At 70.7% G+C, this 113428-nt stretch carries 105 protein-coding genes, 1 tRNA gene and 1 riboswitch (2 of these 107 cut by a window edge); of the genes, 52 read left to right on the top strand and 54 right to left on the bottom strand.

What is annotated here, in order from left to right; genetic code table 11:
* The 5 genes from ACYVOM_RS03585 to ACYVOM_RS03605 form a co-directional block, all read left to right on the top strand.
* On the top strand, positions 1-1947 hold the 3' end of the coding sequence (locus ACYVOM_RS03585; RefSeq protein WP_460301744.1) for a DEAD/DEAH box helicase. 2766 nt of this gene lie to the left of the window's left edge; 1947 of the gene's 4713 nt are visible here — the last part of the coding sequence; its start codon lies off the left edge, out of view; the stop codon is at positions 1945-1947.
* Entirely contained in the window at positions 1944-3857 is a 1914-nt protein-coding gene (locus ACYVOM_RS03590) for a UvrD-helicase domain-containing protein (RefSeq protein WP_460301745.1), read from the top strand. The genes ACYVOM_RS03585 and ACYVOM_RS03590 overlap by 4 nt, the downstream gene beginning before the upstream one ends.
* Positions 3841-7059, top strand: coding sequence for a helicase-related protein (locus tag ACYVOM_RS03595; RefSeq protein WP_460301746.1), 3219 nt, complete (start codon positions 3841-3843; stop codon positions 7057-7059). Before ACYVOM_RS03590 ends, ACYVOM_RS03595 begins: the two co-directional genes overlap by 17 nt.
* 2 nt (positions 7060-7061) lie before the next feature.
* Complete coding sequence (gene drmB, locus ACYVOM_RS03600; protein ID WP_460301747.1) at positions 7062-8885, top strand: DrmB family protein; 1824 nt, start codon at positions 7062-7064, stop codon at positions 8883-8885.
* 64 nt (positions 8886-8949) lie between these two features.
* On the top strand, positions 8950-11064 hold the full coding sequence (locus tag ACYVOM_RS03605) for a UvrD-helicase domain-containing protein (protein ID WP_460301748.1): 2115 nt from the start codon (positions 8950-8952) through the stop codon (positions 11062-11064).
* Here ACYVOM_RS03605 and ACYVOM_RS03610 read toward each other — a convergent pair.
* From ACYVOM_RS03610 to ACYVOM_RS03625, 4 genes are all read right to left on the bottom strand, one after another.
* A complete protein-coding gene (locus ACYVOM_RS03610) occupies positions 11033-13093 on the bottom strand; it encodes a DNA translocase FtsK (RefSeq protein WP_460301749.1) in 2061 nt (686 codons plus the stop codon). The two genes, ACYVOM_RS03605 and ACYVOM_RS03610, sit on opposite strands and share 32 nt — an antisense overlap.
* A 459-nt stretch (positions 13094-13552) precedes the next feature.
* Positions 13553-16063 (bottom strand): ASCH domain-containing protein, encoded by a 2511-nt coding sequence (locus tag ACYVOM_RS03615; protein WP_460301750.1) that lies wholly within the window; start codon positions 16061-16063, stop codon positions 13553-13555.
* A gap of 482 nt (positions 16064-16545) precedes the next feature.
* Positions 16546-16722, bottom strand: coding sequence for a DUF397 domain-containing protein (locus ACYVOM_RS03620; protein WP_460301751.1), 177 nt, complete (start codon positions 16720-16722; stop codon positions 16546-16548).
* A complete protein-coding gene (locus tag ACYVOM_RS03625) occupies positions 16712-17533 on the bottom strand; it encodes a DUF5753 domain-containing protein (RefSeq protein ID WP_460301752.1) in 822 nt (273 codons plus the stop codon). Before ACYVOM_RS03625 ends, ACYVOM_RS03620 begins: the two co-directional genes overlap by 11 nt.
* A 113-nt stretch (positions 17534-17646) precedes the next feature.
* On the opposite strand from ACYVOM_RS03625, the gene ACYVOM_RS03630 reads away from it, so the two are divergent.
* From ACYVOM_RS03630 to ACYVOM_RS03640, 3 genes are all read left to right on the top strand, one after another.
* Positions 17647-18120, top strand: coding sequence for a hypothetical protein (locus tag ACYVOM_RS03630; protein WP_460301753.1), 474 nt, complete (start codon positions 17647-17649; stop codon positions 18118-18120).
* Positions 18117-18374, top strand: coding sequence for a hypothetical protein (locus tag ACYVOM_RS03635; protein ID WP_460301754.1), 258 nt, complete (start codon positions 18117-18119; stop codon positions 18372-18374). The genes ACYVOM_RS03630 and ACYVOM_RS03635 overlap by 4 nt, the downstream gene beginning before the upstream one ends.
* Positions 18375-18590: 216 nt before the next feature.
* The gene (locus ACYVOM_RS03640; protein WP_460301755.1) at positions 18591-19076 is read left to right on the top strand and encodes a hypothetical protein; all 486 of its coding nucleotides are present in this window, start codon (positions 18591-18593) and stop codon (positions 19074-19076) included.
* Between the two features lie 75 nt (positions 19077-19151).
* On the opposite strand, the gene ACYVOM_RS03645 is transcribed toward ACYVOM_RS03640, so the two are convergent.
* Positions 19152-20258, bottom strand: coding sequence for an SPFH domain-containing protein (locus ACYVOM_RS03645; RefSeq protein ID WP_460301756.1), 1107 nt, complete (start codon positions 20256-20258; stop codon positions 19152-19154).
* Positions 20259-20990: 732 nt separating this feature from the next.
* Between ACYVOM_RS03645 and ACYVOM_RS03650 the strand changes: the two genes are divergently transcribed.
* Positions 20991-21359, top strand: coding sequence for a DoxX family protein (locus ACYVOM_RS03650; protein ID WP_460301757.1), 369 nt, complete (start codon positions 20991-20993; stop codon positions 21357-21359).
* 5 nt (positions 21360-21364) lie between these two features.
* Here the strand turns inward: ACYVOM_RS03650 and ACYVOM_RS03655 are convergent, their stop codons facing one another.
* A complete protein-coding gene (locus ACYVOM_RS03655; protein ID WP_460301758.1) occupies positions 21365-21949 on the bottom strand; it encodes a TetR/AcrR family transcriptional regulator in 585 nt (194 codons plus the stop codon).
* A 75-nt stretch (positions 21950-22024) separates the two neighbouring features.
* On the opposite strand from ACYVOM_RS03655, the gene ACYVOM_RS03660 reads away from it, so the two are divergent.
* Entirely contained in the window at positions 22025-22480 is a 456-nt protein-coding gene (locus ACYVOM_RS03660) for a nitroreductase/quinone reductase family protein (RefSeq protein WP_460301759.1), read from the top strand.
* 172 nt (positions 22481-22652) lie between these two features.
* A complete protein-coding gene (locus ACYVOM_RS03665) occupies positions 22653-23159 on the top strand; it encodes a DM13 domain-containing protein (RefSeq protein ID WP_460301760.1) in 507 nt (168 codons plus the stop codon).
* Between the two features lie 22 nt (positions 23160-23181).
* Here ACYVOM_RS03665 and ACYVOM_RS03670 read toward each other — a convergent pair whose 3' ends face one another.
* Positions 23182-24288 carry a sulfite oxidase gene (locus ACYVOM_RS03670; RefSeq protein WP_460301761.1) on the bottom strand — a complete coding sequence of 369 codons (1107 nt, stop codon included), beginning with the start codon at positions 24286-24288 and terminating at the stop codon, positions 23182-23184.
* Between the two features lie 350 nt (positions 24289-24638).
* Here ACYVOM_RS03670 and ACYVOM_RS03675 point away from each other — a divergent pair, with 350 nt between their 5' ends.
* Positions 24639-24776, top strand: coding sequence for a hypothetical protein (locus tag ACYVOM_RS03675; RefSeq protein WP_460301762.1), 138 nt, complete (start codon positions 24639-24641; stop codon positions 24774-24776).
* 59 nt (positions 24777-24835) lie between these two features.
* Positions 24836-24909: transfer RNA gene (locus tag ACYVOM_RS03680), tRNA-Met, on the top strand.
* A 67-nt stretch (positions 24910-24976) separates the two neighbouring features.
* Here the strand turns inward: ACYVOM_RS03680 and ACYVOM_RS03685 are convergent.
* Positions 24977-26458: an aldehyde dehydrogenase family protein gene (locus tag ACYVOM_RS03685; RefSeq protein ID WP_460301763.1), complete on the bottom strand. Its 1482-nt coding sequence runs from the start codon at positions 26456-26458 to the stop codon at positions 24977-24979.
* Between the two features lie 192 nt (positions 26459-26650).
* Here ACYVOM_RS03685 and ACYVOM_RS03690 point away from each other — a divergent pair, with 192 nt between their 5' ends.
* A complete protein-coding gene (locus ACYVOM_RS03690; protein WP_460301764.1) occupies positions 26651-28759 on the top strand; it encodes an MMPL family transporter in 2109 nt (702 codons plus the stop codon).
* Here the strand turns inward: ACYVOM_RS03690 and ACYVOM_RS03695 are convergent.
* Positions 28742-31624 carry an AfsR/SARP family transcriptional regulator gene (locus ACYVOM_RS03695; protein WP_460301765.1) on the bottom strand — a complete coding sequence of 961 codons (2883 nt, stop codon included), beginning with the start codon at positions 31622-31624 and terminating at the stop codon, positions 28742-28744. The genes ACYVOM_RS03690 and ACYVOM_RS03695 overlap by 18 nt on opposite strands.
* A 185-nt stretch (positions 31625-31809) precedes the next feature.
* Here ACYVOM_RS03695 and ACYVOM_RS03700 point away from each other — a divergent pair, with 185 nt between their 5' ends.
* Genes ACYVOM_RS03700 through ACYVOM_RS03735 form a run of 8 tightly spaced genes read left to right on the top strand, consistent with a single transcriptional unit; the run spans position 31810 to position 38215 of the window.
* Complete coding sequence (locus ACYVOM_RS03700) at positions 31810-32697, top strand: diiron oxygenase (RefSeq protein ID WP_460301766.1); 888 nt, start codon at positions 31810-31812, stop codon at positions 32695-32697.
* Positions 32684-32950 carry a hypothetical protein gene (locus tag ACYVOM_RS03705; protein ID WP_460301767.1) on the top strand — a complete coding sequence of 89 codons (267 nt, stop codon included), beginning with the start codon at positions 32684-32686 and terminating at the stop codon, positions 32948-32950. Before ACYVOM_RS03700 ends, ACYVOM_RS03705 begins: the two co-directional genes overlap by 14 nt.
* Positions 32947-33816, top strand: coding sequence for an aminoacyl--tRNA ligase-related protein (locus ACYVOM_RS03710; RefSeq protein WP_460301768.1), 870 nt, complete (start codon positions 32947-32949; stop codon positions 33814-33816). The genes ACYVOM_RS03705 and ACYVOM_RS03710 overlap by 4 nt, the downstream gene beginning before the upstream one ends.
* Positions 33813-34802 (top strand): NAD(P)H-dependent flavin oxidoreductase, encoded by a 990-nt coding sequence (locus ACYVOM_RS03715; protein WP_460301769.1) that lies wholly within the window; start codon positions 33813-33815, stop codon positions 34800-34802. Before ACYVOM_RS03710 ends, ACYVOM_RS03715 begins: the two co-directional genes overlap by 4 nt.
* Positions 34799-35854 (top strand): SDR family oxidoreductase, encoded by a 1056-nt coding sequence (locus ACYVOM_RS03720; protein ID WP_460301770.1) that lies wholly within the window; start codon positions 34799-34801, stop codon positions 35852-35854. Before ACYVOM_RS03715 ends, ACYVOM_RS03720 begins: the two co-directional genes overlap by 4 nt.
* Entirely contained in the window at positions 35851-36336 is a 486-nt protein-coding gene (locus ACYVOM_RS03725) for an SRPBCC family protein (RefSeq protein WP_460301771.1), read from the top strand. Before ACYVOM_RS03720 ends, ACYVOM_RS03725 begins: the two co-directional genes overlap by 4 nt.
* Positions 36333-37247 carry a beta-ketoacyl-[acyl-carrier-protein] synthase family protein gene (locus ACYVOM_RS03730; RefSeq protein ID WP_460301772.1) on the top strand — a complete coding sequence of 305 codons (915 nt, stop codon included), beginning with the start codon at positions 36333-36335 and terminating at the stop codon, positions 37245-37247. The genes ACYVOM_RS03725 and ACYVOM_RS03730 overlap by 4 nt, the downstream gene beginning before the upstream one ends.
* 11 nt (positions 37248-37258) lie before the next feature.
* The gene (locus tag ACYVOM_RS03735; protein WP_460301773.1) at positions 37259-38215 is read left to right on the top strand and encodes an LLM class F420-dependent oxidoreductase; all 957 of its coding nucleotides are present in this window, start codon (positions 37259-37261) and stop codon (positions 38213-38215) included.
* Between the two features lie 406 nt (positions 38216-38621).
* Here the strand turns inward: ACYVOM_RS03735 and ACYVOM_RS03740 are convergent, their stop codons facing one another.
* The 11 genes from ACYVOM_RS03740 to fdxA form a co-directional block, all read right to left on the bottom strand.
* Positions 38622-39764 carry an acyl-CoA dehydrogenase family protein gene (locus ACYVOM_RS03740; protein ID WP_460301774.1) on the bottom strand — a complete coding sequence of 381 codons (1143 nt, stop codon included), beginning with the start codon at positions 39762-39764 and terminating at the stop codon, positions 38622-38624.
* Between the two features lie 56 nt (positions 39765-39820).
* Entirely contained in the window at positions 39821-40309 is a 489-nt protein-coding gene (locus ACYVOM_RS03745) for a DUF2617 family protein (RefSeq protein WP_460301775.1), read from the bottom strand.
* Between the two features lie 55 nt (positions 40310-40364).
* Positions 40365-41258, bottom strand: a complete 894-nt coding sequence (locus tag ACYVOM_RS03750; RefSeq protein WP_460301776.1) for a S1C family serine protease — start codon at positions 41256-41258, stop codon at positions 40365-40367.
* The gene (locus ACYVOM_RS03755; protein ID WP_460301777.1) at positions 41255-41710 is read right to left on the bottom strand and encodes a T3SS (YopN, CesT) and YbjN peptide-binding chaperone 1; all 456 of its coding nucleotides are present in this window, start codon (positions 41708-41710) and stop codon (positions 41255-41257) included. Before ACYVOM_RS03755 ends, ACYVOM_RS03750 begins: the two co-directional genes overlap by 4 nt.
* Positions 41711-41735: 25 nt before the next feature.
* The gene (locus ACYVOM_RS03760) at positions 41736-43265 is read right to left on the bottom strand and encodes a polyamine aminopropyltransferase (protein ID WP_460301778.1); all 1530 of its coding nucleotides are present in this window, start codon (positions 43263-43265) and stop codon (positions 41736-41738) included.
* A 25-nt stretch (positions 43266-43290) separates the two neighbouring features.
* A complete protein-coding gene (locus ACYVOM_RS03765) occupies positions 43291-43722 on the bottom strand; it encodes a DUF350 domain-containing protein (RefSeq protein ID WP_460302343.1) in 432 nt (143 codons plus the stop codon).
* Entirely contained in the window at positions 43722-44435 is a 714-nt protein-coding gene (locus tag ACYVOM_RS03770) for a hypothetical protein (RefSeq protein WP_460301779.1), read from the bottom strand. The genes ACYVOM_RS03765 and ACYVOM_RS03770 overlap by 1 nt, the downstream gene beginning before the upstream one ends.
* Complete coding sequence (locus ACYVOM_RS03775) at positions 44432-44833, bottom strand: DUF4247 domain-containing protein (protein ID WP_460301780.1); 402 nt, start codon at positions 44831-44833, stop codon at positions 44432-44434. The genes ACYVOM_RS03770 and ACYVOM_RS03775 overlap by 4 nt, the downstream gene beginning before the upstream one ends.
* Positions 44830-45333, bottom strand: a complete 504-nt coding sequence (locus ACYVOM_RS03780; RefSeq protein WP_460301781.1) for a DUF2617 family protein — start codon at positions 45331-45333, stop codon at positions 44830-44832. The genes ACYVOM_RS03775 and ACYVOM_RS03780 overlap by 4 nt, the downstream gene beginning before the upstream one ends.
* Positions 45334-45393: 60 nt before the next feature.
* Positions 45394-46473, bottom strand: a complete 1080-nt coding sequence (gene dapC, locus ACYVOM_RS03785) for a succinyldiaminopimelate transaminase (protein ID WP_460301782.1) — start codon at positions 46471-46473, stop codon at positions 45394-45396.
* Positions 46474-46548: 75 nt separating this feature from the next.
* Positions 46549-46869: a ferredoxin gene (fdxA, locus tag ACYVOM_RS03790; RefSeq protein ID WP_460301783.1), complete on the bottom strand. Its 321-nt coding sequence runs from the start codon at positions 46867-46869 to the stop codon at positions 46549-46551.
* Positions 46870-46981: 112 nt separating this feature from the next.
* Between fdxA and ACYVOM_RS03795 the strand changes: the two genes are divergently transcribed.
* On the top strand, positions 46982-47266 hold the full coding sequence (locus ACYVOM_RS03795) for a putative acetyltransferase (protein WP_460301784.1): 285 nt from the start codon (positions 46982-46984) through the stop codon (positions 47264-47266).
* On the opposite strand, the gene ACYVOM_RS03800 is transcribed toward ACYVOM_RS03795, so the two are convergent.
* On the bottom strand, positions 47263-48144 hold the full coding sequence (locus ACYVOM_RS03800; RefSeq protein ID WP_460301785.1) for a crotonase/enoyl-CoA hydratase family protein: 882 nt from the start codon (positions 48142-48144) through the stop codon (positions 47263-47265). The genes ACYVOM_RS03795 and ACYVOM_RS03800 overlap by 4 nt on opposite strands.
* 106 nt (positions 48145-48250) lie before the next feature.
* Between ACYVOM_RS03800 and ACYVOM_RS03805 the strand changes: the two genes are divergently transcribed.
* Positions 48251-49054 (top strand): class I SAM-dependent methyltransferase, encoded by an 804-nt coding sequence (locus ACYVOM_RS03805; protein ID WP_460301786.1) that lies wholly within the window; start codon positions 48251-48253, stop codon positions 49052-49054.
* Here the strand turns inward: ACYVOM_RS03805 and ACYVOM_RS03810 are convergent.
* A complete protein-coding gene (locus ACYVOM_RS03810) occupies positions 49051-49692 on the bottom strand; it encodes a hypothetical protein (protein ID WP_460301787.1) in 642 nt (213 codons plus the stop codon). The genes ACYVOM_RS03805 and ACYVOM_RS03810 overlap by 4 nt on opposite strands.
* 109 nt (positions 49693-49801) lie before the next feature.
* On the opposite strand from ACYVOM_RS03810, the gene ACYVOM_RS03815 reads away from it, so the two are divergent.
* From ACYVOM_RS03815 to ACYVOM_RS03830, 4 genes are all read left to right on the top strand, one after another.
* Positions 49802-50857, top strand: coding sequence for a M48 family metalloprotease (locus tag ACYVOM_RS03815; protein ID WP_460301788.1), 1056 nt, complete (start codon positions 49802-49804; stop codon positions 50855-50857).
* Between the two features lie 97 nt (positions 50858-50954).
* Positions 50955-51443, top strand: a complete 489-nt coding sequence (locus ACYVOM_RS03820) for a hypothetical protein (RefSeq protein ID WP_460301789.1) — start codon at positions 50955-50957, stop codon at positions 51441-51443.
* Entirely contained in the window at positions 51437-52081 is a 645-nt protein-coding gene (locus ACYVOM_RS03825; RefSeq protein ID WP_460301790.1) for a hypothetical protein, read from the top strand. The genes ACYVOM_RS03820 and ACYVOM_RS03825 overlap by 7 nt, the downstream gene beginning before the upstream one ends.
* Positions 52082-52182: 101 nt before the next feature.
* The gene (locus ACYVOM_RS03830) at positions 52183-52530 is read left to right on the top strand and encodes an STAS domain-containing protein (protein WP_460301791.1); all 348 of its coding nucleotides are present in this window, start codon (positions 52183-52185) and stop codon (positions 52528-52530) included.
* 33 nt (positions 52531-52563) lie between these two features.
* Here the strand turns inward: ACYVOM_RS03830 and ACYVOM_RS03835 are convergent, their stop codons facing one another.
* A complete protein-coding gene (locus tag ACYVOM_RS03835) occupies positions 52564-52809 on the bottom strand; it encodes a helix-turn-helix domain-containing protein (protein WP_460301792.1) in 246 nt (81 codons plus the stop codon).
* 119 nt (positions 52810-52928) lie between these two features.
* Between ACYVOM_RS03835 and ACYVOM_RS03840 the strand changes: the two genes are divergently transcribed.
* A complete protein-coding gene (locus tag ACYVOM_RS03840) occupies positions 52929-53885 on the top strand; it encodes a D-isomer specific 2-hydroxyacid dehydrogenase family protein (RefSeq protein WP_460301793.1) in 957 nt (318 codons plus the stop codon).
* A gap of 91 nt (positions 53886-53976) precedes the next feature.
* On the opposite strand, the gene ACYVOM_RS03845 is transcribed toward ACYVOM_RS03840, so the two are convergent.
* The 3 genes from ACYVOM_RS03845 to ACYVOM_RS03855 are packed head-to-tail and all read right to left on the bottom strand — an operon-like array spanning position 53977 to position 55404.
* Positions 53977-54306: a hypothetical protein gene (locus ACYVOM_RS03845; RefSeq protein ID WP_460301794.1), complete on the bottom strand. Its 330-nt coding sequence runs from the start codon at positions 54304-54306 to the stop codon at positions 53977-53979.
* 58 nt (positions 54307-54364) lie between these two features.
* A complete protein-coding gene (locus tag ACYVOM_RS03850; RefSeq protein ID WP_460301795.1) occupies positions 54365-54706 on the bottom strand; it encodes an STAS domain-containing protein in 342 nt (113 codons plus the stop codon).
* Positions 54703-55404 (bottom strand): hypothetical protein, encoded by a 702-nt coding sequence (locus ACYVOM_RS03855; RefSeq protein ID WP_460301796.1) that lies wholly within the window; start codon positions 55402-55404, stop codon positions 54703-54705. Before ACYVOM_RS03855 ends, ACYVOM_RS03850 begins: the two co-directional genes overlap by 4 nt.
* A 327-nt stretch (positions 55405-55731) precedes the next feature.
* Between ACYVOM_RS03855 and ACYVOM_RS03860 the strand changes: the two genes are divergently transcribed.
* From ACYVOM_RS03860 to ACYVOM_RS03870, 3 genes are read left to right on the top strand one after another with little or no spacing between them, the layout of a single operon-like run.
* Entirely contained in the window at positions 55732-56160 is a 429-nt protein-coding gene (locus ACYVOM_RS03860; RefSeq protein WP_460301797.1) for a hypothetical protein, read from the top strand.
* Complete coding sequence (locus ACYVOM_RS03865) at positions 56121-56987, top strand: hypothetical protein (RefSeq protein ID WP_460301798.1); 867 nt, start codon at positions 56121-56123, stop codon at positions 56985-56987. Before ACYVOM_RS03860 ends, ACYVOM_RS03865 begins: the two co-directional genes overlap by 40 nt.
* 58 nt (positions 56988-57045) lie before the next feature.
* A complete protein-coding gene (locus tag ACYVOM_RS03870) occupies positions 57046-57720 on the top strand; it encodes a hypothetical protein (protein WP_460301799.1) in 675 nt (224 codons plus the stop codon).
* A gap of 305 nt (positions 57721-58025) precedes the next feature.
* On the opposite strand, the gene ACYVOM_RS03875 is transcribed toward ACYVOM_RS03870, so the two are convergent.
* From ACYVOM_RS03875 to ACYVOM_RS03885, 3 genes are all read right to left on the bottom strand, one after another.
* The gene (locus ACYVOM_RS03875; RefSeq protein WP_460301800.1) at positions 58026-59066 is read right to left on the bottom strand and encodes an AI-2E family transporter; all 1041 of its coding nucleotides are present in this window, start codon (positions 59064-59066) and stop codon (positions 58026-58028) included.
* Positions 59067-59117: 51 nt separating this feature from the next.
* Positions 59118-59333: a helix-turn-helix domain-containing protein gene (locus ACYVOM_RS03880; RefSeq protein WP_123661841.1), complete on the bottom strand. Its 216-nt coding sequence runs from the start codon at positions 59331-59333 to the stop codon at positions 59118-59120.
* Between the two features lie 419 nt (positions 59334-59752).
* Entirely contained in the window at positions 59753-60451 is a 699-nt protein-coding gene (locus ACYVOM_RS03885; protein ID WP_460301801.1) for a Uma2 family endonuclease, read from the bottom strand.
* Between the two features lie 77 nt (positions 60452-60528).
* Between ACYVOM_RS03885 and ACYVOM_RS03890 the strand changes: the two genes are divergently transcribed.
* Entirely contained in the window at positions 60529-60756 is a 228-nt protein-coding gene (locus tag ACYVOM_RS03890) for an EF-hand domain-containing protein (RefSeq protein WP_460301802.1), read from the top strand.
* A gap of 56 nt (positions 60757-60812) precedes the next feature.
* Here the strand turns inward: ACYVOM_RS03890 and rraA are convergent, their stop codons facing one another.
* Together rraA and rocD are read right to left on the bottom strand one after the other, a co-directional pair.
* Positions 60813-61295, bottom strand: a complete 483-nt coding sequence (rraA, locus tag ACYVOM_RS03895) for a ribonuclease E activity regulator RraA (RefSeq protein ID WP_460301803.1) — start codon at positions 61293-61295, stop codon at positions 60813-60815.
* Positions 61296-61350: 55 nt separating this feature from the next.
* Entirely contained in the window at positions 61351-62541 is a 1191-nt protein-coding gene (gene rocD / locus ACYVOM_RS03900) for an ornithine--oxo-acid transaminase (RefSeq protein ID WP_460301804.1), read from the bottom strand.
* Positions 62542-62608: 67 nt separating this feature from the next.
* Here rocD and ACYVOM_RS03905 point away from each other — a divergent pair, with 67 nt between their 5' ends.
* Complete coding sequence (locus tag ACYVOM_RS03905) at positions 62609-63046, top strand: Lrp/AsnC family transcriptional regulator (protein ID WP_460301805.1); 438 nt, start codon at positions 62609-62611, stop codon at positions 63044-63046.
* Positions 63047-63062: 16 nt separating this feature from the next.
* On the opposite strand, the gene ACYVOM_RS03910 is transcribed toward ACYVOM_RS03905, so the two are convergent.
* The 3 genes from ACYVOM_RS03910 to mshB are packed head-to-tail and all read right to left on the bottom strand — an operon-like array spanning position 63063 to position 64819.
* Complete coding sequence (locus tag ACYVOM_RS03910) at positions 63063-63557, bottom strand: flavin reductase family protein (protein WP_460301806.1); 495 nt, start codon at positions 63555-63557, stop codon at positions 63063-63065.
* Positions 63554-63961: a DUF6113 family protein gene (locus ACYVOM_RS03915; RefSeq protein ID WP_460301807.1), complete on the bottom strand. Its 408-nt coding sequence runs from the start codon at positions 63959-63961 to the stop codon at positions 63554-63556. Before ACYVOM_RS03915 ends, ACYVOM_RS03910 begins: the two co-directional genes overlap by 4 nt.
* Positions 63962-63967: 6 nt before the next feature.
* The gene (mshB, locus tag ACYVOM_RS03920) at positions 63968-64819 is read right to left on the bottom strand and encodes an N-acetyl-1-D-myo-inositol-2-amino-2-deoxy-alpha-D-glucopyranoside deacetylase (RefSeq protein WP_460301808.1); all 852 of its coding nucleotides are present in this window, start codon (positions 64817-64819) and stop codon (positions 63968-63970) included.
* Positions 64820-64975: 156 nt separating this feature from the next.
* On the opposite strand from mshB, the gene ACYVOM_RS03925 reads away from it, so the two are divergent.
* Both ACYVOM_RS03925 and ACYVOM_RS03930 read left to right on the top strand, forming a co-directional pair.
* Positions 64976-66700 carry an ABC transporter transmembrane domain-containing protein gene (locus ACYVOM_RS03925; protein ID WP_460301809.1) on the top strand — a complete coding sequence of 575 codons (1725 nt, stop codon included), beginning with the start codon at positions 64976-64978 and terminating at the stop codon, positions 66698-66700.
* 66 nt (positions 66701-66766) lie between these two features.
* Entirely contained in the window at positions 66767-68458 is a 1692-nt protein-coding gene (locus tag ACYVOM_RS03930; RefSeq protein WP_460301810.1) for an ABC transporter ATP-binding protein, read from the top strand.
* Positions 68459-68496: 38 nt separating this feature from the next.
* On the opposite strand, the gene ACYVOM_RS03935 is transcribed toward ACYVOM_RS03930, so the two are convergent.
* Positions 68497-69444 (bottom strand): LysR family transcriptional regulator, encoded by a 948-nt coding sequence (locus ACYVOM_RS03935; RefSeq protein WP_460301811.1) that lies wholly within the window; start codon positions 69442-69444, stop codon positions 68497-68499.
* A 101-nt stretch (positions 69445-69545) separates the two neighbouring features.
* On the opposite strand from ACYVOM_RS03935, the gene ACYVOM_RS03940 reads away from it, so the two are divergent.
* Entirely contained in the window at positions 69546-71615 is a 2070-nt protein-coding gene (locus tag ACYVOM_RS03940) for a S9 family peptidase (protein ID WP_460301812.1), read from the top strand.
* Positions 71616-71639: 24 nt separating this feature from the next.
* On the opposite strand, the gene ACYVOM_RS03945 is transcribed toward ACYVOM_RS03940, so the two are convergent.
* A complete protein-coding gene (locus ACYVOM_RS03945; RefSeq protein ID WP_460301813.1) occupies positions 71640-72254 on the bottom strand; it encodes a TetR/AcrR family transcriptional regulator in 615 nt (204 codons plus the stop codon).
* A gap of 65 nt (positions 72255-72319) precedes the next feature.
* On the opposite strand from ACYVOM_RS03945, the gene ACYVOM_RS03950 reads away from it, so the two are divergent.
* From ACYVOM_RS03950 to ACYVOM_RS03970, 5 genes are all read left to right on the top strand, one after another.
* Positions 72320-72877, top strand: a complete 558-nt coding sequence (locus ACYVOM_RS03950) for a peroxiredoxin-like family protein (protein ID WP_460301814.1) — start codon at positions 72320-72322, stop codon at positions 72875-72877.
* A gap of 192 nt (positions 72878-73069) precedes the next feature.
* Entirely contained in the window at positions 73070-73759 is a 690-nt protein-coding gene (locus ACYVOM_RS03955) for a succinate dehydrogenase cytochrome b subunit (protein WP_460301815.1), read from the top strand.
* Positions 73759-75717: a fumarate reductase/succinate dehydrogenase flavoprotein subunit gene (locus ACYVOM_RS03960; RefSeq protein WP_460301816.1), complete on the top strand. Its 1959-nt coding sequence runs from the start codon at positions 73759-73761 to the stop codon at positions 75715-75717. The genes ACYVOM_RS03955 and ACYVOM_RS03960 overlap by 1 nt, the downstream gene beginning before the upstream one ends.
* Before the next feature lie 14 nt (positions 75718-75731).
* Positions 75732-76472, top strand: a complete 741-nt coding sequence (locus ACYVOM_RS03965; protein WP_460301817.1) for a succinate dehydrogenase/fumarate reductase iron-sulfur subunit — start codon at positions 75732-75734, stop codon at positions 76470-76472.
* Between the two features lie 165 nt (positions 76473-76637).
* Positions 76638-77210: a hypothetical protein gene (locus tag ACYVOM_RS03970; protein WP_460301818.1), complete on the top strand. Its 573-nt coding sequence runs from the start codon at positions 76638-76640 to the stop codon at positions 77208-77210.
* Positions 77211-77282: 72 nt separating this feature from the next.
* On the opposite strand, the gene ACYVOM_RS03975 is transcribed toward ACYVOM_RS03970, so the two are convergent.
* The 3 genes from ACYVOM_RS03975 to ACYVOM_RS03985 are packed head-to-tail and all read right to left on the bottom strand — an operon-like array spanning position 77283 to position 80775.
* The gene (locus ACYVOM_RS03975) at positions 77283-78053 is read right to left on the bottom strand and encodes a succinate dehydrogenase/fumarate reductase iron-sulfur subunit (RefSeq protein WP_460301819.1); all 771 of its coding nucleotides are present in this window, start codon (positions 78051-78053) and stop codon (positions 77283-77285) included.
* The gene (locus tag ACYVOM_RS03980) at positions 78053-79936 is read right to left on the bottom strand and encodes a fumarate reductase/succinate dehydrogenase flavoprotein subunit (RefSeq protein WP_460301820.1); all 1884 of its coding nucleotides are present in this window, start codon (positions 79934-79936) and stop codon (positions 78053-78055) included. Before ACYVOM_RS03980 ends, ACYVOM_RS03975 begins: the two co-directional genes overlap by 1 nt.
* Before the next feature lie 8 nt (positions 79937-79944).
* Complete coding sequence (locus ACYVOM_RS03985) at positions 79945-80775, bottom strand: hypothetical protein (protein WP_460301821.1); 831 nt, start codon at positions 80773-80775, stop codon at positions 79945-79947.
* A gap of 262 nt (positions 80776-81037) precedes the next feature.
* Between ACYVOM_RS03985 and ACYVOM_RS03990 the strand changes: the two genes are divergently transcribed.
* Positions 81038-81559 carry a DUF4282 domain-containing protein gene (locus ACYVOM_RS03990; RefSeq protein WP_460301822.1) on the top strand — a complete coding sequence of 174 codons (522 nt, stop codon included), beginning with the start codon at positions 81038-81040 and terminating at the stop codon, positions 81557-81559.
* 12 nt (positions 81560-81571) lie between these two features.
* Here ACYVOM_RS03990 and ACYVOM_RS03995 read toward each other — a convergent pair whose 3' ends face one another.
* Complete coding sequence (locus ACYVOM_RS03995; protein ID WP_460301823.1) at positions 81572-81865, bottom strand: hypothetical protein; 294 nt, start codon at positions 81863-81865, stop codon at positions 81572-81574.
* 56 nt (positions 81866-81921) lie between these two features.
* On the bottom strand, positions 81922-83022 hold the full coding sequence (locus tag ACYVOM_RS04000) for a glycosyltransferase (RefSeq protein WP_460301824.1): 1101 nt from the start codon (positions 83020-83022) through the stop codon (positions 81922-81924).
* A 321-nt stretch (positions 83023-83343) separates the two neighbouring features.
* Here ACYVOM_RS04000 and ACYVOM_RS04005 point away from each other — a divergent pair, with 321 nt between their 5' ends.
* The 6 genes from ACYVOM_RS04005 (at position 83344) to ACYVOM_RS04030 (ending at position 91281) form a co-directional block, all read left to right on the top strand.
* A complete protein-coding gene (locus ACYVOM_RS04005) occupies positions 83344-84906 on the top strand; it encodes a protein kinase domain-containing protein (RefSeq protein ID WP_460301825.1) in 1563 nt (520 codons plus the stop codon).
* A gap of 42 nt (positions 84907-84948) precedes the next feature.
* Complete coding sequence (locus tag ACYVOM_RS04010) at positions 84949-86046, top strand: coiled-coil domain-containing protein (protein ID WP_460301826.1); 1098 nt, start codon at positions 84949-84951, stop codon at positions 86044-86046.
* Positions 86036-87994: an AAA family ATPase gene (locus tag ACYVOM_RS04015; RefSeq protein WP_460301827.1), complete on the top strand. Its 1959-nt coding sequence runs from the start codon at positions 86036-86038 to the stop codon at positions 87992-87994. The genes ACYVOM_RS04010 and ACYVOM_RS04015 overlap by 11 nt, the downstream gene beginning before the upstream one ends.
* Positions 87991-88713 (top strand): 4Fe-4S single cluster domain-containing protein, encoded by a 723-nt coding sequence (locus tag ACYVOM_RS04020; protein WP_460301828.1) that lies wholly within the window; start codon positions 87991-87993, stop codon positions 88711-88713. Before ACYVOM_RS04015 ends, ACYVOM_RS04020 begins: the two co-directional genes overlap by 4 nt.
* On the top strand, positions 88701-90134 hold the full coding sequence (locus ACYVOM_RS04025; RefSeq protein WP_460301829.1) for an FHA domain-containing protein: 1434 nt from the start codon (positions 88701-88703) through the stop codon (positions 90132-90134). Before ACYVOM_RS04020 ends, ACYVOM_RS04025 begins: the two co-directional genes overlap by 13 nt.
* A 136-nt stretch (positions 90135-90270) precedes the next feature.
* Positions 90271-91281, top strand: coding sequence for a hypothetical protein (locus ACYVOM_RS04030; RefSeq protein ID WP_460301830.1), 1011 nt, complete (start codon positions 90271-90273; stop codon positions 91279-91281).
* A gap of 62 nt (positions 91282-91343) precedes the next feature.
* Here ACYVOM_RS04030 and ACYVOM_RS04035 read toward each other — a convergent pair whose 3' ends face one another.
* Together ACYVOM_RS04035 and typA are read right to left on the bottom strand one after the other, a co-directional pair.
* Positions 91344-92021 (bottom strand): Uma2 family endonuclease, encoded by a 678-nt coding sequence (locus ACYVOM_RS04035; RefSeq protein WP_460301831.1) that lies wholly within the window; start codon positions 92019-92021, stop codon positions 91344-91346.
* Positions 92022-92162: 141 nt separating this feature from the next.
* Positions 92163-94013 (bottom strand): translational GTPase TypA, encoded by a 1851-nt coding sequence (gene typA / locus ACYVOM_RS04040; protein ID WP_460301832.1) that lies wholly within the window; start codon positions 94011-94013, stop codon positions 92163-92165.
* A gap of 193 nt (positions 94014-94206) precedes the next feature.
* A riboswitch (cyclic di-AMP (ydaO/yuaA leader) is annotated at positions 94207-94349 on the top strand.
* A gap of 4 nt (positions 94350-94353) precedes the next feature.
* Here typA and ACYVOM_RS04045 point away from each other — a divergent pair.
* On the top strand, positions 94354-95259 hold the full coding sequence (locus ACYVOM_RS04045) for a C40 family peptidase (RefSeq protein WP_460301833.1): 906 nt from the start codon (positions 94354-94356) through the stop codon (positions 95257-95259).
* A 9-nt stretch (positions 95260-95268) separates the two neighbouring features.
* On the opposite strand, the gene ACYVOM_RS04050 is transcribed toward ACYVOM_RS04045, so the two are convergent.
* From ACYVOM_RS04050 to ACYVOM_RS04090, 9 genes are read right to left on the bottom strand one after another with little or no spacing between them, the layout of a single operon-like run.
* Positions 95269-95682: a (deoxy)nucleoside triphosphate pyrophosphohydrolase gene (locus ACYVOM_RS04050; protein WP_460301834.1), complete on the bottom strand. Its 414-nt coding sequence runs from the start codon at positions 95680-95682 to the stop codon at positions 95269-95271.
* Between the two features lie 25 nt (positions 95683-95707).
* Complete coding sequence (locus tag ACYVOM_RS04055) at positions 95708-96478, bottom strand: SEC-C domain-containing protein (protein WP_460301835.1); 771 nt, start codon at positions 96476-96478, stop codon at positions 95708-95710.
* A 51-nt stretch (positions 96479-96529) separates the two neighbouring features.
* Complete coding sequence (locus ACYVOM_RS04060; RefSeq protein WP_460301836.1) at positions 96530-97579, bottom strand: C40 family peptidase; 1050 nt, start codon at positions 97577-97579, stop codon at positions 96530-96532.
* Positions 97576-98220: a hypothetical protein gene (locus ACYVOM_RS04065; protein ID WP_460301837.1), complete on the bottom strand. Its 645-nt coding sequence runs from the start codon at positions 98218-98220 to the stop codon at positions 97576-97578. Before ACYVOM_RS04065 ends, ACYVOM_RS04060 begins: the two co-directional genes overlap by 4 nt.
* A 6-nt stretch (positions 98221-98226) precedes the next feature.
* Positions 98227-100350, bottom strand: coding sequence for a type IV secretion system protein (locus tag ACYVOM_RS04070; protein WP_460301838.1), 2124 nt, complete (start codon positions 100348-100350; stop codon positions 98227-98229).
* Positions 100347-102812: an ATP-binding protein gene (locus tag ACYVOM_RS04075; protein WP_460301839.1), complete on the bottom strand. Its 2466-nt coding sequence runs from the start codon at positions 102810-102812 to the stop codon at positions 100347-100349. The genes ACYVOM_RS04070 and ACYVOM_RS04075 overlap by 4 nt, the downstream gene beginning before the upstream one ends.
* Positions 102809-107524 carry a TcpE family conjugal transfer membrane protein gene (locus tag ACYVOM_RS04080; RefSeq protein WP_460301840.1) on the bottom strand — a complete coding sequence of 1572 codons (4716 nt, stop codon included), beginning with the start codon at positions 107522-107524 and terminating at the stop codon, positions 102809-102811. The genes ACYVOM_RS04075 and ACYVOM_RS04080 overlap by 4 nt, the downstream gene beginning before the upstream one ends.
* A gap of 46 nt (positions 107525-107570) precedes the next feature.
* On the bottom strand, positions 107571-107855 hold the full coding sequence (locus ACYVOM_RS04085; protein WP_123670204.1) for a hypothetical protein: 285 nt from the start codon (positions 107853-107855) through the stop codon (positions 107571-107573).
* Positions 107856-107871: 16 nt separating this feature from the next.
* On the bottom strand, positions 107872-108828 hold the full coding sequence (locus ACYVOM_RS04090; RefSeq protein ID WP_460301841.1) for a conjugal transfer protein: 957 nt from the start codon (positions 108826-108828) through the stop codon (positions 107872-107874).
* Positions 108829-109530: 702 nt separating this feature from the next.
* Here ACYVOM_RS04090 and ACYVOM_RS04095 point away from each other — a divergent pair.
* On the top strand, positions 109531-110289 hold the full coding sequence (locus ACYVOM_RS04095) for an ABC transporter ATP-binding protein (protein ID WP_460301842.1): 759 nt from the start codon (positions 109531-109533) through the stop codon (positions 110287-110289).
* 3 nt (positions 110290-110292) lie between these two features.
* Positions 110293-111624, top strand: a complete 1332-nt coding sequence (locus tag ACYVOM_RS04100; RefSeq protein WP_460301843.1) for an ABC transporter permease — start codon at positions 110293-110295, stop codon at positions 111622-111624.
* Positions 111625-112032: 408 nt separating this feature from the next.
* On the opposite strand, the gene ychF is transcribed toward ACYVOM_RS04100, so the two are convergent.
* Entirely contained in the window at positions 112033-113112 is a 1080-nt protein-coding gene (ychF, locus tag ACYVOM_RS04105) for a redox-regulated ATPase YchF (RefSeq protein WP_460301844.1), read from the bottom strand.
* Positions 113113-113130: 18 nt separating this feature from the next.
* On the bottom strand, positions 113131-113428 hold the end of the coding sequence (locus ACYVOM_RS04110) for an alpha/beta hydrolase (RefSeq protein ID WP_460301845.1). Its footprint extends 644 nt past the window's final position; only the last 298 of its 942 coding nucleotides appear in the window; its start codon lies beyond the right edge, outside the window — the gene reads right to left on this strand; it ends in the stop codon at positions 113131-113133.

A 113428-nucleotide genomic window follows, 5' to 3' on the forward strand; every position in this document is an offset into this window, starting at 1 on the left:
GCGACCGCCGCGGAACAGATGCGCGACGCCTGGGGCATGGTCTCTCCCGACGCGGTGATCGAACGGGACCTGCGCTTCGTGTCCGGTGTCGACGCCGTACCGATCGTCCACGAGTTCCCGCACCTCAGGATCTCCCATCGCAACCAAGTCGACGGCGTCTCGCTGCTGCGCTGCACCGAGTTGGAGGAGATCACCCGGACCCCGAACGGAGCCCGACGCAAGCCGATCAGGTCGGTCCTTCACGGAGGAGACGTCCTCGTCCTCGATCCCGAGAACGATCTCGCGGCCCTCACCGAGATCGACCGTGTGCTGCGGCTCGGTCTCGGCGCCGCCGGATGCCGTTCGATCCTGGAACGCCGCGAGCAGCAGCGGAACAACGAGCGGATGCGCAGAATCCGCGAGGTGGATGATCTTCCGGAGAAGATCCTCCTTCTCTTGACCGAGGACGCTCTTCGCCGCGGACTCCCCGAAGGACTCGCCGAGAGTGAGGAGAGCTTCACCGGGCGGAGCCCGGACGCGCTCCGTATCGCCCAGCTTGCCCTCGACGCACACGGTGACGGGATCCTCCGTCACCATGCCAAGGATCTCGCCGCCGACCTGCCCGAAGCGGCGGCCACCTTCCGCGGCGACAACCGGTCGGTCCAGCTCGTCAACGAGTTGGGGTTGCCGCACTCCTTCGCCGGCGCCAAGGTTCAGCGTCCGGACCCCGTCGTCACCGTCAGCGGCCCGTCGGCCTTCCCGCGGCTTCACCCGTACCAGGAGCGATTGGCCGGCAACATGTTCGACCTGCTCACCCGCTACAAGGCGCCCAAGGCGATGCTCTGCCTGCCGACCGGCGCCGGGAAGACCCGGGTCGCGGCCGAGGCCGTCATCCGGGTCGCCAAGGAGCGGGGGCTCGGTGGGCGGCCCGTCCTGTGGATCGCGCAATCAGGGGAGCTGTGCGAACAGGCCGTGCAGAGCTGGACCTTCGTCTGGGAGAAGGTCGGCCCCGAGGAACCCCTGACCATCAGCCGACTGTGGGGCGACAACCAGGCAGCGGCGGTGCCGGAGAACGCTCACCTTGTCGTGGCCACAGACGCGAAGCTGGAGTCGGTCCTCGACACTGAGGCCTACTCCTGGCTCCGCGACCCGGCGCTTTTGCTCGTGGACGAGGCCCACACCTCGACGACCCCCAGGTACACCCGGCTACTCGACCTGCTCGGCATCCGGCCCCGTGGCAGTGAGCGTCCGTTGATCGGTCTCACCGCGACGCCCTTCCGCAACTTCAATGAGAAGGAGACCGTCCATCTCGTCAACAGGTACGGAGGCGTTCGTCTCGACGAGGGGATCTTCGACACCGACGACCCCTACGCAGAGCTTCAGGAGCTGGGCGTCTTGGCGAGGGTCGAGCATCGCGAGCTCAACGGTTCGACGATCAGCCTGACCGATTGGGAGCTCAAGGACGTGCGCAGCATCGGCGGTCGCCTTCCTGCCTCCGCCGAGCAACGCCTGGCCGAGGACCACGATCGTACGGAAATGCTGCTCGACGCCATCGAGGAGCTTCCGGACGACGGGTCGATCCTCCTGTTCGCCACCTCCGTCGACCATGCGAAGGTCATGGCGGCGCGGCTCAACGGCCGCGGGATCTCTGCGGCGGCGATCGACTCCTCTACCCCGGAGGGCGAGCGTCGAGCGATCATCGCCAACTACAAGGCCGGAAGGATCCGGGTCATCACCAACTACGGCGTCCTGGCCCAGGGTTTCGACGCGCCCGCCACCCGGACCGTCATGATCGCCCGTCCGACCTACAGCCCGAACATCTACCAGCAGATGATCGGCCGAGGGCTGCGCGGCCCGAAGAACGGCGGCAAGGAGACCTGCCGGATCCTCGACGTCCGCGACAACATCGCCAACTACGACATGCAGCTGGCCTTCACCGAGTTCGAGCACCTGTGGAAGAAGCAGTGAGCGACACTCCGGACCTGACCCCCGAGCAGCGCCTGGTGGTCGATCAGCCGGCGGATGCCCGCGTGCTGGTCACCGCCGGCGCCGGTGCAGGCAAGACCCACGCTCTAATCCGCCGGCTGAACCGCCTCGTCGACGAGGAGGAGCTGAGCGCCGGAGAGATCCTCGTCCTGACCTTCTCCCGAGCCGCCGTCCGGGAGCTGTCCGACCGGCTCTCTCTGCATGGTGAGGCCGCCCGTTTCATCCGCGCGCGGACCTTCGACTCGTGGGCCCTGGAGATCCTGCTAGAGGTCGACGCGATCGAAGACTGGCGGGACAGGTCGTTCGAGGCGCGCATCGACGGTGCGCGCTCGGCCATCGAGCAGGGACTCGCCGACGAACTGTACAGCGACGAGCGGCTTCTCCACGTCGTTATCGACGAGGTCCAAGACCTCGTCGGCGCGCGCCGCGACCTGGTGGAGACCCTGTTGGAGCACTTCGACTGCGGGTTCACCGTGGTTGGGGACCCCGCCCAGTCGATCTACGGGTTCACCCTCGGCCCGAACACGACGGTGCAGGAGCGGCAGGGTGAGACCAACCGGTTCTTCGTGTGGCTGCGCAACACCTTCGGCGAGGACCTGACCGAGCTCAGCCTGACGGAGAACTTCCGCGCGCGGACCACCGAGGCCGAGCTCGCGCTGCCCTTCGGTCCGAAGCTGCGCAGATCAGCTGAGACGGGTCAGGGAGACACGTCGCTTTACGACGATCTGCGCTCGGCGCTCCGCACGGGATCTCTCAACCTCGGCACGCTGGACGACGACTTCGTCTCCGGATCGCTCAAGGGATGGGACGGGACCACGGCGGTCCTCTGCCGGACCAATGGGCAAGCCCTGCTCATCTCCGAGCAGTTGCACCTCGCCGGTATCGCCCACCGCCTACAGCGTTCGGCCCGTGATCGCGTCGCACCGGCCTGGCTGGGCCTTCTGATGCGGGAGGTGGAAGGCACCATGCTGTCGCGGGCTCGCTTCGACGACCTGATCACGTCTCTGCCGACGCCGGAGGAGATCTCCGCCGACCGGATCTGGCGTCTGCTGCTGCGGACCGGCACGGGCAGGGGGGGTGACCGTAGCGTCGATCTCGGCCGGGTGCGGGCCGCGTTGGCGGGGGGCAGGCTGCCGGACGAGCTGACCGCCCAGCCCGTGTCTCGCGTCGTCGTGTCCTCCTTCCACCGGGCCAAGGGTCTGGAGTTCGACCAGGTCGTCATCGTCGACCCCGGTCCGCTCCGCCTAGAGAGCGGTAAAAAGAAGAGAGCACGCGAGATCGATCCCCTCGACGAGGCAAGGTCGCTCTATGTGGCGATGACCCGGCCTCGCAGCGAGCTGTACTGGCTGGACACCCTCGACTCCGGGGTGATCAAGGTAGATCGGCAGACCGGCCGGTGGGGCCGCTACGGATGGGAGTACTGGGTTCGCAAGGGCGTCGAGGTGACCGGCGGCGACGTGTTCACCGACCGCCCGGCCGGAACCGACGACGTCGACCCGATTCGGATCCAGGAGCTGCTCGCCTCCGGAATCCACCCTGGGGATCCGATCTTCCTGGAACGGCTGACGCCGGTGCCGATCGCCTTGGAGGGGAGCCCCGACTACGCGATCGTTCACGACGGGAGGCATATCGGAACCGTCTCCGAGCGGTTCCGCTCCCAGCTCTACCAGCACATGAAGACCTCGAAGACCTACGTTCCGAAGAACTGGCCCACACGGATCTCCGGTATCCGCCTTGACGCGATCGAGACCGTCGCCGGCAGCGAGGCGGCCGGAATCGAGGCGGGCCTGGGGGCCCGCGGCGTCTGGCTCGCTCCGCGGCTGGTGGGACTCGGCCGCTTCACCTATGACCCCAAGACCGAGGAGGAGGATTCCCGTGTCACGGCACAGTGATCACTACCGGTTCCGCGCGGAGTTGGTCGAACGGCTCAAGCAGGACCTGCTCGGACCGGTCGGGGGCCCGGACGAGGTGATCACCGACCGTCCCGTCACGGCCTACGCCGCCGGAGTCCTCTTCCCGCTTCGCAGCGACGAGAGGCACCTGGCCGCGCAGAAGGCCGAGCGGGACAAGGACGTCGGGGAGTCCTCGCTCAGCGTGGACGAGATCCCGGACGATGGTGTGGCGCCGTCCAGCATGCAGTCGCCGTCCTCGATGGGACTGACGTTCGCGGTCGATCCGCGACGCTCCACCACGGTCGAGGTCTCTTTTGAGGCCGCGGTGTACGACCCCATCGACCGTGAGGGCAGGCCCGTCCCGGCCAAATGGTCTGAGAGCCGGACCACCGACGAGGCCGACCTCCACTGGCGTCGCCGGGAACTCACGATCCCGCCGCTCACGCTCAATGTGAATGAGGCCAGGAACAGGCCGGAGCCGCTCGTCGAAGGTCTCGCCGCGCACGTCCGAACGAGGCGGGCCGACCCGAGAACCAACACCGTCTCGATCACCGTGGCGCTGCGCAACACCAGAGAGGTCGCCCGCGGAGATGTCCACGACGCCTTCTGCTTCTTCCAGCCCGTCATCAAGGTGTCCTCCCCCGAAGGCGTCCGTGCGTTGGTCGAACGTCCGGCCGGCTCCGTCGGGGCCGACGAGGAGGAGATCAAGGCGAACCGGCTCCTCTACCGCCATGCCCCGACCTTCGCGGTCGGACACGGTTGCGCGACGGACTGGGACTGGACCGCCCCGTCACCCCGTGACGAGGCGCTGCTCAAGGGAGAGCCGGCCGCCGTCGACTCTGTGCGCACGACCTTCGTGCCGACCCGCGAGGTGCTCCTGACCGACTCCAATCCGGAGATCGACGCCTCCGATCTGAAGATGACGTACCTGGCGAAGGCCGACGAGGAAGATGTCCTGGCGGCGCTCCGTCGGCTCACCGACGGCTACCGCGCCTGGATCGCCGACCGGGCCGAGGAAGCACGTCTGCTCCGAGCGGGTGACTTCGGAGAGGCCGCGGAGCAGCAGATCGCCCGGTGCGTCGAGGCCTGCGACCGGATGGAATCAGGCATCGAGCTGTTGGGCTCGGACGCCATGGCGATGCGCGCGTTCCGGCTCGCGAACGAGGCGATGGCCGTGCAGCGGGGCCGAACCCAGTGGATCAAGAACGGGCGCTCCGGCCAGATCGTCTTGGACGGGGTTTGGCGGCCCTTCCAGATCGCGTTCCTTCTCATGTGCATGGACGGCATCGTCGACCCAGACCACGATGACCGGAAGCTGGCCGACCTGCTATGGTTCCCGACCGGTGGTGGCAAGACCGAGGCATATCTGGGCATCATCGCCTTCACCGTCTTCCTTCGACGCCTTCGTAAGGGCAAGGCGGGCGGCGGCGTCACCGCGATCATGCGCTACACGCTGCGGCTGCTCACTCTCCAGCAGTTCGAGCGCGCGGCCGCCCTCATCTGCGCGATGGAGAGGATGCGCGTCGAGTCCGGAAAAGAGTTGGGCGACGACGACATGCCCATCTCGCTGGGCATGTGGGTGGGACGCGCCGCCACTCCGAACCTCCTCAAGGACGCCGCCAAGAGCCTCAGGAGGCTGCGCAACGGGGAGGAGCTGCAGGAGGAGAACCCCGTCCAGCTACGGGCCTGCCCGTGGTGCGGCAGCGCGATGGACGCGTGGAACTACGACGTCAGCGCCGAGACCGGTCGGATGGAGATCCGCTGCTCGGACTCCGCCTGCGAGTTCGGCGGCGGACTGCCCGTCCATGTCGTTGACGAGGCCATCTACGCCGCGCGGCCGACCCTCGTCATCGCCACGGCCGACAAGTTCGCGCAGATCGCCTGGCGCGCGGACGTGGCCCAACTGTTCAACCGGAACGACGACGGCAAGGGCACGCCTCCTCCCGAGCTGATCGTCCAGGACGAGCTGCACCTGATCTCCGGCCCACTCGGCACTCTCGCGGGTCTGTACGAGACGGCCGTCGACATCGCCGCCGACCAGCCCAAGGTCATCGCCTCGACGGCGACCATCCGTCGTGCCGCCGATCAGGTGCGGGCGCTCTTCGACCGGGAGGTTCGCCAGTTCCCGCCCGCCGGCCTGGACTCCCGAGACTCGTGGTTCGCCGTCGAGACCCCTGCCGAGGACAAGGCGTCCCGCCAGTACGTCGGCCTCCTCACTCCCAACACCAGCCAGGCGACGCTGCTCGTTCGCGCGTACGCCGCGCTGCTGCACCATGCGGCGGAGATCAAGGCCGACGACTCCGTCCGCGACGCCTACTGGACTCTGGTCGGCTATTTCAGCAGCCTCCGTCTGCTCGCCGCGGCCGAGCTCCAGTTCCACGACGACGTTCAGGACCGGCTCCATCTTCTGGCCGAGCAGCGGGGCACCGATCGGCGGGCGGCCGAGCTGCTATCCGAGCTCACCAGCCGGGTGAAGTCCAGCGACATCCCCCAGCGCCTGAAGGACCTGGAGACGAGGCTGCCGTCGTCGGAGGTGTTCGACGCCGTCCTCGCCACCAACATGATCTCCGTCGGGGTGGACGTTGACCGGCTCGGGTTGATGGCGCTGACGGGCCAACCGCAGACGACCGCCGAGTACATCCAGTCCAGCAGCCGCGTCGGCCGGCAGCATCCGGGCCTGGCCATCATGCTGTTCAACGCCTCGCGTTCCCGGGACCGCTCCCATTACGAGAGCTTCACGTCCTACCACTCGGCGCTCTACCGGCAGGTCGAGTCGACCAGCGTCACCCCGTTCTCCTCCCGGGCGCGAGACCGGGCACTCCATGCCGTCCTCGTCGGGCTGATCCGGCTGTACTGGCCCGAACTCAGGCTCAACTCGGCTGCGTCGAAGGTCGAGGACTACCTGAGCAGGCTCGAGGACGCCCGGGACCTGATCCTCATCCGGGCCAAGTCCGTGGCACCCGACGAGGTCGACGGCACCGCCGCCGATCTTCAGGGAATCATCGATCACTGGCTCGCTCTCGCCGAGCAGAACGACGGACTCGTCTACGAGGCGCCCCCGGTCTTCAAACGCGGTGATCGGCGGAACGCCGACGCCGCCCTCCTACGCTCCCACTCCGATGAGGACCTCGAAGAGGGAATTCCCACCCTCTGGAGCCTCCGTGACGTGGACGTCGAATCCGACCTGTACCTGGAGAGCTGACCATGGCCTTCACCAAGAAGCAGCCGACCCGTTCCCCGCTCGGCGCCGTCCGGCGAGCGCAGATGATCAGCACCTACGGGGTCGGTTCCATGGTCGCCATCGGCGACCAGTCGTTCATCGTGAGCGGACTCGACTCCTGGGGACGCGTCGAGGACCGCCGGTTCCTCATCTTCGAACCTCGCCTGCAGGCGTGGCTCGGTGTGGGCTCCTTCGTTCTTCCGCCCGCATATGATCCCCAGATCGGCGACGGCGTCAAGATCCGCCTGTTCCCCACCTACTACTCCTGCCCGGAGTGCCGGGAACTGAAGGAGTTTCGGAAATTCGGCTCGCCCCGGGGCAAGAGCGCCTGCGGCGACTGCGAGAAGCCCCTCACACCGTCCCGTTTCGTCATGGCCTGCGAGCACGGCCATCTGGACGACTTCCCCTACTTCGCCTGGGTGCACAAGAAGACCGCTCCCACGGAGGGGAATGGCGGGCACCGGTTGAGCCTGCACAGCACCGGTCGCACCGCGTCCCTCCGCTCGATCGTCATCGTCTGTTCCTGTGGAAAGAAGGCATCACTCGAAGGGGCCTTCGGAGGCAGGGCATTGGAGTCCCTGGGGATCTCCTGCACCGGCCGCCGGCCCTGGCTCGGCCGTGGACATGATCAACCGGGATGCACGGCCGTCCCTCGCACTCTTCAGCGCGGTTCGTCGGCCGCCTGGTTCCCGCTCAACCGATCGTCCCTGTCAATTCCGCCGTGGTCGACGACTCTTCTGAAGCGCGTCAATCGCCATTTCAGAAGCCTGGCCGATCTGCTCGCCGCAGGACTCCGAGACGCTGCCGTCCGCGTCATCGAATCCAACGACATCACCAAAGGCACGTCCTTCACTTCGGACGACGTCATCGAGGCGGTCGAACGTCTTCGCGAGTTGAAGACGGAGGCATACGAAACCGAGGGCCACGGTTCCTTCGAGCCCGCCAGCAGGCTGCGGCGCGAGGAGTACGACCAGCTGAGGTTCGGCACGGTCACCGTCGATCGCGAAGAGGACTTCGAGTGCGTCAAGCCGGCCGAGGACCCGTCGGCGCCACTGCCGTTCGGCGTCGAACGGGTCATGTTGGTCAAGCGGCTGCGTGAGGTGAGGGCCATGGAGGCCTTCACCCGGATCAAGTCGCCCGAGGCGCTCGGTGAGGAGGGCTCTCCGGCCGCGATCTCCGTCGAGGACCAGGACTGGCTTCCCGCAGTGGAGGTCAGCGGGGAAGGCGTCTTTCTGACCCTCCGGAAGGAAGCGCTCGCCGAGTGGGAGACCCATCCGGCCGTCGCCGGGCGCGTCGAACGGATCCGGCGCAACCACACACAGGAACTGCGCCGCAAGGCCTCGGACCAGAAGCGCGCCGCCGAGATCGTCTCTCCGATCAACGCGCGGTATGTCCTCCTGCACACTCTGACCCATGCGCTGATCAACGAGTGGAGTCTGGAATCGGGATATCCGGCGGCATCGCTTCGTGAACGCCTCTATCTGTCCGACGAGATGGCCGGGGCCCTCATATACACGGCCACCAGCGACTCCGCCGGCAGCCTCGGCGGTCTGGTCGCTCAAGGCGAGCACAGGCGGCTGCGCGCCTCTTTGGAATCGGCTCTCGACCGGATCTCGTGGTGCTCGCAGGACCCGCCTTGCATGGAGTCGGTCGCGGACGAGTTCGGCGGCCTGAACCTCGCCGCGTGCTACGCCTGTGTACTGCTGCCCGAGACCAGTTGCGAGACCAACAACACCTTCCTGGATCGGGCGTTGCTCATCGGCACACCCGACGAGCCGAGGATCGGCTTCTTCTCCCGGAGGGACTGACTACGGTGGGCCTCGGCGCGGGAATCTCCGCGCCGAGGAAGACAACGGAAGAAGGCGGGCTTTCGTGGCGACCTTGGGCATTCACAAGGATTTTCTCAGAGATCTGGTGAAGCTCGAACGTCCCGTCCAACGCAAGGTCGTGGAGACCCTCGACAAGTTCGAACGCGCCACCCACACGGGTGCGCACCTCGAGAAGCTCACCGACGTCATCGACGACAGGTTGAAGAGCATCCGCGTCGACCAGGCCTACCGCGGGATCGTCCTCACGCCCAACGCCGGTGACCACTTCCTCCTGCTCAAGGTCCTGCACCACGACGAGGCCTACGCGTGGGCACGGCGCCGCCGCGCCTCGGTCAACGCCGTCAACGGCGAGCTGGAGATGCGCGACGTCGAGGTGATCGAGGAGGCGACCGCGCCGGGTAACACCCGTGAACCGCGAGAGAAATCGCCGTTCGAGGGGGTGTCCGACGCCGACCTCGCCCGGCTCGGCGTTGACGAACAGATACGACGATTCGCACGCCTCACCACCCTCGCCCAGCTCGAGTCACTCGAGGGCTATCTGCCGCAAAGCCAGTACGACGTTCTGTTCGGACTGGCCGCGGGCTATTCGGTGGACGAGATCTGGCAACAGATCGCCGAGCAGCAAGTCGGCTCCGTCGACGTCGATGACCTGGTGACCGCCGCGGAAAGGACACCGACCCAAGTCGCCCTCATACGGGGACCGGACGAGCTGATGGCCTTGCTGAACAAGCCGTTCGCCTTCTGGCGGGTCTACCTGCATCCCACCCAGTACGAGGTCTCCCACGCGTCCTACGCCGGACCGGCACAGGTCATCGGTGGCCCAGGGACGGGGAAGACCGTCGTCGCCCTGCACCGGGCCCGGAACCTCGCGAGACGTGGTGGTCGTGTCCTGCTGACCACTTTCACGTCCACCCTCGCCGCCTCGCTCAAGGACAACCTCCGTCTCCTGGAGAGCGATCCCACGATCTTGGAACGGATCGACGTCCGTACCGTCGACGCCGTCGCGCGACGCATCGTCCTCCAGGAGACGGGCCGATTTCCCGTCCTCGGCGAGGCGGAGGAGCGCGAGCTCTGGCGTCGAGTCGCAAGGCGTCGCAAGGTGGACCTCAACGAGACCTTCCTCGCCGAAGAATGGCGTCAGGTGATCGTCGCCCACGACCTCACCACGCTCGATGCCTATCTCGCGGTGCGCCGCACCGGGCGGGGTCGCCGCCTCGGGTCACTCCAGCGCACCCAGATCTGGAGGGTCGTCGAGGAGTTCGTCCGGGAACTCGCGGAGCGTGGACACCGCACCTACGAGACGGTCTGCGCCGAGGCCACTCGACTCCTCGCCGATGACGGAGCCAAGCCCTATGACCATGTCGTCGTCGATGAGGCACAGGATCTGCATCCGGTGCGATGGCGGCTCCTGAGAGCCCTCGTTCCCGAAGGTCGGGACGATCTGTTCATCGCCGCCGACACCCACCAACGCATCTACGACAACCGCGTCTCACTCAGATCCGTCGGAATCCGCGTCTCCGGGCGGACCACCCGCTTGACGGTCAACTACAGGACCACCGCGGAGATCCTCGCCTGGAGTCACGGCGTCCTCGGGCCGGAACGCCTGTACGACCTAGACGACGTTCCGGTCTCTCACACCGTTTCTCGCTCCGAGTTGCGGGGTCCGGAGCCGGAGACCCACGCCGCCGCCACCCGCCATGAGGAGCTGGCGGTGTTGGTGCGCAGGATCTCGTCCTGGATGGAACGCGGTGTCCGGCCCGCTGAGATCGGTGTCACGGCGCGCTCGGGCCCCCTCGCCCAGGAAGCCGCCGCCGCACTCGCGAAGGCCGGTGTCCCCGCCCTTCACATCGGTCGGGATCAGACCTCAACGGCGGAGCACGTCTCCACGATGACCATGCACAGGATGAAGGGGCTGGAATTCCGCTGCGTGGCGGTCATCGGCGTCGGGAGCCTCCAGCTGCCCGATCCGTCGGTGATCAGGCCTGCGGAGGAGGACGAGCCGACGCACCGCAATGATCTCCAGCGGGAACGCTGTCTGCTCTTCGTCGCTTGCACGCGCGCACGCGAGGAACTTCACCTGTCCTGGCATGGGACTCCGAGCCCGTTCCTTCCCGAAGGAATCCGCGCTATGCGGGCACCCTCCGCCAGTGGGCGATGACGTCCTCGAGATCACCGGGCGCGGGGCTCGCGCACTGGAGGCGGAGCGGAGACCCTTGACCTCGGCGATGGTAGAAGGCGTCCCCGCCGTCGAGCAGACGTTCCGCCCCGGGCATCGCGAGTAGAAGTCGTGACTCGACGACCGAGTCCGTGGCCAGCACGAGACGGGCCGGGACCTCGGCGCGAAGCCTGCGTGGAAGCGTCGGCTCATCGAGAGTGTTCGTGGTGACGACCAGGTGCACCCCCACCGCGCGACCCAGGCGCGCAATTCTCGCGAGATCATCGCCCACGCCTTGCGCCGCGAGCCCCATCGGACCACCTAGTTCCGCGACGACCAGCACCACAGGCGGGTGGCCGGCTTTCTCGATGGTGCCGAATCGAGGCGCCGGAGCAGGGGTCTCACCCTTCGCGACTCGCACGTTGTACTCGTCGAGGGTCCTGCAGCCCGCGGCGCCGAGGTCGTCGTAGCGGCGCTCCAGTTCCCGTCGCACGTCGGCGATCGCCGCGATCGCCGAGCCGACGTCCTCCCCTATGACCCCATAGAGGTGCGGAAGCCCTGAGTAGCGGACCAGACCATATGACCCGACGGGATCGACCAGGATGAGGCGCGCCTCCTCAGGTCCGGCGTGGACGAGCAGCGACATGAGCACGGCGTTCAGGACCGAAGCGATGTCCTTTCCCGCCTTTCCCGCGACGAGAAGGTGGGGAAGCGAGCCCAGGTCCGCGATGACGGCGCCCGACGCGGCGCGTCCAATGCCTATCGCGAGCCTTCCCTCAGCCGGGGCGGCCTCTCTGAGCACGTCGCCGACGCTCACAAGATCTCGATCGTGGTTCACCACCTCGAAACCCACCGACGGCACGTCGGGCAATGACGCCGTGGCCCTCATCTTCGGAAGGAAGGTGACGTCGCCGAGCACCTCCTTGAGACGCGGAACGATGCCGCGGATCCGTTCGACCGTGGCGGTCGGCCCCATGCGGACCTCGTACCGGCTGACGACCGGTCCCCGAACGAACGAACCCACTGTCGCGTCGGCGCCGACGGCCCGGAGAGCCTCGCGTAGCGAGCCGACGACCCGCTCGTTCTCTGCGGTCCGGCTTCTCTTGGGCGTTCCCGCCCTCAGCAGGCCGAGCGACACCGGCTCGTACTCGCGCCGGGTTCCCGTGGAGTTCCCGATCTCCTCCCGATGGGTCGCGCGACGGCCGGGCGCGAGTTCACGCAGCGCGGCCCTGACCGCCTTCAGATCGGAGACCACTTCGTCGGCGGTCTGCGGTCGGCTCGCGGGATCCTTCCCCATCAGGCGTACGACGAGGTCCTCCAACCGCGCCGGGATCTCGGGACGTCGGACGCGAAGTCGCTCCGGCTCGCAGTTCATGTGCTGGTGGGAGAGCTGACGTGGGGTTCCGATGAAGGGCCTCTCCCCCGCGCACATCTCGTAGATCACGCAGCCCAGCGAGTACAGGTCGGCGCGCGTGTCGACCCGCCCGGAGAACTGTTCGGGAGCGAGATAGGGTGGCGAGCCGATCTGTCGGGTCCCCTCGATGGGGCCTTCCTCGATGACCCGCGCGATGCCGAAGTCGCAGAGCTTCGCCCGGCCGTCGACCACCATGACGTTGCCGGGCTTCACGTCCCGATGCACCACTCCGTGGCGATGGGCGGCAGCCAGGCCCTCGGCAAGGTGGAGGGCATACCTCACCACCGCATCGATAGGAAGACCGGACCTGTGATCGGCGATGACGTGGGCGAGGTCCTCTCCTTCCAGCAGCTCCATGACGATGAACGGCTGTCCCCCGTGCTCGCCGACGTCGTGGACGACCGTGAGATTCGGATGCCTCAGCCGCGCCCCAACCCGTGCCTCTTCGACGAACCGCCGCCGTGCCCTTCCTCCGAAACCCCCGAGTGACGTCATCACCTTGATCGCGACAGTCCTCGGAAGCACCAGATCGATGGCCCGCCAAACCTGCCCCATCGCGCCTTCTCCGAGCCGCCCCTCCAACCGGTACCGCCCGCCGAGCACCGCCCCCTCGATCACGGACGCCCTCCCATCTCCTGGCCGACATCGATCCTGCCGCATCCCGCACCACGACGATAAAGCCCAGCCGGAAGTTCCGGCTCAATGCGGCTTCACGTTCGACAGAAAATTTTGAGTTGACACCTAAACGTCAAATTTGACGACGTTTGACATGCACCGGACCGCTGCACACCTATACAACGCGATTGCAGTCCCGCACCGCGACCGCCGCGCGGACCCAGACGGTCACGCCAAACGTCTCCTCGGGGGTGTCCGATTCTGCAACCATGATCGGAGACTTCATGGGCCGGCACGTCGAATGGGGATGACGAACTTCTTGCCGACCATTCACCGATCGCCTCCTTCGTCGGAGTAGGGACCCTACTCCGACGATGGCGGCGGTACCGAGACCCGATGAGACGCCTGAGTCAGGTTGCCCGTGAGCACATGTCCGCGCGCAGTCGTCGCATTCCGAGCGGATCACTCGAGGATCAGGTCGAGTTCTGTGACGACCTCGTGGAATTCCGCCTCGATCTTGGTGAGAAAGGTCAGTTGACCGGCCTCAGGGATCGGCGCGCCGCGGCGATAGATCTCGTCCGCGATGATGTGGGCGCGGCGCACGGTGGAACCCCTACCGCTCTCCTCGCTCGCCCGCCGCCAGGCGTCGATCTGGTCGGTGATGAGATGGTGGGTCAGCTCGAAGAGTCGCTTGGTCAAAATGCTCGAGGCGGAGTCGACGACGGCCTGGCGTTCCTCATCGGTCGGCTCCGCCCCGGTCCAGCGAACCGGCTCCTGCAGCATGAGATGGAGTCGCTTCTCCAACTGGGTCAGGAGGCTGGCCGCGGGCTTGAGGTCCTTGTACTCATCCGTGTAGCCACCGGCGAGACGCCGGGTCAGCGCCTTGATCGTGGACCAGTGCCGCTTCGGCGCATCGGGGTTCTGCTCCAGGCCGAGAGTACCGAGCCATTCGTTATGAAAAGCCAGCGTCGCCTTACGCACGGCTTCCACCAGCTGTGCCCGGTCATAGACCGGCCGAGAAGGCCCGACCTCCACCGGCGGAGGCACATGGGTCAAGGCGTCCAGCAATCCGTTCAGCTGCTGGATCGTCCACTTGGCCGCGAGGTTCTTCTTCGTCGGGTCGAACGTGGCCGGATCCAGATATCTCTGGATGCCCCCGACGAAGAACGTCGACCCGTCCAACCGGGAACGCAGCAGCCGCTCGGACGTGCCGAGTTCCTCGCGCATCGCGTTGAACACGTTCTCCGCCGATTCAAGGACATGTTGCACCTTCGCCGCCGGCCCGACCAGGTTGTCGCCTTTGACCTGGTCGAAATGGGAGAACAAGAAGGTGAGTTTCGCCCCGTTGCCGGTCGCGGCGATCGTCTTGATCACGGCGACGGGCGCGGCCTGCATCGGCTGTTGTGCGTTGTCGACGAGAAGAATCGCGTCCGCTTCCTCGATCCGCGGCCGAATGCCGGTCGACACGGTCGCGACCGAGCCCGGCGTGTGGCCGAGTCCTTCCCCGTCGATGAGCACGAGTCGCGCGTGTTCCTGCGACCAGGCCGGTTTGAACGGCCCGGAGACGCGGATCCCATCGACGAGTGGGGTCAGCAGCGTGCCGAACAACGCGGCCTGGTTGCTCGAGAAGCGTGTGAGGGCGGCGAGGAAGCGCTCGCGGGACGGGCATTCCCAGGCCCAGCTGACGGGCCAGCCGGTCACGTCGTACCGCAGCAGCCCGTCGGTCAGCAGTCCAAAGCGCTCTTCGATCTCGTTGATGAACCGTTTGACGATGCCCGAGGTCACGGGGTGCGCACGGACCCTGTCGTCAAGACCATCCTCGATATGGTCCTCGATTGAGAGGTCGGAGTCCGACTCGTATTCGGCCTCGAGGCGGGAGACCTCCGCCCGTGTCATGTCGATGATCAGCTCAAGGGCCCCGCGCACGAGCGTTCCGGAGTCGTCCTCAAGACGATCGGTGGGCCCGGCCGTAGGTTCCTCGTCCCACTCGTCGTCCTCGTCCCAGTCGTCTTGACTCTTCTGCATGACCGGCTTGCCGAGCAGATACGAGAACCTGTAGCGCTGGCTGACGTGATCGAGCAGCCGCGTCACAAGGGTGGTCTCCTGCTTGCCCTCGAAGCATGCCTTAGCCGTCTCGGAGATGTTGTCGACCAGTGCCGCCTCGACCTCTCCCCGCCCCACGAAGGTGATCACCGCACGGTAGACGCGGTGATCCGTGAGGATGAGCTCCGACGTCGCGACCGTCGTTTTCGCCGTCGAAGTCGATGGGAAGCGCTCGGTGTCCGGGTGGGTGCCCAGTAGTTGACGGATCACCGTCGTCTTGCCGGCGCCCGTCGTGCCGAGCAACAGCACCCGCCGGTAACCCTCGGTGGGGAGCGGCAGCAACTCCTCTCGGAGTTCCATGCCGGATCGTCTCACCGGCGGCGCGGATACCTCGACCGCAGTCGTGGGGGGCACGATCTCGGCCGCAGGCGGAACGGTGTCCTCCGGAGGATCGACGGGGCCGTCGACGGACTCGGTCGTCCCCTGGAAAAGATTGGCGAGCTGGCTCGGCGTGAGCTGACGCAATACCTGCTTCCGGAGATCCGCGGGCATCTCCCACAGGTCCGGACTTCCCTTGGTCGGCACGGGCTGAGGTAGCTTGACGACATTCTCCAACCGCCAGTGGGAGAATCCGACCTCGGCCCAGTCGCCGCACTCGCAGGACCGCCAGTCGGAGCAGATATCGGTCAGCCTGCCGATGGCGATGATGGCCTGCCGCTGGGACGAGCCCCCGATAACCGTCCCGAGGCTCTCCCCTGTGAGCGCGACGACGTCATCGAAGTTCTCTTCGTCCACCGTTGCGGCCGCGTAGATCGCGACCGGACCACGATAGTCCGTCTTCGAACGCCTGCTCTCGACCGGCTGGTGACCGTTGGCTATGGCGAAGGCCCAAGGATGGCGCACCGTGAGCGCTGGAATCATCTCCGACAACAGGCGATCCAGTTCATGTCAGCGTGAAACTTGCGCATATCAGCCTACGGTCAAACCCGGACGAATCTCCAGAGCCACACACACCGACATGGCAACGCCCTCATTGCGAACTGAAATTTTCTCCGCCTCGACAGAGGGGATAGTGGGTGCCCGATGTCTTCGGTGAGCAGCCTTGGCGTTCATCGACACCCACTCCCGTCCCGATGCGGGCGGAAGCCTCTGCCGCGCATCTCTCGGCGCCGCGATCTGAAATCGAGACGTTGGCCGTCCTCATCGAGCCGAGGTGACCGGTTCGTGGGTCGCGTCCAGGTGAAGCAAGGAGACGAGGATGTTCGGGGAGTTCGAAGTCTTAGAGCGCGGGTGCCCAGTGTGCACCCGCGTCGCCCACTTCCGTGCACCGGCCGTTCTTGCCGACGCGGTGGTGAATCTACTCCGGTGGTACCGGCGAGACCTGAAGAGGTCATGAATCTTCTGGCCTCGCCTCATTCGGATTTCAGGGCGGAGAGGAAGGCGCGGTAGGCGGTAAGGCCGAGCGTGAGAACGGGGCCGGTCGGGTTCTTGCTGTCTCGGAGGAGGCGGTGGGTGGGGGTGAACGAGGCCTCCACGCAGTCGGTGTTGTCTCCCTGACTGTGGCTGCTCTTGAACCAGTCACGCTCCATCGTCGGCCTCCAAGGTTGCGGTGATGATCTCTCGGGAGAGCTGTTCGGGTAGTGCCTTCGCACCGATCTGCCGGTAGCGCAGGGCGAAGCCTTCGACCTCGGTTCGGTCAGCGGTCAGTCGGCCTCCGCCTGTGGTCTCGGTGTAGGCGAAGCGCCTGCCCTCGACGTCCAGCACCTTGAAAGACGAGGATAGGCCGGGGTGCCAACCCGCCGAAAGAGGGACTATTCGGATGCTGATGTTGCGCCGCTCCGAGAGGTCGATCAGCCATTCGAGCTGTGGCTTCATCACGTTCCAGCCGCCGATACGGCGGTCAAGGATGGACTCGTCCAGCAGCGCCCACACACGCGGCGGGTCTTTTCGGCTGAGGATCCGCTGCCGCTCCATACGCTTCAGCAGCTGTGCTTCGAGCGCGAGCGACCCCACCTCGATGAGGATGGCGCGGGCATAGGCCTCGGTTTGGAACAGGCCAGGAACCTGGCCTAGTTCAGCGAGACTGATCTGTGACGCTTTGCGCTCTTTGTCCAGGTGTTCGGCGAACCAGTCTTCAGCCTCTCGGCTCCGGCATTGCTGGAGGAGCCATTGGAAGTGGCCGGGCAGCGCGTAGAACTCGTCCAGCGCCTTTGCATGGCGTTCCTGCAGGTTCCAGCCCTCGCGGGCGTACTCGTAGTTCGAGACAGCAGTGCGCAGGCAATCCATCACGGGGGCTAGATCCGCGAGTGACAGGCCCCGCTGTTCACGGAAGAACCGCAGGTCATGAGCGATTTTGTGCTTGATCGAAGCGGACGGATCCAAGCCGGGGACCGGAGGCACGACTCCTCCTCGCTGTCTCGAGATTCTCGATTAGACAGGAGAATTCTAGGTTCGTTGAGTTATCCATGTCCTACGGAAAGTGAAATCCGAATCGATGCGCTGAGGGGGCGAAGGTGACGACGCTGCGAGACGACGAAGCACTCGGGCAGTTGCGGGAGGAGTACCCCGGGTGGTGGTTCTTTCGGTCGCGGACGCGGGATGGGCGGGTGGGGAGCGACTGGGTGGCGACCCGGTGCGATCGGCGTCCCGGGTTCGATCCGACGGTGATCCGGAGGGCGCCCGGTGAGCTGCGGGAGGCGCTGGACGAGCAGATCCGGCGGGCTCGTGGGCCGGTCGCGCCTGACGTCGCGGAGGTCGCGATGCTCGACCTGGCCGGATGGGACGTCGCGCTGGAGGGAGGGCTCCTCCTGGCCGGGTCGCGGCGGACTTTCACGCTCTACCAGCGGATGGCCGGCGTCCAGGACCACGCCGAGGCGCGGACCGTCGAGGAGTTGCACGTGCTGTGCCACGCCTACGACGCGCTCGCTGAGGGGCTCGTCCGCGCCGAAGCCGTCCGGCGGGCTTGGTTCGAGGCGGGCCGCCCGTGAACCGCCTCGCGCACACGCCCAGCGTCATCGAAGCCCTGGCCTTTCTCCGCCTGCGGTTCCCCGCCACCACTTTCTGGTTCGGCAACGCCACCCGGAGCTTCTGGGCCCTCACCGAAACCGGACTCGTCGAGGCGCCCACCCCGGTCGCACTCGTCCAAGCACTTCAGCGCACCTTCCCCGGCCGCGCCGCCGCCCCGGTCACGCAGTTCCGTCCCCACACTCACCTTCCTCAGCGGCGCTCGGCCGCGGCCTGACGGCCGGGATCCCACGCCCGCCTCCGACTCCCCCACGTCATCCACCCAACTCTCTGGATCGAGGCCGTTGAAGGCGTCGTGGGCGGCGCGGAAGGGGTGTCCCGGGTGCTTTCGGGGTGGAGGGGGACCTGGGTCACTGGGGGGTGTGGGGTGGCCGGTTGTAGGTTCCGGGCCGGAGGCGAGGGGGCGCTCTCGCCGGGTGTGGAGGGAGCTGGCGTGTCGGTGACCGTGGCCGTGGTGATGGCGGCGTTCCTGACGTTCGCGACCATGCCCACCCTGCAGTATGCGGTGCTGTGGACGGTCAGGCTTCACGACCGGGTCGTGCTGCTGACGCGGGGCGTGAAGGCGCGGGGCTCCGTTCAGGAGCGCGGGAAGACCCTTCAGGCGGATGGGGACCGTCGCTTATACGGCTACTGGACGAAGATCGGCTACCCCGTTCCGAGCGGCGAGACCCTGACGCTGCAGCGGGGCGACGCCCCCGCGCCCGGCGAGGAGGACGGGGCGGGCAAGCACGGTGCGGCGCGCGTCCCGGACGAGGTCGTGGTGATCTTCGATCCGAAGAAGCCCGCCCGCGCCGCTCTGGACACCGACCGCTTGCGCCTCCCGCTCCACGCCGCCATGTCCGTCCTCTTGCTCACCCTCCTGTCCTGCGAAGTCATCGCCTGGTACGTCACCTTGTCCCCCCTCCGAGCCGCCTCCTAGCGCGGGGGCTGCGGAGGATGCCGGGAGCCTCGGAGGCGGATCGGTTCGGCCCCCGCAGGACGGGGAGGGCGCAGGTCAGGCGGGGAGTTGGGGCTTGTCGTCCTTGTCGATGTTCTTCTTGACGGTGTCCAGGATGGCGAGGCCCTGGCCGACCAGGCCGGCGGCGACCTCGCTCAGGCCGTCGGCGCCGTTGAGGATGTTGACGTTGGCGCCGTCGAGGCCTGCGGCGGCCTTTTCGACGATGAGGGGGAGTTGTTCGATGAGCATGCGGTCGAGGGAGACGCGGTCGTAGGAGGCCGCGGCGGCGGCCTGGATGCGCATGCGCTCGGCCTCGGCCTCGGCGAGGATGCGGATGCGTTCGGCGTCGGCCTCGGCGGGGCGGACGATCTCGCTCACGAGTTCCTGCTGGCGGAGTTCGGCGGCGCGCTGGGCCAGTTCGGTCTGGGCCATCAGGACCTCTTGCTGGGCGTTGGCCTGCGCCAGCGGGCCGGCCTGGGCGGACTCGGCCTGGGCCCGGTCCACCTCGGCCTTGTACTGGGCCTTGACGATCGCGGTCTGCCGCGCGTACTCGGCCTGGTTGCGCTCGGACTCCTGGGCGGCCTCGGCCGACTGCTGCGCGGCCTGCGCCTGGGCGATCTCGGCCTGCCGCTGGATCGCCGCGACGTGCGGGGCGGCCATCGCGTCGATGTAGCCCGCGCCCATGTCGTCGATCGACTGGATCTGGAGCGAGTCGATCACCAGCCCGATCTTCGCCATCTCGGGGGTGGCCGTGTCGAGGACGGCGATCGCGAGCTTCTGCCGCTCGGTGACGATCTCCTCGACGGTCATCGAGCCGACGATCGCCCGCAGGTGGCCGGAGAAGATCCGGCCGGTGAGCACCGCCATCTGCGCCTGGTCGGACAGGAAGCGCTGGCCGGCGTTGACGATGCTCTCCAGGTCGTTGCCGACCTTGAAGGCGATGATCGCCTTGACCTTCAGCGAGATGCCCTGGCGGGTCACGCACGTGTCGGCGACCTCCGCCTCGTGCATCGACAGCGACAGGAACTCGACCTTGCGGAACACCGGGACCACGAAGGCCCCGTGCCCGATGATCACGCGGAAGGGGGCGCCGTACTTCTCCGAGGTCTTGCCGCCCGAGATGAGCATGGCCTCGTCGGGCAGGGGGACTCGCCAACCGAACATTCAGACGTCCTTCCTCGGGGCAGCCCGAGACTCAAGAGGGGTGAACCGCTCGGACGGGTCAGAGTCCGTCCAATGGGTCAGACCATTCCATGACGTCAACGGTTCTGCCCCCGCGCGAATTGAACACCAGAACTTTCGTCCCGGTCGGCAGCGGCTCCTCCGACCACGCGAGGAACGTCTCGGTTCCACCGCGGATCTTCAACAGGACCTCGCCCGGCCCTGCGGCGCCGCGGGTCCCGATCGTCAGTACGCCCTCGTGCCCGACCGCCGATGTCCCCGGCACTCCGATCACCCCTCCCGCGTCCCTTTTCGCCGGAACGCTACCGGGAACCGCCCGGCAGCTCCCGCCCCGCAGGAAGGGGGCTTGCCTGGCATCCGGCCGAGAGCGGCCCGACGCGCGACGGCGGGCCGCCCCCTCTCGTCGCCGCGATCGGCACCGGTTCACAGGGCGATGGGGCCGAGGGCCGCGGCGGTTTCGGCGAGGGCGCGCAGAGCCGGGGTGTCGGTGTCGGAACGCCAGGTCAGGGCCCATTCGAGGGGCGGGGCGTCGGGGAGGGGGAGGAAGGCGATGCCGGGTGGGGTGGTGTAGCGGGCGGCGATCTCCCCGCCCGGACGGCGCGATGCGGTGGCCGCACGGCGAGCACGTCTACGAGGTCCGGTACCTCGACTCCACGCCGCTCCCCGGCTCTTCCCTCTCCCCGGCTTAGCCCCGTCCCGGATCAGGAGCACCTCATGGACCTCGCACTGTGGATCGCCGCCGGGCTGCTCGCCCTGGTCGCCCTCGCCGGCGGCATCACCAAGACCTTCATTCCCAAGGAGAGGCTCGCCGCGCAGCACGGCGGCGAGTGGACCCGCGACGCCGGCGCCGGGTTCGTCAGGACCCTCGGCGTCCTCGAACTCCTCGCGGCGGCCGGCCTCATCCTGCCCGAAGCGCTCGACGTCGCCCCCGTCATGGTGCCGGTGACCGCGCTCTGCTGGATCGCGCTGATGGTCGGCGCGATGGTCACCCACGGGCGGCTCGGCCAGCCCAGGCTCGTGCTGCTGAACTCCGGCTACCTGCTGATCGCGGTCTTCATCGCGGCGGGACGCCTCGCGGCCTGAGCAGCTCACCTCGGCTCGTCGGGGGTCAGGGCGGCGGAGAGGGTGCGGAGGCACATGGCGTGGAGTTCGGCGCGGGAGACGCCCTGGGTCTCGGCCCATTCGGTGCAGGCGCCGCGGACGAACATGAGCCAGCCGTGCAGCGCCGTCGCCGCCGAGGCGCGGGGGCGGCCCTCCAGGCCCGCCGCGTCGAGCATGCGCCGGCGTATCTCGGCGAGTTCGCCGGAGATGATCTGCTGGATCAGGGGGTCCCCGGACAGCGGTCCTCGGTTGACGGCGAGGGCCGCGTGCCGGTTGCGGACGAAGTAGTCGATGTGGGCGTCGAGCGCCTGCGCTATCTGCTCCTCCGGCGACAGGTCGGGGTCGGGTTCGGACGCGGCGAGGAGGCCGTCGCTGTCCCGTTGGAAGATCTCCGCGAAGAAGTCCCGCTTGCTGGGGAAATAGCGGTACATCAGTGCGCGCGAGACCCCTGCCCGCTCCGCGACGCCCTCCATGAGAACCGCCTCGTACGGCAGCTCGGCGAACATCTCCGCGCCGATGGCCAGGAGTTGCGCACGCCGGTCCGCGGGGGCCAGCCGTCGTCGTTCACCCACGAACCCAGCTTAGTTGACGCGTGTGCAGTAGTGCGCTTCACTTACTGCACACATGTTGAACAAGGAGTCGGGCAGATGACCAACGCCACGGTCCCGCGCTACGTCAACACCCTCGTCCGGGCGCTCCTGCGCTCCCCCGCCCACCGCCTGCTGAGCCGCAACACGATGCTGCTCACCTACACCGGCCGCAAGACGGGCACGCCCTACACCGTCGCCGTCAGCTATGTCCGCGACGGAGACACCCTCATCTGCTACACCGACAGCGCCTGGTGGAAGAACCTCCGCGGGGGCGCTCCGGTCACCGTCGTCCTGGCGGGGCGCACGTTCCACGGCACGGCCGAGCCCGTCGCCCTGGAACCGGCCGACGCCGTCGCCTCCCTTGAAGCGTTCCTTCACCGCACGCCCCGGGACGCCAAGTACCACGGCCTCCGCCGGAACCCGGACGGCACCTACGACCCCGCCGCCCTCGCGGACGCGGCCCGGACCAGCACCCTGATCCGGATCGGCCTCACCGCGTCGCCCTTTGCTTGAAGGATCGCCGCGTCGTCTTGCCGGCGGTAGCGCGGGACGGTCGCCGTCCACTTCCCTTGTCCGCGCGACCGGCTTTCGGGAAGGCTTCGGGGACGGCTCTCCGTCGCGTTGAATGGCCGGGAGCATCGGATCCTCGTGGAAGGGACGCCTGTTGGGACTTCGCAGAGGGAAAGTGCTGATACCGGTCGCCGTTGTCGGGGCGGTGCTGGTGGTGGGCGGTCTGCTGGTGTTCGAGCCCTGGAAACTCTGGGTCGACGAGACGGTGCGGGAGACGGTCCCCTCCACCGCGCCCACCTCGACGCCCGGGCCCACCGCGGCGGCCGGGCCGGTCACCGTCGCGGAGGGGTCGTTCATCAGCCACGAGCACGCCACCCAGGGCGAGGCGAAAGTCATCCGGCTCGCGGACGGCACGTACACGTTGCGTCTTGAGGGGCTGGAGACGAGCAACGGGCCGGACCTGCACGTCTGGCTCAGCGACGCGCCGGTGAAAAAGGGCACGGCCGGCTGGGGCGTCTTCGACGACGGCAAGCACGTGGACCTGTCCGAGCTGAAAGGCAACCGGGGCGACCAGAACTACCCGATCCCCGCGGACGTCGACTGGTCGGCCTATCCCAGCGTCAGCATCTGGTGCGACCGCTTCTACGTGTCCTTCGGCGCGGCCGCCCTCAGCGCCGTCTAGCCCGACCTCACGCGGTACCGGCTCATCCAGGCGGCGCGCACACCACAGGCACGCGGTGGGGGGCGTTGTTGGCGAAGCCGCCGAGGTTCCAGGGTGGGGCCGACGGCTGGGGGCCGTCGAAGTCGGACGCGCGCACGGCGATGACGTGGTCGCCTGGAGCGGCCGTCCAGGGGAAGGTCCAGGAGCGCCAGGCCCAGGGGTGGGCGGGGTCGGCGGGGGTGAGGGCGGCGGGGTGCCATACGACGCCGTCGTCGGTGCTGACCTCGACGCCCACCACAGCGGAGCGGCCCGACCAGGCGCGGCCGCGGAGCGTCATCGGGCCGGGGCGGACGATGCGGGTGCGGGACATGAAGTCGGGGAAGCCGGGGGGTTCCAGGAGCGCGCGGGGCTGGATCCTCGTGACGGGGACGCCTTCCTCGTCCGCCTCCTGGCGTAGGCGGTAGGCGGTGGTCTGCTGGAAGCCGTCGAAGGGACCCGCGATGGCTCGGATGCGGCGTAGCCATTTCACGTGGGCCATGCCGTACCAGCCGGGGACGACGAGGCGGAGCGGGCCGCCGTGCTGGGGAGGCAGGGGCACGCCGTTCATCGCGTAGGCCAGGAGGACTTCCGGGCGGGTGGCCTCCGCGAAAGGGAGACTCCGTTCGTAGTCCTGCTCCACGCCGCGTTCCAGGCCGTGGTCCGCGCCGCTGAAGACGAGTTCCGCCGCCGTGTCGTCCAGGCCTGCCGCGTCCAGGACGAGCCGCAGGGGCACCCCCGTCCAGTCGGCCGTCCCGACCGCCTCGACCAGCCACGGCTGGCTGACCGGCCGGGGAAGCAGCCGCGCCCTGCCGTTCCCCGCGCACTCCATCGTCACCCGGACGGTCTCCGCCGGAAAGCCCCGCAGCGTCTCCAGGTCGAATCGCACGGGCCCGCGGGCCCCGTCGACCTCCAGGCGCCATTCCTCGGCGGCGCCGAAAGGGATGTCGTAGTGGGTCAGCAGGTAGTGCAGGCCCACTGGGGTGACGTCGTAGCGGAGCGCCTCAAGCGGCATGCCGTGGTTGCGCGCCGCCAGAGCCAGCTCGTCGGCGCCGATCCCCTCGTCCGGCGCGGCGACCCGCCCCGGAAGGCTGATCCTCTCCGCACCTTCCATTCCTTCGACCTACCCGTCCGACGCCATCGGTGCTTCCGGGCAACGCAAGGCTTCGCGAGATCCTCACCGCCCGGACGGTCAAGACGCCCGCACAAGCCCCTCAGGACGGCACGGGCGCGAACGAGGCGCGTGGTCTTCGTTACACCGCTCAGAGCCCCTGCCCGGCGTTCGCCGGGACGGTCTGCCGTCCCCGCTCGGAGACTGGCCAGGTCACCGCGGATCTCCGGCGCGCGAGCCGGCCGCCCCTCCCCCGCGGGCGGGGCCGAGCGTGACACGGGCCACGCTTTCCGGTCCCACACAATAAGAACGAAGCCAGTCAATCCGCCCTCGACCTACGAGAGAAGGACATCGTGTCGGGCTCGATCCTCTCCCAGGCCGCTTTCCTCGCCATACCGGTCATCCTGCTGCCCATCCTGATCGTGGCGTTCTACTTCAACGACTCGCCCGGTCAGCCCGAGGGCGGCGACCGCTGGCGCCGCCGCTACTGACGCCGCGGCCCCGACTGGTCCGAAGCGCGTCAGATCACCGGTAGAGTAGTGATTACCGACGCGGGGTGGAGCAGCTCGGTAGCTCGCTGGGCTCATAACCCAGAGGTCGCAGGTTCAAATCCTGTCCCCGCTACAAAAGAACGAAGGCCTGGCGCGTACCTCGCGCCAGGCCTTTCGTCGTTTCCGCGCCCGAGACGGCCTCAGTGGCGGCCGTGCAGGAGCCGGACCAGGCTCAGGGACCGGGCGAAGTCGGCGGGGGTGCGGTCGAAGGACAGGAGTTTCAGCGGCAGGGCGAAGCGCTGGCGGGTGATGGACTTGGCGCGGGAGAACTCGCGGAGGCCGTCGGGGCCGTGGATGCGGCCGAATCCGGACTCGCCCACACCGCCGAACGGCAGCGCGCCGATGGAGGCGAACGCGGCGAACGAGTTGATGCTGACGGCGCCGACGTGCAGGCGGCGGGCGAGATCCAGGCCGCGGCGGCCGGTGAAGACCGTGGCGGCCAGACCGTAGGGCGTGTCGTTGGCCTTGGCGACGCCCTCGTCGAGGTCGCGGACCTTCTCGATGGTGAGGGTCGGCCCGAACGTCTCCTCCCGGACGGCCAGCGAGTCCGGTGCCGGGTCGACGAGCACGACCGGGCCCGCATAGGGGGCCTTGACCGAGTCGACGCCGCCGACCAGGGCCCGCGCTCCCTTCGCGATGGCGTCCGCGATGTGCCGTTCGATGATCTCCAACTGGCCCGGCATGGTGATCGGGCCGAACGACGCGCCCGGACCCGAGCCGGGGGTGAGCCTGGCGGCCTTCTCCACGACCTTGCGCACGAACTCCCCGTAGACCTTCTCGTGCACGTAGACGCGCTCGACCCCGACGCAGGTCTGGCCCGCGTTGGCCATCGCGCCGAAGACCGCCTGGTCGGCCGCGGTCTCCAGGTCGGCGTCGTCGTCGACGAGGAAGGCGTCCTTGCCGCCTCCCTCGATGACGACGGGGGTCAGCGTCTCGGCGCAGGCGGCCATCACCCGCTTGGCGGTCGGCGGCGACCCGGTGAAGGCGATCTTGTCGACGCCCGAGCGGCACAGCGCCGCGCCCGTCGCGCCGAGTCCGGTGACGACCTGGAAGACGGGCTGCTCGGGCACCACCGAGGAGAAGATCTCGGCGAGCAGCGCCCCCGTGCCCGGCGTGTACTCCGACGGCTTGAACACGATCGCGTTGCCGGCGGCGAGCGCGTACGTGATGGAGCCCATCGGCGTGTAGACGGGGTAGTTCCACGGCCCGATCACGCCGACGACGCCGAGCGGCTGGTACTCCAGGACGCATTTCTGGTTGATCGCCATCAGGCCGGGATGGACGGTGCGCGGCCCGAGGATCTTCGCGGCGTTCCTGGCCGCCCAGTCGAGGTGTCCGACGGCCATGACGACCTCGGTCTGCGCGTCCTCGATGGTCTTGCCGGTCTCCCGGTGCACGACCTCGGCGATCCGGTCCATCGCACGGACCAGCGCGCCCTTGTAGGCGAGGAGCCGTCGGCGGCGCTCCGCGGGGGCGAGACCGCCCCACCACCGGGCCGCGGTCCCGGCCAGCGCGACGACCCGCTGGACCGCGGCCTCGTCGTGGATCGGGTGTTCGGCGACGACCTCGCCGGTGGCGGGGTCGAGCGACTGGAACGTCGAGTCCGCCGTCGCGGTGGACATGGGGACCTCCCGGGGGGTGGGCTGGAACTGCGGGTCTGCGGTAGTCAAGCAAGGCGTCCGCCGTAGGGCCAGGGCCGCGGAGGCCGCCTGCACCGGGCCTGGACCGCGCCTGAACCCGGCGGGAACCGGCCCTGAACCGGCGCGGGCAAGGGTGTACGCCGCCCCTGCGTCGACCCTGTGGAGGGACCCCTCGTGTTCGGTTTCCTGGACCGGCTGGCCCGCCGGCGTCCGCGTCGCGGCCTGGCGCTCGGCGCCCTGCTCCTTCTGCTGGGACTGGCGTCGGCAGGGGTGGTCTACCCCCGGCTCACCGCGTCCCTCGCCGACTACGACGATCCGGGCTCGCCGGTCGTCGCCGCGCAGGAGTCGGTGCGCGAGGCGACGGGCGCCGACCCCGAGCAGGGCTATGTGGTCGTCGTCCGGTCGGACTCTCCGCTGGACGCCGCGGCCGCCCCTCCGCCCGTCGTGGTCAAGGTCCGTGAGCTGCTGCGCGAGCGCCCGGAGGTCACCGGGGTCCTCGACTACACGACCGCCAAGGACCCGTCGTTCATCTCCCGGGACGGCAGGTCGACCTATCTGGTCGCGGGCGTCGGCGAGGTGACGGAGAAGGACGCCGTCGCCGAGCTGCGCGAGGCCGTCGAGGCCGATCCCGAGCTGCGGGACGCGGTCCTGCTCGGCGGGCCGACCGTGGCGAACGTGGAGACCGCGGAGATCTCCACCGAGGACCTCGGCAAGGCCGAGGGGCTCGCGATCCCGCTGCTGCTGATCGGGCTGCTCATCGTGTTCCGGGGCTTCGTCGCGGCGGGTGTGCCGCTGCTGGGCGCGGTCTTCACGATCGTGGTGACGTTCGCGGGCCTCGCCGCGGCGATGGCCTTCACTTCGGTCTCGGTGTTCGCGATGAACCTCGTGACGTCGCTCGGGATGGGTCTCGCGATCGACTTCAGCCTGCTGATGGTGACGCGGTTCAGGCTGGAGCTGGCGGGCGGCGCGAGCCCGCAGGACGCCTCCGGGCGCACCCTGGCGACGGCGGGCCGGACGGTCCTGTTCAGCGCGGCGCTCGTCGCGTCGGCCATGGCGTCCCTGCTGGTCTTCCCGCAGAAGTTCATCTTCTCGATCGGTCTCGCGGGAGTGCTGGTGACGCTGGCGGCGGCGCTGTTCGCGCTGCTGGTGCTGCCGTCGCTGCTGCGGCTGCTCGGGCACCGCGTCAACGCGCTCGCGCCGAAGGCCTGGCACCGGAACCGGGAGGCCACGGGGGCCCGCTGGTACCGGCTGGCGCACGCCGTGATGCGGCGGCCCGTGCTCGTCGCGCTCGCCGTGACCGCCGTCCTGCTGGCGGCGGGAGCGCCGTTCACCCGGGTCTCCTTCGGCGGGTTCGACGCCGCCGCGCTGCCCGCGGAGTCGAGTTCGGCGCAGGTGTTCGGCGCGCTGCGGCAGGACTTCGCGCACGCCTCGTCCAGCCCCGCCACCCTGCTGGTCGCCACCGACGACGGCGCCGCGATGGCCCCGTACGCGCAGACGTTGCGCGGCGTCCCCGCGGTCGCGTCGGTGGCTCCGCCCGCGCAGTTGGGCGACGGCCTGTGGAAGGTCGACGTCCGGCTCGCAGACGAGCCGCTGACCTCCGAGGCGAGGGACACCGTCGAGGCGCTGACGGCCCTGCCTGCGCCCGGCGAGGTGAGCGCCGTCGGGGAGACCGCGCGGTTCGCCGCGCTCCTGGACAGCCTGAAGCAGCGGCTGCCCTGGGCGCTCGGCATCCTGTTCGCGCTCGGCTGGATCCTGCTCTTCGCGATGACGGGCTCGGTGATCCTGCCGCTGAAGACGTTCGTCATCAACGTGCTGAGCGTCTGCGCCACGTTCGGGATCCTCGTCCCGGTCTTCCAGTGGGGCTGGTTCGGCTTCGAGCGGGTCGGCAACCTCGAGGTCACCACGCTGATCCTGGCGGGGGTGCTGGTCTTCGCCCTGGCCACCGACTACGGCGTGTTCCTGCTGCACCGCATCAAGGAGGAGCGCGACGGCGGCCTGCCGGACCGCGAGGCGGTCGCGGTGGGCCTGCGGCGCACCGGCCCGGTCGTGTCGGCGGCGGCGCTGCTGATGTTCATCCCGTTCATCGTGCTGTGCATGGGCCGGATCGCGGCAGTGCGGGAGCTCGGCCTCGCCGCGGCCCTGACGATCCTCATCGACGCGACGGTCATCCGCGGTGCGCTCGTGCCCGCGCTGATGGCGCTGCTCGGCAAGTGGAACTGGTGGGCCCCCGGCCGCAAGGAGGCGCCGCGCGTCGAGGTCGAAGGCTCAAAGCTGCCTGTCTGACGGCTCGGTGGCCAGGAACTCCGGCAGCAGCCGGGCGATCTCCCCTGGCTTGTCGGCGACCAGGAGCACATCGTCGGCCCCGAGCAGGCGCAGCTCCCGCAGGATGTCCAGGGCCCGCAGGCGTTCGGCGTGCGCCTCGTCCGCCCGGCCCTGGGCCTCCCGCACCTGGCCGATTCCCCAGAAGCAGCGGGCCTCCTGGTAGCGGTCCTGGCTCTGCCCGAGGAGCGCCAGCGCCTCGGTGAAGTAGCGCAGGGCCTCCTCGAAGCGGCCGCAGCGGGCGTGGACGACGGCGCGGATGCCGCAGGCGATGCCGCGCATGCGGGGCTCGTCGAGGTCCTGGACGAGGGCCATCCCCGTCGCGTTCACGGTGAGCGCCTCGTCGTACAGGCCGCGCTGCTGGAGTTGGTTGCTGAGGAACAGCAGGGCCAGGGCGTGGCCGAGCCTGTCGTCGAGCGTCTCGTAGAGGGCCACGCTCTCGCGGCAGTACGTCATGGCCCGGTCGACGTCGCCCGCGGTGAGATAGGTGTAGGCCAGGTAGGTAAGGGTGAGCGCCTGCCCTTCCCTGTCGTCGATCAGCGCCCAGAGCTCCAGGGCCGCCTCCAGCCGGACGACCGCCTGCTTGGACCGGCCCAGGCCGTTGGCGGCGTGCCCCGCGCAGGTCAGCGCGAGGGCGAGGGCGCGCTGGTCGCCTGCCTCGCCCGCGATCCGCCGCGCGTGCTCGGCCAGCGCCTCGAGGTCGGTGAACCAGCCGTGCATCTCGCAGGTGTACATGAGCGCCGCGGCGAGCCCGACGGTCACCCCGTTGGCCGGGGACGGCAGTTCCGAGGCGCGTCGTGCGGCGGCCAGGAGGTTGTCGCGTTCGGCGCGGATCCAGGTGACGGACGCGCTGCGGCCAGCGAAGGCGCGGCCGGAATGGGTCAGCTCCGCCCCGCCCGGGGCCGCGTCGGGGCCGAACTCCAGGCGGCGCGCGAGACCCGGGCTGAGGGTGAGGACCGCGTTGCGGACGGTCCCGAGCTGGTAGTGCAGCACCCGTTCGACGACCTGCGTGCGCTCGGCCTCGCCCACCGGGGCCTGCTCCTGGGCGTAGAGGCGGACGAGGTCGTGGAGGGTGTAGCGGTCGGGGGCGGGGCAGTCCAGCAGTTGGGCTTCCACGAGCCTTTCCAGCGCCCGCTCCGCCCGCGCGGTCGGCCAGCCGGGCAGGACCGCGGCGGTGGAGGCGGTGATGTCGGTCCCGAACCACAGTCCCAGGTGGGCGAACAGCGTCGCCGCGTCGCCGCCGCGCGGATGCCTGCGCAGGTAGTCGTAGCCCGCCGCGATGCTCGTGCGCACGGCGAGGTCGGCGTCCTCCAGCTCGTCGAGCCGGTGCCGCTCGTCGGTCAGCCGGGCGGCGAACGACGCCAGGGGCTGCACCGGATTGGCCAGCAGCCGCGCGCCGACGATCCGGATCGCCAGGGGCAGCCGATCGCACAGCTCCACGATGCGGCGGGCCGAGGAGTGCTCCCGGCCGACGCGGTCGGCGCCGATGGTGTGGCCGAGCAGTTCGACGGCGGCCGGCTCGCTCAGCGGCCCGATCCGCAGCGCCTTGGTGATCTCGGGGCCGTTGAGCGGGCGGCGGCTCGTCACGATGACGGCGCAGCCGGGCCCGTTGGGCAGCAGGCTCGTGACCTGGGCGAGGTCGGCGGCGTCTTCGAGGACCAGCAGCAGGCGCCGGTCGTGGGTGAGCGAGCGGAACATCCCGGCCGCCTCGCCCTCGCCCTGCGGCGGGTTGGCCGCGCCGAGCGTCTGGAGCAGGCGCTGCAGGACCTCCAGCGGCCCCCGGGCGGCGACGCCCGGGGTGGTGGCGTGCAGGTTGATGTAGAGGCGGCCGTCGGGGAAGTACTCCGACACGCGGTGCGCCGCGTGCACGGCGAGGGCCGACTTGCCCGTCCCGCCCGGCCCGTGCAGGGCGACGACCGGGCAGCCTCCGGAGATGAGGGACGCGCCGATGCCGGCCAGTTCCGCGTCCCGGCCGGTCAGCGCGATGTCGCGGGGCAGCTCGTTCGGCGCCCCGGCGGCGGGGCCGGACGGCGTTGAGGGTGCGGTCTGCGGGCGCGGCGCGGGCGGCGCGTCCGCGGCCAGGGCCGGGTCCTGGGCGAGAATCCGCTGTTCCAGCGCCTGCATCTCCGGGCCGGGGTCGAGGCCGAACTCCTCGATGAGGACGCGCCGCGCGTCCCGGTAGGTCTGGAGCGCGTCGGCCTGCCTGCCGCACCGGTACAGGGCCAGCATCAGCTGATTCCAGAACCGCTCCCGGACGGGGTGGCGGCGGCTCAGCGCGGTGAGCTCAGGGATCACCAGAGGGTGGTGGCCCTGGGCGAGGTCGGCGTCGATGCGCGCCTCGACCGCCTCCAGCCGCTGCTCCTCAAGGCGCATGGCCTCGTCGTGGATCAGGTCGATGGCGGTGTGGTCCTGGTAGGCGGGGCCGCGCCACAGCCCTTCGGCCTCCCGCAGCATCTCGCCCTGGTCGGCGACGCGGCCGTGCCGGGCCGCGCCGTCGGCCTCGGTGACGAGGGCGGCGAAGCGGGTGGCGTCGAGCTCGTCCGGCTCGACCAGCAGCGTGTAGCCGCTGATGCCGCGGTGGATGCGGTCGGAGTCGCCGAGGAGCCTGCGCAGCTCGTGGATCCTGCCCTGGAGCACCTTGCCCGCGGTGCGCGGCGGCGTCCCCTGCCACAGCCCGTCGATCAGCGCGTCGGTGGAGATCTGGCCCCCGGGCCGGATCGTGAGCATCGCCAGGAGGTCCGCGACGCGCGGCGGCGCCGGGCGGACCGACCCGTCCACGGTGACCCGCAAGGAACCCAGCACGTCGATCCGCAGCGCAGGTCGCGCCATCTCGCCTCTTCCTTCGGAAAACCCCGTGTTCAGACCGTGACAGCACCGGTCCTGAACCTCCCCAGAACCCCTCCAAAACCAGCCTAACCGAGACTTTCGACGCGCCAAGAGGGGCGGTGCCTTCACCGCATTGCCTTTCGCGGACAGAACGACATAACTCAGACAGAGAAAGGCCGAAATCCAGGATGCGCGTCAAGGAAGAGCCGGTCTTCGCGGAGATGGTCGAACGCCTCTCCGCCAAATCCCGGCACGACCACTACAACCCGTACACCCGTTTCGCCTGGCCCGACCGCCTCGACGACGACTCCTGGTGGATGAGCCCCGAGCACCTCACCGTCCACGGCACCGACCTGGTAGACGACGAGAACGTGCTCAAGGCGCTCGCCCGGCGGGAAACGGTCAACTTCTTCAGCCTGCACGTGCACGGCATCCGCGAACTCATGATCGAGGTCTCGCGCCGCATCCACACGCCGCGGTTCGGCGCGTTCTCCGAATACCTGCACCACTTCATCGGCGAGGAGAACGCGCACATGTGGTTCTTCGCCGAGTTCTGCGGCCGATACGCGGGCGGCATCTACCCCGACACCGCGACTCCGTATCACCGCGCGGAGTTCGAGCGGGAATGGGAGGACGTCGTGGTCTTCGCCCGCATCCTCATCTTCGAGGAGATCTTCGACTACTACAACAGCCGGATGGGCAAGGACGGCAGGCTGCCGGAGATCCTCCAGGAACTGCACGCCGTCCACCACCACGACGAAAGCAGGCACGTCGCCTTCGGCAAGCAGTTCCTCGGGCACCTCTACGCGCACGCCCTGGAGCGGCACGGAGCCGACCGGGCCTCGGAGATCGAGGCCTACATCAAGGCCTACATGGCCTACTCCGTCCGCAGCCTCTACAACCCGTACGCCTACCGCGACGCGGGGGTCCCCCAGCCGCTGGAGGTCCGCCGCCAGGCCATGGCCCACCCCGTCCGCGCCGAGGTGCACCGCAAGGTGATGACCAGGATCGACCGGTTCTTCGTGGGCGCCGGCATCTTCGGCACGTCGTGGGGAGGCCAGGGTGTCACTGCCTGACCAGCGCACCGAGGCGGGCATGGAGCGCGTCATCGCCTTCCTCCGCGGGCGCAACGACGCCTTCGACGCGGCCGACTGGGACCAGGACCTCATCGAGGGACGCGTCCTGGACTCCCTCGGCTTCGTGGAGTTCCTCTTCCTGCTCGAAGAGCTCACCGGCGAGCGCGTCGACCCCGAGCGGATCGACGTCGCCAACTTCCGGACCCTGAACCAGATCAACGCGGCCTTCCTGGCCGGAAAGGCGGCATCGTGACCTCGTCCTCGGCGCTCTCCCGGCTCCTCCCGCCCACCCGCGTCCAAGACGGACTGGCCACCTTCGGCGGCCCCGCCGTCAGGCTCCGCGACGCGCTCGACGCGGTCTTCACCGGCTGGGCCGACCGCGCGGAGGCCGAACGGGTGCTCTGCCCGCCGCTGGCCACCGCGGCCGACCTGGCGAGCTTCGACTACTTCGTCAACTTCCCGCACCTCGCGCTGGCCGCCGCGCCCGTCGACACCTCCGACCTCGCCGCACTGCCGACCCAGGACGCCGACGCCTCGCTGAGCCCCGACCGGCTCGGCGCCACCGGACTCCTGCTGCCGTCCGCCGCCTGCTACAACCTGTACGCCGTGCTGCGCGGCGCCCGCCTGGACCGGACGGCGAAGGCCACCACGATCGCGCAGTGCTTCCGCCGGGAGAAGGAGTACCGGGGGCTGCGGCGCCTGCACGGCTTCACCATGCGGGAGATCGTCGCGATCGGCCGGCCCGAGGACGTCCAGGACCACCTGGCCCGGCACAAGACCCTGATCCTTGAGCTCTCCGACCACCTGGGCCTCGGCCTGGCCACCGAGGTCGCCACCGACCCCTTCTTCGACCCCGACGGCTCCCGCGCGGTGATGCAGCGGCTGTTCCCCGTCAAGGAGGAGTTCGTCACCGCCGACGGCGTCGCGATCGCGTCGGTCAACTACCACCGCAACTTCTTCGGCGAGCGGGCCGACCTGCGGGTCGCGGGCGAGACCGCGCACACGGCCTGCGTCGCCTTCGGCGTCGAACGCTGGCTGCACGCGCTGGAGATCCGGTTCGCCGGCGACTGGGACGCCGCCCGCGAGGCCGTCGAGGCGTTCCCCGGAGCGCGCCCATGACGGCGGCCGTGCGGGCGCGAGAGCGCGATCTCACCGGCCTCGGTCTGGACCGGGGCGTCATGCTCGCCGGAATGGGCGGCGTCGCCGGACCCCGGCTGGCCGCGGCCGTCGACAAGGCGGGCGGGCTGGGGGTCGTCGGGGCCTACAAGGCGACCGGGGCCGACCTGCACGCGCTGCTCGCCCCGCTGACCGACCTGACCGACGGCCCCGCAGGGGTCGGCCTGGTGCCGGAGGCCGCCGGGGCGCGGATCCTCGACGCGCAGGTCGAGCAGATCCTGGCGACGACGCCCCGGCGCGTCCTGATCAGCAGCTTCGGGCCGTTCCCGGTGGCCCTCGCCGCAAGGGTCCTGGCGGCCGGACGGCGGCTGGTCGTCCAGGTGGGCAACGCAGCGGACGCGGACGCCGCCCTGGAAGGCGGAGCGCACGCGGTCGTCCTGCAAGGCGCGGGTGCGGGCGGGCGACTGCTGGGCGACGAGCCTCTGCCCGCCCTGCTGCGCGCTGTCCGCGCCCGGCGTCCCGACGCGGTGCTGCTGGCGGCCGGCGGCCTCGCCACCGCCGAAGCCATCGCGGCCGCCGTGGAGGCGGGGGCCGACGGGGTGTGCGGCGGGACCGCCTTCATCGCCGCCGAGGAGTCCGACGCCCACCCGCTCTACCAGCGGCGCGTGATCGGCGCGGACGCGGCCGACACCGTCGTCACCGACGCCTTCCGCTTCGGCTGGCCCGGACGGCGGCACCGCGTCCTGCGCAGCGCCGTCACCGACGCCCCCGAGCGGTTCTCCAATGCCCCCATCGGCTTCACCACCGTGGGCCGCCTCCGCCATCCCGTCTTCCGGTTCTCCTCGGCCGCGCCCACCCGGCGCACCCGGGGCCGGATCGACCAGATGGCGATGTACGCGGGCACGTCCTGCGCCCGGGTCGGCCGCGTCCGGCCCGCCGCCGAGATCGTCGACGACCTGAGCCGAGCCCGCGAGGAGGCCGTGAAGTGACCGGACCAATGAGACCCGTCCTGCTGACCGGCGGATCCGGGGTCGTGGGGGCGGCGCTGCGCCGCGTCCTGCGCGAGGACGAGTACATCGCGCTCGTGCGCTCCCGGCCGCTGCCCGGCGCGCGGACCGTGCGCGGCGACGTGCGCGCCGAGCGCCTCGGGCTCTCCGCCGCGGACTACGACGACCTCGCCGGGCGGATCGGCGGCGTCGTGCACTGCGCGGCCGACACCAGGCTCAACAGCCCCGTGGAGGAACTGGCGAAGACCAATCTCGTCGGAACCCGGAACCTGATGGACCTCGCCACCCGCGCGGGCGTCCCCTTCCACTACGTGAGCACCGCCTTCGTGCACGCCCTGGAGACTCCCGGAGGGCGGCCGATGCCCTACGCCGAGTCGAAGCGGGCCGCGGAGGCCGAGGTGCGCGCCCTGGGATCGGGGTACACGATCCTGCGTCCCTCGATCGTCGCCGGAGACGCGCTGACCGGCGAGATCAGCGAGTACCAGGGCCTGCACCGCACCTGCGGCGCCATCCTCCAGGGCCTCTTCCCCGCGTTCCCCGCCGAACGCGGCAGCCTCGTCGACTTCGTCCCGCAGGACCTGGCCGCCCGGGTGATCGCGGCCGCGGCGCGCGGTGAGATCCCCGACCGCGCGGAGGTCTGGATCACCGCCGGAGAGAGCGCCATCACCTTCGAGCGGCTCGTGGACGTGCTCGCCGAGCTCGGCGAGGCGATCGGCCGGCCCATCGACCGGCCGCGGGTCGTCCCGCTGGAGATGTACGAGCGGCTGATCAAGCCCGTGTTCCTGCCCGGCATCCCCCCGAAGCTCCGGCACCTGGTCACCGGCATCTTCGAGCACGTCGCCCCCTACCTGTCCTCCCCCGTCCCGTTCCCCTCCAGCGCCGCGATCCTCGACGCGCACGGCGGGGTCGGCGACACCTCCGCCGTCCTGCGCACGACGGCCGAGTACTGGGTCCGGGACACCGGCCACGCCCTGGCGGAGCCCCTCAGCCTCGCCGAACTCATGCAGAACACCAAGGAAGGGACCCCGGTATGAAGCACTTCATGCTCCGGACGCTCGTGCCCGGCCTCGCCCCTGACGACGTCTTCGCCCGGGTGTCGAGGTTCGAGGAGTTCTCGACGCACACCGACGTCATCCGCCGCATGGAGGTGAAGACCGACGGCGAAGGGCGGCCGACGTCCTTCTGGGAGGTCCGCTTCTACGAGGGCATCATGCGCTGGACGCAGGCCGACTCCCCCGACCCCGGCACGCGGACCATCGCCTTCGAGCAGCTCGAAGGCGACCTCGACTCCTTCCACGGCTCCTGGCGGGTGGAGCAGGCCGGCGCGGACTCCGTGGTGGTCTTCGAATCGGCCTTCGACCTGGGCATGCCGTCGGTCGCCGAACTGCTCGACCCGATCGCGATAGAGGCGTTCGAGCACACGATGACGGCCATCCTCGGCGGCCTGTTCGGCGCCGGGGTCTCCTTCACCGTCCTCGTCGACGGCCGCGAGCAGACCGCGGAGGCGATCCGATGAGCGAACTCATCACCGCGCACATGCACGCCGCCGCCTGGGCGTTCGGCGACAAGGACGTCTGGCCCGGCGACGGACCGGAGCCGTCGGCGGCCGAGCGGGAGCGCCTCGCCAACGAGAAGATCTCGGGCTTCTACCGGACCACCGAGACGCCCTGGGAGATCGCCGCCCGCAGCGCCGCCGAGACGCTGGCACGGGCCGCGAAGCTCCCCGACCTCGTCCTGTACGCGTGCGAGTCGATCGACGACCGGGTGGACCTGCGCCGCGACCCGGACAAGTTCGCCGAGGCGATCGGCCTCGACACCGTCCCGCTGATGCTGGTCACCGCCAACGTGTGCGCCAACTTCGGCGCGCTCCTGCGGGTCGCCCGGGGCCACATCGCCACCGGAGACGCCCGCGACGTCCTCATCGTCACCACCGACGTGTGGGGCGAGGGCTCCCGGCTCATCGACGCGGGCACCTGCCTCATGAGCGACGCCGCCGCCTCCGCGATGGTGTCGGCGGAGGCACCCGCCGAAGGCTGGCGCGTCGGCCCCGTCGTCCAGGCCACCGACCACACCATGCACTCCCTCGACCCTGCCGAGAACTCCATCGCGATGGTGCGCGGCACCGTCGGCGGCATCCAGCGCGCGACCGAGGGGTTCTTCACGCCCGGTCCGGGCGGCTCGCGGGACGACTACCCGCACATCGTCGTCGGTAACGTCGGCACGACCGTGCTGCGCCTGCTCGCCGCGGGCGGACGGCTCGACCTCGGCCGGTTCGTCACCCGCACCGAGCTCAACGGCCACTGCTTCGCCGCCGACCTCTTCGTCAACCTCGCCGAGATCGAGCACGAGGTCCCCTCGGGGGGCAAGGTGCTCGGCTTGTCCACCGGACACAACTACTGGACCTGCGTCGCCTTCGAGCGGATCTGAGAGGGGCTGCCATGAGCTGGGCTCTCGCCCTCCCGACGGCCACCGCGCCCGGACCGGTGTCACGGCACCGCTCCCTCGTGGAGGAACTCCACACCCTCGGCTACACCGGCCTGTGGTCGGTCGAGACCGCGGGCCCCGACGCCTTCACCCCGCTGGCCCTGGCCTCCCAGTGGAGCCCTCGGTTGCACCTGGGCACCGCCATCGTCCCCGTCCACACCCGAGGCCCCGCCCTGCTCGCCCAGCAGGCCGCCACCCTCGCCGACCTCGCCCCAGGCCGCTTCACCCTGGGCCTCGGCACGTCCTCGCGCACCGTCGTGGAGCACTGGAACGGCATCCCCCACGCAGAGCCGTACCAGCGCGTCCGCGACACCCTGCGCTTCCTGCGCCGCGCGTTCACCGGTGACAAGGTGAGCGACGAACGCCTGGGCGTCCACGACTTCCGCCTGGAACAACCCCCCTCCATCCCACCCCCGATCGCCCTGGCCGCCCTACGCCCCGCCATGCTCGCCCTCGCCTCCCGCGAGGCCGACGCCGCCATCACCAACTGGGTCTCCCCCGAGGACGTCCGCAAGGTGCGCGCGGAGTTCGGCCACACCAAGCCCCTCCTCTCCCCCCTCTGCGTCCTCCCCACCGAAGACGCCGCCCTCGCCCGCACCGTCGCCCGCCGCCTCCTCACCGCCTACCTCACCGTCCCCGCCTACCGCGCCTTCCAGGACTGGCTCGGCCGAGCCCCCGATCTCAAAGCCATGCACGAGGCCTGGTCCGCCGGCGACCGCGCCTCCGCCCTCTCCGCCCTCCCCGACAAGGTGATAGACGCCCTCATCATCCGCGGCTCCCCCGCCACCTGCCGCTCCCGCCTCCACGAATACCTCGAAGCCGGCCTCACCACCCCCATCATCGGCCTCGCCCCCTACCCCGGCCTCAACGTCCCCGCCGCAATCCGAGCCCTGGCCCCAACCCCCACCTGACCCCCCAGGACCGGCCCGCCCCGGGCCGGTCCTGACGTCGATACCCTCGCGACTCCGACACGGGGACGGAGGCCGCCGGTGATCGTCCGGGGAACTCTCGGCTACGGAGCCGACCCCGAGAAGCTCGCGCGGCAGTACGAGAGCCTCACCTTCACCAGCGTCCACAGCGCATGGCTCGATCTCCTTCCACCGCCGAGCGCCCGAATCGCCGACCTCGGCACCGGAACGAGCCGAGACGCAGCGGCCTGCAGGCCGCCATCCGCACCTCCCCCACCACACTCCGCCCTACGGCGGCAGAAGCAGGCCGAACGCAGTGCGCCCGCCCCTGAACACCAATCACAAAGGCAGAGGGCCGTGCTCGTTCAACCCCAAAGAGAACGAGCACGACCCACGACAACCGGAACCATCAGACGCCGAGGCTGCGGCCGATGATTTCCTTCATGATCTCCGTGGTGCCGCCGAAGATGGTTTGGATGCGGACGTCCTGGTAGGCCTTGGCTATGGGGTATTCGGTCATGTAGCCGTAGCCGCCGTGGAGTTGGAGGCAGCGGTCGACTACGCGCTTCAACAACTCGGTGTTCCACCACTTGAGCATGGCGGCTTCGTCGGGGGTGAGGGTGTGGGTGGTGTCGGCGAGGATGCACTTGTCGGTGAAGGCGCGGGCGACGGTGATCTCGGTCTTGATCTCCGCTAGGACGAAGCGGGAGTTCTGGAAGGAGCCGATGGGCTTTCCGAAGGCGGTGCGGGTCTTGCAGTATTCGAGGGTCTTCTCGAAGGCGTCCTCGGCGGCCGTCAGGGCGGTGGCGCCGATGGAGAGGCGTTCGCGGGCGAGGTTCTGCATGAGGTAGATGAAGCCCATGCCCTCCTCGCCGAGGAGGTTCTTCGCCGGGACGCGGACGTTGTCGAACGAGAGCTCGGCGGTGTCCTGGGCGTGCATGCCGATCTTGTCGAGGTTGCGGCCGCGCTCGAAGCCGGGCATGCCGCGCTCGACCATCAGCAGGGAGATGCCCTTGTGCTTGGCGGTCGGGTCGGTCTTGGCGACCACGACGACGATGTCGGCGAGGATGCCGTTCGAGATGAACGTCTTCGAGCCGTTCAGGATGTAGTCGTCGCCGTCGCGGACCGCGGTGGTCTTGATGCCCTGGAGGTCGGAGCCGGCGCCGGGCTCGGTCATCGCGATGGCGGAGATCAGCTCGCCGGAGCAGTAGCCGGGCAGCCAGCGCTGCTTCTGCTCCTCGTTGAGGAGCTGCTTGAAGTAGCCGCCGTTGATGTCGTTGTGGACGGCCCAGCCGGGGCCGTGGATGCCGGCCTTGGCCAGCTCCTCGCCGAAGACGACGTAGTAGCGGTAGTCGTCGTTGCCGCCGCCCCCGTACTCCTCCGGCATGTCGATGCCGAGCAGGCCCGCCCGTCCGGCGGCCAGCCAGACCTCGCGGGAGACGATGCCGTCCTTCTCCCACTGCTCGTGATACGGGGCGCACTCTTTCGCGATGAAGGCTTTCACCATGTCGCGGAAGGCCTCGTGCTCCTCCGTGAAGATCTCACGCGCCATCGGGACCACACTCCTGGGTAAGTACGTACTGACTTGCCTCAGCGTACCAAGCCCGTTCAGCCGATCAGCAGGCGGCTCCTGGTGCTCACGACCTGGCGAGTCTCGGGAAAGGTGTACCAGCCGCGCCACTCGATGCCCCGCCGGACCTGCCGCACGAGCACCCCGCACAGGACGTCCTGACGCCCCGGGAAAGAGGCCGCGAGGGCGTCGTCCCGGTCGGCGAGGTACCTCCGGAGGAAGGCCACGGCGCGGGTGAAGTCCGAATAGTCACGCCGGTACACGTCGGCCGTGAAGACGTAGGACCAGCCGCCGACCTCGCGGCCCAGGTGGTACGGCAAGGGTCCGGGCCGCCCTTCGACCTGCGCGATCGTCTCGACGCAGGGGCCCGCGGCCACCTGGAAGCCGGTGGGGAGCAGGCGGGCCTGGATGTCCACGCCGGCCATCCGCCAACCCCGGACGGCCAGGGGGGCGAGGGCTGCCTCGTCCAGGGTGAACGAGAGGTCGTCGGCCGCGACGGCGAGGTCGGGCCGCGAGAGCTCCAGCATCGGAACCTTCCAGGGTCGGCACTTTGCCGGGATTGTACGACGTACGGAGGGGAGGTCAGCCCTCCAGAGCCGCCGGGATCACCTCGACGTGGCAGACGGCCCCCTCGCGGTGGACCGCGAGGGTCAGGGCGACGCCGATCCGGTCGCCGCCGAGCTGGTCGTAGAGCGCGGCCCGGCCGTCGATGGCGACGCCGTCCACGGCCAGAAGGGCGTCGCCGACGCGCAGCCGGGAGGCCGCGCCGACCCGGGTGACGACCTGGCACTTGACCTTGCGGCCGTCGATGTCCACATGCCGTTCGGCGATCGCGACGCCCAGGGACGCGCGGGCGACCCGCCCGCGCGCCACGAGGTCGCCCGTCACCGCCGCGACGGTCGAGGCGGGGACGGCGAAGCCGATGCCCGCGCCGTCGCGGCGGATGGCGGTGTTGACGCCCAGCACCCGCCCGCGCGAGTCGACGAGGGGGCCGCCGGAGTTGCCCGGGTTGATCGCGCAGTCGGTCTGCAGCACCCGCTCCAGCGACCGGACGCCGTCGCGGGTCGGCAGGGACCTGGCGAGGCCGCTGACGATGCCGAGCGACACCGACTCGGGGAACAGGCCGAGCGGCGAGCCCAGCGCCAGGCAGAGCTCCCCGAGGCGGGCGGGCTCGGCGCGCAGTTCCAGGTGGTGGCGGGGCGGTTCGGCGAGGCGCAGGACGGCGAGGTCGGTGAGCCGGTCCGCGCCGACGATCTCGGCGCGCTGGGACGGTCTGCCGGGCAGGTCCGCGGTGATCTCGCCGCCGTCCTCGATGACGTGGAAGTTGGTGACGACGTGGCCCGCGGCGTCCAGCACGAAGCCCGAGCCGAACGCCATGCCCTTGGCGGTCTTCAGGGAGAGCGCGGCGACGGACGGCAGCACCCGCTCGGTGAGGGCGGCAAGTTCGTCGCTGAAGGCGGCGAGTGCGAGGCTCATACGGTGACCGCGTCCTCGTCGTCCTCTTCCTCGAAGGACTTCTCGCCGCTGAAGTCGGCCTGGAGCTCGTCGTCGAACCGGTCGGCGAGGTCGCCGATCGCGTCGCAGGCGTAGGCGAGGTTCTCTACGGTGAGGGTCTCGGCGAGCAGCTCGGTGCTCATGATCACGTCGCCTTCGTCGGTGACGTAGACCCTGGCCTGGAGGATGCGGGAGTTGATGGAGTTGAGCGCCTTGAGGAGCTGCCTTCCGCCCGCGGCGCCGCGCAGCACGATCGACCAGACGCGGACGAGGTGCGGGTTGTCGCCCCGGTCGACCACGTCGACGTAGTAGAGCGCGCTGCCCCGCCGGACGGGGATGGAGCCGTCCTTGTCGACGGCCAGCGGCCCGTCGAGTTCCAGCATCTCCTTGACGAGCTTCTCGACATACGCCTGGATCATCGCGATCGGTGCCATGCCTGAATTCTTCCGGATCAAACCACTAGAAATCTTGCCATTCCTCATCCTCGTAGCCGACGATCACCGGCCGGACGAGGGTGTTGGCTTCGACGTCGTCGCGCCGGAGGTCCTTGGCGAAGATCCGGGAGGCGGACAGGACGTCGGCGTCGAGGAAGCGCAAGGCCGGAGCGTCGTCGGAGAGCGCCAAGGCGGGCTCGCCGGACGACGCCATGACGAAGCCCCAGTCTCCGAAGCTCGGCACGTCGACGTGGTAGGGCAGCGTGCGCAGACCGGATTCCCGGATCGTCCTCTCGATGCACCAGAACGACCGGGGCGCGAAGTACGGGGAGCCGGACTGGACGACCATCCTTCCCCCGTCGGCCACGAGATGTCGGGCGAGGCCGTAGAACTCGGCCGAGTACAGCTTGGCCGTGGCGACCTCGTCGGGGTCGGGGAAGTCCACGATGACGGCGTCGTAAGGCTCGCGCCCGTCACGCGCCCACGTGAACGCGTCCGCGTTGACGACGGTGACGCGCGGGTCCTCGAAGGCGCCCCCGTTCAGCTCCTTCATCCGGGGCTGGGTGCGGGCGAGGGAGACGACCTCGGGGTCGAGTTCCACGAGGGTCACCTCCCGGACGTCGGGGTAGCGCAGGACCTCGCGCAGGGCCAGGCCGTCGCCGCCGCCGAGGATGAGGACGCGCGCGCGGCTCCCGGCGAGGACGGGGTGCACGAGGGCCTCGTGGTAGCGGTACTCGTCGACCGAGGAGAACTGGAGGTCGCCGTTGAGGAAGAGGCGGGTGTCGGCGCGTCCAGAGAGGCTCACCTTCTCGGTGAGGACGATCTCCTGGTAGTCGCTGCGCGTGGAGAAGGCGACGGGGTCGTTGTAGAGGGCCTGGCGGGCGGTCGTCTCGAAGTCGTCGGCCTTGAGGTAGACCGCGGTGAGCAGCACGAGCACCGCGGCCATGACGCTCCACAGCACCGCCTTGACGGTCCGGCCGACCTCCGCGCGGAAGATCCACAGCACCACCGCGACGCCGGCGACGGCGTTGACCGCCCCGACGACGAGCGCGCCCCGGATCTGCCCGAAGACCGGCAGCAGCAGGAACGGGAAGGCGAGGCCGCCGACGAGCGCGCCCACGTAGTCGGCGGCGAAGAGGTCGGCGACGGCCGAACCCGCCTCCTGCCTGCGGATCTTCTGGAGCAGGGTCATCAGCAGCGGGATCTCCGCGCCGATGAGCGCGCCGAGCACGGACGCGGCCACCACGAGCATCGGGACGTAGAGGTCGAGCCAGGCGAAGGCCGCGTAGAGCAGCAGGACCGACAGCCCGCCGAGCAGCGCCAGGGCCGCCTCGATCGCCGCGAACGCGACGAGCGCGCGGGACTGGAGCGGCTTGGCCGCGAGCGACCCGACGCCCATCGCGCAGACCATGACCGACAGCACGATCGAGGCCTGGGTGATGGAGTTCCCGACCAGGTAGCTGCCGAGCGCCACCAGCGCCAGCTCGTAGACCAGCCCGCACGCCGCGCAGACGAACACCGCCGCCAGCACCAGCGCGCGCCGCCCCCTGATCACTTGGGCGCCCTCCCCCGACGGCGCATCAGCTGATGGAGGCGCAGACGATGGCCGCCGTGGCGAGGTCCGTCGCGGCGACGACCCACGCCGACGCGTGCGGCGAGCTTCCGCCGGACAGGAGGGTCTCGCCGAGCCTGCCGGGCGTGATCGCGTCGAGGATGAAGAACGCGACGACCGACAGCACGATCCCGAGCAGCGCGTAGACGACGGTGCTGAGCAGGCCGTCGGTCAGCCCGTCCTCGCTGACGATGATCGCGGTCGTGATGATCGCGCCGAGGCCGAGGAGCTTGGCGGCGAGGACGACCGCGCCGCCCTTGCCGCCCTCGGTCCAGATGATCTTGCCGAGGTGGCCGGGGGTCAGCAGGTCCACGACGAGGAAGCCGAGGGCGAGCAGCGCGATGCCGACACCGCCGTAGGCGAGCGTCGCCAGCGCCTCGCTGAACATGTCGTCGAACATCACGGGCCTTCCGCCTTCCGGGCCTTCAGGGTGCCGGAGATGATCCAGATGAGGCCGAGCAGCACCAGCACCCCGGCGACCGCCAGCCAGAAGTACCAGCCGAACCCGTGGACGGGGGCGAGCCGGTCGTTCGAGGACGCCGTCGCGTCCGTCGCCTGCTCCCGCGCGGGGATGGGCGCGAGGGCCCCTCCGCTCTCGGCGGCGGCGAGCATCGGCAGGGCGCCCAGGATGTCGGCGAGTTCGGAGATGCCCTGGGGCTCCAGCGAGTCGTGCAGCCTCGCGCGCTCCAGCGCGTAGGGGTCGACGTCGAACCCGTCGATGTTGTCGCTGGTCGACAGGCTGACCGAGCTCCACTCCTTGTAGATGTAGGAGTAGTTCACCCGCAGCACCATCCAGCGCGGGCAGTCCGCGGGCCGCGAGGTGACCTCGACGCCGAGCCCGAGATTGGAGCCCGTCTCCTCCGGGGCGCCCGTGCCCGCCTCCACCGCCCAGCCGTAGCAGATGCCGTGCGCAGTCGAGGCCTCGGCGTAGAGCTGCTGGATGCGGGCGGTGTCGTCGGCGTCGAGCGCGGTCGCGGTGGTGTCGTAGGACAGGTCCTCGTCGAAGACGCCCTCGTCCCAGAGGCTCCAGCCGATCGGCAGGACGAAGAAGACCAGCGCCAGGGCCGCGGCGATGAGGCAGCCGGCGTTGGATCCGGCCTTGCTCTGGCTCATTTGCCGTCCCCCGGGCCTCCGCCGCGGAAGAGGGTCGCGTGGCCGGCGGGCCCGCCCCATCTCCCGGCGACGTGGTCGTGCCAGCGCCGGTAGCCGACGTCGGCGGGGTCCACGTGGATCACGCTGCCTGAGCCCGCGGCGACGATCGCCACGACGACGTCCGGGTAGCGCAGGAAGACGCCGGAGGGGTCGACGGCGCGGTCCACCGGCTTGTGCCTGCCGGTGATGTCCCCCGCGGCCTTCACCGGGCTGTCCGGGGTCGTCCAGGAGTCGCCCTGCGCTTTGTAGTGGCGTTCGATCCACGAGGCGGGCGAGGTCGAGGTGTTCGCCAGGACGAGTGCGGCGATGAGCGCGCCGACGCCGACGAGGATGCCGCCTCCCCAGGCCGCGCCCTTCACGCCGGCTCCCCGCGCACGAGCCGCGAGGCCGTCTCGACGATCTGGGCGGCCTCCGGGTAGGTGTGCCAGGTCCGCCAGGTGATCCCTGCCTCGCACGGGTCCACGACGATCCCGGTGAGGGCGCCCGGGTGGCCGGGGAAGACGCCGCTGAGCGCGTCCGGCCGGTCGAGCCGGGCGGTGACCTCGGCGAGGGCGGCCGGGAAGTCGGCGGGGTCGAGGGTGCGCGAGGAGAACGTGTACCGCCAGCCGTCCAGGCCCGCCTCCGCGCGCGGCGGCAGGCCCTGCTCCCGGCCGGGAAGGCACGCGACGGTCTCCAGGACCGGGCCTGCCGCGACCTGGTGGGAGGCCCCGAGGAGGCGCAGCTCGACCGTCAGGCCGCCCACGGCGAGCGTGGAGACGGCCAGCGCGTCATGGCGCGGCTCGTCCAGGGCGAACGCGAGCGCCCGCGCGCTCGTGTCGCGGTAGGGCACTTCGAGCAGTCCGAGCACGGCACCGTCCACGTCGATCCGGGGGGATTCGCGGGCTTTCGCCCGGAGGGATCGCGTGGATCATAGTGCGCGTTACTTCAGCCGGGCCACCGCTTGCTCGATCCGCTCGTCCGTCGCGGTGATGGCGACGCGGACGTGCTGCGCGCCGGCCGAGCCGTAGAAGTCGCCCGGCGCGACGAGGATGCCCAGGTCGGCCAGGTAGGCGACGGTCTCCATGCAGGGCTCGTCGCGGGTCGCCCACAGGTACAGGGCGGCCTCGGAGTGCTCGATCCGGAAGCCGTGGGCCTCCAGCGCGTCCTTGAGCGCGAGGCGGCGGGCCGCGTAGCGGGCGTACTGCACGGCGAAGTGCTCGTCGTCGCCGTACGCGGCGGCCATCGCGGCCTGGACGGGCGCGGGCACGATCATCCCGGCGTGCTTGCGGATCTCCAGCAGCGCCTTGACCATCACCGGGTCGCCCGTGATGAAACCGGCGCGGTATCCGGCGAGGTTCGAGCGCTTGGACAGCGAGTGGATCGCCAGCAGGCCCTCGTGGGAGCCGCCGGAGATGTCGGGGTGCAGGATCGACAGGGGCTTGGGCCCCTCCCAGACCAGCTCGATGTAGCACTCGTCGCTGATCACCGGGACGCCGCGCTCGCGCGCCCACCCGACGACCTTGCGCAGGTGCTCGGGCGGCAGGACCCGGCCCGTCGGGTTCGACGGCGAGTTCACCCAGATCATCTTCGGCACCACGGGGCCGAGGGTGAGCAGGCCGTCGGAGGCCACGCCCGTCGCGCCCGCGATCCGCGCGCCCACGTCATAGGTGGGGTAGGCGAGCTCGGGGAAGACGACGGTGTCGCCGGGCCGCACGTCCAGCAGCTTCGGCAGCCAGGCGACGATCTCCTTGGTGCCGATCACCGGCAGCACCGCGTCGGACGGCACGGTGACGCCGAGGCTGCGCGCCAGCCAGCCGGCCGCCGCCTCGCGCAGTTCCGGGGTGCCCCAGGTCTGCGGGTAGCCGGGCGAGTCGGCCGCCGCGATGAGCGCCTGCCGCGCCACCTCGGGGGTCGGGTCGACCGGGGTCCCGACGGACAGGTCCACGATCCCGCCGGGGTGTGCCTTCGCCGTGTTCTTGTACGGCTCCAGTCGGTCCCAGGGGAAATCGGGCAGATCCATCGGTGTGGCTCCTTCAAGATGAAACGGCTCTCGGCCGCGGCCCTGCGCGGACCGCGGCCGAGAGCTGGATACGTGTTACTCGCCCTGCGGGGGCAGTGCAGCGGTGATCGGGTGGTCCCGTTCGATCTTGCCGACCTTGGACGCGCCGCCGGGGGCGCCCATGCCGTCGAAGAACTCGACGTTGACCTTGTAGAAGTCCTTCCACTGGTCGGGGAGGTCGTCTTCGTAGTAGATCGCCTCCACGGGGCACACGGGCTCGCACGCGCCGCAGTCGACGCACTCGTCCGGGTGGATGTAGAGCTGGCGCTGCCCCTCGTAGATGCAGTCGACCGGGCACTCCTCAATGCAGGCCTTGTCGAGCACGTCCACGCAAGGCTGCGCGATGACGTAGGTCACGCCGTCTCCTCTCAGTACTTCCCCGGCCCCGCCGTCAGCCACGGCTCACCGTAAGCTTGTGGGCAATAGTATTGCTGGCGCAGGGCAGTCATTTCGACGTGGGGGTACCCACTTGTCATCCCAGTTCGCCGCACCCGGGTTCGCCGCGCGGCTCGTCGTCGCGATCTCCCCGGAGGACGTCGGCGCGCGGGTCTCGCTGCGCCGCCGGCTCCAGACGGGAGAGTACTCCGATGTGGTCGGGGACCTTGAGGCCTGGTCCGGCGGAACGCTGAAGGTCCGCCGCCGCACCGGCGAGGTCGTCGAGGTCGCCGAGGCGACCCTCGTCGCGGGCAAGAAGGTCCCGCCCCCACCGGCGCGCCGGTCCCGATCACTCCCGGGCGATGCGCCCACGGCCTAGTCCTCCCGGCGCTTCGGGAACTCCGGCAGGGTCGCGGGCAGGTCGCGCGAGGGCGACAGCGGGAAGACCGCCGGGCGCTTCTCCAGGAACGACATGACGCCCTCGGCGGCGTCGGCGCCCGAGCCGATCTCGGCCATCAGGCGCGAGTCGTTGGCGTGCGCCTGCCAGGGCGTCTCGGCCGAGAGGCCCGCGTACATCAGGCGGCGGATCGCGGCGACGGAGACCGCCGAGGTGTTGTCGGCGACCTCCCTGGCCAGCTCGATCGCCGTCGGCAGCAGCTCCTCCGGCGGGACGACGCGGGAGACGAGACGGCCCGCGAGCGCCTCGGAGGCGGGGAAGACCCGGCCCGTCATCGCCCACTCCATCGCCTGGGAGATCCCGACGACGCGCGGCAGGTACCAGGACGAGGCAGCCTCGGCGACGATGCCGCGGCGGGCGAAGACGAAGCCGAACTTGGCGTTCTCCGAGGCGATCCTGACGTCCATCGGCAGCGTCATGGTCGCCCCGACGCCCACCGCGGCGCCGTTGATCGCGGCGATCACCGGCTTGAGGCAGGCCGCGATCCGCAGCACGACCGTGCCACCGCCGTCGCGCGGGGTCTTGCCGTCGGACAGCATGTCGTCCTCGGCGAACATGTCCTTGGCCTTGTCGTAGTCGAAGGTCCCGCCGCCCGCGCTGAGGTCGGCGCCCGCGCAGAACGCCCGGCCCGCGCCCGTCACGACGACGGCGCGCACGGCGTCGTCGGCGTCGACGCGGTCGAAGGCGTCGAGGGTCTCCAGCCGCATGGTGTTGGTGTAGGCGTTCATCTTCTCGGGCCGGTTGAGGGTGAGCACGGCGACGCCGTCCGCGACCTCGTAGCCGATCTCCGTGTAAGTCATGGGTCCGCCTTTCCACACCGGTTTCCGAATCTGATTCTAGGACGGTGGGGGTGCGGGGTCTCCGGACGACCCCCACCGCGGGGCATTGGTCGGATATCTTCGGCGCATGAACTGGTCCGTGGCGACATATGACTCCGCCTTCGGATATGTCTCAGCCCACGGCGCCCCCCTCATCGACCTGCTCGACCCCCAGCCCGGCGAGCGCGTCATCGACCTCGGCTGCGGCGCGGGCCTGCTCACCGCCGAACTGCACGCCCGCGGCGCCCAGCCCCTCGGCATCGACGGCAACCCGCTGCTCATCGCGCAGGCCACCGTCAACTTCCCCGAGCTGTCCTTCGCGCTCGGCGACGCCCACGACTTCACCGTCTCCGACCCGTACGACGCGGTCATCTCCATGTCGGCGCTGCACTGGATGGCGCGCGACCCCGACGCCGTCATCGCCCAGGTGTACTCGGCGCTGCGGCCCGGCGGCAGGTTCGTCGCGGAGATGGGCGGGGCCGGCAACTGCGCCGAACTGATCGCCGCGATGCAGACCGCCTGGCGCGAGTTCGGCCTGACCGAGCCCGAACTGCCCTGGTACTTCCCCACCCCGGCCGGGTACGCCGCGCGTCTTGAGGAGGCGGGCTTCACCGTCCGGATCCTCGAGTACTTCGACCGGCCCACCCGGATGACCGAGGGGCCGGGCGGCGCCGCCGACTGGGTGCGCGTCTTCGCGGCCGAGCCCCTGCGCGAGGTCCCTGCCGAACTCGCCCCGGCACTGCTGGCCCGGGTCAACGACCTCGCCGCGCCCGCGCTGCGGCGCGAGTCCGGCTGGGTCGCCGACTATGTCCGGCTGCGCTTCGCGGCGGTCCGCAAGGCGGGCGGCGCGCCTCCGCACGGCGGGCCCGTGCCCGCCCTCGGCCCCCTCTAGACGGTGCCGATCGCCCGCGGGAGATCGAGGGCGAGGAGCTGGTCGAGCTGGAGCGCGGTCTCCAGCTTGGCGCCCACGGCCACGTCGGGGTCCTCGGTGAGGCGGTCCAGGGCGGCGAGGGCGGCGGGCACGTCCAGGTCGGCGCAGAGCGCGGTGAGGGTCTCCTCGGCGTAGCGGGCGTCCGGAGCGCGCGACGGCTGAGTCGCCCAGCCGGCGAGCAGCAGCCGCCAGCGGTCCAGCCGGGCTGCCGCTTCGGCCAGATCGTCCGAGGTCAGCGCGGCCTCGCTGCGGTAGTGCACCGCCAGCAGGGCGAGCCGCAACGCGAGCGGATCGCCCGCGAAACCCTCCGGAGCCGTCCAGGAGGCCACCTGGACCTCGCCCCCCGACGTGACGTTTCCCACACTCAACGCGTCCGCGAGGGGCTCCCCGGCGTACAGGAGGGCGACGTTGTAGAGGGTGTGGTCCGCGGCCTGAGCTGCGGTGGTCAGGGTGCGCCTGCGAAGCCGGGACGCGAGCCTGCGGAGCAGATCGGCGGTGACGCAGACACGCAGGTCACCGGGCGCTTGGACATAGAGTCTCAGGGGCCCGGGCCGGACTCCGACGACCTGTCCGGTCCGGGTCTCGAATAGGCGCAGCATGCCCTCCACCCTAGAGAACGCCGCGCGCCGATGATCTCCCGGGCGCGGGCCCGAAGCGGACGACGGGCGCGGAAGTGCTGTCGGAGGCGGTTGGTAGCCTCCGGTTCTCATGAGGAACACAGCGCTTGGTTCCGGCACGGCCCCCGCCGCGCCGGTCACCGCCGAGAGCCAGCCGGACCTCTGGCTGCTGGTCCAGGACACCGCGGCGCGCCTCGGCGTGTCCGCGCCTGACGAGATCGGCCTCCACCCCGGCGCCGAGATCAGCGCGGCGCCCGGCCGCCTGATGCTCGGCCTCCCCCACGTGCTCGACCTGCCCGCCGACGAGCTCGCCGCGGTCGTCGCGCACGAACTCGCCAGGCCGCAGGCTCCCGCGTCCCGGCCGCTCGCCTTCCGCGCGGGAGGCGGCGCGTCCGTCACAGAGGCGCTCGTGGTGTCGCCGGAATCGGTCGCCGCGGCCCTGGTCCACGCGTCCTACCTCGCCTTCACCTTCGAGCGGTTCGTCCTGCAGTACGTCGGGCCGCTCGCCGCGGCCGGATGGTTCCCCGTCGACCTCTGGGACGCCTGGCGGGCCAGCCGGTTCCGGGAGCGCAGGTCCGATTCCGCGGCCCGGCCCGTGCCGCTGCGCCCTCTGCCCGTCGAGGTCGAGACGGGGTTCGCCAAGGCGCTCGCCGAAGGGCTCTCCACCGCGGCGCCGGCCGCGCCCGTCCCGTCGCCCGAAGGGTGCCCGACCTCCACGCGGCTGGCCGTCGCGCCCCGCGAGCCGGAGCCCGCCGGGCTGCGCGGCGCCACCTTCGACGGCGTCGACGAGGCGGTGTGGGAGGACGCCGCCACCCGGTGCGCCATCGGCATCCGCGGCGCCGCCGCCGACCTCCTCGGACACCCCGTGGTCCTCGGCACCGACGTCGTCGCGCTCGTCCGGCAGGGCCGCGCGGCGGACATCCTGCGCAAGGCGGGCGCGGAGTCGCCCGACCTCTTCCCCGTCGGCCGCGTCCTCGGCCCCCTGCTCGGCGACGCGCTGCGCCGCCGCGGCTACCGGGCCGAGCAGGTCCTCGCCCAGCATGTCCTGGTCGGCCCCGGCTTCGACCGGATCGACACCGCGGCCCTCATCGACCCCATGGAACGCGGCGGCGAGCCCCCGGCGCTCCTGCTCGAACTGCTCTCCTGACCCCAGTCACCAGATGTCCGGGCATACCCCTGGCACGTAACGGCACGATTTCTCAGAGTGACCACACGCCCCCGCCGGGGTGCCTAGGCTCCCCGGCATGCGTCCCGTACTCGCCTGCCTGCTGCTCGCGACGGCCTGCTCCAACGCCGCCGCCGGGATCTTCCAGCCGTCCGGGACGGGCGCGCCGGCCGCCCCGTCCCCCGACCGGCGCGCAGCGGTCCTCTCCGCTTACCTGGACTTCCACCGGGCCTTCCAGACCGCGCTCGGCGGCAACGACGCCTCGGGCCTCCCCGCCGTCACCGCCGAACCCCTGACGTCGCGGCTCGCCGCGGTCGTCACCGACCAGGCAAGGCGCGACGTCGTGCGGCGCACCCACACCGCGGTGAACCCGCGGATCGCCTGGATCAAGGGCGGCGCCGCGCACATCGTGGACTGCGTCGCCTCCCCCGGCTTCACCACCTTCGACGCCGGATCGGGCAAGCGGCGCGGCCCGGGACCCCGCCCCGAACAAGCGGTCCTGCACGTGAGGCTCGTCCTCGACGGGACCTGGAAGGTCGCCTCGGTCCGGGCGGGTGGTCCATGCTGACCGCGCTGGCGCTGGCGCTGCTCACCGCGCCGCCCGGCGAGCCCGTCTGCGACACCGGCTCGGTCATCACCTGCCTGGACACCGTGTCCGGCGGAGGCGGCGCCGACCGGCCCCGGCGGCCCGTCGTGCGGGCGCCTTCCCGGGACGTCGCGGCCTGCCCGGACGCCGCCGACTTCTGCACCACCGCGCTGGTCGACACCCCGCTCGTCACCACCGCGGACGTCGTCGGCATGGCCCGCGCCCTGCTGCGGCTCCCGCTGCCGCGACCGCGCACCGACCCCGCGCCCACGACCTACGTCGGGCTGCCGACCCTGCTCAAGGTGCAGCACGGCCTTTGGCGCGAGCACCGGGCCGCCGCGTCCGCCGCGGGCCGGCACGTCGAACTCGTCGGGCGGCCCGTCCGGATCGTGTGGGACCTCGGCGGCGACGGACGTGAGATCTGCGCGGCCCGTGCCCGTTGTGTCCACACCTGGACGCGATCGTCGGCCGAGCCCGTGCCCGTGACCGCGACGGTGGAGTATCGAGTGGCGTGGCGGTGCGCGGGCGGATGCGACGAGCCGTCCGGGGAACTCGAACTGCCCGCAACGGGGACGACGACGCTCGTGGTACGCGAGTTGCAGACGGTGGCGGGGCGATGACCTGCGGGGCAGTCTCAAAGATCGGTAATATTCCGCGCCCCACCCCTTGGCAACACGGCGTACCCGAGCGACTCTGAATTGTCACGGGGAAGGGGCGTTCCATGGATTATGGGGCGGAAGTGGCCGACTGCGGGCCGTACGTCTTGGTGAACGTGCACGGGGAACTCGACGTGGCGTCCGAACCGTGGTTCCGCGGCGCGCTGCTGGAATCCATCGGCTTCGGCGACCGCGCCGTCGTCCTCGACATGCGGCAGGTGCGGTTCTGCGCCGCCGCCGGGCTGAACTCGATCGTGGCCACCCAGCGGATGACCCGCGGACTCGGCCCCGGCGTCGCGGTGGCGGGCGCCATCCCGCGCGTCCGCAAGACCTTCGAGATCACCCGGCTGGACAGGGTGATCCCCCTGTACGACACCGTTCCCGAAGCCGTACAGGGTCTCATCGGAAGCTGATCCAGGGCCGGGCGGGACCCGGCCCCTCCAGCGTCAGCCCTTCTGCGGCGACGGTGAACCCCCCGACGGGGCCGTCTTGGGGCGGCGGGCACCGCCCCGGCCGCGGAGCGGGACCCCTGTGTCGACGAGAAGACGGTGCACGGCGCCGTAGGAGCGGCCCGTCTCGGCGGCGAGCTGGCGGATGCTGCGGCCGGCCTGGTAGCCCTCGGCGATCTCCTTGGCCAGCTTCTCCCGGCGTTCCCCGGACAGGCGTTCGCCCTTCTTCACGGCTTCGGACATGGTGTCCTCCTCCTGGTGACGATTCGGCTCCTCTAGATCACAGTAACCCGCGAAGATCGGACATTCCACGCCAATGCGTGCGTCATCTGTCACGGGCGGGAGCTGAGAGACTGCGCGATATGGAAGTGAAGATCGGTATCGCCCCGGAAAAGGCGATCGAAGGAGTCGGCCGGCCCACCGATGTCGCCCTGGGCCCGCTGCGCGACCAGGTGGCCCAGGCCGTCACCAGAGGCGGCGGAACCGTCGTCCCGGTACAGGAGGCCGAGGGACTGGTCTGGCTCCTCCCAGGTGGCCCAGAGCCCCTCCTGGAGGTCCTCGACGACCACCCCTCGATCCGGTGGGTCCAGCTCCCCTGGGCTGGAGTCGAACACTTCAAAGCCGCCTTCAAACGCCCGCAGACCTTCACCTGCGCCAAAGGAAGCTTTGCCAAGCAGGTCAGCGAGCACGCGCTGCTGCTCGCCCTCGCGTGCCTGCGCGACCTCGTCCGGCACGCCAGAACCCCTTCCTGGCGGCCCATCGACCCGCGCTCCCTCGGCGGGCTGTCCGTCACCATCCTCGGCGGCGGCGGCATCGCCACCGAACTCGTCCGGCTGCTCCAGCCGTTCGGATGCCGGATCCGGGTGCTGCGGCGCTCACCGGAACCCCTCCCCGGAGCGGACGAGACCCTCCCGATCAGCGAACTGCACGCCGTCCTGCCCACCACCGACGTCCTCGTCGTGGCCCTGGCGCTCACTCCGGAGACCCGGCACATCGTCGGAGCCCCCGAACTCGCGCTGCTGCCCCCCGGAGCCGTCCTGGTGAACGTCGCGCGCGGGCCCCACGTCGACACCGACGCCCTCATGGCCGCCCTCGACTCCGGCGCCCTCGCCGCCGCGGGCCTCGACGTCACCGACCCCGAACCCCTCCCCGCCGACCACCCGCTGTGGGGCTACGACCAGGTCCTCATCACCTCCCACTGCGCCGACTCCTCCGACTACGTCGCACTGAAGCTGTGCGAACGCGTCACCGAGAACGTCCGGCGGTTCGGAGAAGGCACGGAACTGGAAGGCCTCGTGGACGCCGAAGCCGGCTACTGACCCCCGCGGACCCACCCGTCCGGGCGGCTGCCGCCGCTCCGGGGGGCACGGGCGGGTCACCAGCGGGCTCCGGGAGCCGAGCGCCGCGAAGTCAGAAGTCGGGCTCGGCCGGCACCGGGAGACGGGCGGCCCGCCGCGCCCTGTCGGCCGCACGGCTGAGCCGCCCCGGATCCCTCGCGTCCGTGCGGTCCCGGCCCCTCTCCGCGGGCAGCTCCCTGCGCGGGACCTTCCCGTAGTCCTCTCCCGGCAGGCGCCTGACATCGGCGGCGTCCACCCAGGCGCGGGCGCCCCTGCACCCGTCGCCTTCGGTCTCCAGCCACACCACGAGCGCCCACCAGGAGCGGTCCGGACGCCGTCCCCAGGCCAGCAGGTAGGCCGCGCCGCCGGTGAGCCGGTACCGCACTACCGGCGGGACCTGCATCGTCTACCTTCGAACATACGTCCGGTTTATCCGATTTACTGGCCGAACGCCAGTTCGATCACCGGGCGGCGAGCGCCTCCGCGACCGTCTCGTGCAACCCCAGCGGGCCGTCCAGACGCGTCAGCCGCAGCGGCCCGGCGACCCTCGCCCGCGCCGCGGCCAAGGCGAACGAACCATCCTCGTTCCGCAGCTTCTGCCACACACCTACGAAGACCGCCATTCCCGTACTGTCCAGGAATGTCACATCCGCCAGATCTATGACGAGGGCGCGGGCCCCCTCGTCGATCAGCCGCTCCAACTCCCTGCGCAGCATCGGCGCCGTCGACACGTCCACCTCGCCGAGAGGCCGCACCACCGTCACCTCTCCCTCGCTGCGCACCTCCATCGGGAGCTCCCTCACTTGTCCTCCTTCCCCGGGCCGTCGGCCTTCCCCGGGCCGTCGGCGGGGGCGGCCCACGGCGACCGCTCCGGGCCGGGGCCGGCCGGCGGGGCGGCCGGGACATGCGGCAGATGCGGCGGCGGAACCGGCGCGGCCTGCCCACCGAACGGAGGCTGCCCCGGCGCGGCCTGCCCGCCAAAGGGAGGCTGCCCCGGCGCGCCGCCGAACGGCGGCTGCGCGGGCCCGGGCACCCCGCCGCCGAACGGCAGCGGAGCCGGCGCGCCCGGCACCGTCCTCGACGCGCGCGACACCCACCGCGACGGCGGCAGCGAGGCGAAGACCAGCGCGGAGCCGACCAGCAACCCCATGCCCACCCCTAGGAAGTCGAGCACGGGGATCATGAACGAGTCGGGCAGCACCGCGTCCAGCAATTCGCTGCCCTGCCGCGGAGCGAACAGCCACAGCAGCGACAGCAGACTCATCAACCCGCCCGAGACCAGTGACGCGAGCGGCGAGATCCGCGACCCGCACAGCAGCCCCACCACCAGGGCGCACAGCAGCAGCACCAGGACCCCCGGGACCACCTCCCCCGCCTGCACGTCGAAGTACCGCGCCGTGGAGGTCACCTTCCTCGACGCCCACCCTCCCGCCGCCACCAGCGGCAGCCACACCATCAGCCCGACGACCACGCCGAGCACATGCCGTGCCGAGTTGTTCATCTCAGTCCTCCTTCGCACCACAAGCCACTAGAGCAACTGAAGAATCATGACCCATCCCTCTCCGGGCCCACCATCCCACCTCTCCGATCAACCGTCGATAACTCTTGGGACGTAGGGGTTAACAGCGATCTGACGGATCTGTAGGCTCCGGTCGTGCGCTGACCCAGCACGCCGGAATGAGCGAACCCCATGATGAAAGCCCGATTCCTCCCCCCAATCGCCCTCATCACTCTCTTCCTCCCTTCCGCCGTGTCCTGCGCCCAGTCCCCCCCGGCCGGCTCCGGCTCTTTCGCCCCCTCCGGAACCACCGCCCCCCAAGCCGCCCCCGTGGCCATCCCCACCACCCCAACGGTGACCAAGGCCGAAGCCGACAAGATCGTCCTAGACCGCTACCGCCAGTACCAGAAAACCTACGAAAAGGCCTACGCCACCGGCGACCCCTCTCCCTTGAGCGAAGTAGCCGTGGACCCCCTCCTGACCATCATCACCAACGACGTGAACGCCACCTTCAAAAAAGGCCACATCTGGCGCTTCACTAACCGCCTTAACCCCTTGATCGGCAGCAGATCAAAAGACCTTTCATCGATCGTCGTCGTCGACTGCGTGAGAACCCTCGGCGCCTTCCGATTCTCCAAGAAAACCGGAAAGCGCACCGGCGGTTCCAACAAGGACACCACCTACTCCTACCAGGCAAGGTTCCAGTACAACGGAACCACATGGAGTATCGCGGAAGCCAGGAAGGGAAAGAAATGCTGAAAGTCCAGTCCAGCAGGCTTCCTCGAGCCGCCATCTCGGCAATCCTCGCTTCCTTCATGGTGATTCTCCTCACCCCGGCTACCTCCTTCGGCGGCCCCTGCGACCTGGACAACCAGCTCGGATGTGGTGCCGCTGGCGAAAACCCCGGGGGCGGAGGTGGCGGAGGTGGTGGCGGAGGGGGCGGAGGGGGCGGAGGTGGTGGTGGCGGCGGCAACGGCCCCGGGGACGGGCCCAACGCAGGAGCCGATGGAAACCTCGGCGGAGCCAACCAGGAAAATGAGGGACCACCGCCCCCGGTACAACAGGACACTATTGACGAAGCCTTTGATTCGGTACCGTTCCCCGTACCGGAACTCATGGCGAATCCAGATCCCGAAACTTATGTCAGGATTCGTACGTCTTTCTGGATACCCGAAGCTGAAATCGGGGAAGTCGCAGCGTACGCCGATGCCGGCGGCGAGGATGGTGTCCCCCTTCAGGCGGTGACCGCCACAGCCAAAATCGTCAAGGTCGAATGGGACCTAAGCGAAGACGAGCCTCTTGTCTGCCTCGGCCTTGGACGACCTAATGGCGAAGGCGATGGCGTCGAATGCGACCACACCTTCGAATATTCTTCCGCCTACCACGGGCTCGATCACCACACCATTACGGCAACACTGTTCTGGGAAGTCACGTGGGAATGCGAGGGATATTGCCCTGACGGCACTGAGGGCATCGTCGATGACGGAGATGACGATGGCGATGGCGACGATTACTACGTCTCCGTTCCCTCTCCAGAGTTCGATCTCAAGGTCAGTGAAATTCAGGCCGAGGCCGACAACAACTGATCCAAGGAGTCTCATATTGGGATGGATCCGCTCCAGTGGGATACTCGCCACTGTAGTCATGCTCACCGCAATCGGGTGCGGAGGGAAAGATAAATCCGACCCCTCCCCAAAACCGACCCCGACCCCTACGCGTGTGCCGATCTACACCATTGAGCAAGTAGAACGAGTACTACTGTCCGCGCACGACCTGGGTAAGGACTGGACAAAGGAAGAGGTCCCGAGCGCCTACAAGGAACGCAAGGTACGCGGATGTTCGGAATCTAAGATCACTCTTACTGGCGACCCAGAGACCAGGGTGATGAAGTTTGGCGCTCCTAAGTTCGCCACTAGAGGGGCGAACTACGCGCAACTAGTCGCAGTGTATGAGAATGAAGATGAAGCCGACGCCGCAATGGAAGCCATCAGCCAGAAGCTATCGAAATGTCCCAAAAGCAAAAAGATCAAATTCAAGCAGTTGCCAGATGACAAGTTCATCTATCAACACGATGATACGTGGTCACTGGATAAAACAGACCTTGGGCAGTGGATCTGGCTCCGAGCACGCGAGAAGTCCGTGTATCCCCGATCCGTCAGCGATATCAATGTTTTCCATTTCAGCATAGACTATGCGCAACGCGGGAACGTTGTCCTGACCTCTATGTACTGGCAGCGGAAAACCCCGAAAGATTCGGGCGACCCTATCGCCGAAAAAGCTACAGAAATCTTGAAAAAGCAGCTTGAAAGGTTTGAATAAATGCCGAGGCCGGTGCGTCGAGCGACTTAATGAGAGAAATCACCAAAGCTCTCAGTTCAGTCTTACCAAGCTCGGCCAGCGGTCGAAGTTCTTTTCGAGGCAACGACAGAATCCCACCAGGAATCGACCACCGCTGCTGTGGGCATCCTGTGCCAACTATGCCTCGGTCTCCTTTTCCTTGACCTCCGCCGAGAAGTTGGAGCGCCACACGGTTCGCGCTTGCACCTATTAACGAATTTTCTTGGTGTCTTAAAAGTTTACTGAGGCGTCTACGGCGGATGTGAACATTTTAGGTGGGTGTGAATTTAGCGGGGGTCGGCGCCGGTCAGGAGGCGGCCTGCCCAGCGTTTGGCGGGGTCTATGTCTAGGAGGAGGGCTCGGACCATGAGGGTCAGGGGGACGGCCAGGAGGGCGCCCAGGGGGCCCAGGACCGAGGTCCAGACGATGAGGGAGAGCATCGTGAGGGTTACTGAGAGGCCTACTGCGCCGCTGAGGAATTTGGGGAGCAGTAGGGACTGGGTGATGAAGTTGATGGCTATGTAGGCGGCTATTACCAGGAGGGCCTTGGCGGGGCCGGAGATGACCAGGGTGAGGAGGGCCGGGGGGATCAGGGCCAGGAGGAAGCCCAAAGTGGGGATGTAGTTGGCTATGAAGGCCAGGAGGCCCCAGAGCCAGGGGAGGGGGACTCCCAGGACGAAGAGGACTATGACGTCCAGGGTGGCCATGAGGGCGCCGAAGATGGTGGAGACCTTGAGGTAGCTGTAGGTGTCTCGGACCGCTCCGCGCAGGGCGCGGACGAGTTCGGGTTTGGCGGGCTCCAGGCGGTTCATCTCGCGGCTCATGGCACCGGCGTCGAGGGACATGGCGACGAGGAGGGTGACCAGAAGGACGCCCGCGGAGCCGACGCTGAGGAGGCCGTTGAGGGCGGTCTGGAGGTAGGGGACGAGGTTGGCGGGGTCGAGGCGGCTCGCTCGCGCCCACAGCTCGGAGGTGTCGATGCCGAGGCCGGACAGCCAGGCGATGGTCTTGTCGGCGAGCGCGGTGAACTTCTCGGAGTGGGCGGGCAGCAGCGAGATCAGCTGGGTGATGGCGAGGGCGATGGCGACGCCCATGCACAGCAGGAAGACCAGGACGGTCAGGAGGGGGACGAGGAAGCACACCCAGTCGGGGGCGCCCAGGCGGCCCAGCCAGGCCCGGACGGGCTGGACGGCGATGGTGAGGAGCAGGGCGAGGACGGCCGGGCCGACCCAGCCGGAGGAGGCTTGGAGGAAGGTGAGGACGATGGCCGAGGCTGCGAGCCCGAGGAGTACCAGCAGCCCCGGCGCGAGCGGGCGGACACGGTCCATGCGGCGAGAATTTCCGTGCCGCAGGACCGTGTCAACCGCGCCCCTCTGACATCAGTCCTTCTTGGCCCGGTTATTACCCCCTCGTCCACGAAGCTCCACGCCGGACTCGACGAGCAGCTTGTGGATGAAGCCGTACGAGCGCCCCAGCTCGGCGGCCAATGCCCGGATACTGCGCCCTGCCGCGTACTGCTCGACTGCGGTGCGGGCCAGTTCCTCTCTCTGGTCGCCGGAGATCCGGCGGCCCTTTGACGTTCCCTGCTCGGTCATCGTCTGTATTTCCTCTCTCCGGTAGCGGCACGATAACCAGCGGTTGATCACGTCCAGGCCACAAGATCGACGCATTACGCGCTCACGGGACGTCACCGGGTTGCAGGACGGGCGCGGTCCAGGCAGGGAGCGGTGGGAGGGGCGGTGGTGTGGCGGGGATCGCGGTCCCCGTCGGGTTGACGACGGGGGTCTGTGGCGGTGCGGGGGGAGCCGAGGCTTTCGCTCCGTTCTTAGGCGGTTTCGTCCGCGGCCCGTCCGTCGCGCCGCCGCTCGTGGGCGTGGCGGGGGCGCCGGGTGCGGCGGGGGGCGGCGCCTGGGCGGTGCCGCTGCAAGCGGTCAGGGGCGCGAGGACGAGCGCGCCGATCACCAGAGGTCGCATCATGCTCACATGGTGCGATCTTCGCTGGTGCCCGCGCAGCTCACATGCCCGGACGGTATGGGGCGTCGGGGACCGCGGTCTCCAGGACGGCGTCGAACGGGAGGGTGAGCGCGGTGCCGAGGGGCGCGTCGGTCTGGTGGTGGTAGTCGCCTTCGCAGGGGATGTCGTAGAGGACGGCGTCGGCGCGTTCCAGGTCGAGCAGGACGTAGCAGGACACTCCAGCGGTGGCGTAGAAGCGGCGTTTGAGTTCGCGGTCGTCGGCGGCGTCGGGGGCGGCGGCGACCTCGACCGCGAGGGCGAGGTCGGAGCCGAGGACGACGTCGCCCTGCCAGGCCGAGCCGGCCCGGACGCAGACGAGGTCGGGCCGCACGTAGGCGCCGCCCGCGGGCATGAGGACTGTCGCGTCCCTGCGGACGGCCCACTCGTGTTCCTTGGCGGCGGGGGCGAGCCTGTCGGCGACGGCCTCGACCATTCGGTCATGCGCGCGGGAGGGCTTTCCGGCGATGGCTATCTCGTCGCCGTACTGCTCGACGCGGACTTCGGCGGGCAGTTCGGCGATGAGGCGGGCGGCGAGCCAGCGGGCGTTCCAGCCGCCGTCGATCCGGACCCTGCCTCCGGCGATCCGCGCGGTGCGGCCCTTGGGGAGCCGCAGTTCGCGGAGGACGGCCGCCGCGGCGGGGGCGGGCCGGCGGCGCAGCAGGCCCCGGGGTTCCCGGCGCAGAAGCGAGTGCAACACCATGCCGTCACCTTACGTCGCCGGGCGGTGACGAAAGGTGCTCTTCTCGGTCCCCTGACGGATTCGATACCGTGCGGCGGGTGACGAACGAGATCAATGCACGCGAGTACCAGGCCACCTTCGACCTCATCGACGCCGACGGCGACGGGTTCATCGACGTCGGGGAGTTGAGCAACCTGATGCGGGCGCTCGGCAAGGAGACGAGCACGTCCCGGGTGGTGGAGGTGATGGTCCAGGCCGACCTCAGCCAGGACGGGAAGATGACGCTCGGCGAGTTCGCCGCGTTCATGGCGAAGGCGAACGTCTGACGACCCGGCCGGGGTCCCCTGCTGCGGGTCCTCGGCTGCGGGTCCTCGGCTTCGGGTCAGGCCAGCACGTCCCGGTCGGCGATGACGATGCCGTCGCCGTCGCTGTAGAGCCACGCGCCCGGCTTGAACTCGGCGCCGCCGAACGCGACGGGCACGTCGACTTCTCCGGCGGAGTCCTTGGCGCTCTTGCGCGGGTTGGATCCGAGCGCCTTGAGGCCGAGCGGGAGGGTGGCGAGGGTCGCGGTGTCGCGGACGGCGCCGTTGATGACGACGCCGGACCAGCCGTTGTCCACGGCGGCCTTCGCGATGAGGTCGCCGCAGAGGGCGGAGGCGAGGGACGCGCCCCCGTCGACGACGAGGACGCGGCCCTCCCCTGGTGTGTTCAGCGTTCGCTTGACGAGTCCGTTGTCGCGGAAGCAGCGGATCGTGGTGATCTGCCCCGAGAACTCGGCTTTGCCGCCGTACTGCCGGAACTGCGTCTCGCAGCTCTGGAGTTCGGCGTCGAAGTCGTCGATGAGGTCGGCCGTCGCGAAGGTCATGTCGGCATCGTAGGCAATCGCCGGACGCGGGGTTACCGGCGGGTACCCGGGCCGGTCAGTGCTCGGCGAGCGCGGTGCGCACCTGCTCCAGCGCCCAGTCCAGCTCCTCGCGGGTGATCGTCAGCGGCGGCGCGAGGCGGATCGTGGTCTCGTGGGTCTCCTTGGCCAGGACGCCGAGCTCCATCAGCCGCTCGGACACGGGACGGGCCTTGCGGTCGAGGTGGAGGCCCGCCCACAGGCCGCGCCCGGAGACGGAGGAGACGCCGGACAGCTCGGTGAGCCGCTCGTGCATGTAGGCGCCGAGTTCCTTGGAGTTGCGCTGGTGGGTGCCCTCGTTCAGCATGGCGACGACCTCGCGGCCGATCGCGCAGGCGAGGGGGTTCCCGCCGAACGTGGAGCCGTGCTGGCCGGGCTGGAAGACGCCGAGGACGTCGCGGTCGGCCACGACCGCGGAGACGGGCATGATGCCTCCGCCGAGGGCCTTGCCGAGGATGTAGATGTCGGGGACGACGTCCTCGAACTGGGCGGCGAAGGTGTCTCCGGCGCGGCCGAGGCCCGCCTGGATCTCGTCGTCGATCATCAGCACGCCCGCCTCGTCGCACAGCTCCCGCAGCGCTCGCAGGAAGCCGCGCGGCGGCACGTTGACGCCCGCCTCGCCCTGGATCGGCTCCACGAGAACGGCGACGGTCGAGCCGTCGACCGCGGCCCGGACGGCGTCGATGTCGCCGTAGGGGACGGTCCGGAAGCCGGGCGTGTAGGGGCCGTAGTGCTCGTGCGCCTCGGGGTCGTCGGAGAAGGAGATGATCGTGGTGGTCCTGCCGTGGAAGTTCCCGGCGAACACGATGATGTTGGCCTGGTCGGCGGGCACGCCCTTGACCTCGTAGCCCCATTTGCGTGCGGTCTTGATGGCCGTCTCGACGCCTTCGGCGCCGGAGTTCATGGGCAGGACCATGTCCTTGCCGCACAGGGCGGCGAGTTCGGTGACGAACGGGCCGAACTGGTCGTGGTCGAAGGCCCGGCTGACGAGGGTGACCCGGTCGAGCTGCTCCTTGGCGCGGGCGGTGAGGCGGGGGTTGCGGTGCCCGAAGTTGACCGCGGAGTACGCCGAGAGCATGTCCAGGTAACGGCGTCCGTCCGCGTCGGTCACCCAGACGCCCTCGGCTTCGGCGATCACGACGGGCAGCGGGTGGTAGGTGTGCGCGGCGTGCTCGTCGGACAGCGTCCGCAGCTCAGAGGAGATGGTCATGCACCTCAGGTTAGGCTCGCCGGGGAGAGCACTCCAATGTGGAAATAGCAGCTAGAACGGCAATTCATTGCAAATTGACGAGATCGACCGGCGCATCCTTGCGTCACTCATCGCCGACGCCCGAACCTCCTATTCCCGAATCGGCACCGACGTGGGCCTGTCCGCCCCCGCGGTCAAGCGACGGGTCGACAGGTTGCGCGCCGAGGGCGCGATCACCGGCTATCGCGCCCAGGTCAGCCCGGAGGCGCTCGGCTGGACCACCGAGGCGTTCGTGGAGATCTTCTGCGCGGGCGGCACGTCGGCGAAGCAGATCAGGTCGAGCCTCTCCCGCCATCCCGAGGTGGTGGCCTGCTACACGGTGAGCGGCGAGCCTGACGCGCTCGTGCACCTGCGCGCCCGCGACATCGCGCATCTCGAGGCGACCCTGGAGAGGGTCCGGGTGGATCGGATGATCGTGCAGACGAAGACCTCGATCGTCCTGTCCAGGCTGATCGACGCCCTCTGAGCCCTCCGGCGGGCCCCTATTCGGGCTTCAGGGCCCGGTAGGCGCCCCGGTCGTAAAGGAGAGGGTCGCCCTCCGAGGGGGTGCTCACGGCGAGCACCTCGCCGACGACGATGCTGTGGTCTCCCCCGTCGTGGACGGCGTGCGTCCGGCACTCCATGGCGCCGATGGCCTCGTCGAAGACCGGGGCTCCGGTGACGAGACCGGGGTGGGTGGCCCATCCGTCGAGCTGACCCTCCAGGGGGCGGCCCCGCGTCGCGAACCAGGACGAGGCGGCCTCGGAGTGCTCGCCGAGAATGGAGACCGCCCACGTCTCCTGCTCCAGCACGGTGTCGTGGAAGCGCGCCCTCTTCTCGGCGCAGAACAGCACCAGGAGCGGCTCCAGGGACACCGTGGTGAAGGCGTTCATCGTCATCGCGTGCGGGACGCCGTCGGCGACGGTCGTGACGACGGTGATGCCCGTGGTGAAGCGGCCCGCAACGCGGCGGAAGTCGAGGGGATCGGGCGAGGTCATCGGGGCAGCCCGGTGAAGAACGACCGGTGCGCGGGGGTGAGGAGGACCGCGCCGAGTGCCACCGCGAGGCCGCCGAAGAGGAAGAGCAGGCCGTAGGCGTTGCCCGCGACCAGGATGTCGCCCTCGGACCTGCCGACGGACAGCGCGCTCGTGGTGATGACCCAGGTGACCGCGGGGATCAGCGCCCCCGTCCGGGTTCCGGCCGCCCAGCCCGCCGCGCGGATCGCCACGAACGTGCAGGCCAGCACCAGCAGACACGAGACCAGCGGCCGCGAGGCGTCGCGGTTGTACTGGAAGGTCCCGATCAGGCCGACCAGGGCGCCGCCGAGCGCGAGCAGTCCGTAGAGCGCCCCCTTGGCCGCGCCCTCTTCACCGTTCCCGCTGCTCACTCGCTGCTCTTCCACGGATACTCAGGCTATCCCGCCGAACAGGTCGGATTCCCGCCCGTCAGGTCCGACCGGCCCCTTGGGGCCGGCGACCAGGGTGTAGTACTCGGTGCCGAAGGCCTGCTGCCCGACGTTGTCCGACAGCGCGAAGTGCGAGCCGGCGACGGTGATCTGGGTGCGGTGCGCGGCGAGGGCGGTGAGTTTGCGGGGCAGGTAGGCGCGGGCGTCGATCGCGGTGGTCACCTCGTCGTCCGGTACGCCGTAGGCGACCTCCTCGACCGAGGCGGGGCCGCGGAAGGGTCCTCCGGCCTGGAGGACGGCCACGGAGCGGGCGATCACCGAGCGGGGCATGGCCGTCGCGTAGAACTTGGCGACCTCCCAGTCGGTGCCCTGGACGTTCTGGAACGCGCGCCAGGCGACCCGGTGGGCCTGGATGTGGTCGGGGTGGCCGTAGTAGCCGTTGTCGTCGTAGGTGACCATGACCTGCGGGCGCACGTCCTTGATCACCTCTTCGAGCTGGCTCGCGGCCTCGTCGAGATCGGCCTGCCAGAACGCCTCGGACCGCTCGTTGGACTGCACCCCGGCCATGCCGGAGTCGCGCCAGCGGCCCGGGCCGCCCAGGTACCGGTGGTCGGTGACGCCGAGGGCCTCCATGGCCGCGTCCAGCTCCGTGATCCGGTAGACGCCCAGCTCGTCGCGCTGGTCGGCGGCGAGTTCGGCGAGCTCCGGCGGGATGATCTCGCCCTCCTCGCCCAGGGTGCACGTCACGAGGGTCACCTGGGCGCCTTCAGCCGCGTACCGGGCCATGGTGGCGCCCGTCCCGATCGACTCGTCGTCGGGATGGGCGTGCACGAACAGGATGCGGCGGTCGCTCATGCCTTGCAGGGTAACCATCCCCGCGGCCCCGATTCTTCACCAGGGGCCGTGCCGACCCTCACATCCAGGTGACGATCTGCGCGGGCCGCCGTGAGCACGTCGAAACACGCGAAAAACCGGTGGCGCCGTCGCCGTCCGGTTACTTACCGTCGAGGAATGCGCGACCTTCCGGTCCATGATCCCGGCAGCCCGGCCACGGGCGGGCCGTGGCGCTTCCTGGCATGGCTGACCCGCGCGGAGGGGCTCGCCTTCGCGGCTTCGGCGCTGTGGAGCGTCGTCGGGATGACGGCGCAGGCGCTGATGCCCGCGGCGCTGGGCCGGGCCGTCGACGAGGGGATCACCGCCCGGCACGCCGGGGCGCTGGCCGCGTGGACGGGGGTGCTGCTCGGGCTGGGGCTGCTGATGGCGCTGTCCCGCATCTGGGGGCACCGGGCGGCGGTCAAGGTGTGGCTGGGCGCCGCCTACCGGACGGTCCAGGTGGTCTCGCGGCACGCCGGGGCGCTCGGCGACTCGCTGGCGCGGCGGATCAGCTCGGGCGAGGTGATCGCGGTCGGGACGGGCGACGTGTCCCGGCTCGGCTCGGTGGTCGAGGTACTCGCCCGGACGGTGGGCGCGGTCCTGTCCGCCACCGCCGTCACCGTGGTGCTCCTCGGCATCGAAGTGCGGCTCGGCCTGGTCCTGCTGCTCGGGGTCCCCGCGGTCCTCGCGCTCAGCGGGCCGCTGCTGCGGCCGATCCACCGCCGCCAGAACGAGCGGCGCGACCGCACCGGGGAGATGACCGCGACCGCCTCCGACATCGTCGCCGGGCTGCGGGTGCTGCGCGGCGTCGGCGGCGAGTCCCTGTTCGAGCGGCGCTTCCGCGCCGAGTCGCAGCGGGTGCGGGAGGCCGGGACGCGGGCGGGCCGGGCCGAGGCGTGGCTGCACGCGGCGGGCGTCCTGTTCCCCGGCCTGCTGCTCACGCTCGTCACCTGGATGGGCGCCCGTTACGCGGCGGCCGGCGAGATCACCGCGGGCCAGCTCGTGGCCTGCTACGGATACGCGGCCTTCCTCGTGACGCCGCTCTGGGTGCTCGCCGAGGCCGCCGGGCACCTCGCCAAGGGCCATGTCGCCGCCTCCCGGGTCGTGCGCATCCTGCGGATGGAACCCGGGTTCCCCGGCGACGGCGTGCGCGAGCCGTCGGGCGGCGAGCTGGCCGACGACGCCTCGGGGCTGCGGATCAGGCCCGGCGCGTTCACCGCTGTGGTGGCCGGGCAGGACGCGGGCGGGCTCGCCGACAGGCTGGCGGGCTACACCGCCGACGAGGGCGTCACCTACGGCGGGGTGCCTTTGGCCGAGGTGCGGGGCCTGCGCGGGCGCATCGTCTACGCGGCCGATGAGGACGTGCTCTTCACCGGCCCGCTGCGGGAGGAACTGCTGCCCGAGGGCACGGACGCGCGCCGGGCCGAGGCGGTCCGGGCGGCGTCCGCCGAGGACGTGCTGGCCGAGGTCGGCGGGCTCGCCGAAGGGCGGGTGGCCGAAGCCGGACGCGAGTTCTCCGGCGGGCAGCGCCAAAGGCTGCGGCTGGCCCGCGCGCTGGCCGCCGACGCCGAGGTGCTGGTGCTCGTGGAGCCGACCAGCGCGGTCGACGCGCACACCGAGGCCGCGATCGCCGGACGGCTCGCGGCGTACCGCAGGGGCCGCACGACTGTGGTGTTCACCGGGAGCCCGCTGGTGCTCGCCGCCGCCGACCACGTGGTGCACGTCCAGCGCGGCAAGGTGGCCGCCGAGGGCAGCCACGCCGATCTCATGGCCGGGGCGCCCGGATACCGCGCGTCGGTCACCCGCGCATTACCGGGCGTGAGCGGACACGGGACCTACGGGCCAGGGCGCCAGGCCCCATGAGCAAGACGACGGGCAAGGGACGCACGGCCGAAAAGCGGGCCGACGAGCGGGACGGGGAGGTGCGAGGTGAAGCTGCCGATCGCGAGCGCCGCGCAGGCCAAGGCCTACGCGCGGCGGCTGGTGCTGCGGCACCCGCGTGAGCTGGCCGCCACGGTGGCGCTGCACGCCCTGGCGACGGTCTCCGGCCTGGCCGTGCCGTGGCTGTTCGCCCAGCTCGTCGAGGAGCCGGGCCGCCGGATCGACCTCCTCGCCGGGGGCATCGCCGCCTTCACGGTGGTCCAGGCGCTGCTGACCCGTGCCGCGTTCGCCGCGTCGGCGCGCCTGGGCGAACGGGTCCTCGCGGAGCTGCGCGAGGACTTCGTCGGGCAGGCCCTGCGGCTTCCCCTGGCGACGGTGGAGCGCGCCGGCACCGGCGACCTCCTCACCCGCTCGACCCGCGACGTCGACCTGCTGGAGAGCGCCGTGCGGGACGCCGTCCCGCAGGTCCTGGTCTCCGGCGTCACCGTGGTGTTCACCGCCGCGGCCCTGGCGCTGACCGCGCCGCTCCTGCTGCTGCCGACGCTCGCGGTGGCGCCGCTGCTGTGGCTGTCCACCCGCTGGTACCTCAGGCGCGCCCTCGCGGCCTACCTCGCCGAACAGGAGCGGTGGGCCGAGCTGATCGACGCCTTCGCCGAGACCGTCAACGGCGCGCGCACCGTGGCGGCGCTCGGCCGCGAGGAGCAGCGCCGGACGCTCACCGACGCGCGGATCGCCGGAAGCTGGGGCGCGGAGAAGTACTCCCTGTCGCTGCGCACCCGCTGGAACCCGGCGCTGGAGCTGAGCTACGTCCTCCCCGTCGCCGGGACCCTGCTGCTCGGCGGGCTGCTGTACCTGCACGGACATGCCTCCCTCGCCCAGGTGACCGCGGCGACCCTGTACGTGCAGCAGCTCGGCTATCCCCTGAACATCCTGCTCATGCAGCTCGACGAGCTCCAGCTCGGCGGGGCGTCGCTGGCCCGGCTGCTGGGCGTCGCCGAGGTGCCGCCCGACCGCTCCCCCGGCGCCGCCGAGCCCGCCGGGCCCGAGCTGTCGGCGCGGGAGGTCCGCTACGCCTACGCCGAACGGGACGTGCTGCACGGCGTCGACCTCGATCTGGTGCCGGGCGAGCGGCTCGCCGTCGTGGGGCCCTCGGGGGCGGGCAAGTCGACGCTCGGGCGGCTGCTCGCGGGGATCGACGGCCCGCGCACCGGCACGGTCGAGCTCGGCGCGGTCCCGCTGATCGAACTGCCGCTGGACGACCTGCGGCAGCGGATCGCGCTGGTCACCCAGGAGCACCACGTCTTCCGCGCGACCCTGCGCGACAACCTCGCCCTCGTCCGCCAGGCGCCCGACGCCGAACTGCTGGCGGCGCTGGAGGCCGTCGGGTGGACGGGGCCCGATCTGGGCGCCGTCGTCGGCTCCGGCGGCGCGGCGCTGACCCCCGCCGAGGCGCAGCGGCTCGCGCTGGCCCGGCTCGTGCTGGCCGACCCGCACACGCTGATCCTCGACGAGGCGACCTCGCTCATCGACCCGCGCACCGCCCGCGGCCTGGAGCGCTCGCTCGCCGCGGTGCTGCGCGGCCGGACCGTCGTCGCGATCGCGCACCGGCTGCACACCGCGCACGACGCCGACCGGGTCGCGGTGGTCGAGGACGGCAGGATCACCGAACTCGGCACGCACGACGAACTCGTCAGCCGGGGAGGCTCGTACGCGGCGCTCTGGGAGACGTGGACCCGCTGACCGCGCGGAGCCACCGACCGCACAGAGCTGCTGACCGCTCAGATCAGGTGCCGGACGCCGGGCGGCAGCGACCCGTCGCGGGCGGCGTCGCCGAGGTAGGCCTCCAGCGTCTCGCGGAACGCCCGCGCGGCGTGGGTCGGCGCGACGTCCTTGCGGTGCGCGATGGCGATCGTGCGCTCCAGGCCGGGCCGCTCGCCGCCGCCGTTCTCGCCCGGGGACAGCGGCACCCCGCGCAGCCCGGGACGGCCCGCCAGGACCATGCTCGGCACGACCGCGATCCCCAGGCCCGCCTCGACGAAGCGCAGCACCGCGTCCATCTCGCCGCCCTCCACCGCGTAGCGGGGCTCGAACCCGGCCTGGCGGCAGGCGCTGATCGTGGAGTCGCGCAGGTCGTAGCCGACCCGGAACATCACCAGGTCGCGGCCGTTGAGGTCCTCGACCGTCATCGGGGAGCGGCGGGGCCGCTGGTCCGACGGCATCGCCACGACCAGATGCTCGCGCAGGATCGGGGTCGTCACCAGCGGCGTGTCGTCGGCCAGGGGAAGGATCACCAGGGCGAGGTCGAGGGAGCCGCGCGTCAGATCCCGCACGAGGTCGCGCGAGCCGCCCTCCTCGACGGTGAGGTCGATGCCGGGGTAGGCGTCGTGGAAGCGGCGCAGGGCGTCGGCCAGGAGGCCCGCGCACAGCGACGGGGTCGCGCCGAGCCGGACCCTGCCGCGCACCAGCCCGGCCAGCTCCCGCACCTCGAGGCGCGCGGTGTCGACGTCGGCGAGGATGCGCTTGGCCAGCGGCAGCAGCACGTCGCCGGCCGGGGTCAGCGTGATGTTGCCGCGCGCGCGGCTGAACAGCGGCGCGCCCAGTTCCTTCTCCAGCGCGCGGATCTGCTTGGACAGCGAAGGCTGGGCGATGCCGAGCGACTCGGCCGCCTGCGTGAAGTGGCGGATCTCCGCCACCGCGACGAAGTAGGCCAGCTGCTGCAACTGCACACCGGCCATTGTTCCCCACCTGCCCCCGCCGTGCCGCCGCCGTCGCGCGGTTGTCCACAGGCCGCAGCTCGGGGGGTGATCCAGGCGCTTAGGCTTGCGTCATGACGATGAGCTTCCCGCGCCAGAGTGCCCGGACCCGCAGGTTCACCCTCGGAGCGCCCCGCGGCGTCACCGTCGCGCCGGACGGCTCGTCGGTGGTCTTCCTGCGGAGCAAGGACGGCACGGACCCCGTCACCTGCCTGTGGCGGCTGGATCCGGCCACCGGCGAGGAGCGGCTGCTCGCCGACCCCGCCTCGCTCGGCATCGACGAGAGCGACCTGCCTGCCGAGGAGCGGGCGCGGCGCGAGCGCGCCCGCGAGTCCGCGGGCGGCATCGTCTCCTACAGCACCGACGAGAACGCCAGGATCGCGGCGTTCACGCTCGGCGGCCAGCTGTTCTCCTGCGATCTCGCCACGGGGTCGGTCAAGCAGCTCCCCGCCGTCGCGCCGGTCTTCGGACCGCGCCTCGACCCGCGCGGCACCCGCGTCGCCTATGTCTCGGGGCGCTCCCTGCACGTCATCGACGTGGCCTCGGGCGCCGACACCGTGGTGGCCCGGTCGGAGAGCGAGCAGGTCTCCTACGGGCTCGCCGAGTTCATCGCGGCCGAGGAGATGGGCCGCATGCGCGGCTTCTGGTGGTCGCCCAAGGGCGAGGCCCTGCTCGTCGCCCGGGTGGACGAGACCCCCGTGCACCGGTGGCACATCGCCGACCCCGCGCATCCCGAGCGGCCCGCCCAGACCGTCGCCTACCCGGCGGCCGGGACGCCGAACGCGATCGTGTCCCTGGTGATCGTCGGGGCCGAGGGCGAGCCGAAGGCCACGGTCGACTGGGACCGCGGCATGTACCCCTACCTCGTCACCGTCTCCTGGGACTCCCGCGGCCCGCTCATCGTGGTGCAGACCCGCGACCAGCGGACCCTGCGGGTGCTCGGCGTCGACGTGCTCGACGGCCAGACGACCGTCGTGCAGAACGCGCACGACGCGGCCTGGCTGGAGATCGTCGGCGGCGTCCCGGCGCGCACCGGCTCCGGCGCGCTCGTCTGGACGGCCGACGACGACCACACCCGCCGGCTGACGGTCGCGGGCGAGCCGGTGACCCCGCCCGGCCTCCAGGTCCGGGCCGTCCTCGACGTCTCCGGCGAGTCGGTGCTGTTCACCGCCTCGGACGAGCCGACGGAGGTCCACGTCTGGGAGTACTCCCCCGAGGGCCTCACCCGGCTCACCGAAGGCCGGGGCGTGTTCTCGGCGGTCCGGGCGGGCGGCGTCGTCGTGCTGTCGGGCACCACGCTGGACTCGACGCGGGCGCGGACCTGGATCCGCGGCTCGGCCGTGGAGATCGCCAACCACGCGGAGATCCCGGTGATCACACCGCGGGTCGAGGTGTTCTCCGCGGGCGACCGGGAGATCCGGACCGCGGTGCTGCTGCCGGCCGGGTTCGACCCGGCGTCCGGCGAGCGGCTGCCCGTCCTCATGGACCCGTACGGCGGGCCCGGCGCCCAGCGCGTCCTGGCGGCCGGGCGGGCGTTCTGCGAGGCGCAGTACCTCGCCGACCAGGGCTTCGCGGTGATCGTCGCGGACAACCGCGGCACGCCGGGCCGCGGCCCGATCTGGGAGCGGACCATCCAGGGCGACTTCTGCGACGTCGTCCTAGAGGACCAGGTCGCGGCCCTCCAGGCCGCCGCCGAGCGGTACCCGCTGGACCTCGGCCGGGTCGCGATCCGCGGGTGGTCGTTCGGCGGGTTCCTCGCGGCCCTGGCCGTCCTGCGCCGTCCCGACGTGTTCCACGCGGCCGTCGCGGGCGCCCCGGTCACCGACTGGAGCCTGTACGACACCCACTACACCGAGCGCTACCTGGGCGACCCTGGCGAGGACCCGGACGTCTACAAGGCCAACTCGCTCATCGAGGACGCGCCCGCGCTGACCCGTCCCCTGATGATCATCCACGGCCTCGCCGACGACAACGTGGTGGCCGCGCACACCCTGCGCCTGTCCAGCGCCCTGCTGGCCGCGGGCCGCCCCCACACCGTCCTGCCACTCTCGGGCGTCACCCACATGACGCCGCAGGAGATCGTCGCCGAGAACCTCCTGCACCTCCAGGTGGCCTTCCTCAAGGACTCCCTGCCCCTGGCCTGACCTCGTGCCGGGGCGTCCGGGCCGTCATGGCGCGGACGCCCCGGCCAGGCCGTCCAGCAGCAGGTCGAGGCCGCGCCGGAACTCGGCGCCGGGCGGCAGGGCCGCCGCGTCCCGCGCGGTCTCCGCGAGCAGCGGGAACCCCGTGAGCCCGGCCATGCGCCGGGTGCTCCGCCCGTCCAGCGGCCCCCGGTGCTCCAGTTCGATCGCGCCGACGAGGTAGGCGACGAGCGCGCGCAGCGCCACGACCCTGTCCGCGCCGGTGAAGCCCGCCCCGGTCAGCACCGCAAGGACCGCCTCGCTCCACCGCGCCAGCGAGGGCGAGCCGTCCCGGTGGGCCGCGGTGAGCGGCAGGGCGTTCGGGTGGCGGGCGACGGCCGCCCGCACCCGTTCGGCCAGCACGGCGATCCGCTCACGCCACGGGCCTTCGGGCACCTCGGTGTCCACGTCGGCCATGACCCGCTCGACGACGAGTTCCTCGAGCTCCGCACGGTCGGCGACGTACCGGTAGAGCGACATCGCGCCCATGCCCAGGCGCGCGGCGACGGCCTTCATGCTCAGCGCGGCCAGCCCTTCGGCGTCGATGACGGCCAGCGCCGCCTCGGAGATCCGGTCTGGGGTGAGCGATCGCGGCCTCGGCACCCTTGACAGCGTAGGGGATACGCCTATCTTTGTAAGCGTATGCCCTACGCCTACAGGAGGCAGCCATGACCGTCACCGAGCAGAGCATCGTCGCCCCGCGCACCCTGGAGACCGTGACGGGCGCGCCCGCGCCCGTCCCCCACCCCGACGGCCTGGTGCACCTCCAGTTCCGCAGGTTCGCCGGATGCCCCATCTGCAACGTGCACCTGCGGTCGGTCGCCCGGCGGTACCCCGAGATCCAGGCCGCGGGCGTCACCGAGGTCGCGGTCTTCCACGCCCCCGTCGGGGAACTGCGCCCGCACGTGGCGGAACTGCCCTTCGCCGTCGTCGCCGATCCGGCCAGGCGGTTGTACGTTGAATTCGGTGTGGAGAGCGCGCCGAGGGCTCTGCTCGACCCGCGCGTCTGGCCCGGGATCGTCCGGGCGGTGGCCGCCGAACTGCCGCGGGCGCTGCGCGGCAAGGCGAAGTTCCCCGCGCTGCGCCCCACAGGCGGGCGGCTGGGCCTTCCGGGCGACTTCCTCATCGCCCCCGGCGGCGAGGTGCTCGCCGCCAGGATCGGCGCGCACGCCGATGACCAGTGGAGCGTGGACGAGCTCCTCGCCCTCGCGCAGACCCCGCGTTGACTACTATGTACGGTAGTACTACGCTCCGTAGAGCAACGAAATGGTTCCTTGACTCTCTGTGAGTTCAGTCACCGAGAGAGGGGCCCCGGGAGGCCGAAGGGCCATCGGGCAAGGGACCATAGCCTCAGGCTATGGAAGCCAGATGTTCGATGACTTGGACGAACCGTTGTCGCATTTGTACGGTTCCGAACCGTGGCTATTGCGTCGATCCCCGCTCTCTACCGCTCTTCGGTAGGCAAGAAAGCGATCATGGCCGTCACAGGCGCGTTCATGATCCTCTTTCTCATCGGACATATGGTCGGGAACCTGAAGATCTTCTTCGGTCTCGACGAGTTCAACGGTTACGCCGCCTGGTTGCGCACGATCGGGGAGCCGGCACTCCACCACGAGTGGTTCCTCTGGATCCTGCGCGTCGCGCTGGTCGTCGCCGTCATCCTGCACTTCAGCACCGCGGCCGAACTCACCGTCCGCGCCAAGCGCGCCCGGCCGGTGAAGTACCAGCACCGCGCGAAGGTGAACGGCTCCTACGCCGCGCGCACCATGCGCTGGGGCGGCGTCATCATCCTGCTGTTCATCATCTGGCACATCCTCGACCTGACCGTCGGCGTCGCGAACCCCAACGGCGTGCACGGCGAGGCTTACCAGAACGTGGTCGCCGGCTTCGCCCCCGACCGCTGGTGGGTGACGATCTTCTACGTCGTCTCCATGATCATGCTGGGCTTCCACCTGCGGCACGGCATCGTCAGCGCGGTGCAGACCCTCGGCGTGAAGAACCCCAAGCGCGACAAGGCCCTGAACCTCGCCGCGACCGGCTTCGCCGTCCTGCTCAGCATCGGCTTCCTGATCGTTCCGATTTCCGTGACCCTGGGGGTGGTCGACTAATGAGCGACGCGACCGAGATTCCCGAACTGGATCTCTACGACCTCGGCGAGCCCGTCGCCGACACCAAGGCCCCTGCCTCGACCCCGGTCGAGCAGCGGTGGACCAAGCGCAAGTTCGACGTGAAGCTGGTCAACCCGGCCAACAAGCGCAAGAAGACCGTCATCATCGTCGGCACCGGCCTCGCGGGCGGCTCCGCGGGCGCGACCCTGGGCGAGCTGGGCTACAAGGTCATCCAGTTCTGCTTCCAGGACTCCCCGCGCCGCGCCCACTCCATCGCCGCGCAGGGCGGCATCAACGCCGCCAAGAACTACCGCAACGACGGCGACTCGGTGCACCGGCTGTTCTACGACACGGTCAAGGGCGGCGACTTCCGCGCCCGCGAGTCCAACGTGCACCGCCTGGCGGAGATCTCCACCCAGATCATCGACCAGTGCGTCGCGCAGGGCGTCCCCTTCGCCCGCGAGTACGGCGGCCTGCTCGACAACCGCTCCTTCGGCGGCGCGCAGGTCTCCCGCACCTTCTACGCCCGCGGCCAGACGGGCCAGCAGCTCCTGCTCGGCGCCTACCAGGCGCTGATGCGCCAGGTCGACGCGGGCAACGTCGAGCTGCACGCCCGGCACGAGATGCTCGACCTGATCATGCACGAGGGCAAGGCGCGCGGCGTCGTCGTCCGCGACCTGATCAGCGGCGAGATCAAGTCCTACACCGCCGACGTCGTCATCCTCGCGACCGGCGGCTACGGCAACGTCTACTTCCTGTCGACGAACGCCATGGGCTCCAACGTCACCGCCGCCTGGCGGGCGCACAAGCACGGCGCGTACTTCGCCAACCCCTGCTACACGCAGATCCACCCGACCTGCATCCCGGTCTCCGGCGACCACCAGTCGAAGCTGACCCTGATGTCGGAGTCGCTGCGCAACGACGGCCGGGTGTGGGTGCCGAAGGAGGCCGGCGACAGCCGCCGGCCCTCCGACATCCCCGAGGACGAGCGCGACTACTACCTGGAGCGCATCTACCCGGCGTTCGGCAACCTGGTGCCGCGTGACATCGCCTCCCGCGCCGCCAAGAACGTCTGCGACGAGGGCCGCGGCGTCGGCCCCGGCGGCCTGGGCGTCTACCTGGACTTCGCCGACGCGATCGGCCGCCTCGGCCGGGGCGCCGTCGAGGCCAAGTACGACAACCTCTTCCAGATGTACGAGCGCATCACGGGTGAGAACCCGTACGAGCAGCCGATGCGCATCTACCCCGCCGTGCACTACACGATGGGCGGCCTGTGGGTCGACTACGACCTGGAGTCCACCATCCCGGGCATGTTCGTGCTCGGCGAGGCCAACTTCTCCGACCACGGCGCCAACCGCCTCGGCGCGTCCGCGCTGATGCAGGGCCTGGCCGACGGCTACTTCGTCATCCCGCAGACGGTCGGCGAGTACCTGGCCAAGAACCCGGCGACGCCCGTCCCGGACGAGACCGTCCAGGCCGCCGTCGACGGCGTCCACGCCCAGGTCGAGAAGTTCCTGTCCATCAAGGGCGACCGGACCGTCGACTCCTACCACCGCGAACTCGGCCACATCATGTGGGAGTACTGCGGCATGGAGCGCACCGACGAGGGCCTGCGCAAGGCCATCGGCATGATCCGGGCGCTGCGCGAGGACTTCTGGGAGAACGTCACCGTCCCCGGATCGGGCGACGACCTCAACCAGTCGCTGGAGAAGGCCGGCCGCGTCGCCGACTTCCTGGAGCTCGGCGAGCTCATGTGCATCGACGCGCTGCACCGCACCGAGTCCTGCGGCGGCCACTTCCGGGCCGAGTCGCAGGACGAGGAGGGCGAGGCCAAGCGCGACGACGAGAACTTCTCCTACGCGGCGGCCTGGGAGTGGACCGGCGGCGACAGGCCCGTCCTCCACAAGGAAGAGCTCGTCTTCGAGTACGTCAAGCCGAGCACCCGCTCTTACAAGTAAGAGGCGCGAAGAACATGAAGCTGAAGCTCCGCATCTGGCGTCAGACGAACGCCGCCGACAAGGGCCGGATGGTCACCTACGACGTCGAGAACATCTCCGAGGACGCCTCGTTCCTCGAGATGCTCGACGTGCTCAACGAGCGCCTCACCGTGGAGGGCGAGGAGCCGATCGCGTTCGACCACGACTGCCGCGAGGGAATCTGCGGCATGTGCTCGCTGGTCATCAACGGCCAGCCGCACGGCCCCGAGCGCAACACCACCACGTGCCAGCTGCACATGCGCAAGTTCAAGGACGGCGAGACGATCGACGTCGAGCCGTGGCGGGCCAAGGCGTTCCCGGTCGTCAAGGACCTGGTCGTCGACCGCAGCGCGTTCGACAAGATCATCGAGGCGGGCGGCTACATCTCCGCCCCGACCGGCACCGCGCCCGACGCGCACGCCACCCCGGTGCCCAAGGCCGACGCCGACAAGGCGTTCGTCGCCGCCGAGTGCATCGGCTGCGGCGCCTGCGTCGCGGCGTGCCCGAACGGCTCAGGCTCGCTGTTCCTGTCGGCGAAGATCTCGCACCTCGGCCTGCTCCCGCAGGGCCAGCCCGAGCGCGACAGCCGGGTCCTCAACATGGTCCACACCCATGACGACCTGGACTTCGGCGGCTGCACCAACACCGGCGAGTGCACCGTGGCCTGCCCGAAGGGCATCCCGCTGGAGTTCATCGGCCGGATGAACCACGACTGGCTGCACGCCTCCGGCAAGTAGTCGCGCACGACCCTGGAAGGGCGCTCGAACGGGAGACCGTTCAGCGCCCTTTCGTCTTGTTCTGTCACATGCGGACCGCAAGAGGACAAATGTTGAAACGTCTTCACTTCTCCCACTAGCCTTGGCAGGCTCTCAACCCTCCCCCCTCTTGCCCAGGAGCACCCTGTGAAGGTCCGCAAGCCCGCACTGCTCGCCGCCACCCTCGCCCTGGCGATCACCCCGGCGCTGACCTCGGTGGCGCCGGCCTCCGCGGCCCCCAAGGCCGCCCCGGCCGCGGCGCCGGCCCTGGCCGCCGCCGAACTCGACCTGAACGCGATCATCACCCAGGTGCTCGCGGTGTTCCCGGCCGACATCCAGGGCTACGCCAATGAGATCCTCGCCGGCAACTACGCGAACCTCCTGCCGCTGGTCCAGGCGGTCTTCTCACTGACGCCGCAGCAGCTCATCGACATCTTCGGGCAGCTCCAGGCGGTCCTCACCGAGATCTCCGGCGGTCTCGGCGGCACCCCCACCCCCGCGCCGACCGTGACCGTCACCGTCACCGCGACCCCGGAGGCCACCGCCACGACCCCGGTCGAGACCACCGCCCCCGCCGCCCGCGCGGCCGGCGCCGACGACGCCCAGGCGCAGAAGGTCGTCTGGACCCTCGACGCCCTCCTCGGCGACGCCGGCGACAAGCACGGCGCCAAGCAGCTCAGCAACCTCATCATCACGCTGTTCACCGTCGCCGCCCGCTGACCCGCGGCTCAGCGACCGCGCACCACATGCGAAAGGCCCCCGGCGCGCCGGGGGCCTTTCGCATGCGCGGGGTCAGGCCTTCGGGGTGTCCTCGCCCTTGCGGACGATGCCGAGCTTGCTGCCCAGCCACACCAGGGGGTCGTACTTCTTGCCCGCGACGCGCTCCTTCAGCGGAATGAGTGCGTTGTCGGTGATCTTGATGTGCTCGGGGCACACCTCGGTGCAGCACTTGGTGATGTTGCACAGGCCGAGGCCGAAGTCGTCCTGCGCGATCTCCCGCCGGTCAAGGACGTCGGCGGGGTGCATCTCCAGCTCGGCCACCCGCATGAGGAACCGAGGACCGGCGTAGGCCGGCATGTTCTCCTCGTGGTCGCGGATCGCGTGGCAGACGTTCTGGCACAGGAAGCACTCGATGCACTTGCGGAACTCCTGCGAGCGCTCCACGTCGATCTGCTGCATCCGGAACTCGCCCGGCTGGACGTCGCCGCCGTCGAAGGACGGGACCTGCCTGGCCTTCTCGTAGTTGAACGACACGTCGGTGACGAGGTCGCGGATGACGGGGAACGTCCGGACCGGGGTGACCGTGATCGTCTCGTCCTCGGTGAAGGTCGACATCCGGCACATGCACATCAGCCGGGGCTTGCCGTTGACCTCCGCCGAGCACGAGCCGCACTTGCCCGCCTTGCAGTTCCAGCGGACGGCCAGGTCGGGGGTCTGCGTCGCCTGGAGCCGGTGGATGACGTCGAGGACCACCTCGCCCTCGTTGACCTCGACCTCGAAGTCCTCCAGCGCCCCTTGCCCGCTGTCTCCGCGCCAGACGCGGAACTTGGCCAGGTAACCCATTACGGCAGCTCCTCTTCGGTGAGGTACTTCTTCAGTTCGGAGGTCTCGAAGAGCTCCAGCAGATCGGTGCGCATCGGGACGATCGGCTGGTGCGCCAGCTCGACGCCGCCGTCGGAGTTCAGGGAGCAGACGAGGTTGACCTTGCGCCACTCCGACGACATGCCGGGGTAGTCCTCACGGGTGTGGCCGCCGCGCGACTCCTGCCGCTCCAGGGCCGCCTTGGCGACGCACTCGGAGACCAGGAGCATGTTGCGCAGGTCCAGGGCCAGGTGCCAGCCCGGGTGGTAGCCGCGCCCGCCGGGACCCGCGCCCGTCACGCCGACGCCCGCGACCCGCTCGCGCAGCTTCACCAGCCCGGCGAGGGCCTCCTGCAGCTCGCTCTCGGTGCGGATGATGCCGACCAGCTCGTTCATCGTCGTCTGGAGCTCGGCGTGCACCGTGTAGGGGTTCTCGCCCTCCGGCCGGGTGAACGGCGCGAGCGCCTCGGCCTCGGCGGCCTCGACCTCGGCCTCGGGGACGCCCGGCAGCTCGGCGAGCCCTTCCAGGTAGTCCACCGCGCCCTCGCCCGCGCGCCTGCCGAACACCAGCAGGTCCGTCAGCGAGTTACCGCCGAGCCGGTTGGAGCCGTGCATGCCGCCCGAGCACTCGCCCGCCGCGAACAAGCCCGGCACCGAGGCGGCGCCCGTGTCCGGATCGACCTCGACGCCGCCCATCACGTAGTGGCAGGTCGGGCCGACCTGCATCGGCTCCTTGGTGATGTCGACGTCCGCCAGCTCCTTGAACTGGTGGTGCATCGACGGGAGCTTCTTGATGATCTGCTCGGCCGGAAGGCGCGAGGACACGTCGAGGAACACGCCGCCCTGGGGGCTGCCCCGGCCCGCCTTCACCTCGGAGTTGATGGCGCGGGCGACCTCGTCGCGCGGCAGCAGCTCCGGCGGGCGGCGGTTGTTGTCGGGGTCGGTGTACCAGCGGTCGCCTTCTTCGGGCGTCGTGGCGTACTGCTCCTTGAAGACGTCCGGGATGTAGTCGAACATGAAGCGCTTGCCCTCGGAGTTGGTGAGGACGCCGCCGTCGCCGCGCACCGACTCGGTGACGAGGATGCCCTTCACCGAGGGGGGCCAGACCATGCCCGTCGGGTGGAACTGGATGAACTCCATGTTCAGCAGGGTCGCGCCGGCCAGCAGGGCGAGCGCGTGTCCGTCGCCGGTGTACTCCCAGGAGTTCGACGTCACCTTGAACGCCTTGCCGATACCGCCGGTCGCCAGCACGACGGCCGGGGCCTCGAACACGACGAACTTGCCGGTCTCCCGGACGTAGGCGAACGCGCCGCAGATCCGGTCGCCGTTCTTCAGCAGCTTCGTCACCGTCGTCTCGGCCCACACCTTGATGCGGGCCTCGTAGTCGCCGAACTCGGCGTGGTCCTCCTGCTGGAGGGAGACGATCTTCTGCTGGGTGGTGCGGATGAGCTCCAGGCCCGTCCGGTCGCCGACGTGCGCGAGGCGGGGGTAGGTGTGGCCGCCGAAGTTGCGCTGGGAGATCTTGCCGTCCTTGGTGCGGTCGAACAGCGCGCCCCAGGCCTCCAGCTCCCAGACGCGGTCCGGCGCCTCCTTGGCGTGCAGCTCGGCCATCCGCCAGCTGTTCAGGAACTTCCCGCCGCGCATCGTGTCGCGGAAGTGGACCTGCCAGTTGTCGTTGCTGTTGACGTTGCCCATCGACGCCGCCGCGCCGCCCTCGGCCATGACGGTGTGCGCCTTGCCGAACAGCGACTTGGAGATGACCGCGACCTTCTTGCCGCGCAGCCGCGCCTCGATCGCGGCGCGCAGGCCCGCGCCGCCCGCTCCGATGACGACGACGTCGTAGGAGTGTCGTTCGAGTTCAGTCATGAGGGCCTTCAGTTGAAGAAGCGGAGGTCGTTGATGGTGTTGCTGGCCACGAGCATCACGTAGAAGTCCGCGACGACGAGGGACACCAGCGTGATCAGCGCGAATGTGCCGTGCCTGGTGTTGATCTTGGAGACCCAGGTCCAGAGCTTGTAGCGGACCGGGTTCTTGGAGAAGTGCTTCATCCGGCCGCCCAGGACGTGCCGGCACGAGTGGCACGACAGGGTGTACAGCCACAGCAGGATCACGTTCGCCCACAGGATGACGGTGCCGAGCCCGATGCCGAATCCGCCGTCCTTGCCGTGGAAGGCGAGGACCGCGTCGTAGGTGTTGATGAGCGAGATGAGCACCGCGGCGAGCCAGAAATAGCGGTGCAGGTTCTGGCCGATCAGCGGGAAGCGGGTCTCACCGGTGTACTTGGCCTTCGGCTCGGCGACGGCGCAGGCCTGGGGCGACAGCCAGAAGGCCCGGTAGTAGGCCTTGCGGTAGTAGTAGCAGGTCAACCGGAAGAGCAGCAGGAACGGGAGCGACAGCAGCGCGTAGGGGATGAAGAAGGGGGCGCTCTCGGGGATGAAGGTGCCGAACAGGGCGGCGCTCCCCGTGTGCCCGTCCAAAGTGACGCTGCCGCAGGCGTCATTGAGACACGGTGAATAGAACGGGGTCAGATAGTGGTATTCAGGGACGAAGAAGGCGCTGCCCCACATCGCCCTGACCGTCGCATAGATGACCCATGCCGTGAAGAACACAAAGGTCAGCACGGGGTACTGTCGCCAGTTGTCGGTGCGGAACGTTCGTTCCTTGATCTGCGCGCGCGTCTTCGCGGGCGCCTCGACCGTCGCCATGGCCGCCTCCTCTGGGGTGCAGGAAGGCGACCTTACGCCTGCTGTTCACAGATGTGACACAGTTAACAACAGGTCGGGCCGATGTGATGCTCATCACATATCCTCCCGCCCACTTCGATAGCCATGGGCTATGGACAGCGAAGCACGCGGGCATAGTTTCCGGACATCCCTCACCACGATTACGTTCCGACACCTAACGGCGCGTCCGGATCCTGTCGGCCGGTTCCCCTCCCCGGCAGGCACGGCGTCCTAAGGTGGAGCGGTGACTACCCCGCCGGAGCAGCCGCGCTTCAACCCCAGCCAGTACGGCTATCACCCCGACCAGCCGCCCCCGGCCGCAGCGCCGCCCCAGCGCCCCGTGCCGCCGCAGTGGCAGCAGGGCCAGCCCCAGCACACCGGACCCCAGCCCGCTCTCCCGCAGGGCGAGCAGCCCCCCGCCCAGCCCGGCCCGCCGAGGGTCAGGCGCAAGGGCTTCTTCGGCTCACTGCTGGACACCAAGTTCGACGCCATGGTCACCCCGATGCTCATCCGGGGCTTCTACCTGCTGTCCCTCGCGGTGATCACCCTGTTCAGCATCATGCTGTTCCTGTTCATCTGGGGACTCGGCGGAAACGACCCCTATGGGGACTCTCCCGCCTGGCCGTTCATCACCGCGATCATCGTCACTCCGGTCTTCTGGACGTTCCAGGTGGTCTGCGTCCGGATCGCGCTGGAGTTCGTCATCAACCAGTTCAAGATCACCGAAGAGCTGCAGAAGATCCGGCGGAACACCGGAGGGCAGTGAGGCGGCCCGGCGCTAGCCGCGCCGGGACAGCCGCTTCCTGCGGGCCTTGGCACGCAGGCCGGTGCCGCCGCAGGTCGCGCAGTCGTGGTCGTAGCTGACCAGCTTGCGGATCTTGATCACGCCGACGCCCCAGCAGTCGGGGCACAGGCCGAGGTCGGCCAGGTGCCCGCCGAACGCGGCCCGCCCGCCGAGGAAGCCGCAACCGGGCGCCGTGCAGCGGATCAGCTCCAAGGTCGCGTCGTAGTTCGGCCGGTGCGGACTGCCGCTCGCACTGTGCCCGTGATGGGCGGTGCCCTCGTCACTCATAGATCGGGCATCCTATGGGCACCGGCCGCGTTCGGTCGACTTCGTTGCGTTTCTTCTCACCTTCGAGCAAGAGGTTCCTCACCTGGGTGCAGGACCGATTCATAGAGGGTCTCGGTCCGGGCGGCGACCTCGTCGGGGCCGGGGCCGAGCTCGGGCAGCGGCACGCCGGGCGAGTACAGGAGACCGTTGATGGTCTCGGCGAGGACGGCGGGCTCCCCCGGCGGGACGGTCCAGCGATCGAACAGCTCGGGGAGCGCCCCCACGGTCGTGGCGACGACCGGCCGGTGGGTGGCCAGCGCGAGATGCGCGACCCCCGTGCGCACGGCCCTGCGGTAGGGCAGCACGACCGCGTCGGCGACCGCGAACCACGCGGCGACCTCGTCGTGCGGGACATGGCCCACGAACGCCACGCGCTCGTCCAGCCGCTCGCGCGTGACGAGGCGGCGCAGCCGGCGCAGGTACCTGCGGTCGCGCACCTCCGCGACGCGGGCCAGCCCCTCGCGCCGCCGCACGCCCCCGGCGACGGCCAGGCGCGCGTCGGCGCCGAGCAGGGAGACGGCCCGGACCAGGTCCTCCAGGCCCTTGTCGGGGTGGATGAAGCCGAAAGCGAGCAGCACGGGGTCGGCGCCGAACCCGTGCTTGCCGCGCAGCGCCTCGGCCGAGACGCCCGACCTGGCCGGCGGCACGCAGAGGTTCGGCACGACGGAGACCGGCACGGCGAGGCCGAGCGCGCCGAGCTGTCGCGCGGCGTCGCGCGAGTGCACGACGAGGCCGGTGCAGCGCGCGGTCACCCGCCGGTAGAGCGCCCGGCCGGCCCAGCGCAGCAGGCCGAGGTCGCGGCCGACGCCGTGCAGCGTCATGAGGACCGGGACGCGCTGGGCGGCGAGCGCGTCGAGCAGCCGCAGCAGCGCGCGGACGCGCCCGCCGTAGGCGCCCGCGGTGAACTGGACGTGGACGAGGTCGGGCCGGAAGCCGGTGAGGACGTCCTGCCCGAGGACCCCCACGACCTCCGCGGCCTGCTCCTCGCCGCGCGGCTCGCGCGCGGCGAGCACCGCGGTGCGGTGGCCCAGCCTGGCGACGGCGCGGGAGAGCACCCGCGTGTACTCGGCGATCTCGTCATGCGGCGCCCCGTAGGGACTGACGTAGAGCACCCTCATGCGCGTGGTCCGCGCAGACGGCGTGACATCGAGACCACCCCCGGCCGAAGAAGACCAAAGCCCGGATCGCAGCGTCGTCCACCACGTCACACGTCCCGAGCGCCCAGACCAACCCTAAACGGGTTGCCAATAGCGCACTTGGCATTCCAGACAATCGACGCACTTATCACCGAGCGACGAGGCATGCCGGATCCGTGAGCGCCCCGACCGGGCGTCGCCGGGGACGTCTCCGCTCCGCGGGCCGCCGACGACGCTCCAGGGCGCCGAAAAGCCCGTGACGGCAAGGCTCCGCGCGCGACCCGGCGCGATAGGCTCGGCGGCGTGGAGGACCCCCAGTGGACGCGACGGGATCCGGGAGTCACGAGCCGCGACGGGGCGCCGGGCCACGGCCGGTCGGGCACCGGCGGCACGGCTCCGCTGGTGCGGTTGCCGGGTGCGCTCGCCGAGCGGTTCGCGGTGGAGGACGAGCTGCCCGTCCAGGGGGCCGAGTCCGATCTGCTGCTGGTCCGTGAGGGCGCAGGGCGCTACGTCGTGAAGATCTACCGGCGCGGCTACCGTGCCGATCCGGCGGTCTGGGAGCAGCTCCCGCGGCTGCGCTCGCCCCATGTCGTGCGGGTCCTGGAGACCGGACATGCCGACGGACGCGACTACGAGATCATGGAGTACCTGCCGGAGGGGAACCTGCGGACGCTCGCGCGGGCCCGCCCGGTCGATCCCGCGGTCGTCGCCGGCCAGCTCGCCGAGGGGCTGCGCGTCCTGCACGAGGCGGGCATCGTGCACCGCGACCTGAAGCCGGAGAACGTGCTCGTGCGCGGCTCCGAACTCGTCATCACCGACTTCGGGCTGAGCCGTGTGCTGGAGCAGAGCGTCGTGTTCGCCTCCTCCTCGCGCACCCTCGCCTACGCCGCGCCCGAGTCGCTGTCGGGGCAGGTGTCCCCGGCCCGCGACTGGTGGTCGCTCGGCATGATCGTGCGCGAGATCGCCACGGGGCGGGCGCCGTTCGACGGGATGAGCGAGACCGTCGTCGTGGACCACCTGGCGACCCGACCGATCGAGAACGGCGACATCGGCGACCCGCGCCTGCGGCTGCTGTGCCGCGGCCTGCTCACCCGCGATCCGCGACGCCGCTGGGGCCATGTCGAGGTGGCCGCCTGGCTGCGCGGCGACGCTCCCGCGGTCCACGACGAACAGGCGCCGCCCCCGCCGCCGACGGCGACGCCCGCACCAGTACCTGCGCAGACCCGCGTCGCCCCTCCCCTGCCCGGCCGCCAAGAGGCCGAGGACTCTTACCGCGCCGAAGGGCGGCGCGCCCTCTGGGAACAGAAGGAGCAGGCGCGCAAGGCCGGCGCGGGGCGGGCAAGGCTCCGTGCCTTCTTGTGGACGCTCCCGGTGCTCGCCCTATGGCTCGGCGCATGTCTCCTGGCGGGCCTGTTCGACTCGGACGGCAGCACGGGCGGAGCCAACGTCCCCGTGGGGCTGCTGCTGTGCGGGGCGGTCGCGACCTGGGCCGTCTCGCTGGCCGTAGAGCTCGCGGTCGCCTCCCGGCAGGGCGGCGATTACCTGGTGAACGGACCCTGGGCGACGGCCTCCCGGCTCTCCGCGTTCGCCGGGCGGGGGCTGTCGAAGACGTCGCAGGGCATGTCGGCGATGTCGGCGCGCGCGCGGCAGGGCGGCCCGAGAGGCTGCGGCTACGTCCTCGCGGCCGTGCTCATCCCGGTGGTGGCGGTCTTCGCGCTGCTCCTCACGAGCCTCGGATTCGCCTGGGTGTTCCTGGCGCTGGCCATGGCGGTCTCCCCCGTGGTGCACATCATCACCGGGGGGATCCGGACATACCGGTGGCGGGAGGCGAACTCCGCCCGTCGCGCGGAAGTCATAGGAGACTGACCGGGGGCCCGCGCGGGTCCGTCCCAGGAAGAGGTTCGGTACATGAGCAGTGGCGTGGAGGCCGAGATCGCGCTGGACGCGGCGGTCATCGCGAGCCTCGGCGCGAACCGGCTCCTCGGCGCGGGCGCCGGGGCCGCGGCGCACGGCGCGGCGGTCTTCGCGGCGCTCGCCGAGCGGAAGGCGGGCGCGCGTGCCGAGGCGCTCGCCGAACTGGAACGGTACGAGCGGGCGCTGCGCGAGGCGGTCGACCGCAACGCGCGGATCCGCGCCCTGCGCGACATGGTGCGCGCCGCGGCGCGCGCGCACGCCGAGCAGGTGTCCTTGCCCGTGCCCGAGGAACTCGACCTGAGCGGCGTCCCTTACGACGAGGTCGTCACCTGGTGCGCGGCGGTCGACACCGCGCTGGACGAGGCGGAGGCCGCCCTTTCCGCGAAGCTCGCCGAGCTCGTCACCGCGGAGGTCACCGCGGGGGCGAGCGCGCCGCGCGACCGGGCCGCGGATCTGGCACGGGTGCTCACGAGGCTGCTTCCGGACGCGTCCGACGCCGATCGCGCACGGGTCAGGGAGGCCGCCGAGCGCGTCGCGGGGGCGTCCTCCGACGGCGAGGCCGAAGGACTGCTCAGCGAGGTGAGGCTGCGCGTCCAGCAGGCGAACGAGCACACCCGCGAAGAGCGCGCGCGCTTGAGGCTGTGGGCTGAGGAGCAGGAGCGCCTCGCGCAGGCCGAGGCCGAGCGCCGCTACGTCCTGGAGAGCGTCACCCGGGCGTTCGAAGACCTCGGCTACCAGGTCGACACCGGCTTCGAGACCCGGACCGCGGTGGACGGGAATCTCGTCCTCACTCGCGGCGAGTGGCCCGACCAGGCCGTCAGGATGCGTCTGGAGGACGGCACCCTGCGCGCGAAGATGCTGCGCACCCGGCCTCTGGAGAGCGAGGACGACCGCAGGCGCGACGCGGAACGCGAGCGGCAGTGGTGCGCGGAGTTCGAGGCCGCCCAGGCGAGGCTCGCGGCCGAAGGCCTGGGCATGGCCGTGACCTGGCGCCTGGAGCCCGGCGCGGAGGAGCTTCCCGTGACGGAGGAGTCGGGGCAGCAGGCCCGACGCAAGCAGCACAAGCCGAAGGAACGCCGACTTGAGTACTGAGCAGCCGACGCTGGGCGGACGCCTCATGGGCTGGCCGCCGTTCATCCGCGAACTCGACGCCACGCTGTCGGTGCACTCGCAGTACGTGCTGGCGGGCAACCTCTACGACAGTTTCCTCTTCCCCAACGGCGGCGGCGAGATAGCCCTGCTGCCGCTGCGGGAGCTGCTGTGGGAGGCGCTCCAGCCGAGCGGCATCTCCTGCCTGATCATCTACGACCCCGTCGACGGCCTGCGCCTCCACCCGGACGACGAGGACGCGGCCGCCGCCGCGAAGAGGCTCCTCGGCAAGTGGGACCCCAAGCCGTCGCTCGAAGGGCTCACGAAGCACCTGGCGGCCCTGGCCCGCCCCGACGAGCAGGTGCGCGCCGCTTTCGTCATCGAGGGCGCCTCGCGGATCGCGGCCTCGGCCACCGACCTCCAGCCCGCCGAGCGCGACTTCTTCCGGTTCTGCGAGAAGCTCGCGCGCACCGCGCGCCCGGTGCGGGTGCCCGGCATCCGGCCCAAGCCGTTCTACAACCCGATCATCTGGCTGGCCGAGCGGCCCGGCGACCTCCCCGCTTGGCTGGTCGGCGGCAACGACGCGGTCCGCGAGATCTCGCTGCCCCGCCCGCACCTGGGCGACCGGCAGCAGACCGCCCGCCTTCTGGCCCGCGCCTTCGCCGCCGACCCTTCGACGGACCGGGCCGCGGCCGACGCGTGCGACGCGTTCGCCGAGCAGGCCGACGGGCTCACCCTCCAGTCGATGATCGAGATCACCCGGCTGGCCAAGGAGCAGAACGTCGACCTGTACGGGCTGCCCGACGCGGTCCGCACCTACAAGCTCGGCGTCCTGGACAACCCCTGGTCCCGCGGCCACCTGCGCAAACGCGTCCTGGACGGGGAGCGGAAGGTCCCCGAACGGGTCCTGGGGCAGCCTCAGGCCGTCACCAAGACCCTCGACATCCTCAAGCGGGCGGTCCTCGGGCTGTCCGGCGCGCAGGCCACCAAGTCGGGCTCACGCCCGCGCGGGGTGCTCTTCTTCGCCGGACCGACCGGCACCGGCAAGACCGAGCTGGCCAAGGCCATCACCTCGCTGGTGTTCGGCGACGACTCGGCCTACCTGCGGTTCGACATGTCGGAGTTCTCCGCCGAGCAGGCCGGCGACCGGCTGATCGGCTCGCCCCCCGGCTACGTCGGGCACGAGGCGGGCGGCGAGCTGACCAACGCCGTCCGGGAGGACCCCTTCCGGGTGATCCTCTTCGACGAGATCGAGAAGGCCCATCCGCGGATCCTCGACAAGTTCCTGCAGATCCTCGAGGACGGGCGGCTCACCGACGGACGCGGCCACACCGTCCACTTCTCGGAGTCGATCCTCATCTTCACCTCCAACCTGGGCTCCTCCAAGGTGATCCCGGGGCTCGGGTACGCCGAGATCGAGCACCGGATCAAGGCGGCGATCTCCGACCACTTCACGTCGGTCCTGAACCGGCCGGAACTGCTGAACCGGCTCGGCGACAACGTCATCGTCTTCAACTTCATCGCCGCCGAGGCCGCCTCCAAGATCTTCGACCTCCAGTTGGAGAACATCTGCCGGCGCGTCACCGACGAGCACCGGGTCTCCCTCGCCGTGAAGTCCGAGGTGCTCGGCACGCTGCGCGGGTGGTGCACCGCCGAGCTGGACAAGGGCGGCCGCGGCATCGGCATGGCCCTGGAGGCGCACTTCGTCAACCCGCTCGCGCGCGCCCTGTTCGAGCGCGAGCTCACCCCGGGCGAGCGCATCACCGTGACCGGGATCAGGCGGGCGGGCAGCATCGTCGAACTCGACATCGAGTCCGCCTCCTCCGACACGCCCGACTCCGACCTGCCCGACGCCGACACGCCCGGGGCCGACACGCCCGGGGCCGACACGCCCGGGGCGCACGCACCCGGCACGGACGAGCCGCTCGGCTCGCGGGGCGCGGCCGAGTGAGCGGCGAAGGGGCGGGCGGCCAGGAATCCGGCGTCCGTCGACCCGGCGGCGGGGCCGGGGGCGACGGCGACGTCCCGATCAGGCTCGCCAAGGTGCACCACCCGGTGACCGCGCTCGGCCCCGGCACCCGGGCGGGGATCTGGTTCCAGGGCTGCACCCTCGCTTGCCCGGGCTGCCTGTCCACCGACACGTGGCCCGCCGACGACGGCAGGGTGGTTCCGGTCTCCGCCGTGCTCGACTGGCTGGCCGGGCTGCCGCCCGTCGACGGCGTCACGATCTCCGGCGGGGAGCCGTTCCAGCAGCCGGGAGCGCTCGCGGCGCTGCTGCGCGAGATCCACGTGTGGCGTGGGTCACGAGAGTTCGACATCCTCCTTTATTCCGGATATGTAAGCTCACGGTTGTCCCGCGACCCGGAGTCGCGGAACATCCTGGACCTGTGCGACGCTGTGGTCGCAGGGCCATACGTGGAACGGCTCGACGACGGCTCCCCACTGCGGGGGTCGGCGAACCAGACGCTCGTCCCGCTGACTGCCCTCGGCAGGAAACGGTACGAACACGAGGGACACGACGGGCGGCGCATGCAGGTGTGCGTCGAGGACGGTGCGGAAGGACGGCGGGTGTACTACATCGGCATCCCGCGCCGAGGCGACATGGATCGTCTGAGCGCGGTGCTGGACGGGGCCGGGGTACGAGCCGGGGAGGCGTCATGGAGACTCTGACCTGCGAGGTCTGCCAGACCCCGCACAACCCGGGCGATCTGATCTGCCTGACGTGCGGGAACAACCTCACCCGCGGGCGGCGCCGCCGTCCGCAGCAGCCCGCCGACTCCTACGGGCAGCCGCAACCGGGCTACGGGCAGCCCCAGGGCGGGCAGGACCCCTACGCGCAGCCCCAGCCGGGCTACGGCCAGCCGCAAGGCGGCCAGGATCCTTATGCACAGCCCCAGCAGGGCTACGGGCAGCCCCAGCAGGGCGGCTACGGCAACCAGGACCCCTACGCGCAGCCCCAGCAGCAGCCAGGCGGCTACGGGCAGCCGCAGGGCGGGCAGGACCCTTACGCGCAGCCTCAGCCGGGCTACGGGCAGCAGCCCGGCGGACAGGACCCCTACGGAGCACCCCAGCCGGGCTACGGGCAGCCGCCGGCCGGGCAGGACCCCTACGCGCAGCCCCCGCAGCAGGGCGCGCAGGACCCTTACGGCCAGCCCCAGCCGCAGGGCGGCCAGGATCCGTACGGCCAGCCCCAGCCGCAAGGCGGGCAGGACCCTTACGCACAGCCGCAGCAGCAGGGCGGCTACGGGCAGCAGCAGCCGCAGCCGGGCTACGCCCAGGGCGGGCAGGACCCTTACGCGCAGCCCCAGCCGGGCTACGGGCAGCAGCCCGGCGGACAGGACCCCTACGGAGCACCCCAGCCGGGCTACGGGCAGCCGCCGGCCGGGCAGGACCCCTACGCGCAGCCCCAACAGGGCTACGGACAGCAGCAGCCGGGGGGATACGGCCAGCCGCAAGGCGGCCAGGATCCTTACGGGCAGCCGCAACCGGGCTACGGCCAGCCGCCGGCGGGGCAGGACCCCTACGGAGCGCCCCAGCCTGGCTACGGCCAGCCGCAGCCAGGCGGATACGGCCAGCCGCAGGACCCGTACGGCCAGCGGCGCGGCCCCTTGGACCCGCCGCCCGCCAGGGACGGCACCCTCGTCCCGCCGGAGCACCGGCAGCAGGGCGTTCCCGGCGGCGACAGCACCGCGGCCATGTGCCCGCACTGCGAGAGCGTGCTGGTCAACCCGGCCGCGACCCAGTGCAACGTCTGCCTGAAGCCGCTGCGGCCGGGCGGAGGCGGCCCGACCCTGCGGCTCGCCTTCCCGACGGGCGAGTTGAAGGTCACCATGGGCCAGCAGCTCATCCTCGGCCGCGACGCGGGCCAGTCCCCCGCCGCGTCCACCTTCACCCAGTACGACAACGTCTCGCGCAAGCACGCCACGGTCTGGCTCGACCCGTCCGGCGTCGCCAAGGTGCGGGACGAGCGCTCCACCAACGGCACGTTCGTCAACGGCGAACGGCTGTCCCCGGGCGTCGAGGCGTTCCTCCAGGACGGCGACTCGCTGCGCCTGGCCGCGGACGTCACCGGCACCGTGCACCTGGCCTGACGCGAAGGAGGCGGGCCGGCCGCGGCCGGCCCGCCCTCCCGCAAAGATCGCGGACCCATAACCGGTTGTTCGTATCCATCAAAACGTCACACGCCTTTTGTACGATCACGCCATCGTGAGCGGAGGCGATTTCCCAGTGCGTCGCAGCATCCTCACAGCCCTGGCCGTCATGGTCGCGGTGCTGTCCCCCATCCAGGCCTCGGCCCGTGCCGAGGACCCCCCTTTGACGTCGGCCAAGGTCACCCTCACCGCCGACGCCAGGACCGTCGCCAAGGGCACCCCGGTGACCCTCAGCGGCACGGTCCAGGGCAAGGCCCTCGACGGCGCGTTCCTGCCCCTGGCCGATCGCGAGGTGACCATCGAGGACGGCGGCGACGAGCAGCTCACCGCCACCACGGACGCCAAGGGCGCCTTCAGCAAGGTCGTCACCCCACAGGCGACCACCGGCTGGGCGGCGTCCGTCACGGTCGACGGCGAGAAGTACAACAGCAACCTGGTGGTCGTGAAGGTCCTGGCCAAGGCGCTGCTGTTCGACTTCGAGATCACGCACGACGCGCGCCGGCAGGTCACCGCCTCAGCCCGCTTCAAGCTCCCCTCGGGCCCTGCCGCGGACGACGGGAACGCGGTCCAACTGCAGTTCTCCGCCGACGGCAAGGAGACCTGGCGCACCGTGCGGACACTGCGTCCCGACCATGAGGACCGCGTGTCCGCGTCCTTCCGGCAGGAGACGCCGGGCTGGTGGCGGATCTACTTCCCCGGCACCAAGGAGTACGCCCCGGCCTCCACCAGGGTCATCAAGGCCTGGCGGTGGTCGACCTCCGTCACCGGGCTCAAGGCGTCCCCGCGCAAGCTCAAGGTCGGCAAGAAGATCACCATGACGGGCACGCTCCGGCGCTTCACCGCGAAGAGCAGGAAGAAGGCGGTCCCCTTCGCCGGCCAGAAGGTCGCCGTCATCTTCAAGTGCCGCAAGGGCGACACCTGGTACACCGCGGTCACCGGCAAGACGTCCAAGAAGGGCACCTTCACCCTGAAGCCCAAGACCTGGTGCGACGCCAACTACCAGGTCGTCTTCGACGGCTCCGGCGACACCTTCCGCGCCTACTCCAAGTCCATCAAGATCGACACCACCGGCAAGCCCCTGCTGTAGCGCCCGCGCACGAAAGCCCGCTCCGAGGTCGCGGAGCGGGCTCACGGCCTGTCTTCCCGGCCTCAGTCCCGAGGCAGGTCTCCCGCCGTCCACGGCAACCACTCGTCCGTGGGCAGGGTGACGCCGAAGTGCTCGGGGAGCGTCACCGGCTTGCCGAAGTCCCAGGACTCCTCTTCGAGGTAGGCCCCGGTGGACGAGTCCGGCACCGAGTAGAGCATGGTCCTGGCCACGTTCGGGTCCCGGTCAACGACCAGGTAGTAGGGCACCTCGGCGCGGGCGTAGCCCGCCCACTTCGACCGCTGCGCGGCACCCGCACGCACCCTGCGGTCCCGCGCCGCGTTGGAGGGCGAGGTCACCTCGACCGCCATCTCGATCTGGTCGGCCACCAGAAGCCGCACACCCGAGTGCAGCGCCTCGTCGTAAACCTGCGCGTCCATGACGACGAGGTCCAGGATGTACCCTTCGCCGACTCCGACGAGGTCCACCCCTCCTCCGGACTGCCACTTCCAGGGCAATTCGCCGTCGACCCCCCGGGCTACGCTGAAGAAGTGGGCGATGGTACCCACGATGTGGTTGTGCCCGAACCCCGGTGCACGCGACAAGACGATCTCCCCACCGATGATCTCGACTCGGAAGTCCTCGGGAAGGTGGAGGTAGTTCTCCAACTCCCCTCCGACCCAGAGGCTGTACGGGGTGTCGGGCAGCACGAGGGGGTGTTCTTTGAGAACTACTTTCGTCACTTTCTGCGCCTTTCCCTGCACGGTCAGCTCCGGTCTCAGCGTAGGGAACGTCCACCACCAGGGTAGGCGGAATCATGCAGAAGGACCCGGCCTTTTCGCAGGTCAGACCGGGTCCTTCAGGGGTGATTCGGGTGTTTCGCGTCAGGCGCGCTTGGCGCGGGCGGCGGTGCGCTCGCGCTCCTTGGTGTCGAGGATGACCTTGCGGAGCCGGACGGCGGTCGGGGTGATCTCGACGCACTCGTCGTCCCGGATGAACTCCAGGGCGGCTTCCATGGAGAGCTTCTTCGGCGGGACGAGGCGGTCGAACTCCTCGGCCGTGGAAGACCGGATGTTGGTCTTCTGCTTCTCCTTGGTGATGTTGATGCTCATGTCGTCGGCGCGCGAGTTCTCGCCGACGATCATGCCTTCGTAGACCTCCTGGGTGGGGTCGACGAACAGGGTGCCGCGCTCCTGGATGTTGAACATCGAGTAGGTGGTCGCGACGCCCGCGCGGTCGGAGACCAGCGAGCCGGTCGGGCGGGTGCGCAGCTCGCCGAACCAGGGCTCGTACTTCTCGAAGACCTGGTGGGCGATGCCGGTGCCGCGGGTGTCGGTGAGGAACTCGGTGCGGAACCCGATGAGGCCGCGCGCGGGCACCAGGAACTCCATCCGGATCCAGCCGGTGCCGTGGTTGGTCATGTGCTCCATGCGGCCCTTGCGGACGGCCAGGAGCTGCGTGACGGCGCCGAGGTACTCCTCGGGGATGTCGACGGTGAGGCGCTCGACGGGCTCGTGCAGCTTGCCGTCGATCTGCTTGGTGACGACGCGGGGCTTGCCGAGGGTCAGCTCGTAGCCTTCGCGGCGCATGGTCTCGACCAGAATGGCCAGCGCCAGCTCGCCGCGGCCCTGGACCTCCCAGGCGTCGGGGCGCTCGGTCGGCAGGACGCGCAGGGACACGTTGCCGACGAGCTCGCGGTCGAGGCGGTCCTTGACGAGGCGGGCGGTGACCTTGGTGCCCTTCTCGCGGCCCGCCAGCGGGCCGGTGTTGGTGCCGAGCAGCATGGAGATCGCGGGCTCGTCGACGGTGATGAGGGGCAGCGCGCGCGGGTCCTCGGGGTCGGCGAGGGTCTCGCCGATCATGATCTCCTGGATGCCGGCGATCGCGATGATGTCGCCGGGGCCGGCCGACTCGGCGGGCTTGCGCTCCAGCGCCTCGGTCATCATCAGCTCGGAGATCTTGACCCGCTCGACGGTGCCGTCGCCCTTGCACCAGGCGACCTGCTGGCCCTTCTTGATGGTGCCGTTATAGACGCGGCACAGGGCGATGCGGCCGAGGTAGCTGGACGCGTCCAGGTTGGTGACCTGCGCCTGGAAGGGGGCGTCGGGGTCGTAGGACGGAGCCGGGATGGTCTCGCGGATGACGTCGAACAGCGGCTCGAGGTCCTCGTTCTCCGGCATCTCGCCGTTGCCCGGCTTGGTCAGGCTGGCGCGGCCGGCGCGGCCGGAGGCGTAGACGATCGGGAAGTCGATCTGCTCCTCGGTGGCCTCGAGGTCCATGAACAGCTCGTAGACCTCGTCGATGACCTCGGCGATCCGGGCGTCGGGCCGGTCGACCTTGTTGATGACGAGGATCACCGGCATCTTGGCGGCCAGCGCCTTGCGCAGCACGAACCGGGTCTGCGGCAGCGGGCCCTCGGAGGCGTCCACGAGCAGCACGACGCCGTCGACCATGGACAGGCCGCGCTCGACCTCGCCGCCGAAGTCGGCGTGGCCGGGGGTGTCGATGATGTTCAGCAGAAGGTCACCGTGGCGCACCGCGGTGTTCTTCGCCAGGATCGTGATGCCCTTCTCGCGCTCGAGGTCATTGGAGTCCATGACCCGGTCGTCGACGGACTGGTTGTCGCGGAAGGCGCCGGACTGCCAGAGCATGGCGTCGACCAGCGTGGTCTTTCCGTGGTCGACGTGGGCGACGATGGCGACGTTGCGCAGGTCGTCACGGGTGGCGATGGGCATGAAGGCACGCTCGGTTTCGTGTCGGATTCGCCGCGTGGAAGAAGATCGGATGCCTCACGAGCCGGCGGCGGCAGAAAGCTGTACTCCACGATTCTAGTGGGTTCCGGCCGGTGCCTCGCGGGCCGCCCTTCCCGGCCGCGGCCTTGACTGCCGCTTTTAGCGCTATTTGTCACGATTTGACGTCTTTCGTAGGCTTCGGCGCGTGCCGAGTCCCCGCGCCCCGCGGGGAGCCGGGGACCCATGTGTTTCCCCCGGGGTGAATCCGCTCCCCCAGCGGTAGGGCGTCCTCCAGCCCGAACCCGTCAGCTAACCCGGTAGGCCGCCGAGAGGAGAGACCCCCATGAAGGGTGCCCGATTCACCCTGGCCGCCGCGGTGCTCGCCGGTGCCACGGCGCCGCTGCTGCTCGCGCCGGCCGCCCAGGCCGCGCCGACCCCGCAGGGCCCCGGCGCCGACACCCTGCAGAAGCGCCTGGACGGCCTCGAAGGCCACGTCCGGCGGCTCGACAAGGAACTGGCCGCCGAGCAGAAGGCCGTGCTCACCGCCCAGAACGCGGCGTTCGCGGCGGCGGCCGAGGCCGACCTGCGCACTGCCGAGCACCAGGACCTCGCCGACCAGGTCGCGGCGGAGCCGCCGCCCGTCAACCTGCTCCAGGCCGCGTTCCTGCGGATCACCGGCTCGCCCGCCGACGAGCTGAAGGAGCGCAGGGACGCCGCGGCCCGCGTCGCGGCCGACGCCGCCGGGGCCGCCGAGACCGCGCGGGCCCGCCTCCAGCAGACCGTCGACAGGGTCGAGGCGACCCGGGGCGAGCGCGCGACGACGACCGCGCGGATCACCACGGTCAAGGCCGACCTGCGCGACGCCTACACCTACCAGGGCGTCACCGTGTGGGGCGGCGACACCGCCGCCGTCGCCACCCGCGCCGCCCTCGACCAGCTCGGCGACCCGTACGTCTGGGCCGCCGCGGGACCCGACTCCTTCGACTGCTCAGGGCTCGTCATCTGGGCTTACGCGCAGGCAGGGAGGCCCGGACTGCCGCACTTCACCGGCGCACTCTACGACCAGGGCACGAAGATCTCGAAGTCGCAGCTCAGGCCCGGCGACCTCGTGTTCTTCAACCCGAGCCGCAGCCATGTCGGCATCTACATCGGCGCAGGCAAGTTCGTGCAGGCGCCCTCGTCCGGAGATGTAGTGAAGATCACACCCCTGGCCGACCGCAGCGACTTCAACGGAGCCGTGCGGATCTAGGCGGAGGCGTCAGGCGCGATCGGTCTCGCGCAGCAGGAGCGGGCGGACGGCGTCGACCACCGGGAGGTCGCCGGGCAACCAGGCGACGTCGTCCAGCTCGTCCGGCGCCAGCCAGCGGAGCGCCGAGTGCTCCAGCGCCACCGGACGGCCCGCGATCAACCGCGCCGTCCACACCCGCAGCACGCCCGCCGCGCCGATCGGCCAGTCGCCCCCGATCCGCGCGACGAGCTTGACCGTCACCGCGAGTTCCTCGCGGCACTCGCGGACCAGCGCCGCCTCGTCGGACTCGCCGGGATCGACCTTCCCGCCGGGCAGCTCCCAGCCGCCTGCCAGGGATGACGGGGCGGCCCGCTGCGCCGCGAGCAGCCTCCCGTTCTCGATGATCGCCGCCCCGACCACGACCTGGGCGCCTCGCTCAGCCAATCGGATCCTCCTCAGCCGGTCGACCTCAGACGGCGGGCCGCCCGCAGCACTTCTTGTACTTGGCCCCCGACCCGCACCAGCACGCGTCGTTGCGTTCCGGCGGCCACGGGATCAGTTCCCCCTCCGGGGTGAAGATGCGCGCGGAGAGATCGGCCCGCATGCCCCGCTCGATCTCCAGCGTGTCCGTCCCCGGGTGGACGAAGCGGGGCCCCGTGGGCAGCCGCTTGCCCGGCACCGTGTGCTCGGTCTGCGGCAGGTACGCCCCGACGACCGCCTCCAGCTGGGCGTCGGCACCGCCCAGCCGGCGGAAGTGGCCGCGCAGCACCAGCACCAGATCCGGATCCCAGCCCTCGACCACACCGCGGCTGAGGTCCTCGGCCAGCCAGTGGACCGCGGTCGCCCGGTCGCCGAGGTCGTTCGCGAGCACCAGGGTGTTCATCAGCCCTTCGAGCGGCTCCACCTGCCCGCGCAGCTGCACCAGCAGATCCCGCGCCGTCTCGGCGTCGCCGTTCAGCGCGTGCAGGTGCGCGATCGCGCCGAGCTCCTCCAGGCGCGCCGACTCGTCGGCCTCGATCAGCCGGTAGGCCGCGGCGATCGCCTCCTCGTAGCGGCGCAGCGACGTGAGCTGGTCGATCAGCTCGTCGAGATACTCCGGGACCGCCTCGTCGCCCTTGGCGCGCGGGTCGTCGAGCGCGCGCAGCAGAAGGTCGACGACCGCCTCGGGGCCGCCCACCTCGGCGGCCTCCTCCAGGGCGTCGTCCAGGTCCAGCGGGTGGAAGAGTTCATCGGACAGCACCCGCCCAGTCTGCCAGAGCCCGCCGCGGAACCCGGTCCGCGGCGGGCCGCCCTAGCCGAGCGCCGCGATCTGCGCGATGACCTGGTCGTTGGCCAGCGGCCGGGTGAAGCCGACGAGCGTGGACACCCGGTAGGGGAACACGCCGATGGCCGGACTGCACTTGGTGCAGCGCGCGACGATCATCTTGTTCTCGCCGATCACCATGCCGACGTGGCCCGGCCGGCCAGGCGCGTTGTTCGGACCCGAGGAGAAGAACACCAGATCGCCCGGCTGCTCCTCGCCGTCCTTGATCCGCTCGCCGAACGGCCACTGGTCGAACGTGACGCGCGGGATCGTCAGGCCCGCCTCCTTGTAGGCCATCTGGACCAGGCCCGAGCAGTCGTAGCCGTCCGGGCCGGTGCCGCCCCAGATGTAGGGCTTGCCGCGCTGGGCCAGGGCGAAGTCGATGATCGTCTGGACGAGTTCGTCGGCGTAGGCGGGCAGGCCCTCGGTGTCCTTGCAGTCCGGCAGCGCCGCGTTCTGGACGACCTGGAACTGCCCCGCCGCGTACTTGTCCGCCCAGTCCAGGACGAGGTCCACGTAGTCCCAGCTGTGGTTGTACATGAACAGCGCGGTGCGGACCTTCTCCGGCGCCTTGTTGTGCTTGAGGTAGGCGGCGGCGGTCGGGATCGCGTCGCGCGGGTCGTACCTGTCCTTGTCGCCGTCGGAGTCGCCGTCGACCGCGAACGCCCTCCAGGTGGCCTCGAGGAACTGCATCGGGCCGCCCGCGCCCGCGTAGTTCTCCCCGCTCAGAACGCCGTCGCCCTTGAGGGTGCCGTGGATCGTCTCGACCCTGCCGACCCCCGCGAGGATGTTCCACGGGATGCCGTACTTCTCGCCCGCCGCCTTGTAGAGGGCGAGGTAGTCGGCCGGGATGCCCTTGGCCGCCGCGTCCTCCGTCGGCTGGTCGGCGGCCTGGGCGGTGTCGACGCAGTTGCCGTTCCCGCCGCCCCCGCCGAACAGGAACTGGGTCGCGCCGAAGAAGGTCGGCACGATCAGGAGCGCGAAGAACAGGACACCGAAGGCCGCGATCGCGCCGACCGCGAGCAGTCTGCGCCTCACTGCGCCTCACCGTCCTCTCCCACGTCGGACGGGGCGAAGGCGAACACGCGCCAGGCGCCGCCCTCGGCCTGCACGGTGACCGCCCAGGACTTCGACTCGGTGCTGTCGCCCGCCGTCGAGGCGACCTCCTGGGTGCCGGTCACCACGAACGTCACCGAGGTCGGCCCGAACGTCCGGACCGAGTCCAGGGAGGCGCTGCCCGCGGCCACTTCCTGCGCCTCCTTGCGGGCCTCCTGAACGCCGAGGCTGGACGCGCCCGCGCGCAGGTCGGCGTAGACGGTGTCGTCGACGAGGGGGCGCAGCCTGTCGAGATAGGCCTGCGGCCCCTCGTCGAACCGGTAGGTGCCGTAGGCGCCGACGAACTGCTGGGCCGTCGCCGCGGCCGTCGCGAAGCCCTCCCGGCTGAACGGCAGCAACCGGTAGATGTCGAACGCGTCGGCGTCGACCTCGCCCGCGATGCCGGGCGGCGAGGTCGCCGGGGCGGGGGGCGGGGTCACGGGGGCGGTGGCGGCGGGCCCGTCCGCGCCGGTCGTCCGGGAGGTGTCCGGACGCGGCCAGGCCAGCCAGAGGCCGAGGGCCACCAGCGCCGCGGCGATCCCGGCGAACAGGAGGCGGCGCTGGCGATCGTTGCTCAGATCCATGGCACGTCAGTCGTCGGAGGGTTCGGAGGGCTTCAGCCAGAACGGGGCGGGCGGCTCGGTGTCGGCGACCCTGCGCGCCCACAGCGGGGGCGCCTGGTCGCGCGGCGCCGCCGGAGCGGGCGGCGCGGGCCGCGCGCCCGGGGTCCGCGGCGCGGGGACGTCGCCCTGCCTGGGCTGTGTCGGCCGCGCCTTCTCACCCCGGTCGCCCCAGGACACGGGCCGGGACGTGCCCGGCTCTGGCCGCTTGGGCGCGGTCGCGAGCTTGCGCGGCGCGGGCGGCTTGGCCGGCGGCTTCGCAGCGGGCGGCTTGGCTCCCGTCCCGCCCGCGCGGACGCGGCCGCCGGTGCCCGCCGGGATCGTGCCGCCGCCGCCTGTACCTCCGCCTCCCGTGCCGCCGCCTCCCGTGCCTCCTCCGGAAGCGGCGACGGAACCGCCGCGCCGGGTGGGCAGGTTGAGCGGGGGCGCGGTGTCCGGGGCCCGGCCGGAGCCGCCGTCGCCCGCACGCGGCTTGGTGAGCGTTCCGCCGGAGCCGACGGACGTGCCGTCCTCACCGCCGATCGCCAGCGCCGGCGCGCCGCCCTCGCGTCGCACCAGCCGCGACAGCGCCGAGCCCGGCGCCGCCGCGCCCTGCGCGACCGACAGCGTGTTCTTGCGGACCGTGAGGATCGACTTCTCCAGCTCCTCCTGCGACCTGTTGCGGGAGACCGCCGAGTAGCCGACCGAGGCGAACAGATGCTGGAACGGCTTGCGGTAGATGAACGCCGCACCCGTCACCAGAGCGAGCAGCATGATCTGCAGGCCCCAGGGCAGCCCCTCGCCCAGAATCAGCCCGTAAGCCCAGAGCAACAGGGCGAGAACGCCGATGAGCGCCGCCTGTTTGAGCAGCATCGACAGCAGCAGCTCCAGCCAGCGGACCGCGATCACCCGGCCGATGCCCGGATGGATGCCGATCCCCAGGAAGATCGGCCCGGCCACCAGCAGGAGCAGGAACGCGATCTTCACGATGATCAGCGTCACCGAGATCACCAGGATCAGCAGGCCCGCCACCAGCGCCGCGAACAGCGCGCCGAACGCGACGGCGAGCCGCGACGTCCACTGCTTGCCCTGGAAGACCGGGTAGACGCCCGCGTAGTTCTCCTTGAGGTCCTTGGCGACCTCCTCGTAGGCGTCGGCCTTGGCTCCGAAGTCGGGCGTCGCCGTCCCGTAGGTCTCCGGAAGGTCGACGGCCTGCGCGTACAGGAGTCTGTCTGCGTGCTTCTTGACGACCTCGGCCTCGGGGTCGGTCGTGCCGAATTCGCCCATCAGCCACGGCTTGCACACGAGCGCGACCCACAGGCCGTTGGCGTTGCGGGTGGTCGCGTCGAGTTCCGCCTGGTCGACGGCGGGCTTGCCCTCGGGGGTCGGGATGCAGGTCGTGCCCGCGTTGCTCTGCGGCAGCGCGGCGTTGAAGGCCGTGCTCGTCGCGTTCGAGACCGTCGTGCCGAGCGTGGTGAAGTCGCCGGGGCGGGCGATCAGCCACATCAGGCCGACCATCGCCGCGACCATCCAGATGGTGCCCTCGGCCACCTTGGACGTGCGCTTGCGGACCAGGCCCCACCAGGCGAGCGTGATGGCCGCGAGGATGACGACCGGGGTCCAGTAGCGGGCGTTGAACGTCTTGCCCATGCCGGTGATGACGTCGTCGACCGTGCTCTTCAGCCAGCCCAGCAGGGACTCCGACGCGGCCGACTGGTAGACGCTGATCGTCGTTCGGTCGATCGCGCGGACCAGGGTGAACACGGTGTTGGCGACGGAGTTGCCCATGAGCGACATGGCGTCGCCGCAGCCCATGTCGACCGCGTACCAGGTCTGGCCCATGGTGCCGTAGCGGTCGTAGTAGGTGAGCTGCTCGGGGGCGGTCGCCTTGAGTTGGTCGTTCGGGTAGTCGGGCGGCTTGATCATGCCGTCGCTCCCGGAGCCGTAGGCCTCGGGGGCGGGCGACGTCGCCGGTGCGCACGCGTCGTTGGGGTTCGTGCTCCACGGCGGTGTCGGAGCGGCGTTCGCCGCGGGTGTGGCCAACAGGAACAAAGCCATGCAGAGCAGCAGCCACAGTGACCTGCGGCGGGTGCTTCCGCGACGGCGGAGCCTCATCCCGTGTTCTCCTCTGAGTCGGCCCCCGCCGAAATGGCCCCCGCCTTGGACAGCACCGGCTTCTGCCGGGTCGGGTTGGTGTCGAGCCAGCGCTGGAGTTCCTCGGAGATCAGATCCACACCGATCCGGCCCGCCCGGCCGTCCAGATCCCGGAAAACGCACTCGCCGTTGCCGAGGTTGCGCAGCACCGCCATGTGCTCCTCGGACGCCTCCACGCCGAGCAGTGACATCACGTGCCCGACCTCCACCCGTTCGCTGGACCTGAACGAGAACACCGACGAGAGACAGTTCGTCACCTGTTCATTCAACAGGTCTCCGGCGTTCTGCGAAACCAAGATCAACGCAGTGTTGCGGGAGCGGCCCATACGCGAAACTTCCGGCACCAGTTTGGCGCCTTCGGGTGTCGATGTGATGGCCCAGGCCTCGTCCAGGAAGATGGCCTTGGGAAGGCGTCTGTCGAGGCCGTGCATCAGTCTTCGGGCGAACTGCGACACAAGGTACATGAGCGCGACGGAGAGGCGCTGCTCGTAGGAGTAGTCCTCGCGTCCCGTGGTGACGTCGGGGAGGATGAGGCCGCCGAGGGTGAACACCGTGGTCCATCCGGCGGTGTCGATGCGCTCCCCGCCCGACGGGTCGAAGCACAGCGACGCGAGGCTCATCTCCGACATCGAGCGCAGGACCGCGCCGAGGTTCTTGGACGCGGGGTCGTCGGCCGCCTCCAGGTAGTCGACGACCCGGCCGAGCGACGGCTTCTCGCCGCCCGCGACCGCGCCGACCGCCTGGATCATCGCCGACTCGCGCTCCTCGGACATGCGCGGCAGCAGCAGCCGCAGCGTCTCGGTCGCCATGGTGCGCTTGGTGGCGAGGTCGTCGCCGAAGCTGAACGGGTCGAGCAGGCCCGGCGCCGCCGATCCGAGGGGCAGGATCCGGGCCTTGCGTCCGCGGGCCTTCAGGAGCTCCACAAGGGCCTCCGCGTCGCCCTTGGGGTCGATCGCGGCGATCGTGACGCCGCGCAGCGCCATCTGGTACAGCAGCAGCAGCGCGAGCGTCGTCTTGCCGCCGCCCGGCTCGCCGGTGATGGCGACGGCCGTCGGACGGTTGCGGGCCGCGGCGACCAGCGGGTCGAAGTGCACGATGCTGCGGGCCCTGCCCAGCGTCTCGCCGACATACGGGCCGGTCCAGCCGCCGCCGTTCTCGTCGGTGCGGTCGCCGAGGTCGACGGTCGCGACCGGCATGCCGCCGGCGATGGTGCGCAGCGGCTGGCGCTGGGCGTAGGCGTTGAGCCGCAGCCTGTCGCCCGGCAGCGACTCGTTGAACAGCGAGAACTGGTCGCCGGTGGAGTTGACGACGTCGATGCCGATGTCGCGGTAGTGCTCGACGACGGCGTCGACCCGCTGCACCAGCAGCTCCTCAGTCGGCGCGGTGACGACGAGGCGGTGCCAGCCGTAGACGAACGGCAGCCGCTCCTTGGTGATGCCGTGCTCCAGCATCCGGGCCGCGTCGATCTGCTCGGCGAGCGCGATCGGCGCCTCGGCCCCTGCCTCGCGGATGTGCGCGTCCATGTCGCGGGCGTGCGCGAGCTTGCGCGAGACGTCCTTGGACGCCATCGCGGGCGGGATCAGCCGCATCCGGGAGCTGATCTCGACGGGGAACGACAGCGAGTCGCAGTAGTGCAGCCATGGCTCGCCGTCGGGGAACGGCATGAGGTCGGGGAAGCGCGCGAACGACAGGTAGGCGGTGTAGGACTCGCCGCCGGGCTGCTCCATCCGCAGGTTCGACCTGCCGTTGTGGATCGCGCCCTCGATGAGCGCCTCGATCTCGCCCGCGCCCCAGCGGCGCTTGGCGACCGCGGACGGCGGCGGATCGGCGAGCGCCCCGGTCACCGCGTGCTGGAACAGCCAGGCCAGCTCGCGGGACGTGGCGTGCCGGGCGCGCAGGGCGCCGCCGCCGAGCGCGCGGCCGAGCCGCTCGGCCTGCTCGGTCCAGCGCTTGATCTCGCGCTCTTCGATCGCGTCGTCGGTGATGCCGAGGGTCTTCTCGGACCTGCGGTAGAAGCCGAGGAGGGTGCCCAGCGAGCCTTGGAGCTGCGCTCCGCGCCGACCCAGCCGGACGCCGAGGTAGACCTCCTTGGACCAGAAGTCCTTGGCCCAGACGTGCCCGTACATCTCCTCCAGGTAGGCGCGCCAGCCCGAGCCGCCGTCACTGGTCTTGTCGAGCTTCAGCGCCCACTCGGCCGCCGGGTAGGTGCGGTGCGCGATGCGCAGGTGGACCTCGGCGTCCTGCATCCGGATCGCCGCGAGCGCGATCGTGAGGTTGGTCGCGAGGGCCTCGCGCTCCTCGTTCGTGGTGAACTCGTAGCTGAAGGTCGGCAGCCGGAAGTAGGCCCACGCGGCCTGGTCGGCGAGCAGGATCCTGTCGTCGAAGTAGCGGACGGCCAGACGGCTCGTCTTCGTCCGGCTCACTGCGCCCTCTCTTTATCGGTCTGCGGGTCGTCGTGCTGGTCGCCGTAAGGATCGGTGTAGGGGTCGTCGTACCTGTCGCGGTAGCGCTCGGGCAGGGCCGAGAAGCCGCCCGCGACGACCGCGGTCAGCGCCAGATAGGCCCGGCGGGTCGGCGGGCGCAGCGCCTTCAGCTCGTTGCGCGGCGCCCTGTCGAGGCTGAGGTGATCGTCCCACGGGATGCGCACGAGCGCGCGGCACTGCCCGCGGGCCACCTGCTCGGCCTGCTCGACGTCGGCCTGGCTGCGGCGGCTCACCCCGTTGATGACGGTGACGGCCCGCTGCCGCAGGTCGCCGTAGCCGTGGCCGTCGAGCCACTCGAACGTCATCGACACCGCGCGCGGCGCGTCGGCGCTCGCGGGCGCGACCAGCACGATCTGGTCGGCGAACGGCAGCACCCTGCTGACCGCGCCGGCGGCGGCGTCGACCATCGTCACGCTGTAGAAGCGGTCGAGGGTGCGGATCGCCTCGGCGTAGTCCCGGTCGTCCAGGGCGGTGACGGGGTACTTGCCGGGGGCGATGACGTCGAGACCTGACTTGGCGCGGCTGGTGTAGCGGCGGATCGCGCCGAGGCTGCCGATCTGGTCGGCCGCGGCGATGAGCGACGTCAGGGTCTCGTCGGTGTCGATCCGGGTGCGCCGGGCGAGCGCGCCGGGACCCGGGTTCACGTCGAGCGCGACGATCGGCTCGCCGCAGTACTGCGCGAACGTGTGGCCGATCATCAGGCCCGTGACGGTCTGGCCCGCGCCGCCGGTGCAGCCGAGCACGACGATCCGGCGGGTGCCCTGGAAGGGCCGCTGGAGCCGCTCGGCGTAGTCCTGGTCGATGGGGTTGCCGCGGCCGAACAGGCGGCGCAGCCCGCCGCCGTGCTCCTCCGGCTGCTCGGGCGGGGTGATCGCGGGCGTGCGGTCGACCTGCCTCGGCGCCGGGACCGGCGTCGGCGCGGGCCGCGGCCGGACCGGGGAGGCGGGCGAGGAGCGCACCTCGCGCGGCGGCTCCGCGGGCCGCTCGGGCGGCATCACCCGCGGCGGCTCCGGCTTGACCGGACGGCCCCGGACGGGCTCGGGCAGCTCGCCAGGCCACACCGAACGGTCGGCGGCGCCTCCCGCGGCGAATCCGACATTGCCCTCCACCGCGGTGACGCGCGGCCGGGCCACCCGCTCACCGAAACTGCCCGGACGGTCGCCCGGACCGGGGCGGGCCGGCTGCTCGGCGGGCCCGGTACCGCGGTCGGTGCGCGGTTCGTCGGACGCGCCGACCTCGTCGCCTTCGGCGGCCCCGCCCCGCGCGGCGTCCGGCGTGTGCTCGGCGTGTTCGGGCGCCCGGTCGCCGACGGCAGGGCCGGAATCGGCCTGCTGCTCGGCGCCAATGGAATCCGCGAACGGCAGCGGGCCTTCCACGCGGCCGGTGCTCTCGGGACGGCCGCCCTGGTAGGCCGCCCATGGCGACGCCGCGGGCTCGTCCCGTCCAGACGGGGCGGGCTGTGCGGGCGGGGCCGGCTGCACGGGCGCCGTCGGCTGCGCGTACGCGGTCGGTTGTGCAGGCGAGGTCGGTTGTGCAGGCGAGGTCGGTTGTGCGGGCCACACGGCCCGGTCGGAGGGCGCGGCGGCGCGCTGCCGGGGCGCACCCTGCCGGTCTACGTCGCCGGCCACGGGAAGGTCGCCTTCCTGCACACGCTCCGGCCATGCCTTCGGCACGGGACGCTCCCCACCGGGCGGCACCGAGGGCACCGACCCGCCAGGCGCTTCGCCTCCGGCCTGCACCGGCTCCGCGAACGGCAGCGGCGCCGCACCCGCAGACCGCCCCACCACCGGAATGTCCGGTGCCGTGGCAGGCGCGGGCGGCACGGACCGTCCCGGTGCCGGCACCGGCGGCCACACCTGGTGGTCCGTCCGGTTCGCCACCGAATCAGCCCCCCGCACCTTCACCGCTTCCTCACGCCCGTCTCCCGCACCCGCGCTCCTCCCGGGCGCAACCTCCGATCCGGCCCCCGTCTCCTCCGGAACCCGCCACCCGTCCACAGGCACAGCCTCCCCGAGCCGCTCCCCACGCCCGCCCTCAGGCCGAGCCCCCTCGCCCTTCCCTCCGGCACCAGAACCCCCCTGCCCCGCAGGCACAGCCTCCCCAACTCCGACACGCCCCGTCCCGAACCCGTCCCCACCGGCACCGGACTCGACCGAGGGCTCCCCTGCGACCACTCGCCCCGTCCCGGACCCGGCGTCGCCAGTGCCGGAGCCCGTCCCGCTTCCCTGCGCGGCGACGTCGGAAGCTGACCGCCCTTCGACTGGCGCGGCCCTACCGGCGTCGGATCCCTCGAACGCGGACTCGCCGGCACCGGCGACCGCCCGTCCCGCTTCGGACGCGGCGTTCCCGGCAGTGGCGGCCTCGGACTCGAAGTCCGTCTCGCCCGGCTGCGCGGGGATGCCGGAAGCGGACTGCCGTGCGACGGGCGCGATGTCCTGAGCAGTGGGAGCTGGCTGTCGAAGCGATCGGTCCCGCTGTGTTCCGTCTGTCGTGCGCGGCTCGGCGGCGGGTCGCTGCGCGGTCGGCAGCGCCTGCTCGACCGTGGGCGCGGCACCTCTGAGCGCGTCTTCGGACAGGGACTCCGGGGCGGCGGTCGGTGCCTCGGGCCCCGATTCCTGACCGGCGTTCGCGGTCGGGCGCTCGTCGCCGGGCACCGACGTATCGGGTCCGGTCTCGGCCGGACGGGCTACGGTCGGCTCCTCCCCCGCGGCCGAGCCCGTGGGCAGGCCGGCTTCCGCCGTCGTCGGGCCCGCGCCGAAGGCCGCGGGAACGCTGGGGAAGTCGGGGAGGGTCGCGGGAGCGGGGCGGGGCGCCGGCACCGCCGGAGCGACCTCGTGTTCCTCGCCCGCGGTCGCGTCCACTCGTTCGACGGGACCCGCCCCAGGCTCCGCGCTGTCGTCCCGCACCGTGCTCCCTTGCGCCGCACCGGCACCGCCGGCCGGGCCCTCCACATCGATCTCAGCCCGTTCCCCACCAACGCCGTCAGCCGGAACCGCCCGCCCAGCCCCCTCAGACGGGGCCACGGCACGGTCCCCCGAACCGGTGGAACGCGTCCCGGGGCCTTCGGTGGCCACCTGCGGCCGGGACCGCTCGGACGGCGCCACGCCCTCACCTGAACCAGTGGGCTGCGTGCCACCGAGGCCTTCGGCCGGAACCGCCCGCCCGGTCCCGTCAGACGGAACCTCGGCGCCAACGCCCGAACCAGTGGACGGCGTTCCGCCAACACCTTCGGACGGCACCGTCCGGCCGAACCGCTCGGCCGGGGCCACGGCACGGTCCTCCGAACCGATGGAACGCATCCCGCCAGGGCCTTCGGCATGCGCTGCCCGACCGGGGCGGTCGGACGGGGCCACGGCACCATCACCCGAACCGGGAGAACGGGTCCCGGCGGGGCCTTCGGCGGGCGCTGTCAGGCCAGGGCGGTCGGGAGGGGTGGCGGCGCCTTCGCTCGGGACGGTGGTCGCGGCCGCGGGTGCGGCGGGCCACTGGTCGCGGCGGGTCCTGCCGAGGGGGCGGCCGGTGCCGGGGGCGGCTTCGGAGCGGTGGCCGGACGGGTGGGTGTCCGGCTGTCGCGGAGCTGCCGTTGCCGTCTCGGCGGGGTGTTCCGGGGTGCCGGGCGTGCCGGGGTTCGCGAGTCGGCGGCGCTCGACCGTCTGCTCCACGCGGGCCCAGGTGCCGTCGAGATCGGCGGAGCTCTCGGCGGATTCCGTGTCGTCGACGGTGCGCGGGGAATCCGCGGGCGCTGCCGGGTGGGTGCTCGGGGTCTCGGCGGGGGGTGCCTGCGGGGACGCCTCGGGGGCGGGCGTTCGGGACTGGGGACCTGCCTTGGCGCGGGGAGCGGGGACCGCGGAGGCGGGGCCGGACGTGAGGGGGCTCGCGGAGTCGTCGGCGCGGGCGGCGATCTGGCCTGGAACGGCACGGGCGCGTTCGGCGGCGGGCTGGGGCTCCTCGGCGGCGCCGCGCTCGTGCGGCGGCGGGAGTGCCCGGTCCTGGCGGGTGGTGCGGGCCGGGGCGCCCGCGCGGGCACGGCGACGGGCCGAGCCGGCGTCCTCGCCGGCTCGGGGCGCGGGCACGGCCTCGGGACCGGCGAGGTGCTGGGCCGACATCTGCGCCTGCATCCGGGCGACGGCCTCCTGATGGGCCGCCGCGTAGTCCGGCGCGTGTTCGGCGGCGTACTCGGCGAGCGGTTGCGGGGCCGCGCCCTTCGCGGGAGAGGCGGCGGCCGTTGCCGGCGCGGCGGCGGGCCGCCGGGCGAGGACGCGTTCCAGGGTGGGCGCGGCCTGCTCCGGCGAGCGCCACACCCGAGCGACGACGACGACCCGCTGCGGCTCGCGCAGCGGCGTGAGCCGACACCAGGTGCGCGGCTCGGACAGGTAGCGCAGCTGCGACTGGAGCAGTTCGTTGAGCCGCTTGCCCTCGATGACGGGACGGGTCGCCAGCCACGCGACGAGGCCGGGCGGCACCAGGTACAGCACGTGCCAGGGCGCGCCGAAGGGAACGCCGAGCAACTGGAGCAGAACGATCCACGGCAGGAACGATCCCGCGTACACGCCGATGGTGACCAGCGGCAGCGGCATCGGCAGCCGCAGGTCGTACAGCTTGTACAGCCGCTTCTCGATGCTCCAGACGTTGGTGTACGTGGGCAGATCCATGCGCCGCTCCCCTCGCTGATCGGCCGTCCGGTCCTCTCGCTTCCTCCTAGTTCAGATCGACGCCCAGGGCCGTGGCTATGGCCTTGGCCGTCACCTCGATGATGTTCGGCACATAGAAGATGATGCCGATCCCGATCGCGAGCAGGATGAACTGCGCGAACCGGGTGATCTCCCTGGTGAAGAGGAAGAACAGCGCGACGATCGAGACGATGACCAGGAACAGCGGACCGAAGAGGTTCCGCAGCCAGGTGGCCAGATCCTCGGTGTTCAACCCGTCTTCGGGCGCTGCCAGCGTCTCCCAGGGGAGAGCCGCCGCCAGGTGGTGGAACAGCACTACGACCTCATTTCTAGGACCCGCTCAGCACTGTGCCGCGGATCGAGCGTACGTTCCACTGGTCGCCGTCGCCCTTCACCACGGTCAGCTCATAGGTCTGCGGCAGCAGACTCTCCTCGCCCCTCGCCTCGGTGGGCGGGATCCGCCACTGGACGGTGACGGTGATCTTCCGCTCGTCCGCGTCGCCGACCGGCGCGTCGACCTCCACGATCGCGCCGAAGACGACGGCGGAATCGAGCCCGGTGATGACGCGGCCGCCCTCGGCGTATCGGTCGAGGTTCACCGTGTTGCTCTGCGCGTACGCCTCGAAGAACCCGGTGAGGTCCGTCTGCAGCTTCGCCTCGAGCCCGGTGTCGTGCTCATAGGCGGGGGCCTGCGGCAGCTGGGCCTTGGCCGGCGCCTCCAGCAGCGCGGGCAGCCCGGGCACCACGAACCTGCCGCCCTCGGCGTAGACGGGCACCGCGAGCCTGATCCAGCGCTCGCCGAGCCGGGCCGTGATCTCCACCGAGGCGTTGTGGTCGTCGCGCACCTGCACCGCGTAGACCTGGAGCTGCTCGGCCGACAGCTGCCCGAGACCGTTCCATCCGAGCTGGGTGTCGGTGCCCTCGGGCACGAAGCGCGCGAGCCGCTCCTGACGGGTTCCGGCGGACGAGGCGTCGTAGTTCAGGTACACCTCCGCGAACTGGAGCGCGAAGGACGAGCCCGCGTCCACGGGGAAGCCGGGCGCCTTCTCGCCGGTCTCCTGCACCACGGGGGTCTCGGCGGTGAAGCGCTCGAACGGCGCGCGGATGCCGTTGACCACGACGACGAGGACGAACGCCCACAGCAGCGCCCTGCCGATCCAGATCCACCAGCGGCCGCCCCCGCCGCCCCACGACTTCTTCGTGCGCTGACGCGGCACGTCCCAAGCTTCGTCGAGCGCGGCCGAGCCGACATCGGGCCCTTCCTCCACAGCCGACTTGCGAGCCATGCACGCCTCCGCCTAATGCGCCTGAGCCCCGATCGGCGCGCTCCCAGTGTTCCCGTGGCCTCAAGCCTAGCCACGCGTGGGAATTGTTCCAGCTACAGCTCAGAATGCCCAGTCTCGGCGCGCGCTTAGCATGTCGCACTACGCCCCACATCTCACTCCGACCACACCCGACCACGACAAACCTCCACATCCCATACCGACCCGGTCTCGATCCGCGCCGCCGAAACAAGCCTCACACACTTTCCGTCACCGCACCGAACGCCCTGTGGACAACTCCACGACACCCCATGCGCACGGGCACACACCGCGCGTGGCCGAGGGCGTCCGGACGCAATTCCCGGCGCCTTCGCCGATTTCCGCGCCGACGCCCGGCGGGAATCTCGACCGAAAAGCGAAGTGACCGATGTGTTATCGGATGGCCGCCGACACATGATGTGGCGGTGATTGCGTGAACGGCAGGCAAACACGAAGTATCGACGGGCCACCCGCCAACGGACCGAAAGCCGCCCCCTTCCTGGGAGGCGCCCGATGTCCGCAGGCCGTCCCCTGCGACGGCGTCCCTGCGGTGGACCTGCGAGACCTCCCCCTCGACGGCCCTCCTCCACCCCGGAGGGCCGTCGGCGCGGTGGGCTGACCGACCGCGGAGGGGCACGGTCAGCCCACCGTCAGCGCACGGTCAGCGCGGGCCGCGACGCTTCCGCCATGACCACCGAGATCCTGCGGCTCGAACGGCTGCGCAAAGTCCACGGCGACGACAAGACCGGCGTCGTCGCCCTCTCCGATGTCTCCCTCGCCCTCGCGTCCGGCACCTTCACCGCCGTCATGGGCCCGTCGGGCTCCGGCAAGTCCACCCTCCTCCAGTGCGCCGCGGGCCTCGACCGGCCGACGTCGGGCCGTGTCCTCGTCGCGGGCCGGGAGATGTCGGGCGACGAGACCGCGCTCACCCGGTTCCGCCGCGAGCACATCGGCTTCGTCTTCCAGCAGTTCAACCTGCTGCCGTCACTCACCGTCCTGGACAACGTGACGCTGCCGCTCCGCCTGGCCGGGAAGCGGCCCGACGAGGCCCGCGCGATCGAGATCCTGGGCCGGGTCGGTCTCGGCGACCGGATCGGCCACCGGCCGCCGGACCTGTCCGGCGGGCAGCAGCAGCGCACGGCGATCGCCCGCGCCCTGGTGGCCGAGCCGTCCGTCCTCTTCGCCGACGAGCCCACGGGGGCACTCGACCTGAGGGGCGCCCGTGAGGTGCTGAGGCTTCTCCAGCAGGCCGTGCGCCTGTACGGCAGAACCGTCGTCATGGTGACCCACGACCCCGTCGCGGCCGCTTACGCCGACTCGGTGCTGTTCCTCGCCGACGGCAGGCTCGTCGGGCGGATGGCCGACCCGACCCCCGACGCCGTCGCCGAACGGCTGACCCGGCTCGGCGACGACGTGGTGCGCGACGCCGTGCGGGCGGGTGAGTGACCGATGCTCCGGATCGCGCTCTCCTCCCTGCGCCACCGCGCGTCGGCCTTCGTCGCCGCGTTCCTCGCGCTGTTCCTCGGCGCCGCGCTCGTCATGTCCTTCGGCTCGCTGCTCGACACCGGCAGCGCGCCCGGCCTGGACGCCGACAGCGCCGAGACCCTCTCGATCATGGGCGGGGTGGTCGGCGGGTGGAGCCTCCTGCTCGTCGGCTTCGCGGCCGTCACCACCACGACGCTCGGCGTCCGGCAGCGGGCGCGGGAGATCGCCCTGCTCAGGAGCGCGGGCGCGGTCCCCGGCCAGATCACCCGGATGATCCTCATCGAGGCGCTGCTGCTGGCGGTCGTGGCGGGCGCGCTCGCCGTCCCCGTCGGCTACTTCGGCGGACGCGCGCTGCTGGGGCTCATCCAGGACAGCGGCCAGGCGGCCGAGGGCATCGAGCACGCCTTCGGTCCCGTCGCACTGGGCCAGGGCTTCGGGATCACACTGCTGTCGGCGATGGGCGCCGCCTTCCTCGCCGCGCGCCGGGCGGGCGGCGTGCGGGTCGTGGAGTCCATGGCCGAGGCCGCGGCCCCCGCCGCCCGGCTGACCGTCCTGCGGACGATCTCCGGCGTGCTCCTGCTCGCCGCGGCCGCGGCGCTGTTCGCGGCGACGCTCGTGTTCGGCCCGGATCTGGGCGTCGAGGCGCAGGCGCTCGCCGGCTACATCGACATCCTCGCCGCCATCGCGCTCGCCTGCTTCGCGCCGGCGCTGGTGCGGCTGCTGAGCGTGCCCGGCTCCGGAGCCGCGGCCCACCTCGCGCGCGGCAACCTGGGGGCACGCAGCGGCCACCTCTCCTCCGCGCTCGCCCCCGTCGTGCTGTTCCTCGGCATGGCCGTCGGCACCCTCCTCCTCCAGGACGTGGACGGCAGGGCGTCCGCGGGCATGCTTCCCGAGGAAGGCGCGGATCTCGTCAAGACGCTCAACTACGTCATCACCGGCATGGTCGGCGCGTTCCTCTGCATCCTCCTCGTCAACACCCTCGCCACCTCCACCGCCGGCCGCCGCCGCGAGTTCGCCCAGCTCCGCCTGGCCGGGGCCACCCCCCGACAAGTGCTGCGCATGGTCGCCCTCGAATCCTCCGCGCTGGCCCTGGCCGGAACCCTCCTCGGCCTCCTGGCCGCCGCCGCCACAGTCCTCCCCTTCGCCTACGCCCGCACCGACTCCTGGATCCCCTCCTTCTCCCCCACCCTTCCTGCCCTCACCACCCTGCTCACCATCACCGTCACCCTCGCCACCCCCCTCCTCATCACCCGCCGCCTCCTCCACCAACCTCCCCTGACCGCCACATCCCTCTAACCCCGCGCGCAACACCCCTCCCCGACCCCGACCACCCCAGGCCGGGGTCGCACCCATCCCGGACGCCCCGGAAAAACGCCGCCCACGCGCGTTCGCGACTGTCAGTGCGGCTCCAGCCGGAGACACGGCACACACGGGTCTGGTCCGAGCCCTGAGGGACTGCGGACAGGCCGCCCGTCCCGCACGGCCACAAGAACCTTGTCCGAGGCCTCCTGCGCTTCGGCGACCACGCCGCCGGACTCGGCCTGCCGGATGCGGCTTCTTCTCGGAGAAATCCCCCGGTCGGCACCGGGTCGGCACGCACTCCGAAAACGACGAAACGGCCCGGACAGCTCAGAAGAGCGTCCGGGCCGTTCGGGTCGTGGGCTGGGGCTGCTCAGCGAGTGCTGTGAGCGCCCGAGATCACGGTTAGACGTTGAAGCGGAATTCGACTACGTCGCCGTCTTGCATGATGTAGTCCTTGCCCTCCATGCGGGCTTTGCCGGCGGAGCGGGCGGCGGGGATGGAGCCTTCGGCGATGAGGTCGGCGAAGGAGACGATCTCGGCCTTGATGAAGCCGCGCTGGAAGTCGGAGTGGATGACGCCTGCGGCCTCGGGGGCGGTGGCGCCCTTCTTGATGGTCCAGGCGCGGGTCTCCTTGGGGCCTGCCGTGAGGTAGGTCTGCAGGCCCAGGGTGTCGAAGCCGACGCGGACGAGCTGGGCGAGGCCCGACTCGTCCTGGCCCATCGACTGGAGGAGTTCGAGGGCCTCGTCGTCGGGCAGCTCGATCAGCTCGGACTCGATCTTGGCGCTCAGGAAGATCGCCTCGGCGGGGGCGACCATGTCGCGGAGCTTGGCCTTGAGGGCGTCGTCGCCGAGCTCGTCGTCGTCGAGGTTGAAGACGTACAGGAACGGCTTGGCCGTCAGCAGGTGCAGTTCGCGCAGGAGGGCGCGGTCGATGCCGGACGCGAAGACGGTGACGCCCTCGTTCAGCTTCGCCTCGGCGGCCTTGACGGCCTCCAGAAGGACCGGGGCGTCCTTGTCCTTCTTGAGCTTGACCTCCTTCTCGAGGCGGGGCAGCGCCCGCTCGATGGTCTGGAGGTCGGCGAGGATCAGCTCGGTGTTGATCGTCTCGATGTCGCGCAGCGGGTCGGTGTCGCCGTCGACGTGGGTGACGTCGGGGTCGTTGAAGGCCCGGATCACCTGGCAGATCGCGTCGGTGTCGCGGATGTTGGCGAGGAACTTGTTGCCCAGGCCCTGCCCCTCGGACGCGCCCTTGACGATCCCGGCGATGTCGACGAACTCGATCGTCGCGGGCAGGATCTTGGCCGAGCCGAACACCTCGGCGAGCTTGCCGAGCCGGGCGTCGGGCACGCCGACGACGCCCACGTTCGGCTCGATGGTGGCGAACGGGTAGTTCGCGGCCAGCGCGTCGTTCTTGGTCAGGGCGTTGAACAGCGTGGACTTGCCGACGTTGGGCAGTCCGACGATCCCGATCGAAAGGCTCACGTCAGCGAAGTCTAGTGCTCAGCGCGAGCGCAGGAACTCGCCGATGTCCGCAATGGCCGCCTTGCCTTCCGGGACGTAATCGGCGAAGACCGGGAACACGTGGGCCTGGCCGTTCCACTCCCGGTGCACCACCTCGACGCCGGCCTGCCGGGCCCGGGAGGCGACGGTGTGGGCGTCGTCACGCAGGATCTCGGTCGTGCTGGAGATCAGCAGGAGGGGCGGGAAACCCGTGTAGTCGCCGTGGACGGGGTCGAACAGCGGGTCGCCTTCGGCGGCGGCCTCGCAGAACCGCTCCCCGAGCCATTTGAGCTTGGCG

Source organism: Actinocorallia aurea, assembly GCF_054783995.1.

Excerpts from the sequence above, each read along its gene's own strand:
- drmB (WP_460301747.1), top strand. The coding sequence starts at position 7,062 with ATGGCCTTCACCAAGAAGCAGCCGACCCGTTCCCCGCTCGGCGCCGTC.
- ACYVOM_RS03620 (WP_460301751.1), bottom strand. The coding sequence starts at position 16,722 with ATGGAGCGTGACTGGTTCAAGAGCAGCCACAGTCAGGGAGACAACACC.
- ACYVOM_RS03645 (WP_460301756.1), bottom strand. The coding sequence starts at position 20,258 with ATGTTCGGTTGGCGAGTCCCCCTGCCCGACGAGGCCATGCTCATCTCG.
- ACYVOM_RS03650 (WP_460301757.1), top strand. The coding sequence starts at position 20,991 with ATGGACCTCGCACTGTGGATCGCCGCCGGGCTGCTCGCCCTGGTCGCC.
- ACYVOM_RS03660 (WP_460301759.1), top strand. The coding sequence starts at position 22,025 with ATGACCAACGCCACGGTCCCGCGCTACGTCAACACCCTCGTCCGGGCG.
- ACYVOM_RS03670 (WP_460301761.1), bottom strand. The coding sequence starts at position 24,288 with ATGGAAGGTGCGGAGAGGATCAGCCTTCCGGGGCGGGTCGCCGCGCCG.
- ACYVOM_RS03685 (WP_460301763.1), bottom strand. The coding sequence starts at position 26,458 with ATGTCCACCGCGACGGCGGACTCGACGTTCCAGTCGCTCGACCCCGCC.
- ACYVOM_RS03695 (WP_460301765.1), bottom strand. The coding sequence starts at position 31,624 with ATGGCGCGACCTGCGCTGCGGATCGACGTGCTGGGTTCCTTGCGGGTC.
- ACYVOM_RS03700 (WP_460301766.1), top strand. The coding sequence starts at position 31,810 with ATGCGCGTCAAGGAAGAGCCGGTCTTCGCGGAGATGGTCGAACGCCTC.
- ACYVOM_RS03715 (WP_460301769.1), top strand. The coding sequence starts at position 33,813 with ATGACGGCGGCCGTGCGGGCGCGAGAGCGCGATCTCACCGGCCTCGGT.
- ACYVOM_RS03725 (WP_460301771.1), top strand. The coding sequence starts at position 35,851 with ATGAAGCACTTCATGCTCCGGACGCTCGTGCCCGGCCTCGCCCCTGAC.
- ACYVOM_RS03730 (WP_460301772.1), top strand. The coding sequence starts at position 36,333 with ATGAGCGAACTCATCACCGCGCACATGCACGCCGCCGCCTGGGCGTTC.
- ACYVOM_RS03735 (WP_460301773.1), top strand. The coding sequence starts at position 37,259 with ATGAGCTGGGCTCTCGCCCTCCCGACGGCCACCGCGCCCGGACCGGTG.
- ACYVOM_RS03740 (WP_460301774.1), bottom strand. The coding sequence starts at position 39,764 with ATGGCGCGTGAGATCTTCACGGAGGAGCACGAGGCCTTCCGCGACATG.
- ACYVOM_RS03745 (WP_460301775.1), bottom strand. The coding sequence starts at position 40,309 with ATGCTGGAGCTCTCGCGGCCCGACCTCGCCGTCGCGGCCGACGACCTC.
- ACYVOM_RS03750 (WP_460301776.1), bottom strand. The coding sequence starts at position 41,258 with ATGAGCCTCGCACTCGCCGCCTTCAGCGACGAACTTGCCGCCCTCACC.
- ACYVOM_RS03755 (WP_460301777.1), bottom strand. The coding sequence starts at position 41,710 with ATGGCACCGATCGCGATGATCCAGGCGTATGTCGAGAAGCTCGTCAAG.
- ACYVOM_RS03765 (WP_460302343.1), bottom strand. The coding sequence starts at position 43,722 with ATGTTCGACGACATGTTCAGCGAGGCGCTGGCGACGCTCGCCTACGGC.
- ACYVOM_RS03770 (WP_460301779.1), bottom strand. The coding sequence starts at position 44,435 with ATGAGCCAGAGCAAGGCCGGATCCAACGCCGGCTGCCTCATCGCCGCG.
- dapC (WP_460301782.1), bottom strand. The coding sequence starts at position 46,473 with ATGGATCTGCCCGATTTCCCCTGGGACCGACTGGAGCCGTACAAGAAC.
- ACYVOM_RS03800 (WP_460301785.1), bottom strand. The coding sequence starts at position 48,144 with ATGACTTACACGGAGATCGGCTACGAGGTCGCGGACGGCGTCGCCGTG.
- ACYVOM_RS03805 (WP_460301786.1), top strand. The coding sequence starts at position 48,251 with ATGAACTGGTCCGTGGCGACATATGACTCCGCCTTCGGATATGTCTCA.
- ACYVOM_RS03810 (WP_460301787.1), bottom strand. The coding sequence starts at position 49,692 with ATGCTGCGCCTATTCGAGACCCGGACCGGACAGGTCGTCGGAGTCCGG.
- ACYVOM_RS03815 (WP_460301788.1), top strand. The coding sequence starts at position 49,802 with ATGAGGAACACAGCGCTTGGTTCCGGCACGGCCCCCGCCGCGCCGGTC.
- ACYVOM_RS03820 (WP_460301789.1), top strand. The coding sequence starts at position 50,955 with ATGCGTCCCGTACTCGCCTGCCTGCTGCTCGCGACGGCCTGCTCCAAC.
- ACYVOM_RS03825 (WP_460301790.1), top strand. The coding sequence starts at position 51,437 with ATGCTGACCGCGCTGGCGCTGGCGCTGCTCACCGCGCCGCCCGGCGAG.
- ACYVOM_RS03830 (WP_460301791.1), top strand. The coding sequence starts at position 52,183 with ATGGATTATGGGGCGGAAGTGGCCGACTGCGGGCCGTACGTCTTGGTG.
- ACYVOM_RS03835 (WP_460301792.1), bottom strand. The coding sequence starts at position 52,809 with ATGTCCGAAGCCGTGAAGAAGGGCGAACGCCTGTCCGGGGAACGCCGG.
- ACYVOM_RS03840 (WP_460301793.1), top strand. The coding sequence starts at position 52,929 with ATGGAAGTGAAGATCGGTATCGCCCCGGAAAAGGCGATCGAAGGAGTC.
- ACYVOM_RS03845 (WP_460301794.1), bottom strand. The coding sequence starts at position 54,306 with ATGCAGGTCCCGCCGGTAGTGCGGTACCGGCTCACCGGCGGCGCGGCC.
- ACYVOM_RS03855 (WP_460301796.1), bottom strand. The coding sequence starts at position 55,404 with ATGAACAACTCGGCACGGCATGTGCTCGGCGTGGTCGTCGGGCTGATG.
- ACYVOM_RS03865 (WP_460301798.1), top strand. The coding sequence starts at position 56,121 with ATGGAGTATCGCGGAAGCCAGGAAGGGAAAGAAATGCTGAAAGTCCAG.
- ACYVOM_RS03870 (WP_460301799.1), top strand. The coding sequence starts at position 57,046 with ATGCTCACCGCAATCGGGTGCGGAGGGAAAGATAAATCCGACCCCTCC.
- ACYVOM_RS03875 (WP_460301800.1), bottom strand. The coding sequence starts at position 59,066 with ATGGACCGTGTCCGCCCGCTCGCGCCGGGGCTGCTGGTACTCCTCGGG.
- ACYVOM_RS03880 (WP_123661841.1), bottom strand. The coding sequence starts at position 59,333 with ATGACCGAGCAGGGAACGTCAAAGGGCCGCCGGATCTCCGGCGACCAG.
- ACYVOM_RS03885 (WP_460301801.1), bottom strand. The coding sequence starts at position 60,451 with ATGGTGTTGCACTCGCTTCTGCGCCGGGAACCCCGGGGCCTGCTGCGC.
- rraA (WP_460301803.1), bottom strand. The coding sequence starts at position 61,295 with ATGACCTTCGCGACGGCCGACCTCATCGACGACTTCGACGCCGAACTC.
- rocD (WP_460301804.1), bottom strand. The coding sequence starts at position 62,541 with ATGACCATCTCCTCTGAGCTGCGGACGCTGTCCGACGAGCACGCCGCG.
- ACYVOM_RS03910 (WP_460301806.1), bottom strand. The coding sequence starts at position 63,557 with ATGACCTCGCCCGATCCCCTCGACTTCCGCCGCGTTGCGGGCCGCTTC.
- mshB (WP_460301808.1), bottom strand. The coding sequence starts at position 64,819 with ATGAGCGACCGCCGCATCCTGTTCGTGCACGCCCATCCCGACGACGAG.
- ACYVOM_RS03925 (WP_460301809.1), top strand. The coding sequence starts at position 64,976 with ATGCGCGACCTTCCGGTCCATGATCCCGGCAGCCCGGCCACGGGCGGG.
- ACYVOM_RS03940 (WP_460301812.1), top strand. The coding sequence starts at position 69,546 with ATGACGATGAGCTTCCCGCGCCAGAGTGCCCGGACCCGCAGGTTCACC.
- ACYVOM_RS03950 (WP_460301814.1), top strand. The coding sequence starts at position 72,320 with ATGACCGTCACCGAGCAGAGCATCGTCGCCCCGCGCACCCTGGAGACC.
- ACYVOM_RS03960 (WP_460301816.1), top strand. The coding sequence starts at position 73,759 with ATGAGCGACGCGACCGAGATTCCCGAACTGGATCTCTACGACCTCGGC.
- ACYVOM_RS03965 (WP_460301817.1), top strand. The coding sequence starts at position 75,732 with ATGAAGCTGAAGCTCCGCATCTGGCGTCAGACGAACGCCGCCGACAAG.
- ACYVOM_RS03975 (WP_460301819.1), bottom strand. The coding sequence starts at position 78,053 with ATGGGTTACCTGGCCAAGTTCCGCGTCTGGCGCGGAGACAGCGGGCAA.
- ACYVOM_RS03980 (WP_460301820.1), bottom strand. The coding sequence starts at position 79,936 with ATGACTGAACTCGAACGACACTCCTACGACGTCGTCGTCATCGGAGCG.
- ACYVOM_RS03985 (WP_460301821.1), bottom strand. The coding sequence starts at position 80,775 with ATGGCGACGGTCGAGGCGCCCGCGAAGACGCGCGCGCAGATCAAGGAA.
- ACYVOM_RS03995 (WP_460301823.1), bottom strand. The coding sequence starts at position 81,865 with ATGAGTGACGAGGGCACCGCCCATCACGGGCACAGTGCGAGCGGCAGT.
- ACYVOM_RS04000 (WP_460301824.1), bottom strand. The coding sequence starts at position 83,022 with ATGAGGGTGCTCTACGTCAGTCCCTACGGGGCGCCGCATGACGAGATC.
- ACYVOM_RS04010 (WP_460301826.1), top strand. The coding sequence starts at position 84,949 with ATGAGCAGTGGCGTGGAGGCCGAGATCGCGCTGGACGCGGCGGTCATC.
- ACYVOM_RS04025 (WP_460301829.1), top strand. The coding sequence starts at position 88,701 with ATGGAGACTCTGACCTGCGAGGTCTGCCAGACCCCGCACAACCCGGGC.
- typA (WP_460301832.1), bottom strand. The coding sequence starts at position 94,013 with ATGCCCATCGCCACCCGTGACGACCTGCGCAACGTCGCCATCGTCGCC.
- ACYVOM_RS04045 (WP_460301833.1), top strand. The coding sequence starts at position 94,354 with ATGAAGGGTGCCCGATTCACCCTGGCCGCCGCGGTGCTCGCCGGTGCC.
- ACYVOM_RS04065 (WP_460301837.1), bottom strand. The coding sequence starts at position 98,220 with ATGGATCTGAGCAACGATCGCCAGCGCCGCCTCCTGTTCGCCGGGATC.
- ACYVOM_RS04070 (WP_460301838.1), bottom strand. The coding sequence starts at position 100,350 with ATGAGGCTCCGCCGTCGCGGAAGCACCCGCCGCAGGTCACTGTGGCTG.
- ACYVOM_RS04080 (WP_460301840.1), bottom strand. The coding sequence starts at position 107,524 with ATGGATCTGCCCACGTACACCAACGTCTGGAGCATCGAGAAGCGGCTG.
- ACYVOM_RS04090 (WP_460301841.1), bottom strand. The coding sequence starts at position 108,828 with ATGGCTCGCAAGTCGGCTGTGGAGGAAGGGCCCGATGTCGGCTCGGCC.
- ACYVOM_RS04095 (WP_460301842.1), top strand. The coding sequence starts at position 109,531 with ATGACCACCGAGATCCTGCGGCTCGAACGGCTGCGCAAAGTCCACGGC.
- ACYVOM_RS04100 (WP_460301843.1), top strand. The coding sequence starts at position 110,293 with ATGCTCCGGATCGCGCTCTCCTCCCTGCGCCACCGCGCGTCGGCCTTC.